The 115,343-nt window shown below is 72.0% G+C and carries 87 protein-coding genes (1 of these 87 running past the window's edge); 36 read left to right on the top strand and 51 right to left on the bottom strand.

Annotated elements, in window-relative coordinates; translation table 11 throughout:
* The 3 genes in view from J3486_RS06450 to J3486_RS06440 are tightly spaced (at most 59 nt apart) and all read right to left on the bottom strand, a layout consistent with a single transcriptional unit that may run on beyond the window.
* Window positions 1-245 carry the 5' portion of an MFS transporter gene (locus J3486_RS06450; RefSeq protein WP_207819067.1) on the bottom strand. 1,222 nt of this gene lie to the left of the window's left edge, so 245 of the gene's 1,467 nt are visible here — the first part of the coding sequence; the start codon lies at window positions 243-245; its stop codon lies off the left edge, out of view.
* Window positions 246-304: 59 nt separating this feature from the next.
* Window positions 305-1,408, bottom strand: a complete 1,104-nt coding sequence (locus tag J3486_RS06445; protein WP_207819066.1) for a PQQ-binding-like beta-propeller repeat protein — start codon at window positions 1,406-1,408, stop codon at window positions 305-307.
* A 42-nt stretch (window positions 1,409-1,450) separates the two neighbouring features.
* Entirely contained in the window at window positions 1,451-2,686 is a 1,236-nt protein-coding gene (locus J3486_RS06440; RefSeq protein ID WP_207819065.1) for an MFS transporter, read from the bottom strand.
* A 159-nt stretch (window positions 2,687-2,845) separates the two neighbouring features.
* On the opposite strand from J3486_RS06440, the gene J3486_RS06435 reads away from it, so the two are divergent.
* The 3 genes from J3486_RS06435 to J3486_RS06425 all read left to right on the top strand — a co-directional run bounded on the left by J3486_RS06435 (window position 2,846) and on the right by J3486_RS06425 (window position 5,803).
* Window positions 2,846-3,556, top strand: a complete 711-nt coding sequence (locus J3486_RS06435; protein WP_207819064.1) for a FadR/GntR family transcriptional regulator — start codon at window positions 2,846-2,848, stop codon at window positions 3,554-3,556.
* Entirely contained in the window at window positions 3,553-4,086 is a 534-nt protein-coding gene (locus tag J3486_RS06430; protein WP_207819063.1) for a DUF6886 family protein, read from the top strand. The genes J3486_RS06435 and J3486_RS06430 overlap by 4 nt, the downstream gene beginning before the upstream one ends.
* A 79-nt stretch (window positions 4,087-4,165) precedes the next feature.
* The gene (locus J3486_RS06425) at window positions 4,166-5,803 is read left to right on the top strand and encodes a cytochrome bc complex cytochrome b subunit (RefSeq protein WP_207819062.1); all 1,638 of its coding nucleotides are present in this window, start codon (window positions 4,166-4,168) and stop codon (window positions 5,801-5,803) included.
* Between the two features lie 55 nt (window positions 5,804-5,858).
* Here the strand turns inward: J3486_RS06425 and J3486_RS06420 are convergent, their stop codons facing one another.
* On the bottom strand, window positions 5,859-8,465 hold the full coding sequence (locus J3486_RS06420; RefSeq protein ID WP_207819061.1) for a TIM-barrel domain-containing protein: 2,607 nt from the start codon (window positions 8,463-8,465) through the stop codon (window positions 5,859-5,861).
* Between the two features lie 424 nt (window positions 8,466-8,889).
* Between J3486_RS06420 and J3486_RS06415 the strand changes: the two genes are divergently transcribed.
* From J3486_RS06415 to J3486_RS06405, 3 genes are read left to right on the top strand one after another with little or no spacing between them, the layout of a single operon-like run.
* The gene (locus J3486_RS06415; RefSeq protein WP_207819060.1) at window positions 8,890-11,484 is read left to right on the top strand and encodes a dynamin family protein; all 2,595 of its coding nucleotides are present in this window, start codon (window positions 8,890-8,892) and stop codon (window positions 11,482-11,484) included.
* The gene (locus tag J3486_RS06410; RefSeq protein WP_207819059.1) at window positions 11,484-14,882 is read left to right on the top strand and encodes a virulence factor SrfB; all 3,399 of its coding nucleotides are present in this window, start codon (window positions 11,484-11,486) and stop codon (window positions 14,880-14,882) included. The genes J3486_RS06415 and J3486_RS06410 overlap by 1 nt, the downstream gene beginning before the upstream one ends.
* A 26-nt stretch (window positions 14,883-14,908) precedes the next feature.
* Window positions 14,909-15,964 carry a hypothetical protein gene (locus J3486_RS06405; protein ID WP_207819058.1) on the top strand — a complete coding sequence of 352 codons (1,056 nt, stop codon included), beginning with the start codon at window positions 14,909-14,911 and terminating at the stop codon, window positions 15,962-15,964.
* Here the strand turns inward: J3486_RS06405 and J3486_RS06400 are convergent, their stop codons facing one another.
* The 3 genes from J3486_RS06400 to J3486_RS06390 form a co-directional block, all read right to left on the bottom strand.
* The gene (locus J3486_RS06400; protein ID WP_207819057.1) at window positions 15,965-17,113 is read right to left on the bottom strand and encodes a serine hydrolase; all 1,149 of its coding nucleotides are present in this window, start codon (window positions 17,111-17,113) and stop codon (window positions 15,965-15,967) included.
* A gap of 76 nt (window positions 17,114-17,189) precedes the next feature.
* The gene (locus J3486_RS06395; RefSeq protein ID WP_207819056.1) at window positions 17,190-18,575 is read right to left on the bottom strand and encodes a hypothetical protein; all 1,386 of its coding nucleotides are present in this window, start codon (window positions 18,573-18,575) and stop codon (window positions 17,190-17,192) included.
* Complete coding sequence (locus J3486_RS06390) at window positions 18,562-21,501, bottom strand: peroxidase family protein (RefSeq protein ID WP_207819055.1); 2,940 nt, start codon at window positions 21,499-21,501, stop codon at window positions 18,562-18,564. The genes J3486_RS06395 and J3486_RS06390 overlap by 14 nt, the downstream gene beginning before the upstream one ends.
* 489 nt (window positions 21,502-21,990) lie before the next feature.
* Here J3486_RS06390 and J3486_RS06385 point away from each other — a divergent pair, with 489 nt between their 5' ends.
* The 4 genes from J3486_RS06385 to J3486_RS06370 all read left to right on the top strand — a co-directional run bounded on the left by J3486_RS06385 (window position 21,991) and on the right by J3486_RS06370 (window position 25,603).
* On the top strand, window positions 21,991-23,250 hold the full coding sequence (locus tag J3486_RS06385) for a hypothetical protein (RefSeq protein ID WP_207819054.1): 1,260 nt from the start codon (window positions 21,991-21,993) through the stop codon (window positions 23,248-23,250).
* 97 nt (window positions 23,251-23,347) lie between these two features.
* Window positions 23,348-23,749 (top strand): hypothetical protein, encoded by a 402-nt coding sequence (locus tag J3486_RS06380; RefSeq protein WP_207819053.1) that lies wholly within the window; start codon window positions 23,348-23,350, stop codon window positions 23,747-23,749.
* Window positions 23,750-23,787: 38 nt separating this feature from the next.
* Window positions 23,788-24,915 (top strand): sensor histidine kinase, encoded by a 1,128-nt coding sequence (locus J3486_RS06375; RefSeq protein ID WP_207819052.1) that lies wholly within the window; start codon window positions 23,788-23,790, stop codon window positions 24,913-24,915.
* Between the two features lie 82 nt (window positions 24,916-24,997).
* A complete protein-coding gene (locus J3486_RS06370; protein WP_207819051.1) occupies window positions 24,998-25,603 on the top strand; it encodes a response regulator in 606 nt (201 codons plus the stop codon).
* 19 nt (window positions 25,604-25,622) lie between these two features.
* On the opposite strand, the gene J3486_RS06365 is transcribed toward J3486_RS06370, so the two are convergent.
* Genes J3486_RS06365 through J3486_RS06355 form a run of 3 tightly spaced genes read right to left on the bottom strand, consistent with a single transcriptional unit; the run spans window position 25,623 to window position 29,070 of the window.
* Window positions 25,623-26,528, bottom strand: a complete 906-nt coding sequence (locus J3486_RS06365; protein ID WP_207819050.1) for a polysaccharide deacetylase — start codon at window positions 26,526-26,528, stop codon at window positions 25,623-25,625.
* Between the two features lie 32 nt (window positions 26,529-26,560).
* Window positions 26,561-27,739 carry a GAF domain-containing protein gene (locus J3486_RS06360; RefSeq protein ID WP_207819049.1) on the bottom strand — a complete coding sequence of 393 codons (1,179 nt, stop codon included), beginning with the start codon at window positions 27,737-27,739 and terminating at the stop codon, window positions 26,561-26,563.
* Window positions 27,736-29,070, bottom strand: coding sequence for an MFS transporter (locus tag J3486_RS06355; protein ID WP_207819048.1), 1,335 nt, complete (start codon window positions 29,068-29,070; stop codon window positions 27,736-27,738). The genes J3486_RS06360 and J3486_RS06355 overlap by 4 nt, the downstream gene beginning before the upstream one ends.
* A 195-nt stretch (window positions 29,071-29,265) precedes the next feature.
* Between J3486_RS06355 and J3486_RS06350 the strand changes: the two genes are divergently transcribed.
* Window positions 29,266-29,949 (top strand): GntR family transcriptional regulator, encoded by a 684-nt coding sequence (locus tag J3486_RS06350; RefSeq protein WP_207819047.1) that lies wholly within the window; start codon window positions 29,266-29,268, stop codon window positions 29,947-29,949.
* A gap of 36 nt (window positions 29,950-29,985) precedes the next feature.
* Here the strand turns inward: J3486_RS06350 and J3486_RS06345 are convergent, their stop codons facing one another.
* From J3486_RS06345 to J3486_RS06320, 6 genes are all read right to left on the bottom strand, one after another.
* Window positions 29,986-30,495, bottom strand: a complete 510-nt coding sequence (locus tag J3486_RS06345) for a hypothetical protein (protein WP_207819046.1) — start codon at window positions 30,493-30,495, stop codon at window positions 29,986-29,988.
* Between the two features lie 9 nt (window positions 30,496-30,504).
* Complete coding sequence (locus J3486_RS06340; RefSeq protein ID WP_207819045.1) at window positions 30,505-33,348, bottom strand: NHLP bacteriocin export ABC transporter permease/ATPase subunit; 2,844 nt, start codon at window positions 33,346-33,348, stop codon at window positions 30,505-30,507.
* Window position 33,349: 1 nt separating this feature from the next.
* Window positions 33,350-35,578 carry an NHLP family bacteriocin export ABC transporter peptidase/permease/ATPase subunit gene (locus J3486_RS06335; RefSeq protein ID WP_374194696.1) on the bottom strand — a complete coding sequence of 743 codons (2,229 nt, stop codon included), beginning with the start codon at window positions 35,576-35,578 and terminating at the stop codon, window positions 33,350-33,352.
* Entirely contained in the window at window positions 35,575-36,375 is an 801-nt protein-coding gene (locus J3486_RS06330) for an HlyD family efflux transporter periplasmic adaptor subunit (RefSeq protein WP_207819043.1), read from the bottom strand. The genes J3486_RS06335 and J3486_RS06330 overlap by 4 nt, the downstream gene beginning before the upstream one ends.
* Before the next feature lie 148 nt (window positions 36,376-36,523).
* Window positions 36,524-36,751: a type A2 lantipeptide gene (locus J3486_RS06325; protein WP_207819042.1), complete on the bottom strand. Its 228-nt coding sequence runs from the start codon at window positions 36,749-36,751 to the stop codon at window positions 36,524-36,526.
* Window positions 36,752-37,037: 286 nt separating this feature from the next.
* Complete coding sequence (locus tag J3486_RS06320; protein ID WP_207819041.1) at window positions 37,038-37,769, bottom strand: DUF1275 family protein; 732 nt, start codon at window positions 37,767-37,769, stop codon at window positions 37,038-37,040.
* Between the two features lie 56 nt (window positions 37,770-37,825).
* Here J3486_RS06320 and J3486_RS06315 point away from each other — a divergent pair, with 56 nt between their 5' ends.
* Window positions 37,826-38,092: a hypothetical protein gene (locus J3486_RS06315; RefSeq protein WP_207819040.1), complete on the top strand. Its 267-nt coding sequence runs from the start codon at window positions 37,826-37,828 to the stop codon at window positions 38,090-38,092.
* Here the strand turns inward: J3486_RS06315 and J3486_RS06310 are convergent.
* Window positions 38,070-38,585, bottom strand: coding sequence for a hypothetical protein (locus J3486_RS06310; protein ID WP_207819039.1), 516 nt, complete (start codon window positions 38,583-38,585; stop codon window positions 38,070-38,072). The genes J3486_RS06315 and J3486_RS06310 overlap by 23 nt on opposite strands.
* 74 nt (window positions 38,586-38,659) lie before the next feature.
* Here J3486_RS06310 and J3486_RS06305 point away from each other — a divergent pair, with 74 nt between their 5' ends.
* Together J3486_RS06305 and J3486_RS06300 are read left to right on the top strand one after the other, a co-directional pair.
* The gene (locus tag J3486_RS06305) at window positions 38,660-38,848 is read left to right on the top strand and encodes a hypothetical protein (protein ID WP_207819038.1); all 189 of its coding nucleotides are present in this window, start codon (window positions 38,660-38,662) and stop codon (window positions 38,846-38,848) included.
* Window positions 38,849-39,041: 193 nt separating this feature from the next.
* Complete coding sequence (locus J3486_RS06300; protein WP_207819037.1) at window positions 39,042-40,058, top strand: LacI family DNA-binding transcriptional regulator; 1,017 nt, start codon at window positions 39,042-39,044, stop codon at window positions 40,056-40,058.
* A gap of 23 nt (window positions 40,059-40,081) precedes the next feature.
* Here J3486_RS06300 and J3486_RS06295 read toward each other — a convergent pair whose 3' ends face one another.
* From J3486_RS06295 to J3486_RS06270, 6 genes are read right to left on the bottom strand one after another with little or no spacing between them, the layout of a single operon-like run.
* Complete coding sequence (locus tag J3486_RS06295) at window positions 40,082-40,777, bottom strand: hypothetical protein (RefSeq protein WP_374194704.1); 696 nt, start codon at window positions 40,775-40,777, stop codon at window positions 40,082-40,084.
* Window positions 40,778-40,835: 58 nt separating this feature from the next.
* Window positions 40,836-43,046 (bottom strand): glycoside hydrolase N-terminal domain-containing protein, encoded by a 2,211-nt coding sequence (locus J3486_RS06290; RefSeq protein ID WP_374194695.1) that lies wholly within the window; start codon window positions 43,044-43,046, stop codon window positions 40,836-40,838.
* Complete coding sequence (locus J3486_RS06285; RefSeq protein ID WP_207819035.1) at window positions 43,036-45,048, bottom strand: beta-galactosidase; 2,013 nt, start codon at window positions 45,046-45,048, stop codon at window positions 43,036-43,038. The genes J3486_RS06290 and J3486_RS06285 overlap by 11 nt, the downstream gene beginning before the upstream one ends.
* Window positions 45,045-45,971, bottom strand: coding sequence for a carbohydrate ABC transporter permease (locus tag J3486_RS06280; RefSeq protein WP_207819034.1), 927 nt, complete (start codon window positions 45,969-45,971; stop codon window positions 45,045-45,047). Before J3486_RS06280 ends, J3486_RS06285 begins: the two co-directional genes overlap by 4 nt.
* Complete coding sequence (locus tag J3486_RS06275) at window positions 45,968-47,008, bottom strand: sugar ABC transporter permease (protein ID WP_207819033.1); 1,041 nt, start codon at window positions 47,006-47,008, stop codon at window positions 45,968-45,970. The genes J3486_RS06280 and J3486_RS06275 overlap by 4 nt, the downstream gene beginning before the upstream one ends.
* Complete coding sequence (locus J3486_RS06270; protein WP_207819032.1) at window positions 47,008-48,678, bottom strand: extracellular solute-binding protein; 1,671 nt, start codon at window positions 48,676-48,678, stop codon at window positions 47,008-47,010. The genes J3486_RS06275 and J3486_RS06270 overlap by 1 nt, the downstream gene beginning before the upstream one ends.
* 244 nt (window positions 48,679-48,922) lie before the next feature.
* Here J3486_RS06270 and J3486_RS06265 point away from each other — a divergent pair, with 244 nt between their 5' ends.
* Both J3486_RS06265 and yicI read left to right on the top strand, forming a co-directional pair.
* Window positions 48,923-51,781, top strand: a complete 2,859-nt coding sequence (locus J3486_RS06265) for a glycoside hydrolase family 3 C-terminal domain-containing protein (protein WP_207819031.1) — start codon at window positions 48,923-48,925, stop codon at window positions 51,779-51,781.
* Window positions 51,778-54,009: an alpha-xylosidase gene (yicI, locus tag J3486_RS06260; protein WP_207819030.1), complete on the top strand. Its 2,232-nt coding sequence runs from the start codon at window positions 51,778-51,780 to the stop codon at window positions 54,007-54,009. The genes J3486_RS06265 and yicI overlap by 4 nt, the downstream gene beginning before the upstream one ends.
* A gap of 57 nt (window positions 54,010-54,066) precedes the next feature.
* On the opposite strand, the gene J3486_RS06255 is transcribed toward yicI, so the two are convergent.
* The 4 genes from J3486_RS06255 to J3486_RS06240 form a co-directional block, all read right to left on the bottom strand.
* Window positions 54,067-55,650, bottom strand: coding sequence for an amidase (locus J3486_RS06255; RefSeq protein ID WP_207819029.1), 1,584 nt, complete (start codon window positions 55,648-55,650; stop codon window positions 54,067-54,069).
* On the bottom strand, window positions 55,647-55,928 hold the full coding sequence (locus J3486_RS06250) for a hypothetical protein (RefSeq protein ID WP_207819028.1): 282 nt from the start codon (window positions 55,926-55,928) through the stop codon (window positions 55,647-55,649). The genes J3486_RS06255 and J3486_RS06250 overlap by 4 nt, the downstream gene beginning before the upstream one ends.
* A gap of 120 nt (window positions 55,929-56,048) precedes the next feature.
* Window positions 56,049-57,257 carry a lactonase family protein gene (locus J3486_RS06245; RefSeq protein WP_207819027.1) on the bottom strand — a complete coding sequence of 403 codons (1,209 nt, stop codon included), beginning with the start codon at window positions 57,255-57,257 and terminating at the stop codon, window positions 56,049-56,051.
* A gap of 97 nt (window positions 57,258-57,354) precedes the next feature.
* Window positions 57,355-58,629, bottom strand: a complete 1,275-nt coding sequence (locus tag J3486_RS06240) for an MFS transporter (RefSeq protein WP_207819026.1) — start codon at window positions 58,627-58,629, stop codon at window positions 57,355-57,357.
* Window positions 58,630-59,049: 420 nt separating this feature from the next.
* Here J3486_RS06240 and J3486_RS06235 point away from each other — a divergent pair, with 420 nt between their 5' ends.
* On the top strand, window positions 59,050-59,472 hold the full coding sequence (locus J3486_RS06235; RefSeq protein ID WP_207819025.1) for a DUF6221 family protein: 423 nt from the start codon (window positions 59,050-59,052) through the stop codon (window positions 59,470-59,472).
* A gap of 217 nt (window positions 59,473-59,689) precedes the next feature.
* Here the strand turns inward: J3486_RS06235 and J3486_RS06230 are convergent, their stop codons facing one another.
* The gene (locus tag J3486_RS06230) at window positions 59,690-60,541 is read right to left on the bottom strand and encodes a hypothetical protein (protein WP_207819024.1); all 852 of its coding nucleotides are present in this window, start codon (window positions 60,539-60,541) and stop codon (window positions 59,690-59,692) included.
* 157 nt (window positions 60,542-60,698) lie between these two features.
* On the opposite strand from J3486_RS06230, the gene J3486_RS06225 reads away from it, so the two are divergent.
* The 7 genes from J3486_RS06225 to J3486_RS06195 all read left to right on the top strand — a co-directional run bounded on the left by J3486_RS06225 (window position 60,699) and on the right by J3486_RS06195 (window position 69,912).
* A complete protein-coding gene (locus tag J3486_RS06225; RefSeq protein ID WP_207819691.1) occupies window positions 60,699-62,039 on the top strand; it encodes a 6-phospho-beta-glucosidase in 1,341 nt (446 codons plus the stop codon).
* 252 nt (window positions 62,040-62,291) lie between these two features.
* The gene (gene tgmA / locus J3486_RS06220) at window positions 62,292-62,483 is read left to right on the top strand and encodes a putative ATP-grasp-modified RiPP (RefSeq protein WP_207819023.1); all 192 of its coding nucleotides are present in this window, start codon (window positions 62,292-62,294) and stop codon (window positions 62,481-62,483) included.
* A 14-nt stretch (window positions 62,484-62,497) separates the two neighbouring features.
* The gene (tgmB, locus tag J3486_RS06215; RefSeq protein ID WP_207819022.1) at window positions 62,498-63,490 is read left to right on the top strand and encodes an ATP-grasp ribosomal peptide maturase; all 993 of its coding nucleotides are present in this window, start codon (window positions 62,498-62,500) and stop codon (window positions 63,488-63,490) included.
* Between the two features lie 638 nt (window positions 63,491-64,128).
* Complete coding sequence (locus tag J3486_RS06210) at window positions 64,129-65,181, top strand: alpha/beta fold hydrolase (RefSeq protein ID WP_207819021.1); 1,053 nt, start codon at window positions 64,129-64,131, stop codon at window positions 65,179-65,181.
* On the top strand, window positions 65,178-66,635 hold the full coding sequence (locus tag J3486_RS06205) for a carboxylesterase/lipase family protein (RefSeq protein ID WP_207819020.1): 1,458 nt from the start codon (window positions 65,178-65,180) through the stop codon (window positions 66,633-66,635). The genes J3486_RS06210 and J3486_RS06205 overlap by 4 nt, the downstream gene beginning before the upstream one ends.
* Window positions 66,636-66,792: 157 nt before the next feature.
* Entirely contained in the window at window positions 66,793-68,850 is a 2,058-nt protein-coding gene (locus J3486_RS06200; RefSeq protein ID WP_207819019.1) for a phosphocholine-specific phospholipase C, read from the top strand.
* Between the two features lie 93 nt (window positions 68,851-68,943).
* On the top strand, window positions 68,944-69,912 hold the full coding sequence (locus J3486_RS06195) for a phospholipid scramblase-related protein (protein ID WP_207819018.1): 969 nt from the start codon (window positions 68,944-68,946) through the stop codon (window positions 69,910-69,912).
* Between the two features lie 96 nt (window positions 69,913-70,008).
* On the opposite strand, the gene J3486_RS06190 is transcribed toward J3486_RS06195, so the two are convergent.
* Window positions 70,009-71,457, bottom strand: a complete 1,449-nt coding sequence (locus tag J3486_RS06190) for an MFS transporter (protein WP_229377663.1) — start codon at window positions 71,455-71,457, stop codon at window positions 70,009-70,011.
* A 155-nt stretch (window positions 71,458-71,612) separates the two neighbouring features.
* Between J3486_RS06190 and J3486_RS06185 the strand changes: the two genes are divergently transcribed.
* Window positions 71,613-72,203: a TetR/AcrR family transcriptional regulator gene (locus tag J3486_RS06185; protein ID WP_207819017.1), complete on the top strand. Its 591-nt coding sequence runs from the start codon at window positions 71,613-71,615 to the stop codon at window positions 72,201-72,203.
* Window positions 72,204-72,494: 291 nt separating this feature from the next.
* Here J3486_RS06185 and J3486_RS06180 read toward each other — a convergent pair whose 3' ends face one another.
* The gene (locus J3486_RS06180) at window positions 72,495-73,415 is read right to left on the bottom strand and encodes a hypothetical protein (protein WP_229377662.1); all 921 of its coding nucleotides are present in this window, start codon (window positions 73,413-73,415) and stop codon (window positions 72,495-72,497) included.
* Window positions 73,412-74,392, bottom strand: a complete 981-nt coding sequence (locus J3486_RS06175) for a phosphatase PAP2 family protein (protein ID WP_207819016.1) — start codon at window positions 74,390-74,392, stop codon at window positions 73,412-73,414. Before J3486_RS06175 ends, J3486_RS06180 begins: the two co-directional genes overlap by 4 nt.
* Window positions 74,393-74,585: 193 nt before the next feature.
* Here J3486_RS06175 and J3486_RS06170 point away from each other — a divergent pair, with 193 nt between their 5' ends.
* Window positions 74,586-75,230 carry a TetR/AcrR family transcriptional regulator gene (locus J3486_RS06170; RefSeq protein ID WP_207819015.1) on the top strand — a complete coding sequence of 215 codons (645 nt, stop codon included), beginning with the start codon at window positions 74,586-74,588 and terminating at the stop codon, window positions 75,228-75,230.
* Between the two features lie 162 nt (window positions 75,231-75,392).
* Here J3486_RS06170 and J3486_RS06165 read toward each other — a convergent pair whose 3' ends face one another.
* Window positions 75,393-76,520: a DUF2510 domain-containing protein gene (locus tag J3486_RS06165; protein ID WP_207819014.1), complete on the bottom strand. Its 1,128-nt coding sequence runs from the start codon at window positions 76,518-76,520 to the stop codon at window positions 75,393-75,395.
* Window positions 76,521-76,776: 256 nt separating this feature from the next.
* On the opposite strand from J3486_RS06165, the gene J3486_RS06160 reads away from it, so the two are divergent.
* The gene (locus tag J3486_RS06160) at window positions 76,777-79,452 is read left to right on the top strand and encodes an AAA family ATPase (RefSeq protein ID WP_207819013.1); all 2,676 of its coding nucleotides are present in this window, start codon (window positions 76,777-76,779) and stop codon (window positions 79,450-79,452) included.
* A gap of 8 nt (window positions 79,453-79,460) precedes the next feature.
* Here the strand turns inward: J3486_RS06160 and J3486_RS06155 are convergent, their stop codons facing one another.
* The 8 genes from J3486_RS06155 to J3486_RS06120 form a co-directional block, all read right to left on the bottom strand.
* Window positions 79,461-80,258, bottom strand: a complete 798-nt coding sequence (locus J3486_RS06155; RefSeq protein ID WP_207819012.1) for an SDR family NAD(P)-dependent oxidoreductase — start codon at window positions 80,256-80,258, stop codon at window positions 79,461-79,463.
* A 64-nt stretch (window positions 80,259-80,322) separates the two neighbouring features.
* Window positions 80,323-81,453 (bottom strand): 3-oxoadipate enol-lactonase, encoded by a 1,131-nt coding sequence (gene pcaD, locus J3486_RS06150; protein WP_207819011.1) that lies wholly within the window; start codon window positions 81,451-81,453, stop codon window positions 80,323-80,325.
* Between the two features lie 286 nt (window positions 81,454-81,739).
* Window positions 81,740-83,044 (bottom strand): 3-carboxy-cis,cis-muconate cycloisomerase, encoded by a 1,305-nt coding sequence (gene pcaB, locus J3486_RS06145; RefSeq protein ID WP_207819010.1) that lies wholly within the window; start codon window positions 83,042-83,044, stop codon window positions 81,740-81,742.
* Window positions 83,041-83,655 carry a protocatechuate 3,4-dioxygenase subunit alpha gene (gene pcaG / locus J3486_RS06140; protein WP_207819009.1) on the bottom strand — a complete coding sequence of 205 codons (615 nt, stop codon included), beginning with the start codon at window positions 83,653-83,655 and terminating at the stop codon, window positions 83,041-83,043. Before pcaG ends, pcaB begins: the two co-directional genes overlap by 4 nt.
* A 9-nt stretch (window positions 83,656-83,664) precedes the next feature.
* Window positions 83,665-84,438: a protocatechuate 3,4-dioxygenase subunit beta gene (pcaH, locus tag J3486_RS06135; protein ID WP_207819008.1), complete on the bottom strand. Its 774-nt coding sequence runs from the start codon at window positions 84,436-84,438 to the stop codon at window positions 83,665-83,667.
* Window positions 84,439-84,453: 15 nt separating this feature from the next.
* On the bottom strand, window positions 84,454-85,656 hold the full coding sequence (locus J3486_RS06130) for an acetyl-CoA C-acyltransferase (protein WP_207819007.1): 1,203 nt from the start codon (window positions 85,654-85,656) through the stop codon (window positions 84,454-84,456).
* Window positions 85,653-86,297, bottom strand: a complete 645-nt coding sequence (locus J3486_RS06125; RefSeq protein ID WP_207819006.1) for a CoA transferase subunit B — start codon at window positions 86,295-86,297, stop codon at window positions 85,653-85,655. The genes J3486_RS06130 and J3486_RS06125 overlap by 4 nt, the downstream gene beginning before the upstream one ends.
* A 2-nt stretch (window positions 86,298-86,299) precedes the next feature.
* Complete coding sequence (locus J3486_RS06120; protein ID WP_207819005.1) at window positions 86,300-87,064, bottom strand: CoA transferase subunit A; 765 nt, start codon at window positions 87,062-87,064, stop codon at window positions 86,300-86,302.
* A 139-nt stretch (window positions 87,065-87,203) separates the two neighbouring features.
* Between J3486_RS06120 and J3486_RS06115 the strand changes: the two genes are divergently transcribed.
* The gene (locus J3486_RS06115; RefSeq protein ID WP_207819004.1) at window positions 87,204-87,686 is read left to right on the top strand and encodes a MarR family winged helix-turn-helix transcriptional regulator; all 483 of its coding nucleotides are present in this window, start codon (window positions 87,204-87,206) and stop codon (window positions 87,684-87,686) included.
* A gap of 16 nt (window positions 87,687-87,702) precedes the next feature.
* On the opposite strand, the gene J3486_RS06110 is transcribed toward J3486_RS06115, so the two are convergent.
* Together J3486_RS06110 and J3486_RS06105 are read right to left on the bottom strand one after the other, a co-directional pair.
* Entirely contained in the window at window positions 87,703-88,635 is a 933-nt protein-coding gene (locus J3486_RS06110) for a DUF3048 domain-containing protein (RefSeq protein WP_207819689.1), read from the bottom strand.
* 46 nt (window positions 88,636-88,681) lie between these two features.
* Window positions 88,682-89,743, bottom strand: a complete 1,062-nt coding sequence (locus tag J3486_RS06105) for an ATP-dependent DNA ligase (protein ID WP_207819003.1) — start codon at window positions 89,741-89,743, stop codon at window positions 88,682-88,684.
* Between the two features lie 73 nt (window positions 89,744-89,816).
* Between J3486_RS06105 and ligD the strand changes: the two genes are divergently transcribed.
* On the top strand, window positions 89,817-90,848 hold the full coding sequence (gene ligD / locus J3486_RS06100) for a non-homologous end-joining DNA ligase (RefSeq protein WP_207819002.1): 1,032 nt from the start codon (window positions 89,817-89,819) through the stop codon (window positions 90,846-90,848).
* A 29-nt stretch (window positions 90,849-90,877) separates the two neighbouring features.
* On the opposite strand, the gene legP is transcribed toward ligD, so the two are convergent.
* Window positions 90,878-92,743, bottom strand: a complete 1,866-nt coding sequence (gene legP, locus J3486_RS06095) for a Dot/Icm T4SS effector Zinc-dependent metalloprotease LegP (RefSeq protein WP_207819001.1) — start codon at window positions 92,741-92,743, stop codon at window positions 90,878-90,880.
* 103 nt (window positions 92,744-92,846) lie between these two features.
* Between legP and J3486_RS06090 the strand changes: the two genes are divergently transcribed.
* Window positions 92,847-93,194 (top strand): YbaY family lipoprotein, encoded by a 348-nt coding sequence (locus J3486_RS06090; RefSeq protein ID WP_207819000.1) that lies wholly within the window; start codon window positions 92,847-92,849, stop codon window positions 93,192-93,194.
* A gap of 44 nt (window positions 93,195-93,238) precedes the next feature.
* Here the strand turns inward: J3486_RS06090 and J3486_RS06085 are convergent, their stop codons facing one another.
* Window positions 93,239-95,452, bottom strand: a complete 2,214-nt coding sequence (locus J3486_RS06085; RefSeq protein WP_207818999.1) for an OmpL47-type beta-barrel domain-containing protein — start codon at window positions 95,450-95,452, stop codon at window positions 93,239-93,241.
* A 3-nt stretch (window positions 95,453-95,455) separates the two neighbouring features.
* Complete coding sequence (locus J3486_RS06080; RefSeq protein WP_374194694.1) at window positions 95,456-97,966, bottom strand: ThuA domain-containing protein; 2,511 nt, start codon at window positions 97,964-97,966, stop codon at window positions 95,456-95,458.
* 218 nt (window positions 97,967-98,184) lie between these two features.
* Between J3486_RS06080 and J3486_RS06075 the strand changes: the two genes are divergently transcribed.
* Complete coding sequence (locus J3486_RS06075) at window positions 98,185-99,132, top strand: multicopper oxidase domain-containing protein (RefSeq protein WP_207819687.1); 948 nt, start codon at window positions 98,185-98,187, stop codon at window positions 99,130-99,132.
* 3 nt (window positions 99,133-99,135) lie between these two features.
* On the opposite strand, the gene J3486_RS06070 is transcribed toward J3486_RS06075, so the two are convergent.
* Both J3486_RS06070 and J3486_RS06065 read right to left on the bottom strand, forming a co-directional pair.
* Window positions 99,136-100,761, bottom strand: a complete 1,626-nt coding sequence (locus J3486_RS06070) for an amidohydrolase (RefSeq protein WP_207818998.1) — start codon at window positions 100,759-100,761, stop codon at window positions 99,136-99,138.
* Between the two features lie 218 nt (window positions 100,762-100,979).
* Window positions 100,980-101,510: a TetR/AcrR family transcriptional regulator gene (locus J3486_RS06065; protein WP_374194693.1), complete on the bottom strand. Its 531-nt coding sequence runs from the start codon at window positions 101,508-101,510 to the stop codon at window positions 100,980-100,982.
* Between the two features lie 195 nt (window positions 101,511-101,705).
* Between J3486_RS06065 and J3486_RS06060 the strand changes: the two genes are divergently transcribed.
* Window positions 101,706-103,142: a cytosine permease gene (locus tag J3486_RS06060; protein WP_207818996.1), complete on the top strand. Its 1,437-nt coding sequence runs from the start codon at window positions 101,706-101,708 to the stop codon at window positions 103,140-103,142.
* On the opposite strand, the gene J3486_RS06055 is transcribed toward J3486_RS06060, so the two are convergent.
* Window positions 103,123-104,013, bottom strand: coding sequence for a hypothetical protein (locus tag J3486_RS06055; RefSeq protein ID WP_207818995.1), 891 nt, complete (start codon window positions 104,011-104,013; stop codon window positions 103,123-103,125). The two genes, J3486_RS06060 and J3486_RS06055, sit on opposite strands and share 20 nt — an antisense overlap.
* 76 nt (window positions 104,014-104,089) lie before the next feature.
* On the opposite strand from J3486_RS06055, the gene J3486_RS06050 reads away from it, so the two are divergent.
* Window positions 104,090-105,730, top strand: coding sequence for a GMC family oxidoreductase (locus J3486_RS06050; protein WP_229377661.1), 1,641 nt, complete (start codon window positions 104,090-104,092; stop codon window positions 105,728-105,730).
* Between the two features lie 9 nt (window positions 105,731-105,739).
* Here J3486_RS06050 and J3486_RS06045 read toward each other — a convergent pair whose 3' ends face one another.
* Window positions 105,740-106,960, bottom strand: a complete 1,221-nt coding sequence (locus J3486_RS06045) for a glycoside hydrolase family 64 protein (protein ID WP_207818994.1) — start codon at window positions 106,958-106,960, stop codon at window positions 105,740-105,742.
* A gap of 256 nt (window positions 106,961-107,216) precedes the next feature.
* On the opposite strand from J3486_RS06045, the gene J3486_RS06040 reads away from it, so the two are divergent.
* Window positions 107,217-108,008, top strand: a complete 792-nt coding sequence (locus J3486_RS06040; protein WP_207818993.1) for a VOC family protein — start codon at window positions 107,217-107,219, stop codon at window positions 108,006-108,008.
* An 82-nt stretch (window positions 108,009-108,090) separates the two neighbouring features.
* The gene (locus tag J3486_RS06035) at window positions 108,091-108,333 is read left to right on the top strand and encodes a WhiB family transcriptional regulator (protein WP_207818992.1); all 243 of its coding nucleotides are present in this window, start codon (window positions 108,091-108,093) and stop codon (window positions 108,331-108,333) included.
* Window positions 108,334-108,361: 28 nt separating this feature from the next.
* Here J3486_RS06035 and J3486_RS06030 read toward each other — a convergent pair whose 3' ends face one another.
* Window positions 108,362-110,833, bottom strand: a complete 2,472-nt coding sequence (locus J3486_RS06030) for a hypothetical protein (RefSeq protein WP_207818991.1) — start codon at window positions 110,831-110,833, stop codon at window positions 108,362-108,364.
* 46 nt (window positions 110,834-110,879) lie between these two features.
* Window positions 110,880-111,518: a YceI family protein gene (locus J3486_RS06025; protein ID WP_207818990.1), complete on the bottom strand. Its 639-nt coding sequence runs from the start codon at window positions 111,516-111,518 to the stop codon at window positions 110,880-110,882.
* 228 nt (window positions 111,519-111,746) lie between these two features.
* Here J3486_RS06025 and J3486_RS06020 point away from each other — a divergent pair, with 228 nt between their 5' ends.
* Complete coding sequence (locus J3486_RS06020) at window positions 111,747-115,121, top strand: hypothetical protein (RefSeq protein WP_207818989.1); 3,375 nt, start codon at window positions 111,747-111,749, stop codon at window positions 115,119-115,121.
* Window positions 115,122-115,343: the final 222 nt, after the last annotated feature.

The raw sequence follows: 115,343 nt of genomic DNA, 5'->3' as shown, positions 1-115,343 counted from the left end.
CCGGTGAAGAACATCGAGCCGATGAGGCCGCCGAGCGTCGCCGGGTTCGAGGCGTCCCCGATGAAACCGGCCTTGTTCTCGATCATCCAGGCGACCACGGGTCCGGTGACCGTGCGGTCCGCGTAGCTGATCAGCCAGCCCGCGAGCAGAAAGCCCCACAGGTGCGTGTAGTGCCCGGAGAAGAGCGCACCGCTCCTGGCGGGTGGTGCTGTGGTGGTATCGGCCGTTCCGGCGGAATCCGACATGCGTCCCCCTTGACGCTGGGCGGTGAGAAAGCGCTTGCCAAGATCGCAGCGGCAGACCGTCAGGTCAATGGTTGACTTCTGAATTTCCTGTGCGTAATGGCGCTGCTCAGGAGGCGGTGCGCGGCGTCGCCGACGCCGCGGCCGGTGACACGGACAGCAGCCGCCCGTGCGCGGCCACCACCAGCGCGTCGTCGACCGGCGCGAGCGACGGCGGTGCTCCCGTGCCGCCGGGCCGCGGCGGGCACCGGACGGTCGGGGCCGCGCCGCTTGACGCGTCCGGTGCGCGGGGCGAGGGCGGTCAGCCGGTCCTCGGAGGTGACGAAGTAGGCGTCGTCGCGGCGGGAGTTCACCACCGGGGCGGCCGCGACACCGTGGCTCTTCACACCCTTCGGGCGGGACCACAGAGGGCGGCCCGAGTGCGCGTCGACGGCGTCGGTCTGCCCCTGCGAGCGGGTGAAGCAGACGACCCCGTCGACGAGACGGGCGCCGGCGCGGACGGTCAGGTCGATGCCGGTGATGGGCGTGGTGCGCAGCGAACGGCTCGTCGCGTCGATCCGGGCGAGCGTCGTGTACGAGCCCCTCTCCTCCTTGTCGAGATGGCCGCTGTCGCAGCCGAGCGCGACGAAGTCGCCGTCGGCCAGGCCGATCGGCTCGATCTCGTACGGCGTCGTGGCGAGCCACCGCACCGCGCCGTTCGAGGGCCGGAACTGCGTGAGCCTGTGCGGGGCGTCGTTCGTGTCGCTCACCCCGGCCGCCTCGCACGCGCCGAACAGCGTACCGCCGTACGCGTACAGATCGCAGATGAAGCCGGCCGGGTCGGGGGCCCGCCACGGCTCCTCGCCTTCCGTCGCCCGCAGCGCCACGATCCGCCGGTCGCCGGGGAGCACGGCGAAGACGGTGCCGCCGCTCATCGCCGCGAACCGCCGGCCGCTCGCCATCGCGTGCTGCCACACCGGCTGGCCGTCGGACAGGGCGCGGCCCACGACGACGTATCCGCCCGCCGTCGACTTCTCCATGGTGACCACCGTGCGGGCGGTGTCACCGAGCGGCCGGATCACGTCCTGCGCGATCCCGGTCCGCCAGGCCACGGAGCCGTCGGCGGCGTCGACGCGGGCGACCGCGCGCTTGCCGTCGACGCGGTACGGGTCGTCGCCGTGCACCACGCAGCCCTGAGCGTCGGCGCCCGGCGGCAGGCGGTCAGCGCCTCACGCGTCGAGCCTGCGCACGCGGCCCGCTCCCACGCCCGCGATCCCCATCGGCACGCACAGCACCGCGAGCAGCGCCAGCGGCACCGTCCAGTCGCCCGTCGCGTCGTGCAGGGCGCCGAGCAGGAACGGGCCCGCCGCGGCGAGGAGATAGCCGACGCCTTGCGCCATGCCGGACATCTCCGCGGCGCGCGCTGCGTCGGGGGAGCGCAGCACGATCACCGCGAGGGCGGTGCTGATGAGCAGTCCCGCGCCGAAGCCGAGCATCAGCATCCAGGCGTAGGCGCCGCCGACCGGGGCCACGATCAGGCCGACGAGCGAGCCGAGGACGAGGAGCGTGCCGGTGACGGAGAAGGCGACCTGGTTGCGGAAGCGGCCCACGAACACGGTGAAGGTGAGCGAGCCGACGATGCCGACGAGGCTCATCAGTGACAGCATCCAGCCCGCCTCCGTGGTGGACATGCCCTCGCTCGTCAGCATCGCGGGGATCCAGGCGGCGCAGGCGTAGTACTGGAGCGACTGCAACCCCATGAGCAGCGTGATCTGCCAGGCCAGCGGGGAGCGGCGCAGCGGGGTGCGGGAGCCGTCGTCGGTGTCCGCCGTCGCGGGCGGGGTGTCCGGGCGGCGCAGCTGCGGCACCCACAGGGCCAGGGCGAGGGCGGAGAGCACGGCCCAGACGCCGATCGCGCCGCGCCAGCCGAGCCCGAGCGCGTCGCCCAGCGGCACCGTGACTCCGGCGGCAAGCGCCGCGCCGCAGAACAGGGCCACCGAGTAGAGGCCCATCATCAGTCCGGTGCGGTGCTGGAAGTGGCGCTTGATGACGCTCGGCACCAGCACGTTGGAGAGTGAGATCGCGGCGCCGATCAGCGCGGTCCCGGCGAACAGGGCGGGCAGTCCGGGCGCGAGGCGCAGCGCGATGCCCGTGGTGAGCAGCGCCATCATCGCGCCGAGCGCCCGCGTTATACCGATCCGGCGCGACAGCTTCGCGGCGAACGGCGCCAGCAGACCGAAGCAGAGGATCGGCAGCGTGGTGAGCAGGCCCGCCCGTGAGCCGCTCAGGCCGGTCGACGCGCGGATCGCGTCCAGCTCGGGGGAGACCGAGACGACACCGGGACGCAGGTTCATGGCGATCAGCAGAATGCCGGCGGCGAGCAGACCGCCGACGGCGGGCACGGGGTTCCCGGTGGCCCGGGGCGCGGAGGTGGTGGCGCGTGAGTGATCGGCAGTCTGGGGCATGCGCACCAACGTAACATCCCATGTTTCGCAGGAGGCGGGCTATTAAATGGCTCAAATCTCAAGAACTCAGGCGAAACGACTGCGCGAGATATGGGATATTTGGCTGTGGCAAGCTCGCCTGGATCCGTCCGTGCGACCGATGAGAGAGAGGCCGTCACCGTGCCCGGAGCAGCACCACCGACCAACGGGGCAGGAGCCACCCTGGTCCAGCGGACCATCGGGCGCATCGAGCGGGCCATCGAGAGCGGCGAGTGGGCCGTGGGCGACCGGATCCCGGCCGAGGGGCAGCTCGTCGAGGCGCTGGGCGTCGGGCGCAACACCGTGCGCGAGGCGGTCCGGGCGCTGTGCCACACCGGGCTGCTGGAGGCCCGGCGCGGCGACGGTACGTACGTCCGCGCGGCCAGCGACCTGAACGCGGCGCTCCAACGCCGTCTGCGTCGAGCCGAGTTGAAGCACATCCTCCAGGTCCGCCTGGCCATCGAGCGGGAGGCGGCCCCCGCGGCCGCCGTGCACCGCGGCGAGGACGACCTGGCCCGGATCCTGTCCGCGTTCCTCGCCCGGCGGCGCGCCGACGAGAGCGGCGACCCCGTCGCCTACGTCGACCGGGACCTGGAGTTCCACCGGGCGATCGTCGCCGCGAGCGGCAATCCGCTGATGGCCGAGCTGTACGAGTCCCTCATCGAGTCGGTGCGCGACAGCATCGCCTCGCTGCGCCCAAGCTGGGCCCCTGAGCTGCCCGGCGCCTGTGCCCACGAGGACCTGGCCGACGCCATCGCCCGCCGTGACCCGGAAGCGGCGACCAAGGCGGCCTGGGCGCACACCCGGACCGTGGAGGACGCCATGGAGCGGATGAAGGAGGACGGCGCGTGAGGCCCGAACCCGGCGAGGTGCTGCACTTCTCCGAGGATCCCGCGATCCGTGAGTTCGTCCCGCACGTCGCCGCCACCGCGAGCCGGCCCGATCCGTACGTCTGGGCCGTCGATGCCGTGCAGGCGCCCGCCTACTGGTTCCCGCGGCAGTGCCCCCGCGCCATGGCCTGGGTCGCCGACGGCACCACGGACGCCGACCGGCGCGCGGTCTTCGGGGCGGCGCCCGAGGAGCGGGTCCACGTCATCGAGTACAGCTGGGCCGAGCGGTTCATGAACGTACGGCTCTACGCCTACCGGCTGCCCGCCGACCGCTTCACCCCCTTCGGCGAGCCCGTGCCGCACGCCTGGGTCGCCACCGATGCCGTCGTGCCGCTCGGGCCCGCCGAGCCGGTCGGCGATCTGCTGACGCTCCATCAACAGGCCGACATCCAGCTGAGGTTCGTCAACACGCTCTGGACATTCTGGGACGCGGTCACCACCAGCACCCTGGGTTTCAGCGGCATCAGGCTGCGCAACGCCACCCCGCGCTGACCTCTCGTCCGCCCCTGTCGAAGGCGCCCTGCCCGGCTCTACTCTGGCTGTGCCTCAATGGCCTTGAGGGGGGAGTCGTATGAGCGAGAGCAGCGCGCGACGGGAGCCCGCCAAGGGCGGCGAACGTCTCGCGGACTGGGCGGACGGCCGGCTCGGGATCTACGCGCTGGCCAAGTCCCAGATGCGGAAGGTGTTTCCGGACCATCCCACGTTCATGCTGGGCGAGATCTGCCTCTACAGCTTCATCATCCTGATCCTCACCGGCACCTATCTGACCCTCTTCTTCAAGCCGACCGCCGCCGAGGTGGTCTACAACGGCTCGTACACGCCGCTCAAGGGCATCATCGTCTCCCAGGCGTACGCGTCCACGCTCCACATCAGCATGGAGGTGCGCGGCGGACTGCTGATCCGGCAGATCCACCACTGGGCGGCGCTCGTCTTCGTCGCCGGCATGCTCGTGCACATGATGCGGGTGTTCTTCACCGGCGCCTTCCGCAAGCCGCGCGAGCTCAACTGGGTCTTCGGCTGGACCCTGTTGTTCCTGGGCATCATGACCGGCCTCACCGGCTACTCGCTCCCCGACGACCTGCTCTCCGGCACCGGACTGAAGTTCGCGCAGGGCGCCATCCTGTCGGTGCCGATCGTGGGTACGTACCTGTCGATGTTCCTGTTCGGCGGCGAATTCCCGGGGGACGACTTCATCGCCCGGCTCTACCCGATCCACATCCTGCTGCTGCCCGGGATCATGCTGGCGCTCGTCACGGTCCATCTGATCCTGGTCTTCTACCACAAGCACACCCAGTTCGCGGGCCCGGGACGGGACGAGAGCCGCGTCGTCGGCGCCCCCTTCATGCCGATCTACATGGCGAAGGCCGGCGGCTTCTTCTTCCTCGTCTTCGGAGTGCTGACCGTGCTGGCGGCGGTCGCGACCATCAACCCCGTCTGGGCCTTCGGCCCCTACCGCACCGATCTGGTGACGACCGGCGCGCAACCCGACTGGTACCTCGGCTTCTCCGAGGGCCTGATCCGGGTGATGCCGGGATGGGAGATCAACGCCTGGGGCCACACGCTGGCACTGGGCGTCTTCATCCCCTTCACGCTCTTCCCGCTGATCCTCTCCCTGATGCTGATCTATCCCTTCGCCGAGGCGTGGATCACCGGGGACAAACGGGAGCACCATGTCGCGCAGCGCCCGCGCAACAACCCGGTGCGCACCGGACTCGGTGTCTCCTGGCTGGCCCTGTACGCGGTGCTGCTCATCGGCGGCGGCAACGACATCGTCGCGACCCGCTTCCACCTCTCCATCAACGTCATCACCTGGACCGTGCGGATCGGGGTGTTCGTCGTGCCGGCACTCGCCTACGTCATCACCAAACGGATCTGCAACGGACTGCAGCGGCGCGACCGCGAGAAATCACTGCACGGCCGCGAGTCCGGCATCATCAAGCGGCTGCCCCACGGCGAGTACATCGAGGTCCACGAACCGCTCACGAAGGCCGAGCTGTACACGCTCAACTCCCATGAGCAGCCCGCTGCCTACGAGTTGGGCCCGAAGGTCGACGAGAACGGTGTGGCACGGCACTTCACCGTGCGCCAGCGGATGCGGGCCCGCCTCGCCAAGGCGATGTTCGGCCCGGGGACGTATGTACCGAAGGCGACGCCGGAGGAGTACCAGGCGCTGCACGCCGGGTGGCACGAGTCGGAGCGCGTCGACTGAGACCCGCCGCTGAACCGGTGAGGGCGGTGCCGTCGAGCGGCACCGCCCCGCTCCACTAGGAGCTCAGCCGGACCGTGAAGGCACGATCCGTCGACAGCGAAGCGGTCTTCACCGTCGTGATGCCCGTCTGTGCGTCGTACGACCAGTCGTCCGCCGCGAGCCGGTGCCCGTCCACCGTCACCCGGGACGGCGCGGCCAGACCGTGCACGGTGAAGGTGTAGGCGCGGGCGGACGCCTTCCCCTGATAACTGCCCCTGCTGGCGCCGACGTTGACGACCGAGCCGTGCTTGTCGGTGTCCACCGTCACGCGCTGCGTCGCCGACGCGCCCTTCGTGAAGTCGCGGGTCACCCCGTCGTCCTCGTAGAGCGTGTACGCGCTGTGGCCGCCCTCGGAGGCGTAGACGTCATAGCCGAGCTGCCCCTTGTCGCGGGTCTTCCACGACGTGGTGCCCTTCGGCCACATCGGCACGATCGCGCCCGACTTCACGAACAGCGGGAGCGTGTCGATCGGCGCGTGGTAGCCGTCGATCGTCGTCGGACCGTGGTACGTCTTCCCGGTCCAGTAGTCCGTCCACTCGCCCTTCGGCAGATAGATGCCGTCGCGGGTGTCCGTGTCCTGGTAGACCGGCGCCACCAGGAAGTCGTCGCCCGCCAGGTACTCGTACTTGGCCTGCGCACCCAGGGTGTTGGCGTCCTTCGGGTACTCCAGCCACAGCGGGCGTACGCCGCCGACGCCGGTGTCGGACGCCTGCTTGGCCAGCGTGTACAGGTACGGCAGCAGCCGCTCGCGCAGCTGCAGGTACTTGCGGTTGATCGACGTGTACGGCTCGCCGTCCACCCACGGCTGCTGGTTGATCTTCTGGCCGGTGGTGATGTCGCGGGCCCAGCCGTCCATCGTCATGACGGCCGGCAGGAACGTCTTGGCCTGCAGATCACGCGCGTACATCTTCGCGTCGTGCGAGTAGATCGAGCCGATGTCACCCGTGTTGTACGCGATGCCGGACATGGTCGCGCCCGCGTACGTCGGGATCTGCCAGCGCACGTAGTCCCACGACAGCTTCTGGTCGCCGGACCAGAGCACCGAGCAGCGCTGCGCGCCCGCCCAGGACACCGGCATCCACACGAAGCCACGGGCGTCGCTGTTGTCCTCGATACCGGCCTTCGCCTTGTCGCAGGCGTCGAGCGCCATTCCGTAGCCGTTGCCGACCCAGGCGACGTCCAGCTTGGCGACCCGCTGGCCCGCCTTCACCTGGTCGGCGAGCTTGTCGATGCCGTCCTGCGTCCACAGCCCGAGCTGGGCGCCGCGGTCCTGGAGGCCCTTTGCGGTCTCGGCGAGGTTCTCGTAGCCGCAGCCGTAGCCGTCGTTGACCAGCATCCAGCCGAGCGGCATCTCGTTGGCCACGTATCCGTCGGCGACCTTCAGGGAGTCGAGGGTGTGGCGCTCGCCCTGGTTCGCGTTGTGCAGATAGCAGTCCGCGTCGCCGGGCTCCAGACCGTAGACCGGCGGCATGAACGGCTTGCCGACCAGTGACGTGTACTTGCCGATGACCTGTTTGGCGTCACCGATGAAGTAGTACGCGTCCAGGCGGCGCTCCTGCTGGCCGGTGTGGACCGAGGAGCCGAAGTCGTAGACGCCCGGCGCGAACGTGTTGCGGTAGACGCCGTAACCGGACGAAGAGAGGTAGAAGGGCTGGGAGTTGGGGTAGCCGCCCTCGTTCCAGTTGGTGTTGTTGGCGACGTACATCGTCTGGCCGCGGTGCGAGAAGCTGCCGTTCTGCTCACCGCCGCCGAAGAACTGTTCGTCGGCGCCGCGCTCCAGGCTCTGTCGCATTCCGCCGGTGGACCAGCGCAGCGGCTTGTCCTCCTGCCAGATGCGGGTCCTGTTGTCGGCCTGGTAGAGGCCGAAGCGCAGCGGCTTCTTGTAGACGCGCAGCACGGCCGACGAGGACCGGATGCCGTAGTACGTGCCCGCGTCGAAGGACGTCGTGCGCGGGTCGACGGCGGGCTGCTCCCGCACGATCTGTGACCCCGCAGGGTCGCTGAACGAGCCCGACGGATCGGCCTGCAGCCGGAGTTGACCCCCCTTCAGGAAGTCGGCCTTCGCCTTGAGGTCGCCCGCGGCGATCTCGTAGCTGCCGTCCTTCCCCTGGAAGGAGGTGAGGTTCCCGGCGTCCGTGGTCTGCGGCAGATACGCCTTGCCGACGAAGGAGTTGTCGTGCACGTCGTACGGCACGACGACCACGTGGTACGTGCCGTTCGCCTTCGGGATGACGGTCGCCTCGGGGTCGGCGGTGCCCGCACTGGAGGCCACCTGCTTGCCCGCGTCGTCGTAGATGTACAGGTCGAAGTCGTCGGTGGGCTGCTTGGCCCACTCGATCGAGATCGGCACCCCGCCCTCGGGGTTGTCGGCCCAGTACCCGTCGGGGACCGACACCGTCAGGTCGAAACGGTCGCACGTCTTCCCGTCGGGGTCGTCGGCCGCCGACGGACACTGCTTCGGGTCGCCGACCGTGCCCGCCGCGTAGGTGGGGCTCTGCCAGGTGACGCTCTGGTGTCCGGTGTCGAGGGTGCCCGAGCCGGGAGTGGCGGCCCCGGCCTGCTGCGCGGGGGCGACCAGCAGGCCCGCCCCGAGCAGTGCGAGCGCGCCGCAGCCGCCCAACATCGCTCTGCCCCGTCGTCGTTGCCATCGCCTGCGCTCAGTGTGCACGGTGCTTCTCCGCTCTCGCAGGGCCGTTCGACCGGCCCGGCATCTCGATCGCGTTGATGTTTGCTTGTGCTTGAACATTCGGGATTTCGTGCAACTTCGAGCATGAAGATGCCCGTGAGGACCGAAGTCTGTCAACGCCCCTGGAAGCTCGGCGGATTCGACGCCCGTCCGCTCGTGGGTCGGGCCGTCCTCGCGGTCTCGGCGTCCTCCCACCCGGCCCTTGGGCCTCGCCCTCCTCTGCGGCGACCCCGACCGGTGATTCTTTGCGCAAGTCGCTGTCCGGGATCGAGGCCGGGCCCTACGGTGGACTCCCCGCATACGGGGACCCCAACAGGCTTGCGGAGCAAGGGAGTTGGGGGTGAGGCGGGAGGGGGAACGTATGACCGCCGAGGATCTGGCGCGGCATGTGACCGACGCGAGCGATCTGCTCGCCCTGATCGAGGAACGCCCGCCGGCGTCCTTCACCGAACCCGCCGCGCGCGCCGCGCTCGTGCGGGCCCGGGACGCGTTGAGGGCCGCCCGCGAGAGCGCCGGTGAGCCCTTCGGGGTCGGGCTCGTCGGCGAGTTGAGCGCCGGGAAGTCGCTGCTTCTGGGCACCCTGCTGGGACTCCCCGAACTGCTGCCGGTCGGCGACGAGGCCGTCACCGGCAACGTGACCGTGGTGCACGCCGGGCCCGCCCCGGCGGACCAGGGCTCGCGCCAGAAGGCCGTGCACGTCGAGTACTTCACCGAGGAGCAGGCCGCCGAGTACCTGCGCCATCTGCGCGACGAGCTCGGCGCGCACGCCGCGCAGGCCGGCCTCGATCAGCACCTCCTCGACACACTGCGCCGCATCCGCCTGGACAGCCCCGACTGTGCCGAGCTCGTCGCCTTCCGCGACGTGCATCTCGGCGGCGAACTGGCCCGGCAGCTCGCCGGGACCCTCGGCGAACTCCGTCTGGTCGAGCAGGCGTTGGCGCGTGCCGCGCGCAGCGGGCGGCGGTTGCTCGGCGCCCGCTTCGAGCTGGACGACCGGCTCGCCGGGGCCGCCGTCGTGCTGCCTGGACCCGAAGGCGGCGCCGCCGTCGATCCGCGCACCCAGGGCGGCGCGATGGACATGGAGCTGCTGCGCGCCACGATGCCGTTGGTCCGTCGCGTCGTGCGTCACGTCGAGGTCGACCGCGCCGTCTGGGACCTCACCGACTTCCCCGGCGGAGCCCTGCGGCTGTTCGACTTCCCGGGGCTCAACAGCGCGTTCAGCGCCGTGCGCGACCAGTACGTGTGCGCGGCCGAACTGCGCTCCGTGCACACCGTGCTCATCCTGCTCAAGACCACGGGCGGCGCCACCGACACCCCCGAGCGGCTCGTGCGGATGTGGCACGGCGCCCGGCGTGCCGACGGCCTGGAGAACTCGGTGCTCGCCGCCGTCAGCCGCTTCCATGAACTGCCGGTGAGTCAGGCCCTGTTGAAGCCGCTCACCGACGAGCCGGGCCCGCTCACCCGGGACCCCGTCCTCGACACGGTGCCGCTGCTGCGCGAACTCCTCGCCGGCGCCGAACGGCTCGTGGCCCCCGGCCGCGCCGACCGCGTCGTCCTCACCTCCGCCATCCGGGCGCTCGCCACCTCGCGACTGCTTGCGGGGCTCGGCCCGGAGTTCCGGCGCGCCCGCCACTTCGACACCCAACTCCCGCTCGCCGAGGCCCGCGCGGGACTGTGGCGGGACATCGGCGAACGGCTGGAACGGGACGACGTCGGCGGCCCGCTCGGCGGCATGCTCACCGCGTTCGCCGCCGACGGGGGACTGGGCCGGCTGCGCCGCGCCCTGCTCGACCACGTCACCGAGCACGGCGTCGCCCTGCGCCTCGCCCAGCTCGACGGCCGCCGCCGGCAGGCCGCCGAAGCGCTGCGCGAGCTGTACGGCGCGCTGGGCGCGGGCGGTCCAGGACCGGCCGACGCGTTCCACCCGGGCGGTTCCGCGCGGGCCGACGCCGGTGTCGAGGCCGGCGTGCGCAAAGGGTTCATCGCGCTGCTCTCGGTGTGGGAGGAGATCGTCGCCCGCTGCGCCACCGACCTGCTCGACGCCCGCAGCCTGCACCTGCCCGGCGACCCGCACGAGGCCCAAGGTCCCACGCTCTTCGACGAGTTGGAGGGTGACGCCGCCGAGCGGGTGTTCGCCTGGGAGTCGTGGCGACGCCTCCTGGACGCCGTACGCGACGAACACGTCGACCCCGGCAGCCTGCCGTTCGACCGGCCGCCGCCGCTGACCGCCGACGACCTGTTCGCCGAGTTCCGCGACACCTGCCGGGACATCGAGTCCCGCAACGCGTCCCGGCTGCTCGCCGCCGTGGAGCACTGGCTCGTCGGCTACCAGCACCGCCTGGTCACCGCGGCCCGGGAACTGGGCGGCGTCATCACCCCCGAGGCCTTCGAACGCCTGAAGTCGGCGGCGCCCGCCGACAACGACCTGCTGATGGACCGGCTCCAGCGGGCCACCACCCTCGGCTGGCTGCGCGACAGCGCCGAGAAGGCCGTACGGGAAGAAGCCCCCGATGACGCGAGCGAGATGCGGCTGCGGGCCCGCTTCCCCCTGCGCCCCGGACAGGTACTGCCCTGGCACCCCGAGAGCAACGCCGCCCTCTACGCCCGGCACCAGACCATCGTCGCCCGCTATCGCAGGGACATGGCCGCCATGGTGCTGCACGAGTGCTTGGCCCGGCTCGCCGACGCCCAGCGGGCCGTCTGCGCCCGACTGGCCTCCCAGGCCGACGGATTCCTGGCCGAGGTGCGCACGAGCCAGGTCTCCCGAGCACTGCTCACCGCCGTCGCCGACGAGGCGCGGCACCCCGACACCGCCGGCTTCGCCGAACAGGTGCGGGTCCTGGCGGAGCCGTCCGTCTACTCGTGGCACACATCCCCGGCCCGTCGCCCCGCCGGCCTGCTGAGCACCACACCCGGCGCGAGCCTCAGCGACGTGTTCCGACTCGGAGGCGCGTGATGGCACTCGATGTGAAGTTCCTCCTCGACGCGTCCGTGGGCGGCCCGCCGGCGCGGCCGCTGCGGCCCGACGCCTCAGGGCGCTACCGGCTGCCCGCCGTGCGGCTCACCCCGGGCGAGACGGCCGTGCGCATCGAGTCGTTCACCTGCCGCGCCGAACCCGACCCGGCCCGCCCCGGCGACGGCCCGGGACCCGAATGGCTGCGCCAGGTCGCCGACGGATGGCGGGCCGTGGCCCCCGCCGGGCAGCGCATCGCCCTGCCCGTCGACGTGGCGGCCTGGCCCGTGAGCCCGCCCGACGGCAGCCCCGACGCGCCGGTCAGGCTCGTGTGCGACGTCGAGTACGTCGTCGTCTCCGAGGTCACGGGGCGCGAGGTGGAGGACTTCAGGCTGCGCGCCCACGCCGCCGTCTCCATCGCCTTCGCCCGGCCCGCCCGCGCGATGCCGCCCCCGCCGCCCCCGACCGTGCCGCCCGACACCGACCGCTACCTGGGGCACGCCGCCATCGACTTCGGCACCTCCAACTCGACGGTCACCCTGTACGACGCCCTGATCCACACCAGCCGCCCGTTCTCCACCTCCCAGGTGCAGCGGCTGCGCACCGGCATCCTCCAGCGGGTGCTCGGCGCCCCGTTCCCCCAGGTCGTCACCGGGGAATGGGCGTCCGTGCTCGCCCTGACCGCCGCCGAACTCGGCGAGCCCCCGCACCCGGCCACCCCCGGCGCCGAGGCGCAGCCGCTCGCCACGCGCATCGGCTCCGAGACCGGCTCCACCGGCCTGTTCCGGCTCTGCCTGCTCCTCGAACAGCGGCTGCCCGACTGCTCGTACGCACTGCGCCACGAACTCGCCCGGCGCCTGTACCGCTGCTACGACGACGCGTTCAGCGAACCGCCCCTGGAACCCATGCGCCTGTTCCAGGTCGAACTCGGCGACGGCAGCCACGAAGTGCCCAGCCGCCTGGAGGTGCTGGGCGTGGACCCGCTCACCGTCCGCCTCGGCGACCCCGAGCGGCTGCCCCCGCCCGGCGGCGACACCGCCACCCTCTCCGGCGTCATCGGGCAGCGCCCGCTCGCCGCGTACCGGGGACTCAAGCTGCGCCTGGGCGACCCGCGCCCCATGGAGGGGCTGCCGGGCGATACGCCACCGACCTCGGACGACCTGATCCGGACGGGACTCGGCTACCTCGTCGACCGGGCCGACCGCTACATCCACGCCCACGCGGGCGGCAGCATCGGCTCCGGCACCCTCGACGACATCGTCCTGACCTATCCGACCGTGGCCACCCCTGACGTGCGCCGCACCCTGTTCTCGCTGGTCGCCGACGGGCTCGGGATCAACCGGGTGTCGATGCACTTCGACGAGGCCATCGCCGCCGTCATGTTCTTCGTCATGCGGGACTTCGGCGGCGATCTGAACGTCGGCGTCGAGGCGTTCCGCGCCCGCTCCCGCGAACAGCGGCTCGGCACCTGGGTGCAGAACATCGCCATCATCGACATCGGCGGCGGCACCACCGACATGGCCCTGGTCACCCTCACCCTGAAGGACACCACGCCGACCGCCGTCCTGGAGCGCCCCGACGCCGACCGGCTCGGCCGGCACTACACGCTCATACCGAAGGTGCGCGGCTCCAGCGGTCACACCCGGCTCGGCGGCGACCTGCTCACCCTCACCGTCTTCCACTGGCTGAAGGCGTCCCTCGCGGACCGGCTCCTCGCCCGCGCTCCCGAGGGCCACCGCACGGCGCTGCAGACGGAGCGGACCACCTACCTCGACGGCGACGGCCGGTACCGGGCCGGCCGGCTGCCCACCGACGTGCACGCCGACGACGACACCCTGCGCGCCGCGGCCCGCCGCCTCGCCGAGGCCGTCGTGCCCACCCAGTGGAAGAACGGGCCGGCCTCCGAACGGGAGCAGCGCCGCTGGCACTTCGAGCAGCTGTGGAAACTCGCCGACCAGGCCAAGATCCACCTGGGCGCGTCGGCGGCCCCCGCGGGCCAGCCGCCGTCGGCCATGGCCTTCGGCGAGCAGGAACTCTCCGGCATCCTCGGCAGCCTCGGCCGGGGCGACCCGAGCCTGGGCCCGGACACCGAGCGGCACATCGCCTTCGAGCTCGACCCCGCCACCTTCCGCGAGCTGATCCGCCCGCACCTGGAGAACGTCGTCGACCTGGCCGACGGCATGCTCCGCCAGCGGCTGCGGGTCAGCTCCGTCGACGAACCCCTCGACCGGGTCGTGCTCACCGGCAAGACCAGCGCCATGCCGCTGGTCAGGGAGATCCTCGTCGACAAGCTCGGCCGCGGCTGGAACCTCGACTGGGACCCGGCGACCATCGAGGTCGAGCACGCCTACGCCAAGACGGCCACCTCCATCGGCGCGGCCTGGGCCGAGCACGTGCGCCAGACCGCGTTCGCCCCGGAGGGCGCCATCCCCGCCCTGGAACAGGGCCGCTCCCTCGTCCAGGTCGACGTCGACAACCTGTTCTTCGCGCTGCCCTGCGCCTTCGAGCACGGCCTCACCCACGGCGTCGGCGACCTGACCCTGTTCAGCGCCAACGAGGAACTCCACCACCTCGTGCACACCGAGGGCGCGGCGCCCGTCCTCGCCGTGCGCAGCACGCGGCCGAAACGGCTCACCGAGTCCGTCAGCGTCGTCCGGGTCCGCGAGGGCAACCAGGGGAACATCACCTGGGGCCAGTTCAAGTGCCCGCAGATCGGCCGCCAGCTGCCCGGCATGCCGCCCGGCGCCATGCTCGACCCGGCCGTCTGGCCCGACCGCGTCGACATCCTCTTCGAGGTCACCGCCGACCTCGACGTGTTCGGCCACCTGTCGTACGGGCGCCCGCACCACATCGTGCCGGAGCACGACGGCCGGCCCACCGTCGACGTGTGGCGGACCCTGCACAAGGCGGGGCATCTCAAGGACGGCCGCCATCCCGACGTGCTGCCGCTGACGGTGTACGTGGGCAGGACCATCGCCGGATCCGCGCACGCGGGCGACGGCACGCCGGTGTTCACGGCGGGCGCGCTGTTCGACGAGACGTTCCACGACGACACCGGGAGCGGACCCGGCCGGCCCGGACTGCTCAGCGCCTATCTGCCCGAGCCCGCGCACTCGGGGGAGTGGGAGTTCTCCGTCGCCGTCGAGGGCGAGCAGGGCCCCGACACCATCACCCTCGGCCGGCTGCGGCGGCCTGCCACGGCGCTCGGCCTGCGCACCCGCTACCGCGCCTCGCTCGACGCGGCGGGACAACTCCGCGTGCACGCCGCCGAGTTGCCCTTCTGGCCCGCCCGCGACCTGATCCACGTACAGGAGGAGCCAGGACGGGTGCTGCGGGAGCGGATGACCGTCCAGGACAAGAACCGGGACGAGCTGGACGACCCGTTCGCGGGCGTCCAGTGAACCCGGCCGGGCCGCCGCTGCGTGAGGTGCTGGAGCAACTCCTCGCCGCCGAACGGTCGTTGTGCGGCACGGCGACGGCCGCCGCCGTCGACGCGCTGCGCGCCACCCTGCGCGCCGCCCTCGACGCGGCACCCGACGATCCGGGCGCGCCCGCCGGTGCCCGGCTCCTCGCCGGCCTCGACGCGCTGCGCGGGGCACCCGCCGCCGACGGGGCGTGGCCGCGGCTGCGCCCCGGGAGCCCCGAGCGGCCCGCGGCGGCCGGGCTCGCCGAACCGGCCGCCGAACTCGCCAAGTCCGCCGCCGTCGAGGACTATGCCCCCGGCGCCGTACCCCCGTCGGCCGCGGGCCCCGACGACGAGGACCGGCTGCGCCGCTGGTACCACCTCACCCTGCTGCGGCTGCCCGAACGCCACGCGGCCCCGTTCCGCCGCCGCGCCGCACAGCTCGACCCGCCCCCGCCGGGCCGCTGGCACGAGCTGCCCGGCCGCTACGACGAGGAACTGCTGCCGCCCGCCCCCGAGGGCCGGGCGGGCCTGCGCACCCGCCGTACCCCCGGCGGAGCGGGGCTGCGCGAACTGTCCCGGATCGCCCTGCGGATCGGCGAGTTCGACGCGTCCCTGTGCCATCTCCTGGAAGGGCTGTGGACCGGCGGATCGGCGCTGCTGTGCGACCCTGACGTGCGCGACGCCTACGCGGCCGAGCTCGACCGCCGCCTCGACGCCGTGGACCGCACCGCGGACGCCACCCCCGAGCGGGTGCGCGCCCTGGTCCGGGCCGCCGAGGCGGTCTGCTCGGTCGTCCACCTGCCGCCCGCCCCGCCCACCAGCTGGTGGTACCGCTACGCCGAGGACGCCACAGGCATCGTGCTCGACGCGGCCCGCACGGCGCACGCCGCCGGGCACGACGTCGAGGTGTTCCTGCCCGCCGGGCCCTACCGAGAGGCCCGCCGCCACACCCAGACCGACGACGTGCGGCTCACGGCGGGCGGCAGGCCCGGCGACACCCTCGCCTGTCTGCGCCTGTGGCTGCGCGCGGGCGACCAGGTCTTCCCCGGCCGGGTCGTGTACCGGGGCACCGAGTGACTACCGGGCCCCGGCCCCGTACGCCCACACGTCCCGCATCATCGGCGTCGGCGTCGGCCCGGTCATCGTGTACTGGGAGAGCAGGACCGTGACCGTCCCGGTCGACGGGGTGAGATGCGCGGCGCACCCGCTGCCGCCCGTCCAGCCGTAGCGGCCCGGCACCTCCCACGGCTCGTGGCGCTCCACGTCGACGGAGCCGCCGTAGCCCCAGCCCTGTCCCTGGGTGAAGATCTCGATCTCCGCGCGCTGGGCGTCGGTCAGATGGTTCGTCGTCATCCGGCGCACCGCGTCGGCCGACAGCACGTCGCCGCCGCCCGCCAGCAGCATCCGCGCGAACGCCCACCAGTCGTCGGCCGTGGAGACCAGCCCGCCCGCGCCGGAGGGGAACGCGGGCAGGCCGGTCCACTGGCCGTCCGGGGTGTCCACCAGGCGGGCACCGCCTTCCGGCGTGGGCGCGTACAGATGCGTGAAGCGGTCCCGGGCGGCGGCCGGCACCTCGAAGCCCGTGTCCTTCATGCCGAGCGGCTCGAAGATCCGCTCGGCCAGGAAGTCGGGGAGCGAGGTGCCCGTCGCCCGCTGGATCAGGACGCCCTGGATGTCCGAGCACGCGTTGTACAGCCACGCCTCGCCCGGCTGGTGCAGCAGCGGGATCCGGGCGAGCGCCGCGAGCCAGGTGTCGGGGTCCGGCAGGGTCTTCGGGGCGAACGGGTCGAGCAGCGTGAACATCAGCTGTACGACGGGCAGCGAGAAGTCCGACGGGAAACCCCAGCCCGCCCGGAACGTCATGAGGTCCTCGACGGTGAGGGCGCGGGCGGCCGGGACCACGTCCTCGACCGGGCCGTGCGGGTCCCTGACCACGTTCGGCGAGGCCAGCTCGGGCAGCCAGTGGGCGATCGGCGCGTCGAGGGCGATCCGGCCCTCGTCGACCAGCGTCATCACGGCCGCCGCCGTGATCGGCTTGGTCATCGAGGCGATACGGAAGATCGAGTCGCGGGCCAGCGGCGTCGTGCCCTCGGTGTCGGAGTGGCCCACGGCGGCCACCTCCACCTGGTCGCCGCGCGCCACCAGGCCCACGGCCCCCGGCACCGGGCCCTTCGTGACGTGCGGGGCCAGAACGCCGGCGAGGCCGTGGGTCGAGGTGTCGGTCATCGGGGTCACCCTTCTGCGGACATCCGGAAAACGTCGTACGAGAAGAGTGACCGCCGAACCGCGCTCAACTCATCGGTCAACCGTCCCACAGCGTGTCGTGCGCGCGATGGACGTCGGTCAGACCGTTCGTGAAGAAGCGCTCGTAGTACTCGTCCTCCACATGATGTGTCTGGAGCCAGATCCCCGGCACGTGGATGGCGTCCGTGTGCGCGGGGAACCGGCGGTGCGTGGCCAGGATGTACGTACAGATGTCACGGGCGCAGTCGATGACCCGCGCGTCGTACTCGCTGGCCTCGGCGAGATACCGCTGCCCGTAGTCCTCCTTGTAGATGCGGGCGAAGACGTCCTTGTCGCCGTAGGTGCCGCCGGTGCCGAACTTCGACTCGACGACCGCGTCCACGGCGTCCGACATCGAGGCGTGCGTGGGCGGACAGGCCGCCGCGATCAGCGGTTCGCCCGTCGCCGGGTCGGTGAGCCCGACCGGGTGCGAGCGCAGGTTCGCGTACTTCGGCAGCGGGACGTGCCAGCGCCACAGGTCGGCCAGGCGCCAGCGCGGGGTGACGAAGGTGAAGCCGAGCATCCTGCCGTACTTCTTGTTGAACTTCGGGTCCCCCAGCGCGATCTGCGGGTTGATCGAGGCGTGGATCCAGGCGCCCAGGCCCATCGCCTCCGCCGTCAGCATCACCGTCTGGAGGAGGAGGTCCGCCTCGATCTGGGTGCGCATCGGGCCGAGCGAGCCCAGCGGCAGCTTCAGGTCCTTGTTCAGGAAGCCGTTGTCGATCCACTTCTTCACGCCCGCCGGACGGTACAGATTGCGGTCGTCGACGAGCGTCGGCCGCGCCCCGTCGGGCTGGGTGAGCAGATACATCAGGGCGTTGATGTACTGGTGCGAGAGGTCGACCACCGGGAGGAGCACCGTCGTCCCCGGCAGATTGGACAGGAAGCGGTTCGAGTCCAGGTACGCCGGGAAGTCGCGCAGCCCCTCGGCGACGTCGAGCCGGTGGTCGAGGACCCGCACCTTCGTCTTCCGCGCCCGCTCCACCAGCGCCTCGGCCGTGAACGGCTCCTGGGGCGCGGGCGGCAGCTTGCGCAGGAAGTACGTGCCGCTGTCGTTGATCAGGAAGAAGTGCGTGCCCTGCGCGTTGTCGGGACTGCCCGCGGTGCGGCCCGTCATCGTCAGGTTCGGCTTCGACATGATCGGCTTGCCGTCGCGCGGGTCCTCGAACGGGCGGTCCGGCATGGTGAGTCCGGTGGAGCCGGTGACCGCGATGAGCACCGCCTCCTCCAGCTCGCTCAGCGGCTGGGGCTTGTGCGCGGAGCGGTAGCTCATCGAGCCGGCCGGCACCGAGGCGCCCCGCGAGACGCGGTGCGTACGGCGCCGCCACACCGTCTTCAGGAACGGGCGGGCCAGCAGGTCGTCCAGGCCCTTGTGGCCCGCTGTTCCAGCGTCAGTTTCCGTCATGCGCCGCCCCGTTCTCGACCGGCGGCACCGGCCGCCAGGGCGCGAACGCGCTCGCCTCGCGCGGCATCAGGGCCGCGAGCTCCGGGCAGTGCCGCAGCACGACGGACTTCATGCCGCCCTTCTCCACCCAGTCGATGCCCAGCGGCGTGTAGATCTCCGGGCGGTAGTCGACGGTGAGGAAGCGGTCGCTCTGCAGCCGCCGCGTCGCCATCAGAATGAAGATCCGGAACGCGGTGTCGGAGAAACCGAACCCGGTCGGCGGGTTCTCCGCGAACAGACCGACGACGGTGTCGATCTCGTCGACGTCGCGGTACACGTCCTTGAGCCGGGCGAGCGTCTCCGGCTCCTGCGTCAGGTCCTCGAAGCGGCGGATGCGCTCCTTGTGCAGCCCCGCACGGAAGTCGTTGTAGCGCGGCACCCCGCGCCGCCGGGTCCGTACGAGATCCACCACCGACAGATCGATGATCTCCCCGTCGCGCTGGAAGTGCTGCAGCGACTTCGGGTAGTTGTGCAGCGTGATCGCGCCCGGGTGCGCGATGCCGAACGAGTACAGCGTGTCGGCGAGCCCCGTCTTGCGGATCTGGCTCTCGGCCGCCGCCCCCTGGATGTCGGTGAAGGTGACCGTCTCCAGGCGCTGCCCGAAGTGGTGCTCGCGCAGCTCGTAGTCGTCCGGGATCAGCGGGTGCATCCGGTACACGGTGACGAAGTCCTCCGTCAGCGAGTACGGCGCCCCGTGGTGGTCGGGCGTCGTCTTCGGGATGCCCGTCAGCGAGTGCGATTCGAGCAGCCACAGACCCAGCTGGTTGAGCCAGTTGCGGGGCGGGCCCTCCCAGTTGGTGCGCAGACCGATGTCGATCGCCTTCGTCGCGAGGATCGCGGGCGTCCACTCCACCGTGTGGATCTTCGCGATGAGCGCGGACACGACCAGGCGCGCCGTGTGGTAGATCCGCTCCTCGCTCATCGACGGGTACTCGGCGCGCAGCGCGTCGCACACCGTGTTGTGCTCGCGTGCGAACAGCGTGTGCATCGCGCTGAGCCCCATCCACCAGTTGTCCTTGAACCCGGTGATCGGGATGCCGGTGCGGTCGATCGGGATGTGCCCGCCGTCCAGCAACAGCCGTGCCCCGCCGTCCGGTTCACGCAGCGCGCGGGCCGTCTGCTCGTCGCCGCCGTACACCTCGGAGCCGTCCCACCAGTGCGACGCGGTGTTCCCGAAGAGGATCGGCGGCTGGTCGCCGGGCAGCTCGATCCCCTCGTTCTCGGCGAACCGCATCGCGTTCTCCTGCGGCCCGTTCGGATGGTTCACCCAGGTGCCCGCGCCGGGCGGCAGCGGCACCTCGACGGTCCTGCCGCCCTCCTTGTAGCGGCGGTGGTTCACCCAGTCGTGGACCTGGAACTGGATCCAGGCCGCGGCGAGGATGTTCAGGCTCGTCGCCGGGACAAAGCTGTCCCGGGTCAGCAGCTGGCGGCTGACCGTCACCGGGTTCGGGGTGTCGAAGAGGTCGGGCCGGTACACCGGCTTCAGGTTGCGGCCGAACGCCGCGCCGATTGCCCCCATCTCGGGCGACGACAGATCGTTGTACGTCCCGTCGTACGAGCGTGCCGTGCGCAGCCGCTCGTCGACCGGCACCGGCACCGGCTGCGCCTTCGGCGGGGCCTCCGGCACATCGGTGTCGATCAGGTTGAGGCGGCGCAGCGCCTTGCGCAGGAACACCAGGTTCAACAGGCTCGCGTCCAGCGGGAGTTGATACCAGGGAACCACCCGGTTCAGGATCCGGAACGTGATCTCGACGGGCACGTCGAGGATCTTGTTCCTGAGCGGCTCCTCGGTCGTGAAGCGGGTGCCGCCGCGCTGTGCCGCACTCGCCTCGTACGCGACCTTGCGGGCCCGGTTCAGATTGCCCAGCGGCCTGAACTGCTCCGTGGTGAACCAGGGGTTGAAGGCCAGCTCCTCGACCCGGCGGGCCGCCGAACGCGCCTCGGCCGTCGTGATGTCCTGACCCGGGATCGTCAGGCGGGCCACCGGGATCGGCGGGGTGATCGCCTCCTTCCACTCCACCGAGCCGTCCTCGACCGGGGTCCGGCGCTCGTCGACGTAGCGCTGCACACACAGGTCGAAGGAGACGTCGTCGCGGGACAGGCGCTGCGCGAGCTCCTTGTGCAGGAAGTTCGGGTCCTTGCGGTCGGGGCGCGGTTCGGCGGCGCCGCCGACGGCCGGGCGCAGCAGATAGCGCACCGGGCCCGCCTCGCCCCACAGGATCGCGCCGCGGCTCCAATAGGTCTCGCGGGCCAGGCTGTTGACGGTGTGCCGGGTCGCCGCCTGGACGTTGCGCCGCATCCGGTCCGCGGTCCCCGGGCCCACGGCCAGGGGGAGCTTCACGAACAGCGCGTAGGCCTTCTCCAGCTGGCTGCGGGCCCCGGCCATCGCCTGGGCGAACGCGACGAACTCGCGGGCGTCGCGGGCGTGCGACACCGGGTAGCTGGTCGCCAGCAGGTCGTGGCTCTCGTCGCCCGTGACCTGGACGCGCACGGCGATGCCGTGCAGATCGGGCGCGCCGTCCGGGCCGCGCACGCCACTGGCGTTGGAGAGCCGCACCGTCGCCGGGTACTCGGCGCCGGCCCGGGCGAAGCCGTTGCTGAGCGCGGCCGGCAGGTCGTCGTTGAAGCGCAGGCGGGCGTTCTCCACGCCGAGCGCGGCCTTCGCGTGGAAGGTCCGCTCGAAGTTCTGGGCGCCGCTCGCCCTGCGGTTGGCGACCTGGACCTGCATGATGTCGCGGGCGAGGCGCTGGAAGACGAGGCGTTCGGCCTCGGGGCTGCCGCCCTCGTACCGCTCGTACTGTGATGACGGGTAGGAAGACTGCGCTGACAGCGCTGACAGCGCTGACTGTCCTGACGGGAATGAGGTGTGACGTTCGGTCTCGGACATCGGTTGCCGTCCCTGTCGTGTGGTGCGATACGTCGGGAGGTCGTACTGCGGGGCGTGTGCACGGACATGTCGGTACGCGCACGGGGGAGGGGCCAGCGACGCTATCGGCGCGCTCTCGGGGCCCGCAGCGTGCGTTCCCGCCATGTCGCGACGGCTCCGTCGGGCACGAACTCCCGTACGGATAAGCGGATTCGGGCTCGTCAGCGGCAAGGTCGGCGACGGCTGGGCCCGCCCCGAGATCGCCGGGGCCCACCGTGCGCCGCCCGGCTCCCATCCGCCCCACCCGACCGTCCCGCTGGTGGCCGGTCAGCGACGCCTTGACGGCCCGGTGCCGCGGTGGTGGGCTGAGGGCTCGCCGCGGGCCCGGTCCGGACACGGCCCGCCGCGGCGCCCACCGGACCCCGCTGACCGGCGCCGCGAGGCGCCGGTCAGCAGCCGTGCGGCCTGCTCCCGGACAGGTCCCGGCAGCCCGCCCAGGGAGGTGCCCCCATGCGGGACACGACCGAGCACGGCCCCGGCTTCGCCGACCTGCGCCCCCTCAAGGAACCGACCGTCCTGGAGCCGGACGGCCGGGGCTTCCCCGTCTACGCCGACCTGCCCGACCGGCTCCTGGAGGACAAGGGCCACCCCGATCCGGACGGCATCCTGCCGCATGTGCTGGCGACCCTGTCCGCCTACGCGTACGCGGGGTTCGACCAGGGCGGCGACGCCCAGACCGTCGCCATGATGGCGACCCGGCTCGGCCTGGAGAAGACCCGCTGCCGGGTCTTCGAGCAGCGCGTCGACGCCCTCTACATCGCCTCGGCGGCGTACCTCGTCCAGGACCGGGACCGCAGGATCGCGATCCTCTGCTATCGCGGCACCCAGCCCGAGGACATCATCAGCATCCTCACCGACGCCGACGTACGCCCGGACACGCTCCGCGTCGACCTCGGCGACGCCGAGCCGTACCAGGTGCACGCCGGCTTCTACCGCAACATGCGCGCCACCCGCTATCTGGTCCTCGAAGCGCTGGAGCGCGCCGTGCGCGGCGAGTCCATCGACCCCGAGGAGCGCGGGGAGCGCAGCGACGGCCTCGAAGCGCTCTACATCACCGGGCACAGCCTGGGCGCCGCGATGGCCGCGCTGATGGCGGTCACCCTCGTCCACGAACCGCGCTACGCCCACATCGCCCGCTGTCTGCGGGCCGTCTACACCTTCGGCCAGCCGATGATCGGCGGGCCCGCGCTCGCCGCGGCCTGCGAGCGCGCCACCGACGGGCACGGCAACCACGTGCTCCGCGACCGGCTGCTGCGCTACATCTACGACCGCGACGTCGTGCCCGCCCTGCCGCCGCGCCCCGTCGGCCCCTACGCGCCCTTCGGCCGGGAGTTCCACTACCGCAGGACCCGGCACGGCCTGGACGCGGCGTTCACGGCGGCCGCCGACGCCGCGGTCGACGCGGTCTCGCTCCCCGGCGACCTGCTCACCGGGACCAGCCCGCTGCTGCGGCTGCGCCGCATGGCGGCGATCCCGCGCCGGGCGGCGGGTCACGGCTGGATCGAGCGCCGCGATCCCGCGCTGCCCTACCCTCAGATGGACAGCCTCGCCGGGCTCGCCGTCGTGGCCCCGCTGGCGTTCTTCGCGGCGCGCCTGGCCCTGACCCGCTCCCTCCCCTTCAAGTACTCCTTCGAGGACCACGGACCCGGCCACTACGTCAACGCCCTGGCCCCGCAAGGGGTGTTGAGCGAGTTCGGAGACGTCCTCTAGGGCGCGGGCCGCGGGGGCGCACCCCTGACAAATGTCATGGCCGGCGCGTGGACGAACTCACTGCCGCCGACCCGGTCCCCGAGCCGACCATGACGGTATGAACTCCACGAACCGGCACCTTCAGGCCCTCCGTCCCGTCAAGCGACTCGTCGCCGGGTACCTCGCCCTCAGCGTGGTGACCCTCGCCGCCGTGATCGCCCTGCGCCACCACGCGTCCGTCGTCGACGACGCGGTGTGGGTGCGCACCGTCCTCGTCACCGCGAGCGCCGTGCTCACGTACGTCTTCGCGAGCCGCGCGGCCCGCGGTTCGCGCGGCGCCTTCCGCAGGCTGCGGATCGTGACCGCCGCGATGCTGGTGGCCGTCGTCGTCATCGTCACGCTGCCCGGCATGTTCCCGGTGTGGCTGCGCGTCGAGCAGAGCGTGTGCGGGCTCCTGCTGCTCGGCTGCGTGGTCGTCGCGAACGGCCGCGCCGTCCGCTCGCTGTTCGCGGCCTCGTGACCCTGCCGGGCCCGCGCGCCGGTGTTGGCGTGCGCGGCATGGACGAGCAGGCCGCCCGGCCCCCGGGCGACGACCCCCAGCGCTGGGCCCTGGGGTGGCGGCGCGGGGTCCTGCTCACCGGGATGCTCGCCTACCCCGTCGTCACCGCCGTGGGCGTCGCCCAGTACGCGACGGGCGCGGCGGCCGTCGCCGGGTACGCGATCGTGGCGGCCTTCGGAGTCTGCTACCTCCTCGCGGCGAACGCGATCCGCGACCGGGCCGGGTGGCGCGAGACGGTGCTGTTCGCCGTCCTGTCCGTCCTCTTCGTCGCGGCCCTGCCGTTCGCCCACGAATTCGCCTTCTTCCTGTGCGCGGTGCTCGTCTCGGGCGCCGCGCTCCGGCTGCCCCGCCGGGCTCCGGTGCTGGTCGCCGCCGGGGCGCTCGCCGCGCTGATCGTGCCCTGGGCGGTGCGGCCCTGGCACACCGGGCCCGCCTGGCTGGAGGCGATCGCGCTGGTCTTCACCGCGCTGACCGTGTACGCGTTCGCGGAGATCGCCGGGTCGAACCGGGCCCTGGTCGAGGCCCGCGCCGAGGTCGCCCGGCTCGCCCGGCAGACCGAGCGCGACCGCATCGCCCGCGATCTGCACGACCTGCTCGGGCACTCGCTGACCGTCATCACCGTCAAGAGCGGCCTCGCCCGCAAGCTGGCCACCGCCGGATCCCCGCGCGCCGTCGACGAGATCACCGAGGTCGAGCAGTTGTCGCGGCAGGCGCTCGCCGACGTACGCGCCGCGGTCTCCGGCTACCGCGAGGCGACCCTCGCCGGCGAACTGGCCCGCGGCCGCGAACTGCTCCGGGCGGCCGGGATCACCGCCCGGCTCCCCACGTCGACCGAGCAGGTACCCCCCGAGCACCAGGAACTCTTCGGCTGGGCCGTGCGCGAGGGGCTGACCAACGTCGTGCGCCACGCACGGGCGGGCCGGTGCACGGTCACCCTCACCCCGGCCTCCGTGGAGATCCACGACGACGGCACGGCAAGCCCGGCCCCCGGCGCGGGGAACGGCCTCGCGGGGCTGCGGGAACGGGTCGCGGCGGCGGGCGGCACCGTGGCGGCCGGACCGGGGAAGAACGGCGGATGGGTGCTGCGCGTGACGGTGCCGACGGCCGATCGGGAAGGTGCCCCGTGAGGCGGCGGCCGTTGCGCCGGGGGCGCCGCGCCCCGGCAGCCCCGGCGAAGCGACCGGGCCCACCCACCCAAGGAGGCACCCCGTGATCCGGCTGCTGCTCGCCGACGACCAGGACCTCATCCGCAGCGCCCTGTCCGCGCTGCTCGACCTGGAGAGCGACTTCGAGGTCGTCGCCGCCGTCGACCGGGGCGACAAGGTCGTCGACGCGGCCCGCGCCGCCCGCCCCGACGTGGCGCTGCTCGACATCGAGATGCCGGGCCTCGACGGGCTCGCTGCGGCCGCGCTGCTCACCCGTGAGATGCCCGCATGCCGGGTCGTCATCCTCACCACGTTCGGCCGGGCCGGCTATCTGCGCCGGGCCATGGCGGCGGGGGCGGTCGGATTCGTGGTCAAGGACGCCCCGCCGGAGGCGCTCGCCGACGCCATCCGCCGCGTCGTGCGCGGCGAACGTGTCGTCGACCCCGACCTCGCCGCGGCGACCCTCGCCGCGGGCGACTCACCCCTGACGGCCCGCGAACGGGACGTCCTGGAGGCCGCCCGCGCCGGCGGTTCGGTGGCGGACATCGCCGCCGCCCTGTTCCTCTCCGAGGGCACCGTCCGCAACTACCTGTCGTCCGTCATCGCCAAGACCGGCACCCGCAACCGGATGGAGGCGCTGCGGGCGGCGGACGAACGCGGCTGGCTGTAAGGACCGGCAGGGACGCCCGTCAGCGCATGTCGGCCGGGCGCTCGGTGCCCTCGAACGGGAACCGGCGGCGGAAGTCGTCCGCGGCGTCCTCCAGCGTCACGAACGAGACGCCCTCGTGCCCGGAGACGTACTCGATGAACCGCTCCAGCATCAGCAGCACCTGCGGCCGCCCGGAGACGTCCGGGTGCAGCGTGACGGGCACGACCGCGTAGTCCAACTCCCGGTGCACCCAGTCGAACTGGTCCTTCCAGTCCTGCTCCAGGGCGCGCGGCGAGACGTACCCGTGGCTGTTGTGCGCGTGCTTGTTGAACATCATGGGCGGCAGGTCGTCGACGTACCAGTTGCCGCAGAACTCGACGAGGTCGACCTCGTGGCCGTGCACGAGCGGCTTCATCCAGTCCTTGGCCTCGGCCGAGTAGTCGATCTTCGTCCAGGAGTCGCCGACCCGGGCGTAGAACGGGGTGAAGTCGCGGTAGTTCTGCGAATGGTCGTAGGAGAAGCCGTACTTGTGCAGCAGCGCCGCCGTCGACTCGGACATCTCCCACCACGGGGCGACGTATCCCTTGGGCGCCCGGCCCGTGAACTGCTCGATCAGTTCGACCGACTTGGCGAGGACGTCCTCCTCCTGCTGCGGGGTCATCGCGATGGGGTTCTCGTGCGAGTAGCCGTGCGCGCCGATCTCGTGGCCCGCCTCGACGACCATCCGGGTCTGCTCGGGGAACGTCTCGATGGAATGCCCCGGGATGAACCACGAGGTGCGGATGTCGTACCGCTCGAAGAGCTTGAGCAGGCGCGGCGTGCCGATCTCACCGGCGAATACACCGCGCTGAATGTCGTTGGGGGAGTCCTCGCCGCCGTAGCTGCCGAGCCAGCCGGCGACCGCGTCCACGTCGACACCGAGGGCGATCTGGATGTCCTTGGGCATGAACAACTGCTCCTGTCTGTAAGGGATTCAGGTCACGTGAGGCGGGTCGTGAGTTCGGCGGTGGCCGCCGCGAGGGCCTGCTGGTCGGCGGCGCTCCACTCGCGCTCGCGCAGGCTGTGCACGGAGATCCAGCCGGTGAGCGCGCCGCCGGTCTGCACCGGGGAGAGCATCTGCGCCCGCACCCCGTACCCGTCGATCAGCGCCTGCGGCGGGTGCGGGGCGTCGCGGAAGTGCGGCTGGACGAGCGGGCGGCGCTCGGCCTCCAGCCATGCGACGGTGTTCAGGCGGCGCTGGTCGAGCGAGGCGTCGCGGCGGATGGAGCGCACTCCCGGGCCGAGCGCCTCGCCCGCCGTCAGGTCGACGTGCAGCCCGTGTCCGGGCAGGTCCACGCGGAACGTCGTACGGTCAGCGCCGGTCGCCCCGAGCAGCTCCGTCAGGACCGACTGGACCCGGGCGCGCAGCGCGCCGTCGCGCAGCAGGGTGCCGTACCCGCTCCAGGACGGGGCCGCCCCCGCGAGGCCGAGGGCCCGCCACAGCGTCGCCGTCACCGAGTCGAACACCGGGACGCCCAGGGCCGGTTCGAGGCGCTCGGCCTCGAAGGCGCCGTACACGTTCGTGCAGACCACGGCGACCGCGTGCGCGCCGTCGCCTGCGGCCCGCTCGATCTGCCCGGCCACGTCGGCCGCCGGGATCCGGGCGAACGCCTCGTTGTCGTCCTCGCCGAACGGCTCGGCGAGGACGCACTCCAGGCCCTCCTTCGCGTACGTCGCCACGATCGCTTCGGCGACGTCACGGGTGTACGGCAGCGCGAGGCCGAGGCGCGTCACGCCGTACGCGGCGCAGGCGTCCAGGAGCGCGAGGGTGGACGTCGTCGCGGGGATGCCGGTTTCGGCGGTGAGCGCGGCGGCCAGGGCGCGGTCGCGCTCGATGCCGAGCCAGGAGCCGGAGGTGCCGTTCCAGACGAGGACGTCGACCTTGGCGTCGGCCAGCTGCCGGGCCGCGGCCAGCATCGGCGCCGGGTCGAACTGGGCGTCGCTGCCCGCGTCGAGGGCGATCCGGGTCACCGGGACCCGGGCGAAGTGCGCGGTGGCGGCTCCGCCGGCGCCGTGCAGCAGGCCGTACGTGACCGGCTCGAGACAGGTGTTGGACGACGGGGTGAGCATGCCCACGCGCAGCGGACGCTTCGTGCTCATCGGACGGTTCTCGCTCATCGGACGGCGAGCCTCCTCGAGTAGTCGATGACCAGGGACGAGACGGTGAACAGGGCGCCCGCGCCGACGAAGTAGAGCAGCGCCCAGGTGTAGGAGCCGGTGCCGCCGACGATGAAGCCGACGGCGATCGGGGTGACGATCCCGGCGATGTTCCCGGAGAGGTTCATGGCGGCGCCGACCACACCGGCGTTCGCCCGGCCGCCGAGCGTGGACGGCAGTGCCCAGTACAGGCCCGCCCAGCGCAGGAAGAACAGGACGACGGAGAGCAGGACGACCGCCGTCGTCGCGTCCGGGACGAGGACGACCCCGAGCAGTCCCGCCATGACGGCCGCGCCCGCGGTCCCCATGAGGGTGCGCTGCACGGTGTTGGCGCCCCCGCCGCGCGCCCGCCAGTGGTCGCTGAGCCAGCCGCCGATCAGCTCGCCGACGAACCCGGCGCCGAAGATCACGAGCGTGGACCAGCCGATCGACTTGATGTCGAAGCCCTTGGTCTCCGAGAGGTAGAGCGGGCCCCAGGTGAGCAGGCCGTAGAAGACGCCGTTGAAGCCCATCCAGCCCAGGCACATGCCCCAGAACGAGCGGTACTTGAGGTAGTCGGAGAGCTTGGCGGGGCGGTCGCCGCCGGCGGCCAGCGCGTCTTCGGCCGCGTGCGCCTTCTCGATGTGCTCGGCCTCCGCGTCGTTCACACCGGGGTGCTCGCGCGGGGTGTCGCGCAGGAACCACAGGGCGAAGAAGCCGACGGCCACGGTCGCGGCACCGGCGACCACGAAGCTGATCCGCCAGCTGCCGGTCCAGGCGATGAGACCGGAGATGGCGACGCCGCCGAGCGCCGAGCCGAGCGGGGCGCCGCCGTCCATCAGGACCGCGCCGCGCCCGCGCTCCTCGGCGGGCAGCCACTGGGCGTTGAGCTTGCCGCCCGCCGGCATCACCGGGGCCTCGACGGCGCCGAGCGCGAGGCGCGCCGTGAGCAGCGAGCCGACGCCGGTCGCCGCCGCGGTGAGCGCGGTCGCCGCGCCCCAGCCGACACAGGCGCCACCGGCCATCCGGCGCGGCCCGAACCGGTCGATGAGCCGGCCCGCGGGCAACTGCATCAGCGCGTACGTCCAGAAGAACGCGCTCAGGACGAAGCCGGTGACCTCCTTCGACAGATGGAGATCCTCGGTGATCAGCGGCAGGGCGACCGAGACGGAGCCGCGGTCGATGTAGTTGAGCGACACGATGCCCAGCAGGAGCAGGAACACCTTCCAACGGGTGCGCGTGGGGCGGGCGCCGGCGGTTCTCGGGGGCCTGTGGTCCGTGCCGGGGACACGGACCCGATTGGCTGACGACATGTCAAACCCTCAGTTCGGCAGGGGGACGTGCTGCGGAAAGGGCATGCCGCGCAGGGCCGTGCGAACGGCCCGGCGGACAACGAGAGAAGCTTTTGACGTGCTCGTTCTGCGCTATGGCATACCAAAGAATGCGGATCGCGCTGCCGCGCGTCAAGCCGTTGGTATACCGTGAGTGCGAATTGACGGGGAGGAAACATGGCACCCACGGGGCCCGGCGACGCGGGCTGGCTGCGCGACCAGGTGTGCGAGGGCATCAGGGACCGGATCATCGACGGTCAACTGCGCCCCGGCGACCGGCTGTTGGAGCGGGACGTCGCCGAGGAGTTCGGGGTCTCCCGGATCCCCGTGCGGGAGGCGATCCGGGTGCTCCTCAGCGAGGGCTTCCTGGAGGCCGTGTCGGCCCGCAAGATCGTCGTCAAGCAGCTCTCGTTCCAGGACGTGCTCGACCTGTTCGACCTCAGGGAGGCGCTGGAGGTGGTGGCCGTGCGACGGGCCGCCGAGCGCGCCCAGCAGCGCCAGATCGACGCCCTCGGCCGACTGCTGACCAGCGCGGAGAAGGCCACCCGCAGCGGCAGGGCCGACCGCATCTCCCGGGCGAACAACGCCTTCCACCAGCACATCGTGGAGATCGCGGGCAACGCACTCCTCGCGTCCACACTGCAGCCGCTGGAGGGCAGGATGCGCTGGCTGCTGCAGCAGGTCGACGACCCGAGCGCGGTGTGGCAGGAGCACAGCGCCCTGTACGAGGCGATCGCGGCGCGTGACGTGGATCTGGCCGCGGACCGGGCCCTGCGGCACGTGCGGCACTATCGGGAAGTGGCCCTGGACGTGCTGTTCGACTCCCGCCCGGCGGACTCGGTGGTGCCACCCCCGCAGTGACGCGGGATCACGGGGCCGGCGCCGGGCCCCGCCCCGTCACGACTGGCGCTTCGCGTGCATCTCCTGGAACAGGTCGAACCCGCCCTCGGGTGTCTGCGTGAACCCCTGCCAGCGGAACGAGTCCTGCGTGACCTCGGAGAACGTCCAGCGCGTCCGCCTGCCCTCGGCGTCGACGCCCTCCTGGACCATGCCGCCCGCGCCGTCGGGGCGCCCGACCTGGGTGAAGTACGACGGGAGCTTCGGCGAGATCCAGGTGATCCGCCACAGCCCGGTCGTGACGTCGTACATCCGCACGGTGGTGCCGGGGAACCGGCCCATGAAGTCGGGGCAGAACAGCACGTCCTGCACCACCCGCCCGCCCAGCGCCCAGCCGAACCGCCACTCGCCCGCCGCCGTGCGCCACACGCCGTCCGGGAACCGGTAGCGATTGCCGATGTCCCAGGTGCCGACCAGGCGGCCGTAGAGCATCAGCGCCTCGGCGTGGTCCGGGTCGGGACCGTCCGCCGAGAGCAGCTCCACCATCGAGTCGTGCGGCGACGCGTTCATCGCGCGAGGCTAACCCGGCTGTCCCTGCGGGGCCAGCTGGCGGCGCACCAGCTCGTGCAGCCGTCCACCGGCGTCCGCCAGCAGCTCCGCGGGCGCACCCTGCTGGACGATGCGGCCCTGCGACATCACGATCACCCGGTCCGCGTCCAGGACCGTCGACAGACGGTGCGCGACGACGATCCGGGTCGCGTTCAACGTGCGGGTGCTGTCGATCACCGTGCGCTGCGTCTCGTTGTCGAGCGCGCTCGTCGCCTCGTCGAAGAAGAGGATCCGCGGGCGCCGGATCAGCGCTTGCGCGATCATCAGCCGCTGCCGCTGGCCGCCGGAGATCGCCCCACCGCCCGCGATCATCGTGTGCAGCCCCATCGGCATCCGCTGGATGTCCTCGGCGAGCCCCGCCATCGCTGCCGCCTCCCACGCCTCCTCCTGCGTGAACGACTCGGCGCCGCAGATGCAGTCGAGGATCGAGCCGGTCAGCGGCTGCGCGTTCTGCAGCACCACCCCGCACTGCCGCCGCACCGCCGCCCGGTCGAGAGCGGCCAGGTCCTGGCCGTCGTACAGGACACTGCCGTGCGTCGGCGCGTCGAAGCCGATCAGCAACCGCAGCAGCGTCGACTTCCCGCAGCCGCTCTCGCCGACCACCGCCACGAACTCGCCGGGGCGGACGGCCAGTGACACGTCGTCGAGGACCAGCGGCCCGTCGTCCGCGTACCGGAAGGAGACCCCGCGCGCCTCCAGCGCCCCGGTCAGCTCGCCCGGCCGGCCCGCCGCCTCGCGCACCTCGGGCTCCGCGTCGAGCACCGGCTTGATCTGCTCGTACATCGGCAGCACGGCCGCCGCCGAGATCAGCGCGCCGGTCAGCTGGGTCACCGACGTCAGCAGCATCGTCACCGACGTGTTGAAGGTGAGGAACTCCGCCGCCGACAGCGAGCCGCGCGCGGGACCGGCGAGCAGCATGAACATCAGCAACGAACACAGCGGCAGATAGACCGAGTTGAGGACCGTCGTCATGTTCTTGATGCGGCCCGCCCGCCGCTGCAGCTCCCGGCTGCGCGCGAACTCCTCGGCCCACGCCGCGTACGCGAAGCTCTCCGCCCCGGCGACCCGCAGCTTCGGCAGGCCGCGCAGCGTCTGGAACGCCCGGTTGTTGAGCTTGTTGCCGAGCACCACCAGACGGCGTTGCCAGCGCAGTTCCCACAGGCCGAGCACGAGGAAGACGCCCGCGACCACGACCAGCATCCCGAGCGCGGCGAGCGCCAGGGGCACGCTGTAGAGCAGCAGCAGGACGAGGTTCATCGCGCCGATCGTCGACGCCTGCACCACGACGGGTCCGACGCCCGACAGGAGCCGGCGGATCGCGCTGATGCCCATCGCCGCGCTCGCCAGCTCACCCGTGGAGCGCGCCGCGAAGAACCGGGTCGGCAACCGCAACAGCCGGTCCCAGAACGCGGGTTGGAGCACGCTCTCCACGCGGCCCTCGACCCGCAGCACCGTCAGGTTCTGCACGAGCATGAACACCGCCGACACGATGCTCGTGACGACCACGGCGAGCGACACCTGCGTGATCAGGCCGGTCTGCGCGTTCGGTACGTACGAGCCGAGGACCCGGCCCGTCGCGACCGGCACCAGCGCGCCGAGCCCCACCGTCACGAGCCCCGCGAGCAGCAGCCTGCGCACGTCGCCCGCCATGGCGCGCGCACTGAACCGCATCAGCCGCCACGGGCTCAACTCGCCCTCCGGCAGCGGCCGGTAGAGCATCGTCGCCCGCTCCTCGAAGTCCGAGGCGTTCCCGTCGGGCCCCCCGTCGATCCGGGTGCGGCGCTCGCGCGCTCCTGTCGACGGGCTCACCGCCTCGTAGCCGCCGCGCCGCCACAGCAGCGCGACCGGCGCCCCGGACGCGGCCCGGAACCCGATCAGCGGGCCCACGTCCTGCCGCCACCACGCACCGGTGAGCCGGATGGGTCTGGTCCTGACCCGGGAGGCCACCGCGATCTGCTCCACCGGGTCGATCCGGTCGCCGGCCGCGCCGCCGAGCCCCGGTCCGGCGAGCGTGATCCCGGCCGCGCGAGCCACCAGCTTGCAGGCCGCGTACGTCGCGTCGACCCCGGCGTCGGCGCCACCCCGGCCCCGCCTGCGCCGCGTCCCGATCGAGGCGAGCAGGGTGCGGTCGGCCTGCTCGCGGACGGCCTCGCCCGCGCGGATCCCGGCCGCGGCCCGGTCCTCGTGGGCGCTCTCCAGCCGTTCGATCCAGCGGTCGAGGGTCGACAGCAGCCGGTACTGCTGGTTCACCATCCGCTGCCACAGCCCGCTGTCGACGAGCAGATCGGTGGCGGCGTCGGCGGCGTAGGCGGAGCCGTACTGCACGCTGCCAGGGGCGAGCTGGGGCCACAGCACGTCGTCGTCGCCGGTGACGCCGTCGTCCGTGGTGCGGCCGTCGAGCGGCGCCTCGAACAGGACGCGCTGCCCGCGCCCGACGCCCAGCGCGAACGCCTCCTCCAGCAGGCTCCACGCCATGTCGTACGAACCGTACGAGGCGTCGTACGGCAGCTCGCGCAGCGGAATGCGGCGGACCGTGCACCCCGTCAACGGCCGCCCCACCAGCGTGTGTTGCGTGCCCTCCACCGGGCCGAGCAGCAGCGTGCCCGGCTCCAGACGGCCCAGGAAGTGCCAGTGGCCCTGCGTGAGGGCGTCCACCGCGAACAGGTCGAGCGCCCCGCCCGCGACCAGCCACAACACCTGCGGCCCCTCCAGCGGCAGACTGCGCAGGCCCGTGCAGTCGACCGGCGCGCCGAGCCCGCCGAACGCGGCGACGACCTGGTCCGACGAGGTGAAATCCGGTTCCGTGTACGTCACGTCAGTGCTCCCTCACCAGCTCGGCGTACGGCCCGCCCGCCACCACCAGGTGCTCGTGGCGGCCGCGCTCGACGATCTGCCCGTGGTCGAGCACCACGATCTCGTCGCTGTCGCGCACGGTGCTCAGCCGGTGCGCGATGACGACGCAGGCGCAGCCGCGCCTGCGGATGTTGTCCATCACGATCTGCTCGGTCTCGGCGTCGAGCGCGCTCGTCACCTCGTCGAGGACGAGGATGCTGGGGCGGCGCACCAACGCCCGCGCGATCTCCAGGCGTTGCCGCTGCCCGCCGGAGAAGTTCCGGCCGTCCTGCTCGACGGGGCCGTGGATCCCCCCGGGCCGCCGCGCCACCACGTCGTACAGACACGCGTCGCGCAGCGCCTCGACGACCGCCTCGTCGCTGATCGACGGGTCCCACAGCGCCACGTTGTCCCGCACGGTCCCCTCGAAGAGGAAGACGTCCTGGTCGACGAAGGAGACAGAAGCGGCGAGCGCGCCGCGCGGGATGTCGTCGAGGCGCCGGTCGTCGATCCGGATGACGCCCTCCCAGGGGGCGTACAAACCCGAAATCAGCCTGGACACCGTCGACTTGCCGCTGCCGGAGCCGCCCACCAGCGCCACCTGCTGCCCCGGGCCGACCGTCAGCGAGAACCCGGAGAGCAGCGGCTTGTCGAGCGGGCTGTAGCCGAAGGTGATGTTCTCCAGCTCCACGTGCCCGCGCAGCCGCCGCGTGCTGCGCACCTGCTCGGGGCGCGCGTAGAGGGTGTCGACGGGAAAGTTCTCGACGTCCTTGAGGCGGGCCACGTCGGCGGCGAAGTCCTGGACGCGGCCCGCGACGCCGTTCAGTCGGGTGATGGGCGCGGTGAACCGGGTGACCAGCGCCTGGAAGGCGACGAGCAGACCCACCGACAGATGCCCCTCGACCGCCCGCATACCGCCGATCCACAGGATCAGCGCACTGTTCAGCGTGGCGAGCGTCGGCGCGACGATCCCCAGCCAGGCGCTCGGCACCCCGAGCCGCTGCTGCTCCTCCAGCGTCGTCGCGTGCTGCCCGGCCCACTTGCGGAAGTAGCCGTCCTCACCGCCCGTCGCCTTCATCGTCTCGATCAACTGGAGCCCGGTGTACGAGGTGTTGGTCAGCCGCGCCGTGTCCGCGCGCAGCTTCTGCGTCCGCGTCGCGCGCAGCCGCACCACGATCCGCATCGCCACGACATTGAGCAGCGCGATGCCGACGCCGACCATCGTCAGCTGCGGGTCGTACGACCACAGCAGCGCCGCGTAGAGCAGCACGACGATGCCGTCGACACCCGCGGCGGTGAGGTCCCGCGCGAGGGTCTCGGACACGGCGTCGTTCGACTGGAGCCGCTGTACCAGGTCGGCCGGGCTGCGCTGCGCGAAGAACGTCACGGGCAGCCGCAGCAGATGCCCGAAGAACCGGGCGCTGCTCAGCGTCGACGAGATGATGCGCCCGCGCAGCAGATTCGCCTGCTGGAGCCAGGTCAGCGCGGCGGTCAGTGCCACCATCGCGCCCATGGAGGCGAACAGGGCGCCGAGCAACGAGGTCTGATCACCGATCAGGAACAGATCGATGTACGTCTTGCCGAGCGCGGGCACCGCCGCGCCCACGGCGACCAGGAGCAGGCTCGCGAGCAGCGCGGCGAGCATGGTCCCCGTCGTGCCGCGCAGCCGCCCCGGCAGCGCCTTCAGAACGCCCGGCCGACGCCCGCCTCTTTGGAAGTCGTCCCCCGGCTCCATCACCAGCACGACGCCGGTGAAGCTGGTGTCGAAGTCCTCCATCGGCACGAACCGGCGCCCCTTGTCGGGGTCGTTGACCGACACCCCGCGCCGGCCGAAGCGGCGGGCCATGCCCTCGTACACGACGTAGTGGTTGAACTCCCAGAACAGGATCGCGGGGCCCTGCACCTCGCCCAGGGCGGCCGGTTCCATCTGCATGCCCTTGGCCGTGAGGCCGTAACTGCGGGCGGCCTTCAGGATGTTGCTGGCGCGCGAGCCGTCCCGGGAGACACCGCACGCGATGCGCAGCTCCTCCAGCGGGAGGTGCCGGCCGTGGTGGGCGAGGACCATCGCGAGCGCCGCGGCGCCGCACTCGACGGCCTCCATCTGCAGCACGGTCGGCGTGCGCACCCTCCCGCGCCGCTTGGGCGGTGGGGGAGGGGCGGGCCTGGCCCGGCGGCGGCCGTGTCCTGCGGGCGGAAGGGAGGTGGTCGTCACGGCAGCAGCCAATCGATCGGGCGCTGCGCGGCGAGGTGCACGGCGCCGGACGTGAGCGTCATCGAGGTCAGGGACCAGGGCGGCCCGTCATCGGTGGACCAGGCGTAGCCGGAATCGGTCGACGCGGACCTCTTCAACTGCACGAGGACCGGCACCCGGGCGCCGCCCCTGGCCAACTGGCCCGCGATCTCGGTGTCCCCGAGGAAGTCGGCGATCTGCCGCCGCGTCTGCGCCGCCCGCCCGACGGCCTTCACGGTGCCGCGCAGCACCCCGTGCTGCTGGGCGGCGGGCACGGTCAGATCGACGGACGCCCCCGCCGGGATGTTCGCGGCCCCGGTCGCGGGCACGTAGACCATCGCCACCAGCGGGTCACGGGCGGAACCGGTCTTCTCCACCGTCGCCACGTCGGCGCCGGTGCGCACGACGGAACCGATCCGCGCGACGAGCGCCGTGACGCGCCCGGCGTCGATCGCCCGCACGGCCCGATCGCCCCGCGTGGTACGGATCTTGAGCAGCGGCGCGTCGGCGGCGACCCGCTGCCCCTCCTTCACGTACACCCCGGTGACCTGTCCCGTGACCGGGGTCTGGAGCACGTAACTGCCCTGCCCGTACGTGAGAATCCCGCTCGCCGTGACCGTCGACGACACGGACCCGGTCACCGCCCACACGCACGACGCGGCCATCACCACCACGGTGACGGCGAGCGCGAGCAGTCCCTGCGGCCGTGCGAGCCGCACCGGGAGATCAAGGCTCTCCGGTGACTGCAGTTTGGACAGGGCCTGTTGGCGGAACTGCACAGGTCTTTCCCTTACGTCGCTGAAGCGCGGGCGGCGGCCCGGCGGCCGGGGCCCGAAACCGCCCGAAGGCCCCGGGACATGGAAGGTCCCGAGGCCTGGGTGCGTCGCGCCCGTCAGGTGGGCGACGCGGTGATCCGTCGGATCCGGCTCAGAGGCCGGCGACCAGACCGGTGGCGAGGCCGGTGACGGCGCCGGTGTTCACACCGGTGAGGCCCTCGACCGTGCCGACGACACCGGCGACGGTGCCGGAGACCGGGGCGATGCCGTCAACGGTGCCCGTGACCTGGCCGACGAGGCCGCCGACGAGACCGCCGGAGACGTTGTCCAGCTCGGCGTCGGAAATCTCGAGGGTCTCGACCTTGGGGGTGTTGCTCATGATGTGAGCCGCCCTTCTCATGGGTATCTCGGGGGATATTCGCAAAACGCGGAAGGTGCCGGAAACCGGCGGGGACCGAATCCGTCGCCGTTCCGCGATGCGGAGGATCAAAGCACGCCGACGCGTCGCACAGCCAATCGGAAGCTCACCGGTCAGAGGGGATGTGCGAGCTCAATTGCCGTGAGGTGCAGGCCCGTTCACGACCCGGTGGCAAGGTCTCCACATTCTTCACCGAGCGAAATGCGCGGCCCCCGCCCGCACATTCACCAAAGGGGACACTCGCGCATCAATGGGTTTCGTCGCGTGCAGCCTGAAATGGATTTCCTGCGGCCCGCGTGACTGCTCTGCGCAATCGCTGTGCAGGTTTCTGACACGCCACCGCGCAGGCCGTGAGCACGGCGGGCGGCACGAATCCCCACGGCGCCGCCGACTCGTGCACACCGACGGCGCAGGCGGCCCCGCCGACCACGGCCGTCAGGCGTGCGGCGACCCAGAACTGACCGGCGTGCCGGTCCGTCCCTTCGACGGTTCCGGTCACGAGCGTGGTGAGGGTGCCCGTGAAGTAGGTGGTGGGCGCGGCGCCCGCACCGGCGGCGACCATCGCGGCGGACTGCCCGCCCATCGCCACGGCGGCGACCACGAGCAGCACGGTTTGCCAGGCCCCGCCGGGCCGCCCGTCGAGCGCGGCGCCGATGACGGCGACCGCGCCGAGCAGCCCGCACTGCGCGCACAGCCACGCGACGACGGCCCCGGGCCACACCCCGCCCCACGTGCCGCCCTCTTTCCCGGTCCTGCACACGAGGGCGGCGGCAGCGGCGCCCGCCACATACCCGCCGAGCGCGTACAGCGGCCCGGCGACCTCCGCCATCGACCCCTGCCCCGCCGAGATCCCGAGCAGCACGAGGTTCCCGGTCATGACCCCGGCGAACACGGTGCCCAGCGCCGTGAACGCCAGCGCGTCCACGGCACCGGAGGCCGCGGCGAGCAACAGGAGGGTGACTTGGGCGCGATTGTTCATGGGCCCGACGGTAGAACGGTTCAGGAGTGGGGGCCGCGATGGCGGGGTGAACGGCCGTGTCAGTGGTCGCGTCCAAGGTCTCGGCCATGGGCTTCAACGGATCGTTCATCGTGGCGCGGGCCGACGGACCGCTGACGGAGTCGCCGGCCGTCCGGGCCGCGGACTACGCGTGGTGGCTGCAAGCCGTCCTCGTGGCCGAGTGCGATTCGCCGGCGGAGGACCTGGTCCGCGCGCTCGTCCATGCCTTGGGGTTCCGGTTCCGTGCCGGGGCCGAGGCGGCACCGCCCGCCGAGCAGCCCCTCAACAGGCCTGGTCCAGTGTGACCTCGACGGAGACCGGGGCGGCCCGCCACAGCGCGCTGAGCGCGGGCTCCCAGTCGACGAGGCGGCGCAGGGCGGCGAGCGCCGCCGCCCGGGGCGCACCGAGCGCGGCGAAGTCGAACCCGCTGTCCCCGCCTGCGATGACGGGCTGGTGCCCCGGTGCGGCGTCGTCGGCGAAGCGGGCCCGGAACTCCACCTGCCAGTACCCGGGCTGCCAGTACGGGTCGCTCCGGTCGGCTCCCTCGTCGACGGCCAGCTGCCGCCCGAAGGAGAGCCCGGAGTACGTCCCGTCCCGGTCGCCCCGGTCCCACGTCCCCCACTGCACGATCAGCCCGTCGCCGTCCTCCTCGGGACCCGCGACCCCCTCGACCGGCACCTGCGCGAACTCCTCGAAGGCGCCCCAGGCGGCCTCCATGTCGCAGACACCGCCAAGGGCGCCGCGGCGCCCGAGGATCCGCTCGAACTCCGCGGCACTGGACCGCCAGGGGATGGACATGCGGGCCAGACTAGCCGGGCCCGCAGCCTCGGCCACCCGCTGTCGAGTGCGTCATCTCGGCGGCCCGGTGCGGCATGGATCTCGCCGACGCCGACGCCGACGCCGACGCCGACGCCGACGCCGACGCCGACGCCGACGCCGACGCGGACGCCGACGCCGACGCCGACGCGCGGCTGCGCACCCGGGAGGTCCTCGGCGGACTTGCCCGACGCCCCGCACGATCACGCCGGGCTTTGACTACCCTGTGCGCCAGGGGCGTGTGACGGGCCCGCCGGGCGACCGGCGCAGGCCACCCCTGTCGAAGCGCTTCGACTCACTTATGGACAGGCTCCCATCCGGAGTCATAGGGTCGGGATTCCGAAGGTTGAGATCCCGAACGGCCCCTGGCAACCCGCCGCAGTCGAAGCGCTTCGCGCCGGAGCGTTCCGTCCCCACGTCACGGCTCAGGAGAACGACATGGTCACGCTCGCCGAGGTCGCCCGGCATGCCGGAGTCTCCGCCAGCACCGTGAGCTACGTCCTCAGCGGCAAGCGGTCCATCTCCGCCGCCACCCGGGAGCGCGTCGAGAACAGCGTGCGCCAGCTCGGCTACCACCCCAACGCGGGAGCGCGGGCGCTCGCCAGCAGCAAGTCGAACATCATCGCCCTGATGGTGCCGCTGCGCACCGACATGTACGTCCCCGTGATGATGGAGATCGCGATGGCCGTCGCCACCGCGGCCCGCACCCACGGCTACGACATCCTGCTGCTCACCGGCGAGGAGGGCGCCCAGGCGGTGCGCCGCATAGAGGGCAGCGCGCTCGCCGACGCGATGATCCTGATGGATGTGGAGCTGGACGACGAGCGGCTGCCGCTGCTGCGGACCGCCTCCCGTCCCGCCGTCCTCATCGGCCTGCCGGCCGACACCACCGGGCTCAACTGCGTGGACCTCGACTTCGCGGCCGCGGGCGCCGCCTGCGCCCAGCACCTCGCCGACCTCGGACACCGCGAGATCGCCGTGATCGGTGAGGCGGCCGCCGTCTACGAGCGGCGCACCGGCTTCGCCGAGCGCACCCTGGCGGGGCTGCGCGAGCGCAGCTCCGCCCTGGGCCTCAGGCTGCTGCACCGCCCCTGCGAGGGTTCGTACGCATCGGTCTCGGCAACGTTGTCGAGGATCTTCGACGAGCGTCCCGGGACGACGGCGTTCGTCGTGCAGAACGAGGCCGCGACCGACCCGCTGCTGGCCCTGCTGCGCCAGTCGGGCCGCGCCGTCCCCGAGGACGTCTCGGTCGTCGCCGTCTGCCCCGACCAGGTCGCCGCGCACGCCTCCGTGCCGCTCACCTCGGTCGCGGTGCCCGCGCAGGAGATGGGGCGGCGCGCCGTCGAGCAGGTCATCGCGCAGATCGAGGGGCGCGGCTCGGACGAGGAAGTCGTGCTGCTCGCACCGGAGTTGACCGTGCGCGAGAGTGCGGCCCAGGCGCTCGCCGACGCCTGAGCCGCGCGATCCGCGGGTACGGATCAGCTGCTGGAGACGCTGTAGCTGTTCGTCACGAAGTCCAGACCGCCTGACGACGACGTGATCTCGTAGCCGAACTGGACGTCACCGATGGTCACATCACCGATGAGGCCCTTGGTGTTCTTCATCCACTTCAGGATGGAGAGGATGTCGACGGTGCCCGATGTGGAGTCCGACGTGCGCAGGAACGAGTACACGTTGTTGGACCCGTTCGAGCCCACGTACACGGTCCAGGTGTGGGCGCCGAGCGTGACATTGCCGATGGAGCCGCCCAGTGGGCCGACGGCGCCGTTGTAGTTGACCCACAGCATGATCTCGTTGGCGTAGTTCGTGTCCCAGATGTCGTACGACGTGTTGTACGCGCCGGACGACGGGACGGTGACGTTGTAGCTGCTGCTCAGGGACGACAGCGAGCTGATCGAGCGGCCGACGACCTTCTTCGCGTTCGGGTACGACTTGATGCCGCCGGTGTTGGGATGGTTCGCCCAGACGCCCCAGTTGGACGAGGAGTTGGCCCAGATCGTCTGGGCGCCCGCGCCGGAGCCCCAGATGTTGTTGTAGAGGACGTAGCCGTCCGAGGTGGTGTAGTTGCCCCACTGGTCGGACGACGACCAGACGAGCGCCTGCGCGGGCGACGCGGTCAGGGCGAGTGCCGCCCCGGCCGCGACGACCGAGCCGAGGACGGTGCGGCGGCTCAGCGATCTGTTCTGCGGTTCCTGTGCCATGGTGTCCCTTCCATGGTCGGTGGGGGGATAACTACCGCGTCCTCACGGTGAGTTCGCGGTCCTCGCCCGCGACCAGGCGCAGCTGCCTGTCGTCGCCGGCGGGGGTCGAGAGGCCGACGACCGCGTCCCGCCCCGGCCGGACGACGGCCGTGCAGACGCCGCCCTTCCAGGACAGGTCGACCGTCGCGCCGAACCGGGTGCGCAGGCCGCGCACGGCGCCGCGCCGCCAGGACACGGGCCGCGCGGGCAGCAGCACGAGCCGGTCGGGCGTCGACTGGAGCAGTGCCTCGACGAGCAGCGCGGGCAGGGTGTGCGCGGCGTCCGCGTTGTAGACGTCGCGGCGCGGATAGTGCGCGCTCATCAGTGAGGGGTGGAAGTAGTCGCCGGTCAGGACCTGGCGCAGCGCCTCGGCGACGCGGGGCGCGTCGCACAGCCGGGCCGCGATCAGGGCGTGGTGGAGGTGGCTGTGCGCCGAGTCGTTCTCGGCGCCGCGCAGCGCGAGCGCATGCTGCGCCGCCTTCGCCAGCTCCGGTGTCGCGTAGGGGGATATCTCATGGTGCGGCCATACCGGGTACAGGTGGCTGAGGTGCCGGTGGTCGTAGGTCTCCTCCAGGCCGGGCCACGCCCACTCGGCGAGCGCCCCGTCGTCGTTGATCCGGTAGTCGGGCAGCCGGTCGGCGAGCGCGTTCCAGCGGTCGCCGTCGGGGCCCGGGTGCCAGGCGGCCGCGGTGCGCAGGGCGTGCCGGGCCGCCGCGATGTCCATCGTGGCGTTCAGGGTGCCCCAGCTGGCGTTCGCCGGCCGGTTCTCCGGCGAGTAGGACGGCACGATCACGATCCGCCCGTCGGGCCCGGTCCTGGTGAGGAAGTCCTCGTAGAACAGGGCGAGTTCGGCGAGCCCGGACCCGAGCCAGAGCGGACGCTCGCCGCTCGCCTCGGCCTGTTCGACGAGCGGGGTGAGCAGCCAGTCGGCGCCCGCGGTCCACAGGTGCATCGGCCACTCCCGCTGGAAGTGGTAGGCGTGCCCCGACTCGCCGTCGGTGTGCGCGGGCGCCACGATGCCCCGCGCCCCGAAGATGTCCCGGGCGTTGTCCCGCCAGTGCGCCAACTGGGACTGGATCAGCGCGCCTTGGGCCTCGGTGACCTCCGGGAGCGCGCACGCGGTGGCGGACGCCGTCTGGAGGTTGACGTTGGCGTCGGTGGTGAACGCCCCGGACCAGGCCGTGTCCCACTCGCCGGTCCACAGGCCGGTCAGCCGCGGCGGCAGTGCTCCGGACGAGCTGAGCAGGTGGTAGCGGCCCGCCGCGAACAGCCGCTCAAGGAGGGCAGGACTGTCCGTACGCTGCACCAACTCGCTTCCGGACAAGGCCCGTTCGGTCGGGAGCGAGCCGAGGTCGAAGGTGACCCGCTCGTAGGCGGCCCGGTGCCGTGCCGTGTGCCGGTCGAGGAGTCTCGCGTACGTGCCCGCCGTGTCGTCGCCGTCCAGCAGCTCGGCGAGCGCGGTCGCCTCGGCGCCCGCGTCCAGCTCCCCGAGATGCCGGTGCACGCGGGTGAGCAGCAGGATCTCGTCGGCGCCCGTGACGCGGAGCCCGGTCGTGCCCACCGCCGTCCGGCCGCCGCGCACCAGTGCCACCGTCACGCCCGTGTACGCGAGATCGCTGTCCGGATACCGGCAGCGCAGCGTCAACTGAGCGCCGTACGACGTCAGTACGACGCCGCGCCCCACACCGAGCCCGCCCGGCACCCCGGTCAGCCGCGCGTCGAGCGACACCTCTCCGTCGAGCGCGGCCCCCGTGGCGTACTGCACCACGACGTCGTCGGCGCGCGAGACGAAGACCCGCCCCAGCCAGCCGCCGGCGCGCGCCACGCACTCGCCCGTCGCGAAGTCCACCCAGCGGCGGTAGTTGCGCCACACCACGCTGTCGCGCGCGAACCGCACCTGGAACCCGGGATGGAACGCCCGCACCCATCGGAGCGCCCGCCCGTCCGTGAACCGCTCCGACGCGGTGACATCACCGGCCAGCAACCGGTCCTGGAGCAGCGGCAGTTGCGCGGCGAGCTGCGGCGGCATCGGCTGCGGGCCGCCGTCCGGACGCACCAGCGCATGATGGGTGACGATCACCCGGTCGTCGTGCGGGTCACCGAACACAAGAGCACCATGACGGCCGTTCCCGCTCAGGAAGGCGTCCTCCCAGCGCGCGGCGGGCGCCGGTTCCCAGGTGCCGTGGGGATGCTCAGGCAGCACGGTCGCCCCCTCGGGCGGCGCGCAGCGCCACGACCCCGTAACGACCCAGGGGCACGGACCCGGAGTGCTCCGTGCCCGTCAGCAGATCGCGCAACGGCCCCTCGTCCGACGGGAGTTCGACGACAACGTCACCGGTGCCGTGGTGCAGCAGGAACAGCACGTCGCCGCGGCGTACGGCCTCCACACCTGCGGGGAGGCCGGACAGTGGAGGCCGTACGCCCGCCTCGGCGGCCACGTCCGCGAGCAGCGTGCGCAGAGCCGAAGGCTCGGGAAGGGTCGACAGATAGCGGGCGCTGCCACGGCGCAGCACGGCCGGGAGTCCGTCGAGCTCGCCGCCGCGATAGGCCGCCACCACCTCGGCGTCCGGCGCCGCGGTCAGCTCCTCCGACCACAGGGAACCGGTGAACTCCCCGCAGTCGACGGTCTGTCCGGGATCCAGCGGCCACCACTCGTGCACCGTGCGGATGCCGAACAGCTCGCGCAGCCGCGCGTCCATCCCGCCCGCCCGCACCCGGTCGTCGGAGTCGGCCACCCCGGAGAAGAACCCGCACACCACGGACCCGCCGCCGCGCGCGTACGCGAGCAGATTGTCCACGGCGGCGTCGCTCAGCAGATACAGCTGCGGCACGACCACGACCCGGTAGCCGGACAGATCGTGCTCGGGGTGGGCGAAGTCCGCGGTCAGCCCCGCCTCCCACAGCCCTCGGTGCCAGGTCCGCACCACGTCCTCGTACACGACGTGCGTGGACGGCCGGCCGTCCTGGCTCCCGGCCCACCAGGACTCCCAGTCGTGCAGGACGGCGACATCGGCCGTGACCCCCGTGCCCGCCACTTCCCCTTCCAGCAGGGCGAGTTCGGCGCCGATCCGCTTCACCTCGGCGAAGACACGACCCTCCTCGCCGGCGTGGTCGACCATCCCCGAGTGGAACTTCTCCGCACCCTGCCGGGACTGCCGCCACTGGAAGTAGCAGATGGCGTCCGCGCCCCGGGCCACCGACTGAAGGGACCACAGCCGGTTCAGGCCGTGTGGCTTGGGATGGTTCACGCCGCGCCAGTTCACGGGGCCCGCCGCCTGCTCCATGACCATCCAGGGCGCGCCACCGGCCTGGCCGCGCGTCATGTCGCCGATCATCGCGTTGTACTGCCCGCCCAGCGGGTCGCGCGGATCGGGGTACATGTCGACCGAGACGACATCCTCCTGCCGGGCCCACGTCCACGCGTCCTGACCGGTCCAGAACGGCATGAAGTTCGTCGTGACCGGGATGTGCGCGGGAGAGTGACGGCGCACGATGTCGCGTTCCGCGACGAAGCACTCCAACAGCGCGTCCGAGGTGAACCGGCGGAAGTCGAGCACCTGCGTGGGATTGCGCATGTACTGCGCGCGCCGCGGCGGGATCACGTCCTCCCACGTTTCGACGTGCTGGCTCCAGAAGGCCGTGCCCCAGGCCTCGTTGACCGCGTCCAGCGTCCGGTACCTGCGGCGCAGCCAGTCACGGAAGGCCCGTGCCGCCTCGTCGCCGTAGTCGAACGTGCAGTACTCGTTGTTGATGTGCCACATGCGCAGCGCCGGATGGTGCCCGTACCGCTGGGCGAGGTCCTCCGTGATCGCCGCGGCGAACCGCCGGTAGACGCTGCTGGAGTGCGCGAACTGCTGGCGCGACCCCCACCACACGGTCTGCCCGTTCTCGTCGCGCGGCAGCGTCTCGGGGTGCAGCCGGCCCAGCCACGGCGGCGGCGCCGAGGTCGGCGTCGCGAGGACGACGCCGATGCCGTGCGCGTGCATCAGGTCCATCAGCCGGTCCAGCCAGCCGAACTCCCGCGCTCCCGGCCGTGGTTCGAGCTTGGCCCACGAGAACACGCCGAGCGTCACCGAGGTGACCCCGGCCTCCTTCACCAGGCGGACGTCCTCGGTCCAGACCTCCTCGGGCCACTGCTCGGGGTTGTAGTCGCCGCCGAACAGGAGTCGTCCGTCGGGCGCGATCGGAATCCTTGGCCCGGTCATCCCTTCACCGCCCCCGTGAGCATGCCCTTCTTGAAGTGGCGCTGGACGAAGGGTGAGGCGACGGCGACGGGGATCAGGGCGAGGATCATGACGGCCATCTGCAGCCCGAGGGGGGAGAGACGCCCCGTGTGGACCGCTTCCTGGAGGCCGGTCGGCGCCTCGGTGTGCCGCACCACGAGCTGGATGAGGACGTTCTGCAGCGGCAGCATCCGCTGGTCACTGAGGTAGATGGAGGCGTTGAACCAGGCGCTCCAGTACCCGACCGCGTAGAACAGGGAGATGACGGCGAGCACCGCGCGGGACAGCGGTATCACGATCGTGAGGAGGATCCGCAGGTCCCCGGCCCCGTCGATGCGGGCCGACTCGGTGAGTTCGGGCGAGATGCCCATGAAGAAGGCCCGCAGGACCAGGATGTTGAAGACGCTCACCGCGCTCGGCAGGATCAGCGCGAGATAGGTGTCGGTCAGCCCGAGCGACTGCACCAGCAGATACGTCGGGATGAGACCCGCGCCGAAGAACATCGTCGCCATCAGCGTCACGAGGAAGTACCGGTGGCCGAGGCTGCCGCGCCGGGACAGTCCGTAGGCCGCGAGCACCGACACGGCCATCGAGAACAGCGTGCCGCACAGCGTCACACCGACCGAGACCATCATGGCCCGGCTGACCTGGCCGCCGCTGAGCAGCTCCTTGTAGTTGACGAAGGTGATGCCCTGCGGGATCACCACCAGGCCACCGACCCGGTCGATCACCGCCTTCGGGGAGAGGCTGGTGACGATGACGATCCACAGCGGGCCGAGCACACCGAGACAGCACAGGGTGAGGAACCCGCCCTTGAGGGTGAGCCCGGCCCTGCTCGGGGGCTCCTCCCACACGGGGCGCGGCGGCGCCTGGAGGCTACGGATCAACTGCGTGTTGAGACTCACTTCTGGTACACCCCTTGCTCGCCGAGCAGATGCGCGAACTTGTTCGCCGCCAGCACGAGACAGAGGCCGATGACGCCCTTGGCGAGGCCGACCGCGGCCGCGTAGCTGAAGTCGCCGTTCTGCAGGCCCATGCTCCACACGTACGTGTCGAGAACCTCGGCGGCGCCCGTGCCCACCGCGTCGCGCTGGAGCAGGAACTGCTCGAACCCGACCGAGAGCGCGTCGCCGACGCGGAGCACGAGGAGCAGCGCGATCACCGGGCGCAGCGCCGGCAGGGTCACGTGCCACATGCGGCGCCAGCGGCCCGCGCCGTCCATGGCGGCGGCCTCGTACAGATCGGTGGAGACGGCGGCGAGTGCGGCGAGGAACACGATGATCCCCCAGCCGGCGTCCTTCCACACGGCCTGCGCGGTGACCAGGAACTTGAAGAAGCTCGCGTTGGTCATCAGGTCGAAGCCGCCCCAGCCGTGGTCCTGGAGGGTCTGGGCGATGATGCCCGCCCCGCCGAAGACCTGCTGGAAGACGGTGACGACGAGCACCCACGAGAAGAAGTGCGGCAGATACATGATCGCCTGTGCCACGGCCCGCACCCGGGGCCGGATCACACTGTTGATGAGCAGCGCGAGGGCGATGGGAACCGGGAAGAACAGGACGAGTTGGAGGATGAAGAGCACGAGGGTGTTCTTGACCGCGCTCCAGAACGACGCGTCGTTCACCATGCGGCTGAACTGCTCCACGCCCACCCACGGACTGTGGAAGATCGCGGTGACGCCGTTGCTGGAGACATAGGGGTCGTAGTCCTGGAAGGCCACGACATTGCCGAGCAGCGGGACGTAGTTGAAGACGAGGACGAGGACGATGGCGGGCAGCGTCATGAGGATCAGCACCCGGTCGCGGCGCCAGCGACCCCGCCAGGGCACCTTGGTCTTCGCCCGCTTGTCGGGTGTGGTCTTCGCCGCGGCGAGTGCGGCGACCGGCTCCTCGACGGCCGCCGGGGGGCGCGTACCGTCGGGGCGGCTCCCGGCCGTGATGGACATCAGTTGCCGCTGCCGTTCTCGTCGAGGAGCTTCTTGTACCAGTCGCGCAGCTTGTCGCCCCCCGACGACTTCCAGGTGGAGATGGCCTGCTGCACATCGGACAGCGACTTGTGGCCGCGTGCGTAGTCCAGCTCCAGCTGCTCGAACGGAGTGGCGAGGTTGGCGTACCGGGACGGCTCGATGATGTTCATGCCGAACGTGGAGGTCTTCTTCAGGTTGGCGCCCTGCCGCTGCTGCCACTCGACCTGTTTGCGGGCGATGTCGGGCAGGTCGGGGTGCGCGGTGAAGGGGGCGGGCTGCGCCAGCATCGCCCAGGCGTTGAGGACCTCGGAGTTGCCGCGGTCGTTCTTGACCGGGACACCGTCCTTGACGGTGTAGTGGGTGCCCTCGACGCCGTAGTCGACGAGCATCCGCTCCTTGGTGCCGTAGGGGGCGGCCGAGAAGTTCGCTGCGGCGAGCGCGTTCTCGATGACCTCCTTGGAGGCACCCTTGCGGATGAACGACCAGATGGTGGCGGGCTGCTGGGCATACAGCACCGGCTTGCCGCCGTCGGGGCCGAAGATGTCGAGGGCACCCATCTCGAAGTCCGGGTTGGACTTGGCCTGTTCGGCGGTCTTGCCCCACCAGTCGGCGAGGTTGCCCTGGTAGACGAGCATCTGGCCGGCGGTGAACCGCTGGCCCGAGTCGCCCGTGCGCGCCTTCTCGTCGGGGTGGACGACACCGGCGTCGAACAGCTTGCGCATCCACTCCAGGGCCTCAAGGTACTCGGGCTGGTCGTACCGGCACGTCAGCTTGCCGTTGTCCCCGATGATCCAGCCGAGCGTTCCCGCGGGCAGGACGCTGAACATGCCCTGCGCGATCCACCACAGGTCGCCGCAGGCGTACACCTTCGCCTTGGGGTTGTTGGCTTCCTTGGCCCAGCTCAGGAGCTCGTCGGGGGACGTGGGCGGCTGCCAGCCCTTCTTGTCGAAGATGTCCTTGCGGTAGAAGGGCGCGTTGCCGGGGGCGCTGGCGGCGGGCATCGGGAGGCCGCGCAGCGCGCCGCCGAAGATGCTCATGCGCCAGGCGTCGGAGGGGATCGCGGCCAGGTTCGGGTACTTCTTCACCTTGTCGCCGGCCAGGTAGGGGCCGAGGTCCATGAACTTGGCCGAGACCGCGCTGGGAATCTTGCCGGTCAGCTCCCAGCTCGGCACGACGACCATGTCCGGTATGGAGCTGGAGGCGAGGACCGCGCCGAGCTTGTCGCCGTACTTCGTGCCGTCCTGGTTCTGCCAGGTGATCCTGGTTCCGGCGATCTTGTCGAGCTGGGTGTAGTAGGCACAGCCCGGCTTGGGCGGGGAGCCCCAGAACGGGGACATGATCTTGAAGGGGGTGCCGGTTCCCAGCTTCTGCGGCACCGAGGTCTTCAGTGCCGACAGGTCCACCTTCTGCGTGTAGCCGGCGGGCGAGCCGTTCTTCGCCGGGATGTCGGGCTGGACGAGCTGGCTGGCGGTGAACGCCGGCAGCATCTTCTGCGCGTTCTTGCCGGAGGTCGCACCCTCCCGGTCCTTGGTGTCGGACCCGCCGCACGCGGCGAGCAGCGGCATCCCCCCGGCCACGGCGGCTGCGGCGACCGCCGTGGAGGCGAGGAAACTTCTCCGGCTGGGAGTGGAGGGCGAGTTCGGCGTCATTGCAGGCAACCCTTCGAGGACAACACGGCCAGCGCGTCGCGCACATGTCGAAGCGCTTCGATGTGGCTGCGACATTAAGGGAGTGTTACCGCTGTCACAAGGCTGGTGCATTGAATTCCCGAACGGTCTTTCTGCGTAGCCCACTTGACACCTCGTGAGGTCAGTACAGAGCATCGAAGCGCTTCGAAAATGTCTGACCGCCAGGTGACCTCGTCGTCGACCTCTTCCGGTAAGGGATCCGCACGTGACCGAAAGACCCCCCAACGCCCCGCGTGTCGCAGCGCCCGAAGGCAAGCGCGTCGACGACCTCCTCGCCGGGCTCACGCTCGACGAACGCATCGCCCTGGTGCACCAGAACACCCCCGGCGTCGAACGGCTCGGCCTCGCCCCGTTCCGCACCGGGCAGGAGGCGCTGCACGGCGTCGCGTGGATGGGCCGGGCCACCGTCTTCCCGCAGGCGATCGGGCTCGGCGCCACCTGGAACGAGGACCTGGTGCGCAGGGTCGGCGACGCCGTCTCCGCCGAGGTGCGCGCCATGCGCGAGCACGACGACCGGATCGGCCTCAACGTGTGGGCGCCGACCGTGAACCTGCTGCGCCACCCGCTGTGGGGCCGCAACGAGGAGGGGTACTCCGAGGACCCGTACCTCACCGCCGCCATCGCCACCGCGTACACCCGCGGCCTGCGCGGCACCCACCCCACCTACTGGCGTACCGCGCCCGTCCTCAAGCACTGGCTCGCCCACAACAACGAGACCGGCCGCGACGTCACCTCGTCGTCCGTGCGCCCGCGCGTCCTGCACGAGTACGACCTCAAGGCGTTCCGCCGCCCGGTCGAGGAGGGCGCCGTCGCCGGCGTCATGCCCGCCTACAACCTCGTCAACGGCCGCCCCAACCACGTGTCCCCGTATCTGCGCGAGCACCTGAGGACCTGGACCGACCAGGAACTCCTGGTCTGCTCCGACGCGGGCGCGCCCAGCAACCTCGTCGACTCCGAGCACTACTTCGACACCCACGAGGAGGCGACCGCCGCCGCGCTGATCGCGGGCGTGGACAGCTTCACCGACCACGGCACCGACTCGACGAAGATCGTCGCCCGTGTGACCGCCGCCCTGGAACAGGGTCTCCTCTCCGAGAACGACATCGACACCGCGGTCCGCCGACAGCTCCAAGTCCGCGCCCGGCTCGGCGAGTTCGAGGACGTGGACCCCTTCGAGGACGTCCGGGACTTCGACACCGAGGCGCACCGCGCCCTCGCGCAGGAGACCGCCGAACAGGCCGTGGTCCTGCTCAAGAACGACGGCGTGCTGCCGCTCGCCGCCGACGGCGACACCCGGATCGCACTCGTCGGGCTGCTCGCCGACGAGTGCAAGACGGACTGGTACAGCGGCACCCTGATCCGCCGCTCCACCCCGCTCGACGGCCTCTACGAACGGTTCGGCACGGACCGGGTCACCTTCACCGAGGGCGTGGACCGGGTCAGGCTGCGCGGCGCCGAGGGCTGGCTGCACGTCCCCGAGGTCGCCGCCGACACCGAGGAGCACGGCGCCGAGGGCGCCCTCGACCCGGCGCTCCTCGCGGGCCGCACCGACCTCCCGCCGCTCACCACCGCCCCCGACGAGGCGGAGGGCACCGAACTCGCCCTGGTCGACTGGGGCAACGACGTCCTGACCCTGCGCGCCCCCGACGGACGCTATCTCTCCGTCGCCGAGGACGGGTACGTGCGGGCGTCCGCCGACCAGCCGGGCGGCTGGATCGTGCAGGAGACCTTCGCCCTGGAGACGCACGGCGGCGGACACCTCCTCAAGCACCTGGGTACAGGTCGGTACGTCTCTGTCGCCGCCGACGGCGTGAAGGTTGCCGATCACGGCACGGTCTTTTCCGTGGAGGTCGTGGAGCGCGGCGCGGACGCCGTGGCCCGTGCCGCGGCCGACGCGGACATCGTGGTCGTCGTCGCCGGCAACGACCCGCACATCAACGGCCGCGAGACCGAGGACCGCACGACCCTCGCGCTCCCCGCCCACCAGGACGGCCTGTGGCGGGCCGCGCACACCGCCAACCCGAACACCCTCCTGTGCCTGGTCTCCGCCTACCCGTACGCGGTCCCCGACGCCGATGCCGCGCTGCCCGCCCTGCTGTGGACCGCGCACGGCGGCCAGGCCGCGGGCCGCGCCCTGGCCAGGATCCTCGCGGGCGACGTCAGCCCGGCCGGACGGCTGCCGCAGACCTGGTACGCCTCCGACGCCGACCTGCCGGACCTGCTGGACTACGACGTGATCGGCTCGCGGCAGACGTACCTGTACTTCGAGGGCGCGCCGCTGTACCCGTTCGGGCACGGCCTGTCCTACAGCTCCTTCCGCTACGACGGGCTCTTCGTCAACCGCGGCGCCGAGACGCTGGAGTGCACCTTCACCGTCACCAACACCGGGGACCGCGCCGCCGACGAGGTGCCGCAGCTGTACGTCCGGGCCCTGGACACGGCCGTGCCCCGGCCGCGCCGCCAGCTCCTCGCGCACCGCCGCCTCACGCTCGCGCCGGGCGCCGCCGAGCGCGTCACGCTGAGCGTGCCGCTCGCCGAACTCGGCCACTGGGACGTCGCCCACGACCGGTGGAGCGTCACCTCGGGAACGTACGAAGTCCTCGTCGGCGCCTCCAGCGCGGACCTCCGCCTCATCACCCGGCTCACCGTCGAGGGGGACGAACCCGCACCCCGGCCGGTCCTCGCGCGCGGCCTCGACGCGGCGGCCTACGACGAGCAGTGCGGCACCGAGATCGTCGACCGCACCAGGACCCACGGCGACGCGGTCACGGCCGTGCCGGGCAGCCGCAGCGAACTGGTCTTCCGCGACTGCGACTTCGGCGCCGAGGGCGTCAGCGGCGTGCGCGTCGAGGTCGCGGGCGAGGGCACGCTGGAGGTCGGCGACGGGCGTCCGCTCACCGTCCCCGCAACCGGTGGCCCGTACAACTACGTCACACTGGACGCCGACTTCGCCGCCGCCGGCGTGGGTGACCTGCGCGTCCGACTCGACGGCCCGGTCCGGCTCGCCCGGCTCACCTTCGTCCCACGGGGGGCCTCCTTCAACGCAAATGAGGCTGATGCATGAAGTTCACCAACGGTTTCTGGCTGATGCGCGACGGAGTGCGGGCCTCGTACGCCACCGAGGTGCGTGACATCCGCAGCGCCGAGGACCGGTTCACCGCGTACGCCGCCGTACGGCACGTGCGCGACCGGGGCGACACCCTCAACCAGCCGCTGATCACGGTCGACTGCTTCTCGCCCGCCGAGGGCGTCATCGGCGTGCGCTTCACCCACCACGCGGGTACGCGCCACCGCGGCCCCGACTTCGAGCTCCAGCCCACCGAGGGCGGCAGCGGCGCCCGTGTCACCCACGACGGCACCGTCACCGAGCTGACGACCGGGCCGCTGAGCGTGCGCCTCGACACCGCGGGGGAGTGGGGGCTGGAGTTCCGCGACACGTCGACGGGGCGCCGTCTCACGGGAGTCGACCGCAAGGGCACCGCCTTCGCGACCACGGCCGACGGCGCCCACCACATGATCGCGCAGCTCTCCCTCGGCGTCGGCGAGCACATCTACGGGCTCGGCGAGCGCTTCACCCCGTTCGTCAAGAACGGCCAGACCGTCGACATCTGGCAGGCCGACGGCGGCACCAGCAGCGAACAGGCCTACAAGAACGTCCCGTTCCACCTGTCGTCGCGCGGCTACGGCGTCCTCGTCAACCACCCGGGCAAGGTCGCGTACGAGATCGGCTCGGAGTCCGTCGGGCAGCTGCAGTTCAGCGTCGAGGACCAGTCCGTCGAGTTCTACGTGGTGGCGGGGCCGACGCCGAAGGACGTGCTGCGCCGCTACACCGCGCTCACCGGCCGCCCGGCCCTGCCGCCCGCCTGGTCCTTCGGGCTGTGGCTGACGACGTCCTTCTGCACCGAGTACGACGAGGAGACCGTCACGTCCTTCGTCGACGGCATGGCCGAGCGGGACATCCCGCTGAGCGTCTTCCACTTCGACTGCTTCTGGATGCGCGAGTACCAGTGGTCGGACTTCACCTGGGACCCGGACGTCTTCCCCGACCCGGTGGGCATGGTGCGCCGGCTCAAGGAACGCGGCCTGCACATCAGCATGTGGATCAACCCGTACATCGCCCAGAAGTCGGCGCTCTTCGCCGAGGCCGCCGAGCAGGGCTTCCTCGTGCGCCGCCCCAACGGCGACGTGTGGCAGTGGGACCTGTGGCAGCCCGGCATGGCGCTCGTCGACTTCACCGACCCGGCCGCCCGCGAGTGGTACGCGGACAAGCTGCGCGGCCTGCTCGACCAGGGCGTCGACAGCTTCAAGACGGACTTCGGGGAGCGCGTACCCACCGACGTCGTCTGGCACGACGGCTCCGACCCGGAGCGCATGCACAACTACTACGCGCACCTCTACAACCGCACCGTCTTCGAACTCCTGGAGAAGGAGCGCGGCAACGGCGAGGCGCTCGTCTTCGCGCGGTCCGCGACCGTCGGCGGCCAGCAGTACCCGGTGCACTGGGGCGGAGACTGCTTCGCCTCGTTCGGCGCGATGGCCGAGTCGCTGCGCGGCGGTCTCTCCCTGTCCCTGTCGGGCTTCGGGTTCTGGTCGCACGACATCGGCGGCTTCGAGGGGACCCCCGACCCGGCGGTCTTCAAGCGCTGGCTCGCCTTCGGTCTGCTCTCCTCGCACAGCCGGCTGCACGGCAACGTCTCGTACCGCGTGCCATGGGAGTTCGGCGAGGAAGCCGTCGACGTGGCACGGCAGTTCACACTGCTCAAGCACCGTCTGATGCCGTACCTGTACGGCGCCGCGATCGAGACGCACGGCACCGGTGTGCCGATGATGCGCCCGATGGTCCTGGAGTTCCCGGACGACCCGACCTGCCGCACCCTCGACCGGCAGTACATGCTCGGCCCCGATCTGCTGGTGGCGCCCGTCTTCTCGGCCGAGGGCGACGTCGAGTACTACCTGCCCGAGGGCACGTGGGTGCATCTGCTCACCGGGGAGCGGGTGCAGGGCCCGGTGTGGCGCGCCGAGACGCACGGCTTCGACAGCCTGCCGCTGTACGTCCGGCCGGGCGCCGTCCTCCCGATGGGCGCCGACGACCAGCGGCCCGACGGCGACTGGCCCGACGGCCTCACGCTCCTGGTCACCCCGGACGCCGACGACGTGACGGTCACGGTGCCCGGACACGGCGCGCAGGAGGCGAGCCCGGCGGTCACGTACCGGGTGCGCAGGGACGCCGAGGGGACGGTCACGGTCGAGGCCGTCGGAACAGAACTCCCTTACGCGGTGAGGGAGGTGTAGCGACCCCGGCCGCGTCCGTCACCGAGTCGTCCGATCCGGTGACGGACGCACCACCGGTCACGCGCTCTGCGCGGCGGCCTCCTCCGCGCTCAGCCGCACGGACGCACGGGCCGTACGAGCCTTGAACGCGGCGGGGTCCGCGGGCCGCCGGGTGTGCCAGTCCGTGACGGCCTGATAGGCGGCCGCCACCTCCAACAGCCGGTCCTCCTCGTACGGTTGGCCGCCGAGGATCACCCCGGCGGGAACTCCCGCGGCGGAGAACCCGACCGGGAACGCGATCTCCGGAAGCCCGAGGATGTCGAACGGCACGGGACCGGTCTGCAACAGCACGTCGCACCGCGCCATCACCGTGTCCAGGACCTCCCGCAGCAGATGCGTCTTGGCGCGCTGCGCCGTGATCCACTCGTCGCCCGAGATCATCAGGCCCTGAAGCCAACTGAGCAGCGACACACCGAACTTGGCAGGGTCCTCGCGCAGCCAGTGCCGGAACGGCTCGGTGCGCTCGGACAGCCTTGCCGCGTTGAAGTCCCCGGTCAGCAGCGACCAGTCGGCCGGGTACGCCACGTCCACCAGCGTCACCCCCGCAATCGCGTCGAGCCGGTCGAGGAACGCCTGCCGCAGCGCCTTCGCGCTCCCCGACAGGAAGTCCGCCGGCACCCCGATCCGCGTCGCGCGCCGCATCCGTACCGCGCCGCCGCGCCCGCGGACCGGGGTCGCCGCCCGCACCAGATCGGGCACGTCCGGCAGTCCGAGGGTGCGCGGGTCGGCGGCGTCCGGGCCCGCCATGACCGTCAGCATCAGCGCCGCGTCCATCGCGTCGCGCGCCAGCGGGCCCGCATGGTCCCGGGTGAAGGAGAGCGGGATGACGCCGTGGATCGAGACCCGCCCCATCGTTGGCTTGAGCCCGGTCAGGTTCTGCTGGTTGGACGGCAGCACGATGGAGCCGCCGGTCTGGGTGCCGATCGACGACACGGCGAGACGCGCCGCGACCGCGCACGCGGGCCCCGTCGACGAGCCGCCCGGGTCGACGGACGGGTCGTCCGGAGTCCAGGCGTTGACGGTGGTGACGGTCCCGTTCGGCCTGGTGGCGCGTGTGGTGGCGAGCGGACCCATCTGCCCCTTGCCGAGCACGATGCCGCCCGCACCCTTCAGCCGGGCCACCGCCGTCGCGTCGGCGTCGGGCACGAAGTCCTCGAAGACGTACGAGTTGCAGCGCGTCGGCACGCCGGCCGTGAAGTAGTTGTCCTTGATGCAGAGCGGGATGCCGCGCAGCGGCCCGGCGGGACCTTCCCCGCGGTCCGCCTTCCGCGCGGCGGCCAGCGCGCTGTCCCCGGTCACCTCCGCGTACGCCTGGTACGTCGAGTCGAACGACTCGATCCGCTCCAGGTGGGCCTGCACCAGCTCCACGGCGGTCAGCTTCCCGCGCCGCATGAGCACGGCGGCCTCGGCGAGCGTGGCCTCCGACGGGTCGGTGCGGGCGGCGTCACGGACGTCGATGTCGGGCAGAGCGGGCGCCCTGCCGGAACCGGTGGCGGCGCGGGCCGGAGCCGCCACCATCGGCAGTCCGCCCGTGGCGACGGCCGCGGCGGCGGCCGAACTCGCCAGGAACGTACGTCTGTTGAGGGCGCGCCGGGAGTTCATCGGTCCTCACCGCCCCACGCCTCGGCGATCGACGGATAGATCAACGGCGCCGATTCCTGCTGCGCGTACTCCGGACTCTTCGCGGGCGGGCTCCACGACGACAGCGCGGCGGGGGTCGAGGCGACGAACGACCTCAGGGAGGCCAGCGCCTGGGTGCGCGTCGGCACCCCCGTCGCCGGGTCCGGCTGTTCCGGCAGCTTGCTCAGGTCGAAACCGGCCAGGCTCAGCCGCGCCCGTATGTAGGCGTCCAACTGCTCCTCGCTCAAGGGCTCGCTCACGGCTCCTCCAAGATCGCTCAGGGTAGGGGGACTTCATCACCCGCCCGTGAACTTCCCGTTGAGCACGTGCTTCACCGCAGTTACACCCGCGCCGCTCGGGCGCCCGGTGACGCCGCTCCGCTACAGCGGCAGGGCGCACACCGCGATGGGCGCCGCGAACCCCTTGCCCGTGGACGTGAGTTCACCGGAGCAGTGATCGACGCGGAACACGGACACGGAACCCGACTTCTGGTTCGCCGCGAACAGCAGCCGCTCGTCCGGCGAGAACGCGATCTGCCGGGGGAAGTCGCCGCCCACCGGCACCGTGTCGAGCAGCCGCAGCCGCGCCCCGCCGTCCTCGATCGCGTACCTGGTCAGGCTGTTGTGCCCGCGGTTGGCGAGATACGCGAACCGGCCCTCGGCCGTGACGAGGAGCTGCGCCGGATAGCTGGTCCCCTCACCCGTGCCGGTGGACTGCGGGGCGCCGGGCGTCAGCCGCCCGCTGCCCGCCTCGTAGCCGCAGACGACGACGGTGTTGTCGACCTCGTTGGCCAGGTACGCGTACCGGCCGCCGGGATGGAACGTCAGATGCCGCGGCCCCGCGCCCGGACGCAGCGTCGCGTACGAGACCTGTGTGAGCGTCCCCGCCGCGGTGTCGAGCCGGTACGTGTACACCGTGTCGTTGCCGAGATCGACCGCGAGGACATGGCCGCCGTCCGGGCTCGTGACGATCTGGTGCGCGTGCGGGCCCTGCTGTCCCGGGCCCGGCGCGGGCGTGTCGTGCGTGACCAGCGCGGTGCGCCCGCCGAGCGCGCCGGACGCGTCGACGGGGTGCACGGCGACGCTGCCCGACAGGTAGTTGGCGCTCAGCAGCCAGCGCCCCGACGGGTGCACGCACAGATGGCAGGGGCCCGCGCCGCCGGTCGAGCGGGTGCCGAGAACCTTGCGGTCGGCGAGCCGGACGGCCGTCACGCCACCGTCCTGCCGCTCGTCGACCGCGTACAGCGTCCGGCCGTTCGGATGCACGGCGAGATACGACGGATCGGCGACACCGTCGATCGTCCCGGTCCCGGTGACCGCCCCGCTGCGGGGGTCGTACGTGGCGGTCCCGATACCGGTGCCGCCGCCCTGCTGCGAGGTGTAGGTGCCGAGATACAGCGGACGCGGACGGCTCCTGCGGGACCGGGAAGCGGGGGTCGACGCGGACGTCACCGTGGACGGCCCCGGGGCCTCGGCGGGGGCGGCAGGCCGGGCCGTCGGCGCGGGGACGAGGGCGCCGGCCGCGATCGCGAACCCGGCACCGAGGAACCTGCGCCGTCCGGTCGAGCCACTGCTGCGCGTCCCTGCCATCCGGGATACCTCCTGAGTCACGCCCGGCCCGGTCACGCCCTCACCCTCCTGGCTCCCCGCCCGACGCGCAAGAACGCCCGCCCGGCCACGCGTGCGGTCAGCGGTCGAGCTCCCGGTGGGCGCTCTCGGGCAGCCGCAGATAGACGGCGGAGGACACGAGGCAGAGCGCGGCCACGTACCAGGGGAAGAGCCCGCTGTGGCCGCTCTCCTTGAACCACGTCCCCATGTACGGCGCCGTACCGCCGAACAGCGCCACCGTCAGCGAGTACGGGAACCCGATCCCGGCCGCCCGCACCCGCGCGGGGAACACCTCGGCGTTGACCGCCGCCGAGATCGACGTGAACCCGGTGAGCAGCACCATGCCCGCGCACTGCACGAGCAGCAGCCCGACGAAGGACCCACTGAGCGAGTGCAGCAGCGGCACGCTCAGCAGCGCGAAGCCGAGCCCGAAGAAGAGCAGCAGCGGCTTGCGGCCGAAACGGTCGGAGAGCAGCCCGCCGACCGGCTGCAGCAGCGCGAAGAACCCCAGCGAGACCGTGCCCGCCAGCAGCGCGTCCGCCTTGTCGATCCCGGTGTTGAGCTCCGCGTACGTCGGCAGGTACGACGTCCACGTGTAGTACGCCAGCGTGCCGCCCGCCGTGATGCCGCAGATCAGCAGCGACTGGCGCGGGTGGTGGCGCAGCGCGTCGAAGAGCCCGGGGCGGCGCGCGTCCCCGGTGCGGGTCTCCCGCGCGCCCTGCCGGATCCAGAACCCGACCAGGCTCAGCAGGGCCCCCGCAAGGAACGGGATCCGCCACCCCCAGCTGTCCATCTGCCCGTCGGAGAGCGAGGCCACCAGCAGCGCGGCGACGCCGGACGCCACCAGTTGCCCGATGGACGTGGACACGTACTGGAACGACGAGAACAGCCCGCGCCGCCCCGGCCCCGCCGACTCCACCAGGAACGTCGTCGACGCGGCGAACTCCCCGCCCACGGACAGCCCCTGGAGCAGCCTGGCGAGCACCAGCACGACCGGCGCGAGCACGCCCACGGACGCGTACGTCGGTGTGATGCCGACCAGCAGACTGCTGCCGCCCATGAGCAGAATCGTCACCGTCAACGCGGCCCGCCGCCCGCGCCGGTCGGCGACCGCCCCCATCAGCAGCCCTCCGACAGGCCGCATGAAGAACCCGACGGCGAAGACGGCGAACGTGGACAACAGCGGCACGAGCGAGTTGTCGGCACTCCGGGGAAAGACCTGGTCGGCTATATAGGTCGCCAGAAAGGTGTACGCGTACCAGTCGTACCACTCGACGGCGTTGCCGACGGAGGCGGCGAGGAGTTGGCGCAGCGGGTGAACGGGGCGGGGGGTGATGATCACGGTCTCTGTCATGATCCTGACCCGTTCCCATGAGCGTCCCTGCTCACACGGCGGCTGCCGCAGTCGACGTGTTCCCGCCGTCCGGAGCGGGCCGCCTGGAGCGGCGAGCAGGGGGACGACAACGTCCGTATCACCGTGCCCTGGTGGACACGGAGGCGGAGACTGTCCTGCGGCGCCGCCCGGCTGCCGCATCCTTTCGCCGTGGTGGCGGCGAAGAGGGTGCGTGAGGGATCGGGTCACACCCCCCAGCCCGGCCCGCATGCGGGGAAGCGGCTGCCGTCGGACGCAAGGGAGCTTCGGTGGCAGCCGCGGTGTTCATGGAGGGGCGCGCAGTGCACGCACCCACGCGCGCTGCTGCTGCACCCGGCTGCTGCGAAGGGTCGCCCTGCGCAACACTGGACGCCGGCAGGGCGCTCGCGTAGGGGGGAGATCGTGGACGGTCTGGTGAAGTGGCTCGGCGCGCAGTTCGACGAGGACGAGCGGATCGCGCGGGCGGTGTCGGAGCGGCTGTCCGACGACCAGTGGGACGGCGCAGGTGACGATCGTGAGGGCGAGAGGGCCCGCGCGTCCCGGCCCGCGCCGCACGGGGCGTCGAGGGAACGGGCCTCCGCCGCTCAGGACCTCGCCACCTTCGTCGCTGCCTTCGATCCGGCGCGGGTGCTGCGCGAGGTCGACGCCAAACGGCGAGTTCTGGGGCGTCACCTCCTGAGCCCGGCCGAAGGCGACCCCGAGCGGCCGTGGTCCGCCGCCGACGCCTGCCAGTACGACGGCGAACCCTGGCCCTGCCCCGACCTGCTCGACCTCGCCCTGCCCTACGAGGACCGGCCCGGCTACCGCGAGGAGTGGCGTCCGTAGCCGCGTCCGTCGCCCGGTGGAGCATGAAGAGGAACACGAGGGCATCAGAATCCGGTCCGCCACCGGCCGCGCGCTGGGGCGGGGCTGGGCGGGGCAGGGGCGGCCGGATCTGAACCGGTGCCCTCACGATCGTGAAGACCGCGCGCGCCCACCTCTGCGCCACGCCCCGCCCTGACCACCGATCCCGGGCGGGGCGGTCGGCCGCCGAGGGGCTCGGCTACTTCTTCGTGTACGTGATGACGGCGGTCGTCACCAGGCACGGCGACGGCGGAACGACCTCGACGCGCAGGGCGCCGCGTGTCGCGTCGTAGTCGATGCCCTCCGCCTCGAACGAGCCCGAGCAGATGCTGCGTTGGGGGATCGCGAAGAGGGACGAGACGTGGCCGGTCACCGGGTTGCCGTCCAGGGGGCGGTCGAGGGCGACCTCCAGGACTTCCTTGGTGGTGTCGTCGGACGAGCAGAGCAGGTGGGTGGCGTCGGTGAAGTCGCAGCCCTGGACGTTCCGCACCGGGCGGTCGAGGGAAATCTGCCCGGCCTGAGGGAGGTTCGTGCCGGGGGCGGGTGCGGACGGGTTGAGGACCGGCGTGGGGAAGACCTGGAGGCGGCCCATGGCGCCCCACTCGCCGGACACCAGCCACTGCCCGTCGGGCGACACGGACGCGAACGAGTTGTTGAGTAACTCGCCCTGATCCAGGGCGTGTTCGTACGTCGTGCGCTTCCCGTCGGGCGCCGTCACCGCGTACATCTTCTTCGTGGCTGAGTCACCGCCCTGGTACGCGTCGAAGGTGTAGCCGCGCGCGATGTCCGGGTCCCCGACGTGCGACCAGCCCGCGATCCGCAGCGAGAGCGGGATCGAGGCGAGGCCCCGGTGCAGAAGGGAGCCGTCGGCGCGGCTCGCCAGGCCCTGGCTGCCGGTCAGGGAGTCCACGTACGACGTGCCGGACTCGGTCCAGGTGGGTTCGGCGGCGCTCGCCGAACCCACCGTGCCACCCGCGGTCAGGGCGAGGGCGGTCGCCGCGCAGAGTGCGGCCGCGCGGGCAAGTCGTCTGTGCTGTAAGGATCTGGGCATGGCCGTAGCCTGCACCATGCGTCGGTACGGCCGCCACGGGCCGGTGCGGGGTACCGTCGTGACCTGGTGAAACGCGAAGATTGCGGATGTCCGCCGGGATGTCCCCAAGACCAAGGGCGGTTGTGACGTGACGTCGACGAGCGGGACCTCGACACGGCTGACGATCCTCGGCGGCGGTGGCTTCCGCGTCCCGCTGGTGTACTCGGCGCTGCTCGGCGACCACGCCGAGGGACGCGTCACCCACGTCACCCTGTACGACGTCGACCGGGCCCGCCTCGACGCGATCACCCGGGTCCTCGCCGACCAGGCCGCGGGCATCGCCGACGCACCGGTCGTGACCGCCACCACCGATCTCGACGAGGCGCTCACCGGCGCCGACTTCGTCTTCTCCGCGATCCGGGTCGGCGGCCTTGAGGGGCGCGCGGCCGACGAGCGGGTGGCGCTCGCCGAGGGCGTGCTGGGGCAGGAGACCGTCGGCGCGGGCGGCATCGCCTACGGGCTGCGCACCGTGCCGGTCGCCGTCGACATCGCGCGGCGTGTCGAGCGGCTCGCCCCCGACGCCTGGGTCATCAACTTCACCAACCCGGCGGGCCTGGTGACGGAAGCCATGTCCCGGCACCTCGGCGACCGCGTCATCGGCATCTGCGACTCGCCGGTCGGGCTCGGCCGCCGCATCGCCCGGATCCTCGGCGCCGACCCCGACCGCGCCTGGATCGACTACGTCGGCCTCAACCACCTGGGCTGGGTACGGGGATTGAAGGTCGAAGGACGGGACGAACTGCCCCGCCTGCTCGCCGATCCGGCACTGCTCGGCTCCTTCGAGGAGGGCAAGCTCTTCGGCGCCGACTGGCTGCGCTCGCTCGGCGCGATCCCCAACGAGTACCTGCACTACTACTACTTCAACCGCGAGACCGTCCGCGCCTACCAGCAGGCCGAGCAGACGCGCGGCGCGTTCCTGCGCGACCAACAGGCCCGGTTCTACGCGGAGATGGCCGACCCCGCGGCCCCCGCCCTCACGACCTGGGACCGTACGCGGGCCGAGCGCGAGGCCACCTACATGGCGGAGAACCGGGAGGCGGCCGGCGCCGGTGAGCGCGACGCCGACGACCTGGAGTCCGGCGGCTACGAGAAGGTCGCCCTCGCCATCATGCGGGCCATCGCCCGCGACGAGCGCACCACCCTGATCCTCAACGTCCGCAACCGGCACACCCTTTCGGTCCTCGACAGCGACGCCGTGATCGAGGTGCCCTGCCTGGTCGACGCGGGCGGTGCCCACCCGGTCGCCGTGGACCCGCTGCCGCTGCACGCCACAGGCCTGGTCACCGCGGTCAAGGCCGTCGAGCGCGAGGTGCTCGACGCCGCGGCGAGCGGCTCGCGCACGACGGCCGTCAAGGCGTTCGCCCTGCACCCGCTCGTCGACTCGGTCGCCGTCGCCCGCCGGCTCGTCGACGGTTACACCGAGGCCCACCCGGAGCTTGCCTACCTCACCGGGCGCTGAAATCAACCCGTCGGCGTGTGGAGGGCAGTGTGAGGACGTGTAAAGGCCTGTAAAGGCGGTAATCAAGAGGGGCGGCTCGAAAGAGCCGCCCTTTTCCCTGCCCTGACGTAGCGTCATCACTCAGCGTGGCGGAATGAACTCGTCCGCGGGTGTGACGCGTCCTACAGAGAGAATCTGAGAATTTCGCTAGGACTGTGACGCCGGAGAGTCACCATGCGCTTGACTTGGTGCACCCCCCAACTAGGAGAGCTCATGCGACCGTTCGCTCTGAACTATGCCCGTCCCGTGCGAGAGGCAGAGGTCAGCGCGTCGTACTCATACGACTCCGCACTGCAGTTGAATGTGCTGCCTGATGGCGCGGTGGCTGCGCGTGACTACGGAGTGTTGCGAGAATGCGGCGCGACGACCTCCACCGCCGGATCCAAAACTCATTTCGACGACTGAACGGCCGCGCGGAAATGACCGTACTGATCCTGACCTGTGAACAGGATGTGACCGCTGACCTCGCGGTCGTCGAATTGAACGCCAATGGAATCCCCGTGCTCCGCCTCGACCCGGCCGAACTGCCGGGTGGCGTCGGGGTGTCGGGGGAATACGCGCACGGTTCGTTCCATGGCCACCTCTCCGTCGGCGGGCGGGTGGTCAGCATGCGGGGCCTGCGTTCCATCTGGGTGCGCAGGCCCGGCACCCCGGCGGCGGGCGCCCCCGCCTTCTCGTCGTGGTTGTCCGAGGAGTCCTCACAGGCGCTGTACGGAATGCTGCGCTGCACCGGCGCGCGGTGGATGAACCATCCCGACGCGGCCCGGCAGGCCCGGCACAAGCCCTGGCAGCTGTGGCTCGCGCGGGAGTGCGGGCTGCCGGTGCCGGCCACGCTCATCACCACGTTTCCGCGCGTGGCCCGGGAGTTCGCCGAGCGCTATCCGGACCTGGTCGTCAAGCCGGTCTCCGGGGCGCACCCCGGCGAGGACGGGTTCGCCGTGCCGACCACGCGGGTGCGGCCCGACGAGGACTTCCGGGCCGTGGAGCACGGTCCGACTCTGTTGCAGCGCCGGGTCCGCAAGGTCGCGGACATCCGGCTCACCGTGGTGGGGGACCGGATGTTCGCGGCCCGTGCAGCGGCCGCGGCGGGCTCCGGTGACGACGCCGTCGTGGACGTCCGCTTCGCCCCGGCCGCCGGGCCGTGGCGTGCGGTGACGGTTCCGCCGCGCGTCGCGGAGGCCGTCGAGGACTATCTGGCGCGGGCCCAGCTCTCCTACGGGGCCTTCGACTTCGCGGAGGACGCGGACGGGATCTGGTGGTTCCTGGAGTGCAATCAGTCGGGTCAGTTCGGGTTCGTCGAGATCGAAACGGGGCAGCCCATCGGGCGGGCCGTCGCCGAGTGGCTCGCGGGAGAGCCGCTGGATCCTCCCGGATCGGACGAGCCGGCGGTCGGCAGCGCGGACTGCACCTGACCCGCACCTTCATGTCCGGCCCGTCGCGGGCGGGCCGCTCTTGCCCTGAGCAATCTCCAGCCGGGGCCGCCGGGGGCTCTCCTCCTTTCCCGCCCTGGCCGGCTGCCGCGCCGCCTTGGGCGGCAGGGCGGTGGGCAAGGCGGCCCCCGGCGCGGGGCGAGCGCCCCAGCCGGCGTCCGGCTCGGTCCCGCCGCACCATCGCCGGGTGCGGCGCCGTCCCGGCTGGTCGCGCAGTTCCCCGCGCCCCTGGAGGCATACGGCTCCGCCGCCGCCTCCGCGTCGGGCGCAGGCCCGCGCCACCAGGGCACGCGACTTGGAGGCCTGTGGTTCGGCTGTCGTCTCGCCGGGCGCAGGCCCGCGCCACCAGGGCACGCGACTTGGAGGCCTGCGGTTCGGCTGTCGTCTCGCTGGGCGCAGGCCCGCGCCACCAGGGCCTGCGGTCTGGTGGCCTGTGGTTCGGCTGTCGTCTCGCTGGGCGCAGGTCCGCGCCACCAAGGCATGCGGCCCTGCCGCCGCCGCATCGGGCGGAGCCGACCGCACCCCCTCTCGCGCGAGTGTGTCCGACCCACACCCCCGGCGCCCCACAATGTGCAGCGCCCCTATAACCCACACCACCCCGCACCCCCTACCCTCCGCCCATGACAGCCCTGACCGGTCGCCGGATCGTCACGCCCCGCGCCACCCTTCACCTCCTCGACACCCCTGAACGCCCTCACGCCGAACCCGTCCTGTTCGTGCACGGCAACGTCTCCTCCGCCACCTTCTGGACGCGCACCGCCGCGGCGCTCCCCGCCCGCTACCGCCCCCTCGCCCCCGACCTGCGCGGCTTCGGCCGGAGCGATCCGGACCCCGTCGACGCCACCCGCGGCCTGCGCGACCACGCCAGCGACCTGATCGCCCTGCTCGCCGCCCTGGACATCCCCCGGGCCCACCTCGTCGGCTGGTCCCTCGGTGGCGGCGTGGTCCTGGAGATGCTCCGCACCCGGCCGGCCGACGTGCTCTCCGCGACCCTGGTCAACCCCGTCTCCCCGTACGGCTTCGGCGGCACCCACGGCGACGACGGAACCCTCAACTCCCCGGACGGCGCGGGCTCCGGCGGCGGCACGGGAAACCCCGAGTTCGTCCGCCGCATCCAGGAGGGTGATCGCACGGCGGAGTCGCCCTTGTCGCCGCGCAGCGTGCTCAACGCCTACTACGTCAAGCCCCCGTTCCGGACCGACCCCGCCAGCGAGGACGCGTACGTCGACAGCATGCTCGGCACCCGTACCGGCGACGACCACTACCCGGGCGACAGCGTCCCCTCCGCGGCCTGGCCGGGCACGGCCCCCGGCACCCGGGGCGTCCTGAACTGTCTCGCCCCCACCCACTTCCGCGTCGACGACCTGCACACCATCAACCCCAAGCCGCCGATCCTGTGGATCCGCGGCGCGGACGACGTGATCGTCTCCGACACCTCCGTCTTCGACCTCGCCCACCTGGGCGCGCTCGGCGCGGTCCCCGGCTGGGACGGCACCCCCGCCCAGCCGATGGTGCGGCAGACACGACACGCCCTTGATCTTTACGCGGAGGCGGGCGGCACGGTACGAGAGGTGGTGGTGCCCGACGCCGGGCACGCGGTGCACATCGAACGCCCCAAGGAGTTCGGCGCCGCCCTGCTCGACATCCTGGCCGAGGGAGCCCGCACCGCATGACACCGGTCGTCACCACAGTCGTCACCACAGCACAGGGCGCGGTACGCGGCCGCACCGACGAGCACGGCATCGCCTCCTTCCTGGGAGTGCCGTACGCCGCCCCGCCATTCGGCCCGCGCCGCTTCGCCGCGCCCGCCCCGGTCGAGCCGTGGACCGGTGAGCACGACGCCACCGCCTACGGTCCGACGGCGCCCAAGGCTCCGTACGCCCCGCCCTTCGACACGCTCATCCCCGAGACCTCGGTCCCCGGCGAGGACTGCCTCAACCTCAACGTCTGGACCCCCGAGCCGGGCCCCGGCGCCCGGTTGCCCGTCATGGTGTGGCTGCACGGCGGCTCCTTCTCCAACGGCTCCGCGAACTCCTCCGGCTACCGCGGCGAGACCTTCGCCCGCGACGGCGTCGTCTTCGTCGGCGTCAACTACCGGCTGGGGACCGACGGATTCCTGCACCTGCCCGGCGCCCCCGACAACCGCGGCCTGCTGGACCAGATCGCCGCCCTGGAGTGGGTCCGCGCCCACATCGCGGCGTTCGGCGGCGACCCCGACCGCGTCACCGTCTTCGGCGAGTCCGCGGGCGCCATGGCCATCGGGCAGCTCCTCGCCCACCCGCGCGCCCGGGGCCTGTTCCGCCGGGCCGTACTCCAGAGCGGTGCCTGCCACCACTTCGTACGGCCCGACACCGCGCGCCGCATCGGGGAGCGCATGGCCGCGCTGCTCGGCGTACCGCACACGACCGAGGCGTTCGCGGACGTGCCCCTGCCTGAACTGGCCCTCGCACAGGCCGAGTTGCGGCTCGACCTCGCCTCGAAGCCCGACCCGGCGGTCTGGGGCGAGGCCGCGCTCAACGCCATGGTGTTCGAGCCCGTCGCCGAGCGGCTCGCCCTTCCCGGGCCCGACCTCGGCGTCGACCTGCTCGTCGGCTCCAACCGCGAGGAGAACCGGCTGTTCATGGTGCCGACCGGCCGATTCCGCACCATCACCGAGGAGCGGGCTCATCTGGGGGCGGCGGCGTACGGCGCCGACCTGGACGCCTATCAGGGGCAGGCGACCCCGGGTGAGCTCCTCGAAGCCGTCGGCACCGACTGGTTCTACCGGATGCCCGCCCTCCGCCTCGCCGAGTCCGTCCCCGGCACGCACGTCTACGAATTCGCCTGGCGCTCCCCGCAGTTCGACGGCGAGCTCGGCGCCTGCCACGCCCTGGAGCTCGGCTTCGTCTTCGACCTGCTCGACGACCCCGACTATCTGCCGATGGCGGGGGAGAAGGCGCCGCGCGAGCTCGCCCGCACGATGCACGCCGCGTGGGTGGCGTTCGCCGAGAGCGGCGATCCGGGCTGGGCCGCGTACGACCCGGCGGGGGAGCGGACCACGATGGTGTTCGCCGCGGACACGGACGGTTGCCGGACGCAGGCCGATCCGCGGGCCGCGCGCAGGCAGTCGTGGCACGGAGTGCGCTGACGTTTCCGCCCCTGGCGCGAAGGAACAGGGGGACGGCTGTTTTCGGTCATACGTCCGTCGGGCTTCACATGATCGTCACCGTCCCTTCCCTTCCGTCAGGTCACCTAGGAAACTCCCGTTGCCCTGTCCGATGACGTCACAGGAGATTCCCCCACTCATGACCGAACTCAATCGGCGCCGTTTCCTCCAGATCGCGGGAGCCACCGCGGGGTTCACCGCCCTGTCCGGCTCGATCGACCGGGCGGCGGCCATCCCGGCCGCCCGGCGCAGTGGCACCGTCCAGGACATCGAGCACATCGTGGTGCTCATGCAGGAGAACCGCTCCTTCGACCACTACTTCGGCTCCATGAAGGGAGTGCGCGGCTTCGGCGACCCGCGGCCCGTCACGCTGCCCAGCGGCAAGCCGGTGTGGAACCAGCCGAGCGGGGGCCAGGAGATCCTGCCCTACCACCCGGACGCCGACGACCTCGGCATGCAGTTCATCGCGGGCCTCGACCACGACTGGGCGGGCGGCCACAACGCGTTCAACAACGGCAAGTACGACAACTGGGTGCCCGCCAAGGGCACCGGCACCATGGCGTACCTGACGCGGAACGACATCCCGTTCCACTACGCCCTCGCCGACAAGTTCACGGTCTGCGACGACTACCACTGCTCGTTCATAGGGGCCACCGACCCGAACCGCTACTACATGCTCTCCGGGTACGTCGGCAACGACGGCACCGGCGGCGGCCCGGTCCTGGGCAACGAGGAGGCGGGGTACGGCTGGACGACGTACGCCGAGCGCCTGGAGAAGGCGGGCGTCTCCTGGAAGGTCTACCAGGACATCGGCGACGGCCTGGACGCGGCCGGTTCCTGGGGCTGGATCGACGACGCCTACCGCGGCAACTACGGCGACAACTCGCTGCTGTACTTCAACAACTACCGCAACGCCAAGCCCGGTGACCCGCTCTACGACAAGGCGCGCACCGGCACCGACGCCAAGAACGGCGACGGCTACTTCGACGTCCTCAAGGCCGACGTCAAGGCGGGCAAGCTCCCGAAGATTTCCTGGATCGCGGCGCCCGAGGCGTTCTCCGAGCACCCCAACTGGCCCGCGAACTACGGCGCCTGGTACATCTCCCAGGTCCTCGACGCGCTGACCTCGAACCCGGACGTGTGGAGCAGGACCGCCCTGTTCGTCACGTACGACGAGAACGACGGCTACTTCGACCACGTCGTGCCGCCGTACCCGCCGGCCTCCGCGAACCAGGGCCTGTCGACCGTCGACACCACACTCGACTACTACAAGGGCAGCGTGACCCGCGCCGCCGGACCCTACGGGCTCGGCATGCGCGTCCCGATGGTCGTCGTGTCGCCGTGGTCCACGGGCGGCTACGTCTGCTCCGAGACGTTCGACCACACCTCGATCCTCCGGTTCATGGAGAAGCGGTTCGGGGTGCGGGAGACCAACATCTCGCCCTGGCGGCGCGCCATCTGCGGCGACCTCACCTCCGCCTTCGACTTCTCCCTCAAGGTCACCGACCCGGCCGAGCTGCCCGACACGTCGGGCTACGAGCCGCCGGACCGCGACCGGCACTCCAGCTACGTGCCCAAGCCGCCCGCCCAGGGCGTGCTGCCGAAGCAGGAGGCGGGCTCGCGGCCGAGCCGTCCGCTCACGTACGCGCCCTATGTCGACGGGGCGGCCGACCTGTCCACCGGCAAGTACAAGCTGACGTTCAGCGGCGGTACCCAGCGCGGAGCCTTCTTCCAGGTCCGCTCGCAGTCCCGCACCGACGGCCCGTGGACGTACAGCGCGGAGGCCGGCAAGTCGGTCTCCGACAGCTGGAACTCGGTCTACTCGGCGGGTCGGTACGACCTCACGGCGCACGGTCCCAACGGCTTCCTGCGCGCCTTCAAGGGCGACAACAAGAAGGCCGAGCCCGAGGTGACGGCACGGCACGACGGCGGCACCGGCAATCTGAAGCTGACCCTGAAGAACCCGGGCACCGCCGACGCCCGCGTCACCGTGACCAACGCCTACGGCGGCACGCCGCAGACGTACACGGTGCGCGCGGGTGCCACCGTCGACCAGACCGTCGACCTGCGGGCCACCAAGCGCTGGTACGACCTGACGATCGTGGTCGAGGGGAACGCCGGGTATCTGCGCCGGCTCGCGGGCCACGTCGAGAACGGGCAGGTGGGTGTGAGCGACCCGGGCATCGCGACCGCGTAGTCCCGCAGCAGGGTCCACAGGTAAGTCACTGGGGTGTACATCTCACAGGTACAGCCTGGTCACGTCCGCTGTCCGGCGCGATAGTGTGCCCCGGTGACTTCGCCTTCGAACACCCCTGCCGGCTGGTATCCGGACCCGCACGGGGCGCCCCAGACGCTGCGCTGGTGGGACGGTTCCCAGTGGACCGATCACACGCACGCGGCCCCGTCGCAGGCGGCGCCCGCGGCCGGGCAGGTCCCACAGCAGCAGCCCCCGGTCCAGCAGCAGGCCCAGCAGGCGATGGCGCAGGCCGCGCCCGCCCAGCAGGCCCCGGTTCAGCCCGCGCCCGTCCAGCAGCCCTTCGCCGGGCAGCCGCAGCAGCAGCCGTCCTTCGGCGCCCAGGCGCAGCAGAACGCGAACGCCGCGCGCGTGCAGCGCCAGGTGCAGCAGCAGGCCGGTGTCCAGGGCTCGGGTCAGGGCGGCGGCACGCTGTTCAGCGAGCCGGTCCTGGTCGTGAACCAGAAGGCCAAGCTGATCGAGCTGACCAACGAGTACAGCGTGATGGACCAGCACGGCAACCAGCTGGGCTCGGTCACCGAGATCGGCCAGAGCGGTCTGAAGAAGGCCCTGCGGTTCGTCTCGTCCGTCGACCAGTTCATGACGCACAAGCTGGAGATCCGCGACGCGTACGGGCAGCCGCAGCTGGTGCTGACCCGGCCCGCGAAGTTCATCAAGTCCCGTGTGCTGGTCGAGCGTCCCGACGGCACCCCGGTCGGCGAGATCGTCCAGCAGAACGCCATCGGGAAGATCAACTTCGCGATGAACGTGAACGGTCAGCAGATCGGCGCGATCAAGGCGGAGAACTGGCGCGCCTGGAACTTCGCGATCGTCGACCACGCGGACCAGGAGGTCGCCCGCATCACGAAGACGTGGGAGGGCCTGGCCAAGACTATGTTCACCACCGCGGACAACTACGTCCTGCAGATCCACTTCCAGCTGCCGGACCCGCTGCTCAGCCTCGTCGTCGCGACGGCGCTGACGGTGGACACCGCGCTGAAGCAGGACTCCCGCGGCTTCGGGTGACCGGACCGTCGGACGCGTGACCGTCCGGAATCCGGAACGGGAACGTACGGACATGACGAAGGGGCGGGCCCGGTGCGGGCCCGCCCCTTCGGGCGTTCACCGTGCGGCGGTCTCGCGCTCCCGCGCGAGCGCCGGCTCCGGCTGCGAGGAGGCGACCCGGGTGAGCGTCGCGCGCCGGGCGGCCGGCACGAACAGCGCGGCCAGCGCCGCGGCCAGGCACAGGAAGGCCAGCAGTGTGAAGCCGTGCGTGTAGCCGGACGCGTACGGCAGACCCGACGGCTCCAGGTGTCCGGTGACCAGGCTGGTCATCAGAGCCGCGCCGATGGAGCCGCCGATGGTGCGGATGTTGGCGTTCATGCCGGTGGCGGCTCCGGTCTGGGCGGCGGGCACGCTCTGCACGATCAGGTTCGCCATCGAGGCGAAGGCCAGACCGATGCCGAGCCCGAACACCCCGGCGGCGACGGCGACCTGCCACTGCTGGTCGTGCCACAGGGCGAGGATCGCGCAGGACACGGCGCCGAGCGCGGCGCCCGTGGTGAGCAGGGACTTGGCGCCGACGACGGGTTCGAGCCGGCCGCTGAGCACGCCGGCGACGAACATCGCCACGAGCATCGGCAGCATCAGCAGCCCGGCGCCGGTCACGCTCGACCCGAAGCCGTAGCCGGCCGCGGACGGGGTCTGCGCGAAGCCCGGCAGGAACGACCACACCGCGTACATGCCCGCGCCGAACAGCAGGGCGGCGGTGTTCGTCGTCCACACGGAACGCAGCCGCATCACGCGCAGGTCGATGAGCGGGCTGGCGGACCGTGCCTCGCTGAGGATCCACACGGCGAACAGCACGACCGCGGCGATCAGCAGGCCGATCACCCGGGCCGAGCCCCAGCCCCAGGACGTGGCCTGGCTGATGGGCAGCAGCAGGGCGACGAGCCAGCCGGAGAGCAGCACCGCACCGGCCCAGTTGACCGTCCCCGAACCGCGGTGGGGGGACTCGGGCACGAAGCGCAGGGCGATCAGCGCGGTCGCGGCCACGACCGCGGCGGGCAGCCAGAACAGCCACTGGTAGTCGAGCGCGCCGACGATCGGACCGGCGGCGACGATGCCGACACCGCCGCCCGCGGCGATCACCGCGGACAGGTTGCTGATGCTGGGGCTGACCCGGTCGGCGGGGAACTCGTCGCGGATGATCCCGAACGAGAGGGGGAAGAGGGCGCCGCCGATGCCCTGGACGACACGGGCGACGATGAGCACGCCGATGTTCGGCGCGAGGGCCGCGAGCAGACAGCCCACGGTGAGGGCCAGGAGCGCGGCGACCATGGTGCGCTTCTTGCCGACGAGGTCGCCGACGCGGCCGAGTATCGGCGTGAAGACGGACGCCGACAGCAGATAGGCGGTCATCACCCAGGTCGAGGTGGCCTGGGAGGTGTTCAGGGCGTGCTGGATCGTCGGCAGCGCGGGCGCGACCAGCGACTGCATCATCGAGAACACGCCGGCCCCGGTGGCGAGGACCGCGAACGTAAGGCGGTTTTTCCGGATATTCCGGTTCAAGACGGCTTCTCTCTGAACGAAGAAGAGCAGGGGAGGGTACGTCGGACCAGAGGGTGCCCCTGCTAAAGTGGAGGCACCCCTCGACTTAAAGAACCATAGCGGAGGGGTACCTCCGGTTCAAGCCGGTTCCACTGCGTTGCTCGTTGGGGGCACACATGACCACCACGGACAGGGAGCGCGTCGGCGGTGTGGTCGCCGCTCAGCGCCCGCGCCGCGCGGACGCCCGGCGCAACTTCGACGCGTTGCTCGCCGCGGCCCGCGAGGCCTTCGCGGAGCACGGCGGCGACGCCTCGCTGGAGGACATCGCCCGCAAGGCGGGGGTCGGCATCGGCACGCTGTACCGCAACTTCCCGACGCGGCAGGTGCTGTTCGAGACCGTCTACGCGGAAGAGGTCGACGCGCTGTGCCGGCTCGCGGACGACGTCGCGGACGCGCCGGAGCCCTGGCAGGGCCTGGTGACCTGGCTGCGCAGATTCGTGGAGTACACCGTCACGAAGCGCGCGATCCGGGAGGCGATGAGCGGCGAGTCCGACATCTTCGTCGCCTGCCGCCGCGCCATGCTCGACGCGGGGGAGCCGCTGCTGCTGCGCGCCCAGCGGGCCGGTGAGGTCCGCGGGGACCTGTCCTTCGACGACCTGCTGCGGATGGTGTCCGGGCTGACGGGCACGGCGTACGTGGATGTGGAGCAGCGGGACCGGGTGCTCGGGTTCGCCCTGGACGGCATCCGGGCCCCGCGCGCCTCCTAGGGTCGTCTTCGGTCTCCCTCCGTGGCCCGGAGGCAGGAGGGAGAGCGAAGACAGCCCTAGGGCCTGTCCGGCGGATCTTGTCGCGGGCGCGGGGTCTGCCACGCCGACCTGCGGCGTTGTCGTCGGTGGCCAACTCCCCCAGCCTCGAACCAGGCTCCGCGAGGCTCGGCCGGGAGGTGCCCCCTTCGCGTTGACGCCCTCCTGCGCCTTGCATCTCGACGCGCCAGACCCCGCTCACCAGCAAGGAAAGGCGCGGGCCGCACGGATGCGGCCTGATCCGCCGGACAGGCCCTAGCCCTTCAGGGCGTGTGCGGCCGCCGGTCCCGGAACGGGGGAGGGGATCGTGACGGCGGTCGTGTCCGGCGTGGACGTCTGCACGACCAGGCTGCCGCCCTGCGGCCGCGTGCTGCGCGTCAGCAGCATCACGCCCCGCGCCGCGAGCGCCGCCCCGGCCCCCGCGAGGGCGATCCCGGCGACGCCGCCCTGGAGCCGCTCGCCCAGCAGGGACAGGCCGATGACGGCCGCGGCCACGGGATTGGCCAGCGTCACCATGGCCAGGGGCGCGCCGAGCCCGCCCCGGTACGCGATCTGCGACAGCAGCAGCCCGCCCGCCGCGAACCCGGCGACCAGCACCGCCACGCCCACGACCTGCAGCGAGAACGGCGTACCCGAACGGTCCGTCGCCGCCACCGTCACGGTCTGCGTCAGCGCGGAGGCCACCCCGGAGGCGACCCCGGAAGCGGTGGCGTGCCGCAGACCAGGCCGGGCGCCGCGCCGGGCGAGCACGCCGATGAGCGCGGCCGTCGCGCCCGCCACGGCGAGCGCCTCCGGCAGCGAGAGGGTGTCGTCGGGCGCCGGGCCCGACGCCGTCACCAGCAGCGCGGCCAGACCGGCGAGGGTCAGGGCGGTGCCCCGCCACTCGCCCGGGGTGACCCGCCGTCCGGCGATCCGGGCGCCGAGCGGCACGGCCGCGACCAGGGTGAGCGCGCCGAGCGGCTGCACCAGGGTGAGCGGCCCGTACTTGAGCGCCGCGACGTGCAGCAGCGCCGCCGCCGAGTTGAGCAGGACCGTCCCCCACCAGGCGCCGGTGGCCAGCAGCCGCAGCGTGCCGCCGCCGGAGCGGGTGGCGAGCCGCTCCTGGGCCACGGCCGCGGCGGCGTACGCGACGGCCGAGACCAGCGAGAGGGCGACGGCGAGCAGCGTGGCACTCATCGGTGCGCTCCGCTCGTCACGAGTTGCGGGGCCGTGGCCACCGAGGTGGAACCCGGCGTCGGCGACACCTGCACCGGGATTCGGATCGGCATCCGCGCCAGGACGTCGGAGGCGGACAGCGCGTCCGGCGGCGTCCGGAAGGCGGGGCGCGGCGACCACGGCGCGGTGACCGCGGCCGCGCGGGTCTCGGCGACGGCGGCCGGCCGGGCCGGGGCCGGCAGCAGATGGCGGCCGATGCCGCGGCCGGAGACCGTGCGCGGCAGCCTGATCACCGCGAGAGCGACGCCGAGCAGCGCCGTCGCCACGATCGTGTCCAGCCAGTAGTGGTTGGCGGTGCCGACGATGACCAGCAGCGTCAGCAGCGGGTGCAGCAGCCACAGCCAGCGCCACCTCGACCGCGTCGCGGCGATGAGCCCGATGGCGACCATCAGGGCCCAGCCGAAGTGCAGCGAGGGCATGGCGGCGAACTGGTTGGCCATGGTGTCGGTGTCCGGCTTGGCCGCGTACACCGAGGGACCGTAGACCTGTGCGGTGTCCACGAGGTGCGCCGCCTTGAGCATCCGCGGCGGCGCCAGCGGGTACGCGAGGTGCAGCGCGAGCGCGGCGGCCGTGAGCACGGCGAGCACCCGCCGCGTCCACAGGTAGTGGCGCGGGCGGCGCAGGTACAGGAAGACCAGCAGCGCGAGCGTCGCCGGGAAGTGCACCGACGCGTAGTAGATGTTCGCGCCGTGGACGAGGGCGTCGCTGTGGAGCAGGAGGCTCTGTACCGAGCCTTCGCCGGGCAGGTGCGCGGCCCGCTCGAAGCTCCACACGTTGTCCGCGTTGTGGAACGCCTCGGCGGTATGGCCGTTGGCCAGTTGGCGGCCGAACTTGTAGACGAGGAAGAGTCCTACGACCAGCAGGAGCTCGCGGACCAGGGGCGGTCGGGCGGCGATCGCGTCCGGCTCCGGTTCGGCAGGCTCGGTAAGGGAATTCATCCCCCGGCCCCTTTTCGTGACGACTGGGTGGTGCGTGATGGTGCGTGAGCGCTTCAGGTGCGCCGACAGGCACGGCTTACGCCGCGCTTATCGATACGCCAGTGTACCGAAACGCTCGCGTACCGGTACACTGGCGTATCGATAAGGGGTTGTGATCTCATCGACATCACCACCGACCCGAGGAGCAGCTGCCATGACGACGCGCGAACAGGCCCCCGCGACCGTGCAGACGACCGCGCCGACCGCCTCGCGCCGCTCCAAGATCACGCCCGAGCGTGCCCAGGAGTACTACGACGCCGTGCTCGACCAGCTCCGCAAGTGCGGGTACGAGGCGCTCACCATGGAAGCCGTCGCGGCGCAGGCCTGCTGCAGCAAGTCGACGCTGTACCGGCAGTGGAAGTCGAAGCCGCAGCTGGTGGCCGCGGCCCTGCGGGCCGGACGCTGCGTGAAGTTCTTCTCGGCCGACACGGGTACCCTCGCAGGAGACCTGGTCGGCGCCGCACAGCACGCGGCGGCGCAGGCGAAGCGCGACACCGCGCTGATCCAGGCGCTCGGGCACGCCGTCCTTCAGGACAGCGAGCTGAAGGGCGCGCTGCGCGAGGCGCTGGTGGAACCGGAGGTCGCGTCCATCGACGCGATGATCGAGCGGGCCGTGGCGCGCGGCGAGATCGCCGCCGACCATCCGGCCCTGCCCTATGTGGCCGCGCAGCTCTTCGGAGTCATGCGCAGCCGCCCCGTCCTGGAAGGGCGCGACGCCGACGCCGACTATCTCGTCGGCTTCGTGACGAAGGTGCTGCTTCCGGGGCTCGGCCTGTCCTTGGAGGACCAGGCCTCTTGAGACGGCGACCGTCGGCCGCAGGGATGACCGGCTGATGGTCCGCCCGCGCCGCACCGTGGGGACGGGGGCGGCGCGCACCCCCGGGCCGGGTGGGTTCCTCCATGAGCGGAGGGGAACCCACCCGGCCCTCGTGCTGCCGGGGTGCTCACGGCAGCGGGCGGGTCACACGCCCTGGCCGCTGCCGCCCGAGCCGCCGGTGACGTCGGACTCCTTGATGCCCTTGACGATCTTGTCGATCGCGGAGTCGTCCGGGCCCGCGGCCTTCTCCTTCGCCGTGCGCGGCACGTCCACGCCGAGCCGGATCACGACCAGCGAGTCGGCGTCGACCGGGGAGGGAGCCACGACCGACTCCACCCAGGCGTCGTACCCCGACTTGGTCTCCACCTTCCAGCGGACCTGGTAGCCCTGCTTCCCGGCGACCGTGACCTTCTCCGACGCCAGCACCTTGTGGCCGGTGATCCCGCCGTAGGTCTTGCCGCCGTAGGACGCCTTCGCGTTCTTGGCGATGTCCTCCTTGGCCGCCGCCTCCGCCGTCGTCGCGTCCAGCTTGAGCGCCTTCGCCGACGCGCTGGAGGCGCCGCCCCGCACACACTCCTTGCCGGAGTCGTCGGGGCAGGAGTACGAGCCCGTCTGCACCCCGGCGGCGCCCATGCCGTCCGAACCGGACCAGCCGTCGAGCACCGGCAGCGCGATCCCGTTGCCGAGGTCGGTGGCGTAGCCCTGGTCGAGCGGGGCCTGCGGTGACTGGTCGGGGGTCTCGGGGGAGGGGCCGGCGCCCTGACCGCCGTCCTGACCGCCGCTGCCGCCGCCGTTGAAGCCGGGCGGGCCGGGCTGCTGCGACCGGGCGTCCGTCGTGTCGCTCTTGTCGTCGCCGCCGGACGTCAGCGCGTACACGCCGCCGCCGATGCCGGCCAGCACCGCGACCGCGATCGCCGCCGCGATCGCGATCCGCGCCTTGCTGCGCGGCTTCGGCGGCAACTGGCTCGGATAGGCCGGATAGTTGGGATAGGCCGGAAAGTTCCCGGGTGCGGTGGGCGCCTGGGCGAGCGGCACGGGGACCGGTGCAGGTGCGGGGACCGGTGCGGGGACCACGTCCGTACCCGGCTCCGCACCCGCCTCAGGGCCCGGCCCCGCGTCCCGCACCGCGTCCTGCGGCGGATGGGGCGGCGGGGTCGTGGCGGGCCGGGTCTGTTCCGTCCAACGGCCGCCGTCCCACCAGCGTTCCGTGCGCGGGCCGCCTTGGACCTGTCCGGGGTCGGGGTACCAGCCTGCGGGAGTCTGCGACGTCATGGCCGCAACAGTATGAGGCGCGCCTGAAAGGTGGATGAGAGGGGCGCCTCTCGGCGTGCGATACGGGCACGATCGTTATCCGCGCGGAATGCCCCGGGGGCACAGGACGGCCGGATATGACGGATCCCCAGCTCCGATCAATTGTCATCGCCTCCCCAACCCCTCACCACGGTGGGGCGCCGCGCATTACCCTCGTGACCGAGTACGTCACCAGTACGTCGATCGTTCGATGTGCACGACAGCGGGAGGGTGCGGGATGACTCAGGGACGGCACGCCGACGCCGCCTCCTGTGGGCCGCAGTTGTGGGAGCGCGAGTCCGAACTGGAGGTCGCCGCGCGGGCGCTGGACGAGCTGTGCGCGGACGCCGCCTCATCGGGCAGCCTCGTCGTCTACCGGGGAGAGGCGGGGATCGGCAAGACCGCCCTGCTCGACCGGGTCCGTGAGATGTCCGAGGGCCGGGCCACCGTGTGGTCCGCGCGGGGTGGCGAGACCATCACCTCCGTTCCCTTCAACGTCGTACGACAATTGCTGCAGCCCGCTCTGCTCGCGCTCTCCGAGGAGGAGACGCGGGAGTACTTCGGGGACTGGTACGACATCGCGGGCCCCGCGCTCGGCATAGCGGAGCCGACCGGACGGCAGGCGGACCCGCAGGGCGTGCGGGACGGTCTCGTCGCCGCGGTGTCCCGGCTGGCCCGGCTGCACTGGCCGCTGGTGCTGCTGATCGACGACGTGCACTGGGCCGACCTGGAGACCCTGGAGTGGCTCGTCGCCTTCTCCGAGCGCCTCGACGACCTCCCGGTGCTGGTCGTCGTCGCCCAGCGCGACCCGGAGACCGAGCAGGTCGCCGCATGTCTGGACGCGGTGGCCGAGGCCGCCCGCCCCGGCACCGCCCAGCTGCGCCCGCTCAGCCCCGACGCCGTCGCGGGACTGACCCGGGCCACCCTCGGCGCGCACGCCGACGACCCGTTCTGCCGCGAGGTGTGGGCGGTCACCGGCGGAAACCCGTACGAGTCCGTCGAGTTGCTCGCCAAGGTCCAGGACGCCGAGACCCCGCCCGAGGAGGCACGCGCCAACGAGCTGCGCGCGCTGAACAAGACGGCGCGCGGCCGCGGCCTCGTCACCCGCCTCGAAGGACTCGGCACCGAGGCGACCCGGTTCGCGTGGGCCGCCGCCGTCCTCGGCACCCGGATCGAACCCGGCCTCGCCGCGCTCCTCGCCGGCATGAACCCGGAGCAGGCGGGCCGCTGCGCCGACCGGCTGCGCACCGCCCGCATCCTGACCGACGCCACCTACGGGGACGTCGGCACGCTGGAGTTCGTCCACCCGCTGATCGCCTCCGCCGTCTACAAGTCGATCCCGCCGGCCACCCGCACCGCCATGCACGGCCAGGCCGCCTGGGCCGTCACCGCGTCCGGGCACGGACCGGCCGCCGCCTCCCGGCACCTGCTGGAGGTGCACCCGGACGACGACCCCGAGCTCGTCGAGCAACTGCGCGCCGCCGCCCGCGAACACCTCGCGGTCGGCGCCCCGGCGGCGGCCCGCCGCTGTCTGGAGCGCGCCCTGGAGGAGCCGCCGCTGCCCGAGCTGTGGCCGCACGTCCAGTACGAGCTGGGCTGCGCCACCCTGCTCACCTCACCGTCCACCACCGTCCGGCATCTGCGCGCCGCCCTCGAAGCCACCCCTGGCCTGTACGGCGAGGAGCGCGTCGACGCGGTGTGCCGGCTCTCCCAGGCGCTGGTCCACAACGACCAGCTGGCCGACGCCCTCACCCTCTGCGACGTCGAGTCCCGGCAGCTGGACCCCGGCCCCCTGCAGATGCGGCTGATGGCGAGCCGCTCCTTCTGGGAGAGCATCTACTCCGGCGAGTCCGACGCCCCGGCCCGCTCCCGCCGCCTCGCCGACCTCGCCGACCGCGTCATCGGCCGGGACAACGCGGAGCGGGTCCTGCTCATCCTGCGCGCCTTCGACATGATGAGCCGCGGGGAGAACGCGGAAGAGGTCGCGGAGTACTGCGACCGCGCCCTTGTCAACGGCCGCCTCGCCCCCGGACTCGGCTGGACCGACACCGAGTGGAGTTTCGAGATCCTGATCGCCCTCGGGTTCTCGTACCTCTTCTCCGACCGGCTCGACCGCGCCGAGAGCCTGTTCGCCGAGGGCATCCGGGCCTACGAGAGCGCCGGATGGAGCGGCGGGCACCTCGCCGTCGCGCACGCCTTCGCCGGATACGTGCACCGCAGGCGGGGCCGGCTGACCGAGGCCGAGGCCCTGCTGCGTGAGGCACTGCGCCTCGCCGACCGCGTCGGCCACGGCCTGCCCATGCACTGGGACGCGGCCGGCAAGCTCATCGACACCCTGCTCGCCCGCGGCCGGGCCGACGAGGCCCTCAAGGTCGCCGAGCGCTACGACTACGCGCCGCCCTACCCGTCGACGATCCTGTTCCCCGAGGCCTACTCGGTCCGCGGCCGGCTCATGCTCGCCATCGGCCGCACCGACGAGGGCATCAGCGAACTGGAGGCGGCGAGCAAGGCCGCGCAGGCCCGCGGCGGCCACAACACCGTCGTCTCGTCCTGGGCCTGCGACCTGGCCCGCGCGCTCGCCGACACCGACCCGCGGCGCGCCGCCGAACTGGCGGTGCAGGCACGCGTCCAGGCGGAGCGGCTCGGCACGGACACCGCGATAGGCGAGGCGCTGCGCTGCGCGGCGTACCTGGAGACGGGCCAGCGTCAACTCACCCTGTACGCGCAGGCGGTGACGTACCTCGCCGCCTCGCCGAGCGCCTACGAGCACGCGCTGGCCCGGGTCGAGTACGGGATAGCGGCCCGCTCGCTCGACGAGCTCAACCACGGTCTGCAGCTGGCCCGTTCGTGCGGCGCCGAAGGGCTCGCCGCGCGGGCCCGCGAGGTGCTGGCGACGGGGCGCGGACTGAAGTAGCCCACTCGCTACAGGAGTTGGTCGAGCGCCGCGTCGAGGCGTTGCTGCACCGCCCGGTCGTAGGTCCCCTCGTGGGCCCGCGCCGGGCGGGTCCCGTCGAAGAACGCGCCGTTGTGCCGCGCGCCCGCCTCGCCCACGGCCAGGGCGAGCACGCCGGCCGCGCCGTCCTCGACCGTCGACCACGGGCTGATCCCGGCCTCGCGCACCATCGCGGTGTCCATGTACGTCGCCGGGTGGATCACGTTGACCGTGACACCGGTGCCGGCCAGTTCGCGGGCGAGCGAGAAGGTGTGCGCGGCCAGGGCGAACTTGGAGCGGCAGTAGGCGTCCGTGCCGTTGTAGCCCCGGGTGAAGTCCAGGTCGTCGAAGTCGAGGGGCGACTGCCCCAGCGACCCGCAATGCACCACACGGGCGGGCGCGTTGGAGCGCAGTGCCGGCAGCAGTACGCGGGTGAGGGCGACCGGCGCGAGCAGGTTCACCGCGAGTCGCAGCTCGTGCCCGTCGGCGCTGAGCTCCCGGCCGCCGCCGCGCGGTCCCGCGCCGACACCGGCGTTGTTGATGAGGACGTCGAGGCCGGGCTGCTCCCCGGCGACCCGGGCGCCGAGATCCCGCACCTGTTCGAGGGAGGCGAGATCGGCGACGAAGCCCTCGGCCCGCCCGCCGACGGCCCGCAGTTCGCGGACGAGGGACTCGGTACGGGCCTTGTCCCGGCCGTGCGCGAGCACGGTGTGCCCGTCGCGGGCGAGCGCGAAGGCGAGATGGCGGCCGAGACCCGAGGTGGCACCGGTGATGAGGATGGTCGACATGCCGTCAGGCTAGGTGCGGCGCCGGGCCGTTGAGGAGGCCCGGCTGAACCTACGCCTGCCGGTGTCACCCAGCCGCCTCCTCGGCCAGCGCGCGCTGGGCGACGGCGAACGCCGAGTTGGCGGCGGGCACCCCCACGTACACCGCGCACTGCTGCAGCACGGCGCCGATCTCGTCCGGGGTGAGGCCGTTGCGCAGCGCGGCCCTGACGTGCATGGCCAGCTCGTCGTGGTGTCCGTGCGCCACCAGGGCCGTCATCGTGATCATGCTGCGTTCGCGGCGGGTGAGCGTCGGGTCCGTCCAGATCTCGCCCCACGCGTAGCGCGAGATGAAGTCCTGGAAGCGGGCCGTGAACGGCGTCTGCCGGGCCTGCGCCCGGTCGACGTGCGCATCCCCGAGCACCTCCCGGCGCACCGCCATCCCGCGCCGGGCGCCCTGCCCGAAGTGGGTGCGCAGCAGGCCGAGCACGGCCTCGGGGCGTTCGGCGACGGCCAGGTGCGAGGCGCCGGAGAGTTCGGCGAGCTCGGCGCCGGGGATCGCGTCGGCCATCTCCCGCAGGTGTGCGGGCGGGGTCGCGGGGTCGTCGCGCCCCGCGACGAGCAGCGTGGGCGCGGTGATGTCCTTGAGCCGGTCGCGGAGGTCGAAGGCGGCGAGCGCGTCGCAGCAGGCCGCGTACGCCTCGGGGTCGGCGTCGAGGTTGTCCTGCACGAGGCGCGGCACGGTGAAGCCCGGCGTGAACCAGCGGGTCGGCGCGGTCTCGGCGACCGGCGCCGTGCCCTCCTTGCGGACCAGCGCCGCCCGCTCCTGCCACGCGCCGGCTCCGCCGAAGTGGGCGGAGGAGCACAGCACGGCGAGGCCGGAGACCCGGTCCGGGTGGTGGGCGGCGAGGTGCAGGCCGACGGCGCCGCCCAGCGACACGCCCGCGTAGCCGAACCGCTCGATGCCGAGGTCGTCGGCGAGGGCGAGCGCGAGGCCGGCGAGGTCGGCGACGGTGGCTCCCGCCCTGATCAGGCCGGCGTCCGATCCGCCGTGGCCGGGGAGGTCCCAGCGCACCACGCGGTGGGCGATGGAGAGTTCGGGGGCGACCTGGTCCCAGAGGGCGAGAGACGTGCCGAGCGAGGGCCCGAGGAGGAGCGGGGGAGCGGTGGGGGAACCCTCGGTGGTGTGGTGGAGGAGGGGGGTGCGGGCGTCTGTCACGGGGACTCCAGGTCGATGGGTGGGTGGCCGGGCGGTGGGTGGTTGCGGTGGTGGAGGTCGCCCCCTCCTCCCCTTTCCGTCCGGTCTTCGGGGCTTCGCCCCGGTTGTCGGTGGGTGCGGCCTTCGTCGTGGCTGGTCGCGCAGTTCCCCGCGCCCCCCCCGAAGGCATGCGCTGCGCGCAGCCTTCCCCGATAGGGATTGCGCACGAAGTGCGCGTCTCCAGGGGCGCGGGGAACTGCGCGAGAAGCCCCACCGGACCCGCACCCGACGACGGGACACAACGAGCTCAGGTCCGCCGAAGCGCCCGGTCGACCAGGGGGCCCGCCGCCCCCACGTACCGTTCGGGATCGACGAGTGCGGTCACATCGACGTCCTTGAGGCGGGGCTCGCGGGACAGTACGTCGCCCAGAGGCACCCCGTCCGCCCGGGCCCGCCGCGATGCGTCGGCCAGCAGCTCCTTGGCCGCGCCCCGCCCGAGCAGCCCGGACAGCTCGGTCGACAGCCGCTCGGAGACGATCGCGCCGCCGGTGAGGGACAGATGGGCGCGCATCGCGTCGCCGCGCACCACGAGCCCGCCGACCAGCTCGGAGGCGTCCCGCACGGCCCCGCCGACCACCCGCAACGCCTCCCGCAGCGTGGCCCATTCGGCGTGCCAGGCCCCGGAGGGACGTTCGTCCTCGGCGGGCAGCGACGCGTAGAGGGTCGCCGCGAGCCCGGGAACCCGGCGCGCCGCAGCCGCGATCAGCGTCGAACGCACCGGATTGGCCTTGTGCGGCATCGCGGACGAGCCGCCGCCCGCGCCCTCCGCCAGCTCGCCGATCTCCGTACGGGACAGGGTGAGGACATCGGCCGCCAGCTTGCCGAGCGCACCCGCCGTGAAGGCCAGCGCCCCGGCCAGATCCGCGACCGGCGTGCGCAGCACGTGCCACGGCAACTCCGGTGCGGCGAGATCGAGTTCGCGCGCGTACGACTCCACGAGCGCGAGCGGATCCGTGGCGCCGTACGCCTCGAACGCCGCCAGCGTGCCCGCCGCGCCGCCCAGTTGCGCCGGAAGCACGACACCCCGCAACCGGTCCCGCGCGTCCAGGACCAGCGACCGCCACCCGGCCGCCTTGAGCCCGAACGTGGTCGGCACGGCGTGCTGGGTGAGCGTACGCCCCGGCATGACGGTGTCCCGGTGCTCGGCGGCGAGCGCCGCCAACGCCCCCGCCACGCCGTCGAGTTCCTCGGTCAGGACCGCGACCGTGCGCGCCGCTAGCAGCATCAGCGCCGTGTCCAGCACGTCCTGGCTCGTCGCGCCCCGGTGCACGTAAGGACCGTGCTCGGCGTCCACCGCCGCCGTCAGATCGGCGACCAGCGGAATCACCGGGTTGCCGCCCGCGCGGGCCCGCCGCGCGAGATCCCGTACGTCGAAACGGCCGGCGACGGCCGCCGCCGTCACGGCAGCGGCGGCCGCCGCGGGCGCGAGCCCGAGCGCGGCCTGGGCCCGCGTCAGCCCCGCTTCCGCGTCCAGCAAGGCCTGAAGGAAGGCCTCTTCGGAGGTGGTGCGCTCGGTGGGCGCGTCCTCGGTGCCGGGGTCGAACAACGTCACGTGAACTCCAGGAAGACCGTCTCGCCCTCGCCCTGAAGGCGGATGTCGAAACGGTACGTGCCGTCGGCCTGCGCCTTCGCGATCAGCGTGTCGCGGCGCGCGGGGTCGAGCCGCGACAGGAGCGGGTCGGCGGCGAAGCCCGCCCCGTCCTCGAAGTCGCCCTCGAAGTAGATCCGCGTGTACAGGTGGACCAGGAGGCCGCGGGCGAACACGCAGACGCTCAGGTACGGAGCGTTCCCGCCGCGCGCCCCGGGCCGCAGCGTGCGCGCGTACCAGTGGCCGTTGACGTCGGTCTGGATGCGGCCCCAGCCGGTGAACTCCACACCGTTGCGCCCGAGGTACCCGCCGGTCGACGGGTCGCGTCGGATGGAACCGTCGACCTGCGGCAGATTCCCCTCCGGGTCGGGGCCCCACAGCTCCAGGAACGCGTCCGGCAGCGGGTTGCCCTCGCCGTCGTACACGTACCCCTGGATCGTGAGCGTGTCGGGGTGGCCGACGGGCGCGATGTCGGCGCCGCCGGGGAACGGCAGCGCGTAGCCGTAGAACGGTCCGACCGTGTGCGACGGTGTCGGCAGCACCTCGGCCGGGTTACTGGTGTCGATCTTCGTCATGGTGGTTGCTCAGCGCCCTTCTTCGATCCAGGTGGCCTGCGGGCCGTCGAGCACGATGTCCCAGTGGTAGCCCATGGAGAACTCCGGCACGGACAGGCTGTGGTCGTACGTGGCCACGAGGCGCCGGCGCGCGTCGTCGTCCGTCACGGACTGGATGATCGGGTCGTACGGGAACAGCGGGTCGCTCGGGAAGTACATCTGCGTCACGAGCCGCTGCGTGAACGCCGAGCCGAACATCGAGAAGTGGATGTGCGCCGGCCGCCACGCGTTGAGGTGGTTGCGCCACGGGTACGGGCCCGGCTGGATCGTCGTGAACCGGTAGCCGCCCTGATCGTCCGTCAGGGTCCGTCCCACTCCGGTGAAGTTGGGGTCGAGCGGCGCGTCGTGCTGCTCGCGCTGATGGGCGTAGCGGCCGGCCGAGTTGGCCTGCCAGATCTCCACCAGCTGGCCGCGCAGCGGGCGTCCGGCGCGGTCCAGGAGCCGGCCCGAGACGGTGATCCGCTCGCCGATCGGCTCGCCGGTGTGCTGCCGCGTGAGGTCGTTGTCGATCTCGGTGATGTCGCGCTCGCCGAACGCGGGGGACGCCAGCTCGACCAGCTCGGGGTCCTTGGAGACGTCGATGCTGACCGGCGGTTGCTTCGGGTGGCGCAGCGTGGAGGAGCGGTAGGGGTGGTAGTCGCGGCGCGGGTGGTGTTCCACCGGAGCGCCGTCGGCGACCCGCTTCTCGTACGCGGCGTGCTCGGCCGCGATCTCCGTGTCGATGTCGTGCTGGGTGAGAGCCATGGTGCGGGGACCTTCCTAACGTTCCAGTACGAGGGCGAGGCCCTGGCCGACGCCGATGCACAGGGTGGCGACGCCGACCCCGGAGCCCTTGCGGGCGAGCTGGTGGGCGACGGTGCCGGCGAGCCGGGCGCCGGACGCGCCGAGCGGGTGGCCGAGCGCGATGGCGCCGCCCTGCGGGTTGAGGACCGCCGGGTCGAACTCCGGCCATTCGGCGACGCAGCCGAGCACCTGCGCGGCGAACGCCTCGTTCAGCTCCAGAGTCGACAGATCGTCAAATCCCTTGCCTGCCTTGGCGAGTGCGCGCTGTGTCGCCTCGACGGGGGCGAGCCCGAAGTAGTGCGGGTCCAGCGCCGAGACGCCGGTGGCGCAGATCCGGGCGAGCGGCTCGCGCCCGGTGGCCCCGAGGCCCTCCTCGTCGGCCAGGAGCAGCGCGGCGGCGCCGTCGTTGAGCGGCGAGGCGTTGCCCGCCGTCACCGTGCCCCCGTCCCTGCGGAACGACGGCTTGAGCTTCGCCATCGCGTCCAGGGAGGCGGTGGCGCGGACGGACTCGTCGGCGGAGACCACCACCGGGTCGCCCTTGTGCTGCGGGATCGTCACGGGGACGATCTCCGCGTCGAACAGGCCGTTCTTCTGCGCGGCGGCCGCCTTGCGGTGGCTGTCGAGGGCGAACGCGTCCTGCTGCTCGCGGGTGATGCCGTGCTTGTCGGCGATGAGCTCAGCCGACTCGCCGAGCGGCACCGTCCACTGCGGCTCCATCCGCGGGTTGACCATGCGCCAGCCCAGCGTCGTGGAGTACAGCTCGGTGTGCGCGGCCGGGAACGGCTTGTCGTTCTTCGGCAGTACGTAGGGCGCGCGGGTCATCGACTCGACACCGCCCGCGACCGCGACGGAGGCGTCGCCGACGGCGATGGCGCGGGCCGCCTGGATCACGGCCTCCAGACCGGAGGCGCACAGCCGGTTCACGGTCACGCCCGGCACGGAGGTGGGCAGCCCGGCGAGCAGGCCCGCCATGCGGGCGACGTTGCGGTTCTCCTCGCCCGCGCCGTTCGCGTTGCCGTAGTAGATGTCGTCGATCCGAGACGGGTCCAACTCGGGCGTACGGGCGATCAGTTCACGGATCGCGTGCGCGGCCAGGTCGTCCGGGCGGACCGCCGCCAGGGCGCCGTTGTAGCGCCCGATCGGCGTGCGGACCGCGTCGACGATGTAGACGTCCTTCACTTGACTCCCTCCGGGACCCGCACCGCGGCGTCGGTCTTCTCCAGCACCTCGGCGACCTCGACGCCCGGCGCCGGCTCGACCAGTTCCAGGCCCTGTCCGGTGACGTCCAGCACCGCGAGGTCGGTGATGATCCGGTTCACGCAGCCCTTGCCGGTCAGCGGCAGGGCGCACTCCTTGAGGATCTTCGGTGAGCCGTCCTTCGCGGTGTGCGTCATGACGACGATGACCGTGCGGGCGCCGTGCACGAGGTCCATCGCGCCACCGATTCCGGTGATCATCTTGCCGGGCACGGCCCAGTTGGCGAGGTCACCGGTCTGCGACACCTGCATGGCGCCGAGCACGGCCACGTCGATGTGACCGCCGCGGATCATCCCGAAGGAGAGCGCCGAGTCGAAGAAGGAGGCGCCGGGCAGGACGGTCACCGTCTCCTTGCCCGCGTTGATCAGGTCCGGGTCGACCGCGTCCTCGGCCGGGTAGGGACCGGTGCCCAGGATGCCGTTCTCCGACTCCAGGATCACCTCCACGTCGCCCGGCAGGTAGTTGGGGATGAGGGTGGGCAGGCCGATGCCCAGATTCACGTACTGGCCGTCGCGCAGCTCACGCGCCGCGCGGGCCGCCATCTGCTCTCGCGTCCACGCCATCGCTATGCACCCGTCTCGGAGGTCGTTCGCTTCTCGATGCCCTTGTCCGTGGCCTGCTCCGGGGTGAGCGCGAGCACCCGCTGCACGAAGATGCCGGGCAGGTGCACGTGGTCCGGGTCGATCTCGCCGGGCTCCACCAGTTCCTCCACCTCGGCGATGGTGATCCGGCCCGCCTGCGCGGCGAGGGGATTGAAGTTCCGGGTGGACTTGTTGAACACCAGGTTCCCGTGGCGGTCGCCCTTCGCCGCCCGCACCAGCGCGAAGTCGGTGCGGATGCCGCGCTCCAGGACGTACTCGACGCCGTCGAACGCGCGGACCTCCTTGGGCGGCGACGCCTTCGCGACCCCGCCGGCGCCGTCGTAGCGCCACGGCAACCCGCCGTCCGCGACCTGCGTGCCCACCCCGGCCGGGGTGTAGAACGCGGGGATTCCGGCGCCGCCCGCGCGCAGCCGCTCCGCGAGCGTGCCCTGCGGGATCATCTCGACCTCGATCTCACCGGCCAGGTACTGCCGGGCGAACTCCTTGTTCGCGCCGATGTACGAGCCGGTGACCCGCGAGATCCGCCCGGCGGCCAGCAGGATCGCCAGGCCGGAGTCCATCGCGCCGCAGTTGTTCGACACCACGGACAGGTCGCTCGTGCCCTGGTCGTACAGCGCCTTGATCAATACGTTCGGCACGCCGCTGAGTCCGAATCCGCCGACCGCCAGGGACGCTCCGTCCTCGACGTCGGCGACCGCCTGCGCGGCCGATCCGACCACCTTGTCCATGTGTGCGAGACCCGTCTCTAGGAATTGCTCAGCGCACTGAGCATCTTTGGAGCGAAGCTCACGGTGCCACTGGGATTCCGGGTCGTCAAGGGTCTAGCATTGCTCAGCACACCCGCATATAAGGCGATGGAGGCCCACGATGGTCGCGGTGGATCTGGCCACTCATCCCGGGCACCTCGCCCGACGGCTCCAGCAGGCGCACTACCTGTTGTGGAACACGATGGTCTCGGAGGAGATCACCTCGCCGCAGTTCGCGGTCCTGAACGCCCTGGTGATCGAGCCGGGCCTGGACCAGCGCATGGTCGGCGAGCGCGTCGGCCTCGACCGGTCCACGATCGCCGAGGTGATCAGCCGGCTCACCCGGCGCGAGCTGATCGACAAGGTGCGCGACCCCCAGGACGGCCGCCGCTGGATCCTGCGCCTGACGCCCGAGGGCGTCCGGACGCACAAGAAGCTGGCCGTGCGCACGGCCCGGATGAACCAGATCTTCCTCGCGCCGCTGGACGCCGACGAGCAGGCACAGTTCTTCGACCTGATCCGCCGGGTCGCGGACGCCGCGGAAGGGCTGCGCAATCCGCAGGGCCGCGACGCCGAGCAGGCACCGGCCGGCGCCCGCGGCTGACCACCCGCCCCGCCCGTCACCGCTTCGCGAACACCACCCACACCTGCCCCGGCGCGAACGGCAGCGCGCCACCGCCGTCCGCCGCCGTGAACGTCGTGCCGCCCGCCGCGTCCGGCCGCGCCCACCGTGCCTCGTACGCCCGTCCGTCGCGCAGCACCACGGCCCGCCCCGAGCCGACCGTCCTGGACAGCGGTGTGGTGCTGCCGTACCGGTCGTGGAAGCGGGAGCTCTGTACGTCGACGTACTGCACGACGACCGTCGGCGTGGCGAGCCGCGCCCCGTGCGCGTCCGTCGCGGCCCTGCCGTCCATGCTCACCAGCCAACGCCCGCGCCCGGCCGACCAGTCGAAGGTGAAGCGCGCGGCCGGGAAACGCACCGTGCGCGCCGTCTCCGGGATCCCACCCGCGGGCGCCTTCGCGGCGAACCGGTACCCGGCCGCGACCCCCGCGCCCGTCCCCGACGTCGCCCGCCCGAGCCGGGCCGGACGCAGATAGAGATTGTGCGGCGCCGGTTTCCCGCCGCCCCGGAAGTACGCGGTCCCGGCCTTGCCCTCGGGGACCGCCCTCAGCGGCGCCGCGTCGATCAGCGGCTGCAGCTTGCCCTGCGCCCCGGAGTAGGCGAGCGTCGGCCGGTCGAACTGGCGCAGCAGCTCCAGATCCGTCTCGCGGGCGCTGCGCACCGGCCCCACGACGTCGGGGACCCGGGTGCCGAACACCGCCATCAGCCGGCTGAGCCCGCCCTCCACCTGCTCCGCGTACACGATGTCGGCGTCCTCCAGGCCGGTCTGCGGCCGCGCGGGACCCACGTTGTCGATCTTCACGGCGAGCACGGCCGTGCGCCGCGCGGTCGCCGTCCGCGACGCCTTCCCGTCCGGCGGCCGGATGCCGCCCGGTGTGCAGGCCGCGGCGAACACCCCCGCCGCACCGCCGATGAAAGCCCGCCTGCGCATCCCGCCCCGGTTACGGTCCACGGCCCCTGCATACCCACGGGAGCGCTCAGCGCAGCACGTCTCCCAGGGCGAACTTCACCGGCTCGTCCAGCTGCGCGTACGTACAGCTCTCCGGTTCCCGGTCCGGGCGCCAGCGGCGGAAACGGGCCGTGTGGCGAAAACGCGCCCCGTTCTCCATGTGGTCGTACGCCACCTCGCAGACCAGCTCCGGGCGCAGTGCCACCCAGGACAGGTCCTTCTTGCCGGTCCAGCGGCTGGTCGCGCCCGGCATCCGCTTCGTCTCGTGGGCGGCCTCGTCGGCCCAGGCCGCCCACGGATGCCCGGCGACGTCGTCCATGCGCAGCGGCTCCAGCTCGGCGACCAGCTCCGTGCGCCGCTTCATGGTGAAGGCCGCGCAGACCCCGACGTGCTGAAGCGCTCCCGTGTCGTCGTACAGGCCCAGCAGCAGCGAGCCGACCACCGGGCCGCTCTTGTGGAAGCGGTACCCGGCGACCACGCAGTCCGCGGTCCGCTCGTGCTTGACCTTGATCATCAGGCGCTCGTCCTGGCGGTAGCGCAGGTCGAGCGGTTTGGCCACGACGCCGTCCAGGCCCGCGCCCTCGAACCGCTCGAACCACTCCTGGGCCAGCGCGGAGTCGGTCGTCGCGGGTGCCAGGTGCAGCGGCGCGCAGGCGCCCGCGAGGGCCTCCTCAAGGCGCGCTCTGCGCTCGGACAGGGGCGCGTCCAGCAGGGCGTCGTCGCCGAGCGCCAGGACGTCGAAGGCCACGAAGGAGGCCGGGGTGCGCTCGGCGAGCGTCCGCACCCGGGAGGCGGCCGGATGGATCCGTTCGGTCAGTGCGTCGAAGTCGAGCCGCCCGCCGCGCGCGATCACGATCTCCCCGTCGAGTACGCACCGCTCGGGAAGCCGCTCGGCCAGCGCCGCGACCAGCTCGGGAAAGTACCTGGTCAGCGACTTGGTGGTGCGGCTCGTGAGCTCGATCTCCGGGCCGTCGCGGAAGACGACCGCCCGGAACCCGTCCCACTTCGCCTCGTAGTGCATCCCGGCCGGGATCCGGGCGGCGGACTTGGCGAGCATCGGCTTGACCGGCGGCATCACGGGAAGATCCATGCATCGATTCTGTCCCGTACATCCAGGTGTCGCCCGGTATGCGCACTGTGTCCGATCGGCCTAGCGTGGGCGCATGGGCAGCAAGGGCGCGGCAGTGGAGCTGGACGCGGGCGGACGGACAGTGCGTCTGTCCAGCCCCGACAAGGTGTTCTTCCCCGACGGCAGCCCGTCGGGCTACACGAAGCTGGACCTGGCCACCTACTTCCTCGCCGTCGGCGACGGGATCGTCCGAGCCCTGCGCGACCGCCCCACCACCCTGGAGCGCTACCCCGACGGTGTCACCGGCGAGTCCTTCTACCAGAAGCGCGCCCCGAAGAACCTGCCCGACTGGATCCCCACCGCCACCATCGCGTTCCCCTCGGGCCGCACCGCCGACGAGATGTGCCCCACCGAGATCGCCGCCGTGATCTGGGCCGCCCAGTACGGCACCCTCACCTTCCACCCGTGGGCGGTGCGCCGCGCCGACCCCGACCACCCCGACGAACTCCGCATCGACCTCGACCCGCAGCCCGGCACCGAGTACGGCGACGCCGTGCACGCCGCCCGCGAACTGCGCGCCGTGCTCCACGAGTTCGGCGGCCTGCGCGGCTGGCCCAAGACCTCCGGCGGGCGCGGCCTGCACGTCTTCGTCCCCATCGAGCCGCGGTGGACCTTCACCGAGGTACGGCGCGCCGCGATCGCCTGCGGGCGTGAACTGGAGCGCAGGATGCCCGATCTGGTCACCACCGCCTGGTGGAAGGAGGAGCGCGGCGAGCGCATCTTCGTCGACTACAACCAGACCGCCCGCGACCGCACCATCGCCTCGGCCTACTCGGTGCGCGCCCGCCCGCACGCCCCGGTCTCCGCACCCCTGACCTGGGACGAGCTCGGCGACGCGCTGCCCCGCGACTTCGACATCGTCACCATGCCCAAGCGGTACGCCGAACTCGGCGACGTGCACGCGGACATGGACAAGGAGCGCCACTCGCTCGACGCGCTCCTCGAACTCGCCGACCGCGACGAGAAGGACCGCGGCCTCGGCGATCTGCCCTACCCGCCCGAGTACCCGAAGATGCCGGGCGAGCCCAAGCGGGTCCAGCCGAGCCGGGCCAGACACGAGGACTGACCCGGCCTTCCCCCCGGATCGGCTGGTCCCTAGTCCTGGTCCGTGAACGACGTCAGGATGCCGCCCAGCGACTCGAAGCCCTTGACGCTCGGCCCCCAGACCTTGCCGTCCCACCACTTGTGCCACAGCGCCGAGTCCGTGCCCCGCACGAACACGTCGAGCCGCCCGGCCTCCCAGGAGACGGCCGTCGGCGAGCTCGTGCAGATGCCGCCGAGCGACTCCCAGTCCTTGACGCCCGGTCCCCACGCACTCCCGTCCCACCACTTGTGGTAGAGCGCCGAGTCGGTGCCGACCACGAACAGATCGAGCCGGTTCGGGCCCCACGAGACGGCCGCGGGCGTCCGTTCGCAGATGCCGCCGAGCGATTCCCACCCCTTGACGCTCGGGCCCCACGCACTCCCGTCCCACCATTTGTGGTAGAGCGCGGAATCCGTGCCGACGACAAAAAGATCGAGCCTGTTCTGCCCCCAGGAAACCGCGACGGGCTCACTCATGCAGATTCCACCGAGCGATTCCCAGCCCAGTGTGCTCGGTCCCCAGGAACTCCCGTCCCACCACTTGTGGTAGAGCGCGGAATCCGTACCGATCACAAAGAGATCGAGCCGGTCGGCACCCCACGAAACGGCTTTCGGCTCGGTCATGCAGATACCGCCGAGCGATTCCCATCCCTTGACGCTCGGGCCCCACGCCTTTCCGTCCCACCACTTGTGGTACGTCGCCGAATCCGTCCCGATGACGAACAGATCGAGCCGCTGCGGCCCCCAGGACACGGCCTCGGGCGGGCTGGTGCAGATGCCGCCGAGCGACTCCCAGTCCTTGACGCCCGGACCCCACGCACTCCCGTCCCACCACTTGTGCCAGAGCGCCGAGTCGGTGCCGATCACGAAGGCGTCGAGCCGGTCGTGCGCCCAGGCCAGCGCCGTCGGCGGGCTGGTGCAGATGCCGCCGAGCGACTCCCAGTTCTGCACGCTCGGACCCCACGCCTTGCCGTCCCACCACTTGTGCCACAGCGCCGAGTCCGTGCCGATCCCGAACAGGTCGAGCCGCTCCGACTCCCACGAGACCACGGGCCCCGACGCCGGCGAAGGACCGTACAGCGCGTGCACGGCGGCGATGTCGTCGGTGCTCAGCCCGGTCCGCTGGCCGATGCTGACGCCCTGGACGGTCGGCACGATGGTGTCCTGGCCGTTCCTGGAGAAGGCGTCCCTCGGGTAATGCATGATCGAGCCGTAGTCGTACGCCCCGATGTCGTCGCCGTCAGTGATGTGCTGGTCGAAGTTGTGCTCGAAGCCGGGCGTGATGTTGGCCCAGACGATCGTGACGAAATGGTCCCGGTCCTCGCGGCTCTGCTCGTGCCACAGCCCGACCGAGTGCCCGATCTCGTGAATGGCGTTCCCCGTCGAACAGCCGGTGCCCAGCGTGACGCTCTGCGCCCCGCCCTGCCGGCCCACGAACGAGGAGCAGCCGTCGCCCGGCACGAACCGCACGAAGTCGGGGAACCGCGCGGCGTTCGCGGGGGTGCGCTGCACGAAGCGCATCCGGGTGCGGGACTGCCAGTGCGCGATGGCGTCCGTGACGCGCTGCTGGTTGGGCAGCGCCGCGTCGATCTCGAACGGCACCAGCGCGTCGGGCCACCGGAACTGCGGCCCGGAGATCGCGACGGCCGTCGGCAACGGCTTTCCCTCCGTGTCGGCCTGCAATTCCGCGGTGCGGCGCTCCACTTCGGCCACAGTGCCCAGCACGATGTCGCCCTCGAACATCGCGAGGCCGCCGATCTCCACGTACTGAACGGGCTTGACGCGGAAACTGACACCTTCGATCAGACCCGTCCGTACCTCGCGTGAGGAACGGAATTCCCCGTGCTGACTTCCGTGACTTTCGGTGGAAGCAGGCATGATTCTTCTCCCCGTGGCCCTGGACTTCCCGCCGTTCCCGTGCGGGCGCTATTTTGCGGAAATTACTGGGGGCACATGCCGACAACAAGAGGTGGGCGAGCGTATGCGGAACGTAGAAATCGCTGTCTGTCTCGCGCCGGGCGCGACCGCGCCGTCCCGGCCGGTGACGCTGCGCGTGCAGATCGAGGAGATCACCGCCGCCGACGCGCCCGCCCGCGTCGTCGCCCGCACCACCGAGCCGGGCGTCGACCTCGCGGCCCCGCCGCAGGTCGTGCTCGCGGTCCCGCCGCCCGACCCGCGGGCGCGCTACACGGTCCGCGTGCACGCCGACGTCGACGGCTCGGGGCTGATCGCGCCGGAGGACTTCGTGTCCGTACAAAGCACCCCCGTGCTCACGCACGAGGGTGCCGGGAAGGAGAAACTGGCGGTGGAGGTCTGGCCCGTCGGCTGAACCGCGGTCCGGCCGACGGGCCTAACTCCCCTGCCCGCGGAACCCTAGAGGTCCTTGACGCGGATGTCCCGGTACGAGATCACATCCGTGGTGCTGTGCACCTGGAGCCCGATGTAGCCGGAGGCGTAGCGTCGGCCGTCCGTGCCCGGGTCGTCCGAGCGCGGCGGCTCGAAGACCTGGCCCGCGGTGTTGTCGAACTCGTTGATCAGCACACCGTTGCGGTAGATCGAGTAGTGCTGGTCCACCACCTTGACCTCGTAGTCGTTCCACGTGCCCTTCTGGGTGACGCCCGCGCCCGCGAGGCCGACCCGGTCGAAGCCGTAGATCGAACCGGTCTTGTACATGTCGCCGTCAGGACGGTCGAGCACCTGCACCTCGTGCCCGTACTTGATGGCGACCCACTCCGGGTTCGGCTCCTCGGGGTTGTCGTGGACCCACGGGAAGCGCACGAACACACCGCCGTTGGCGTTGCCCGTGCCCGGGGCGTCGTCCCGCCACTGGAGCTTGAGCGAGAAGTCGCCGTACTTGCGGACCGGGAACCAGAGCATGCCCATGCCCGAGACGTCCGTACGGCTGGTGATCGAGCCGTCGTCGTTCAGGTCGAACTTCCCGCCGCCGACCTGCTCCCACTGGGCGAACTGCTCGGGCGAGCCGTCGAGGATCTTCTTGTAGCCCTCGGTCTGTCCTGGCTTGCCGATCCCGGACTGCTTCGCCGCCCGGTTGATCCTGTTGTACTCGCGCTGGTCGATGACGCCCTCCTTGAGGAGCGCGTCCGTGACCTTCTTGACGTGCTTGAGGAAGAGCGCCTGGGACGTCCACTCCTTCTCGTCCTCGATCAACTCGTTGATCCTGCACCGGTTGTTGGTCACCCGGTTCGGGATGCCCGTGTCGACCGTCCCGACGAACACCGTCAACCGCTCGTCGAACTCGGGGCAGTTGGGGGCGGGGACCCCGCCGCCCGACGCGACCGCGAAGACGAACGTCTGCGCCGCGGCCGTGTTGCCCGCCTTGTCGCTCGCCCGGTACGCGACCGAGTGCGCGCCCACCCGGTCGACCACGACCGGCGCGGTGTAGGCGAGGTACGGGCCGCCGTCCAGCGAGTACTCGATCTTGTCGACGCCGGACCGGTCGTCCGTCGCCGTCAGGGTGAGCTTCGCGTTGTTGATGTAGGCGCCGTCGGAGTTCTTGTCGCCCGCGACGCTCAGCGCCACCACGGGCGGCATCGTGTCCTCGGGCGGCGTCGCCACGACCGTGAAGTCGACGGACTTCTCGGCGGCCCGGTTGCCGGCCTTGTCCGCGGCCCGGTAGCGCACCGTGTACGTGCCCGGGTCGTGGACCATGACCGGAGCGGTGTACGGCTGCCAGGCACCGTCCGCACCGACCGCGTACTCGATGGAGTTGACGCCGGAACCGGTGTCGGACGCGCTCACCGTGACCGTCGCCATGCCCACGTACGCGCCGTCGGCGTTCTTCTCGCCGGTCACCGTCGCCGAGGTCTCCGGCGGCGTCGTGTCGTCCGTCGGCGGTGCCACCACCGTGAAGTCGAGGGACTTCTCCGCGGCGGTGTTGCCCGCCTTGTCCGTCGCCCGGTACGTCAGCTTGTGCGCGCCGACCTGGTCGACGACCACCGGAGCCGTGTACGGGGTGTACGCGCCGCCGTCCAGGGCGTACTCGATGCGGTCCACACCGGAACCGTCGTCGGTGGCGCTCACCGTCACCGAGGCCGAACCGACGAACGCGCCGTCGGCATTGGTCTGCCCCTCGGCCTTCGCCGAGGTCTCCGGGGCGCTCGTGTCGTCACCGCCGCCGGCCTCGGTCACCACGAGGATGCCCTGCATCGACGTGTGCCCGGGGATCGTGCAGTGGTAGCGGTACCGGCCGGGGGAGAGGGTGACCTCCACCGCGTGCTTGCCGCCCTGGTCGTCGTTCGGGTTGGCCAGGATGTTCAGCGGGATGTCGTTGTTGTACTCGGGGTCCGACACGTCGAACGTCAACGTGTGCGGCATGCCCATGGTGTTGCCGGTCGCCGTGCTGTTCTCGAAGACGATCGTCGCCTTGCCCGCGACGGCCGTGGCGGGCGCCGACCCGTACTTCGTGATGTCGTCACCGGCCGTCCACGTCAGTACCTGCTCGGCCGAGGCGCCCGACGGCGTCGGCTGGCTGTAGGCGGCCTGGGTGCCGCCGAGCCCGAGGAGCAGCAGGAGCGAGGCGAGCAGAGCGACGAGATGTCTGTGTCCGCGCAAGTGTCTTGATCGCATGGATCAGCCCTTCCTGGCCAGCTGGTCGGCCGCCGGAGTCGGCCCGCCGCCGGTGTAAGTCACCTTCCACAGAGCCGACTTGGAGTCGGAGGTGAAGAAGCCGCGCCCGTAGTCGAGGACGTACAGCGCGCCGTCCGGACCGAACTTCCAGTCCATGAGGTTCTTGATGCCGTCGTTCCCGGTCGGGATGATCTTCTTCAGCGACTCGGAGTGGATCGGGATCGATCCCTCGCCGTGCGTCGCCGGGTCGGTGATCACCGCGTTGCGCGGCTGCGTGGAGTCGTAGAAGTCACCCACGAACCACTTGCCGTCCCAGTAGCTCGGCCACTGTCCCGCGTCGGTGACCGACGCGTCGTAGCGGTAGACAGGACCGTCCATCGCCGCCTGGCCGCCGCCCTTGAGCCACGGCAGCAGGTACGTGGCCTCCTCCTTCTTGTACGAGGGGATGCCGTTGGCGTCGCGCGGATAGTCCGGCGCCCCGCCCTGCGGCGAGTACCAGATGTTGTTCCCGGTGACCGGCGGCAGGTTGACGAGACCGTCGTTGTTCGGCGACTCGTTCTTGGGGTGGTCGCAGTCGTACCAGCCGAGCGGCTTCGTCGGGTCCGGCAGATTGCGGTCGCGGTAGGGCTGCTTGTTGCCCATGCAGTACGGCCAGCCCCGGTTGGACGCCTTGGTGATGACGGCGAACGTGTCGTACTTCGCCGGGCCCCACGTCGTCGACGGCTCACCGGCGTCCGGACCGACCCAGCCCGCGTACAGCGTGTCGGTCTTCTTGTCGACCGAGATGCGCGCCGGGTTGCGGACGCCCATCACATAGATCTCGCCGCGTGTCTTGCCGCCGCCCTCGGCCGTCTCCTTGCCGGTGAAGAGGTTCCCCTCCGGCAGGGTGTACGTGCCGTCGGCCTCCGGGTGGATGCGCAGGATCTTGCCGTTGAGGTTGTTCGTGTTGCCGGCGGTGCGGCGCGCGTCGGCGAACGAGACGCCCTTGTAGTTCGGCTGCGGGTTGTTGCCCGAGTACCCGTCGCTGAACCCGGAGGAGTTGTTGTCACCGGTCGCGATGTACAGGTTCCCCTGGGAGTCCCAGGCCATCCCGCCACCCGCGTGGCAGCAACTGTGCACCTGCACCGGCCACTTGAGCAGCACCTTCTCGCTGCTCAGATCCAGCTTGTTCGTGGCCAGGTCGAGTGTGAAGCGCGAGACGCGCCGCTCGGCCATCTGCTTGTCGCGGTCGAGCCGCGAGTGCGGTGTGTAGTGCAGGTACACCCACCCGTTCTGCTCGAACTTCGGGTCCAGCTCGATGCCGAGCAGCCCCTCCTCGACCTTGATGAGTTCGTCTCCGCCGCCCTTGTTGCCGAAGACGGTCAGCTCGCCCGCGAGCGTCACCTTCTTGGTCTTCGGGTCGTAGACGTGGATCTGCCCCTTGCCCTTGCCGACGTCGGGGTCGTTCCAGTCGGTGACCACGGGCTGCGAGGAGTCCGCGCCGCCGCGGCCGATGTACAGGACCCGCCCGTCGGGCGCGGTCACCAGGCCGTGCGGCTCGCCGATCTGGTCGCTCTGCCCCGGCTGGTTGGGCGCCGTCAGCCGCTCGGCCTTGTAGTTGCCGTTGATCGTCGCCTTGCAGTCGGCGCGCACGAGTCGCGTCGTCCACAGCAGCGCGCCGCGCAGGTGGTCGCGGAAGTCCACCTCGTCGTAGGACGACGTGGTGCCGCCCATCCCGGTGTAGAAGGACCGGCCGCCGTCGTAGTCCCGGCACCAGCTCACCGGGTGGTCCGCGCCGTTGGCGCTGTCGCCCGGCTTGTACGTCGACTCGCGGACCCGCGCCACGGTGTGCACGTCGCCGGACGGGTTCTTCACCCAGTTCAGCCACTGGTCGGGCCGCTTCCACTGCACCGGCAGATCCTTCGTCGCCGGGTGCTGCCGGTCGCCGACCTCGACGGTCGCGCGCTGCACGGCGGTCGGCGAGGAGGCGGCGGGACGGGCGCCGACCAGACCGGTGAACCAGTCCGAGTACGGCTCCGCGCGCGCCGCGTCGTGGATGCCGACGAATCCGCCGCCGGCCTCCATGTAGGCCTCCAGGCCCGCCTCCTGGTCCGGATCGAGGACGTCGCCGCCCCCGGTCAGGAACACGACCGAGTTGAACCGGCCCATCTTCGTGGCGTTGGTGAACACGGACGCGTCGTCGGTGGCCGTGATCGTGAACCGCTGCGCGGCGGGCCCCGACTGCCCGATCTTCTCGATGGCCTCGATGCCGGCGTTCACCACGGGCGACTCCTCGCCCGCGGCCGAACCGTAGAAGACCAGCACCCGCACATTCGCCCCGCCCGGCGGGGACTTGACGGACATCGTTGTCAGCGGCGCACTCGGATCCGGCTGCGCGCTCGCGCTCGGCCCGCTCAGCAGCCCGGCCGCGAGCGCGCCGACCGCCAGGCCGCCGGCCGCGATCCGGGCGCGTCTGCGTCTGCTCGCTCTGAACTCTCGTACGGGCAACGGCTTTTGATGCGGTAAGTGCCGCATGTGTTCACCCACCCCTCGTCGGACACAGCAACAGCGCGGAGAAAGCTAGACCTCTTTTCGTGGCGCGCCAATAGGTATGACCGCAATGACACGAACTTTGTCCTGAGTGTGGATAAACGAAGATCACGTGGCTACCGTGCTCCCTGGTTCCGGAATGTCCTTACGAGGGTGGGGAGTTGGCCGTGACGGAGAAGGACGGGCAGGCGCTCAGTCGCCGCATGCTCATCGGCGGTGCGGTGGCGGCCACGGCGGGGGTGACATCGTTGTCCATCGGGGCCGCCGCCTCTCCGGCGGCCAGTGCCGACACCCCGCCGCGCACCGCGCCCGCGGGCGGCGAGGTGAGACGGATCAAGATGTACGCGGAGAAGCTGGCGGACGGACAGCTCGGCTACGGCTTCGAGAAGGGCAAGGCGTCGGTCCCCGGCCCGCTGATCGAGCTCAACGAGGGCGACACGCTCCACATCGAGTTCGAGAACCTCACCGACGTCGACGCGAGCCTGCACGTCCACGGCATGGACTACGAGGTCTCCAGCGACGGCACGCGTATGAACCGCAGCCATGTCGAGCCGGGCGGCACCCGCACCTACACCTGGCGCACCCACGCGCCGGGCCGCCGCAAGGACGGCACCTGGCGCGCGGGCACGGCCGGCTACTGGCACTACCACGACCACGTGGTGGGGACGGACCACGGCACCGGCGGCATCAGAAAGGGCCTGTACGGACCGGTGATCGTGCGCCGCAAGGGCGACATCCTGCCCGACCCGGGCAAGACCTTCACCATCGTCTTCAACGACATGACGATCAACAACAAGGCGGCCCACGAGGCCCCCACCTTCGAGGCGACGGTGGGCGACCGGGTCGAGATCGTCATGATCACGCACGGCGAGTACTACCACACGTTCCACATCCACGGGCACCGCTGGGCGGACAACCGCACCGGCATGCTCACCGGCCCCGACGACCCCACCCAGGTCCTCGACAACAAGATCTGCGGCCCGGCCGACTCGTTCGGGTTCCAGATCATCGCGGGCGAGGGGGTGGGCGCCGGGGCGTGGATGTACCACTGCCACGTCCAGAGCCACTCGGACATGGGGATGGCGGGGCTGTTCCTGGTGAAGAAGGCGGACGGGTCGATCCCCGCGTACGACGACCCGCACCACATGTAGCCGCTACAGGTCGGCGGCCCGGTGCGTGATCCGCCCACCGAGCACCGTCAACCGCACGTCCAGGTCGGGGAGTTCGAGCGCGTCGGCGGCGGCCGGGTCGCCGCCGAGGACGGTCAGATCGGCGCGGGCGCCGACCCCGATGAACCCGGCGACCCGCTCCTCCCCGGCCGCGTACGCCGCGTTCACCGTCATCGCGCGCAGCGCTTCGAGCCCGGTCAGCGCCTGCTCGGGCCCGTGCGGCGGCAGCGTCAGATCGCGGCTCGGGCGGCGGTGGCGGGCGCCCGCCATGACGCCGAGCGGCGGGTAGGGGGCGATCGGCCAGTCGGAGCCGAGCACCACCTGCGCCCCGGCGTCCCACAGATCGCGGCAGCGCCAGGCCCGCCCGGCGCGCTCCTCGCCGAGCCGCCGGGACCAGTTGTCGGTGTGGTCGGCGCGGGTGAAGTCGCAGCAGTGGGTGGGCTGCATGGAGGCGACGACGCCCAGCTCGGCGAAGCGGCTCACCGTGTCGTCCGGGACGGTCTCGATGTGCTCGATCCGGTGCCGTACGTCGCCGGGCGCCCCGGCCCGCGCCTTCGCCACCGCGTCGAGGGCGTGCCGCACGGCCGCGTCCCCGATGGCGTGCGTGGCCGTCGCCACCCCGGCGCGGTGCAGCTCGCCGATGACGTGGGTGTACGTGTCCGGGTCCGGCCAGAACGCGTGCGTGGACTCCCCGTGGCAGTCGGGCCGCTCCAGCCAGGCGGTGCCGTTGTCGATGGTGCCGTCCATGAACAGCTTGACCCCGGCGACGTGCCACAACTGCCCGCCCGTGCCCTGGAGTTCGATGAGTTCGCGCACCGCGTCGGCGTCGGCGCCGGGCTGGCACCACGGTGCCACCCGCAGCCGCACCGCCAGCTCACCGGCCTCGTCGAGCTCCCGGTACAGGTCGAGGCTGTCGCCGTTCGCGTCCATGGCGTGCCCGCCGGTCAGACCCGCCGCGGCCATCGCGCGCAGCGCCGCCGCCAGCCGGTCCCGGCGCTCCGCGCGGGTGGGCTGCGGCGCGACCCGCTCGACGAGTGCGCAGGCGGCGTCCTCCAGAAGCAGCCCGGTGGGCCGGCCCTGCGGGTCGCAGACCACCTCGGCCGCCTGGTCGAAGGTGTGCGGCCCGTCGACCCCGGCGAGCTCCAGGGCGCGCGGGCTCGCCAGCATCGAGTGGGCGTCGAAGAGCAGCAGCAGCGCGGGCACGTCGTCGAGGACGGGCGCGAGGGCGGCGGCCTCGACGGGCCGCTCCCCGAACACGTTCGGGTCCAGACCCCACGCCTGCAGCCACGCCCCGGGCGCCAGGGTCTTCTTGTGCCGGGCGAGCGCCGCCCGTACGTCGTCCAGGTCGGCGCAGCCGGAGAGGTCGAGGCCGTGGGTGAGCTCGGCGCCGCTGACGGGGTGGAGGTGGCCGTCGACCAGGCCCGGGGTGACGGTGGCGCCCTTGAGGTCGATCGTGGTGGTCGTCGGCCCGGCGAGAGCGCGGATGTCCCGGTCGTCGCCGAGGGCGCCGATCAGTCCGTCGGTGGTGACGGCGAGGGCGGTGTGGCGGAGGGGGCCTCCGGTCGCGGGGTCGAGGAGGCGGGCGTTGACGAGGGCGAGCTGGGGGTGCATGGGACTCCTGTGGTGCGGGTGTGCCTCGCGGGCGTAGAGATCTCTTTCTGCGGGCGGACCGGCGGATCGGCTGCTCGGTGGGCCTGCGGATCGGCTGCTCGGTGGGCCTGCGGATCGGCTGTTCGGTGGGCCGGCTGACCGGCTGACCGGCTGACTGGTGGATCGGTGGGCCGGCTGACCGGTGGATCGGCGGGTGCGCGGTGCGCGGGTGCCCGCTCTTACCCGTGCTCGGGCAGAGCGCTCAACGCTCCCGGCTCCAGGCCCAGTTCGCGCTCCGCCGTGGTGACCGCCATCCGCGCCACGGCCGGCGGCAGCTCGCCGGGGTCGATCGCGCCGTCCGCGCCCAGGCCGTCCAGGACGACCAGGATCTGGAGCGCCACCACCTGCGGATCCGCCGTACGGAACTCGCCGCGCTCGACGCCGTCCGTGAGCAGCCCGGACAGCCGGGCGCGCCAGGCGTCCTCCTGCCGGCCGACGCGCTCGCGCAGGCCCGGCCGGTAGCGGCTCAGATGGCGGGCGTTGATCCACAGCCGGCTGATGTCGTCCCACGCGGGATGGCCGATGGTGCGGGCGAGGAACCGGGCGAGGTGGTCGGTCGGGGTGCCGTCCGGACGCTCCGCCGGGATGAGGGCCTCGATCTCGGCCGTCGCGGCGCTCCCGAACGCCTCGGCGACCAGGTCGTCCACCGCGGGGAAGTAGTGGCTGATCAACCCCGGCCGGACGCCGAGCTCCTCGCCGATCCGCCGCAACGTGACGCACTCCAGACCTTCGGAAAGCGCAATCCTTGCGGCCGAAGCAACGATTTCCGCACGTCTGGCGGCCGGAGATTTTCGGATTCGCTTGCTCTCAACGCTTGACGGCATGCCCGTTACGTTATTGAGTGTGCGACCAATAAGCAAGCGGGCGGACAGGTCACCGGCCGCACGGCACTCTCGGAGGGCTTCATGGCGTCCACGCTTCCCGATCCGATCCCCGACACCGCGAACGCCCCGGCGGCCGCGGCGGCGTCGGCGACCCGGATCGAGGCCCACGGCATCGACGTCATACCCGACGCCGACCGGCGCGGCAGGCCCAGGGAGTTGTTCGCCGTGTGGGCGGCGACCGGCGTCAACTACCTGAACCTGGTGGTCGGCGGCTCACTGATCCTGATGGGCCTGAGCCTGTGGCAGGCGACAGCGGTCCTCGTCATCGGCAGCCTGTTCTCCGTCTTCACCGGCCTGCTCGCGATACCGGGCCCGGCCGCGGGCGCTCCCAGCGAGGTGGTCACCCGCGCGCTCTTCGGCGTCATCGGCAACCGCTTCAACAACGCGGTCACCGGCTGGCTGATCTCCGTCTGCTACTTCGCGCTCAATCTCTCCGCCGCGGCCGTCGCCGCCTTCGCCCTCGTCGAGAAGGCCGGCGTCACGGCGAGCACCCCGGTCAAGGTCGTCGTGATCGTCGTCATCGCGGCGCTCACCCTCACGATCAGCGTCTACGGGCACGCCCTGATCGTGAAGCTGTACGGGCCGATCACGCTGGTGCTGGCCGCCGTGTTCGCGGTCGTCGCGGTCGTCGTCGTCCGGCACGCGGACTTCGGGTACACGCCCCGGGACCCGCTGACCGGCGTCGACTTCTGGGCCGTGGCCCTCGCGGGCGTCACCATGATCGCCTCGGGCCCGCTCTCGTACACCACCAGCGCCGACTTCTCCCGCTACCTGCCGCGCACCACCCCGAACCGGGCGGTCATCGGCTGGACCGCGCTCGGCGGATTCGTCTCCGGCCTGCTCACCTGTCTCATCGGCATCGTCGCCGCCACCGCCGTCGACATGACCGACCCGCAGGCGGCCCTGGAGGCGCTGCTGCCCGGCTGGTTCGGCCCCGTCTTCCTGCTCTCCCTCGTCCTGAGCACCATCGCCCTCAACGCGCTGACCGCCTACAGCGCGGGACTCGCCCTGCAGGCCGTGGGCCTCACCATCCGCCGTCAGGTCAGCGTGCTCTTCGACGGCACGGTCGCGGTGGCCCTCACCCTGTACGGCCTGCTGATCTCCAACTTCCTCGACACGGTCAACAACGTCCTGCAACTGACCGTCGTCCTGCTCGGCCCGAGTGTCGCCGTGTACGCCACCGACATCGTGCTGCGCCGCAACCGCTACGACGGCGTGGCGCTCTCCGACGAGACGCCGAACAGCCCGTTCTGGTACCGCGGCGGTGTCAACTGGGCGGGGGCCTGCTCACTGGCGGCCGGTGTCGGCTCGGCGGCCCTGTGCGTGAACACCCTCTACACCGGGCCGATCGCCGCCGCCCTCGACGGGGTGGATCTGGCGCTGCCGGTGGGGATGGTCGTGGCGTGGCTGTGCTACCTCGTCACGATGCGCCGCCCGCTCAGGGGTGCTGCGCGGTGAGATCGAAGACGGTCCACTCCGTCCACGGCTTCTCCTGCCGGTAGACGCGGGAGCCGCGGCTGACCGTCCTGGACCGAACGGCCTTGAGACGGCCGCCGTCGGGGCGCGTGAGCCGCCCGGTCGTGACGGGCCGCGCCTCCAGGCCGACGAGACGGCAGTCGACGAGACGGTCGTGGTCCTCCCCGTATCCGCCGAAGTACGCGACGCGGTTCCCGTCCACGGCCAGCGCGCGGGCCGCCTTGACCGGATTCCCGTACGGCAGCGACGGGCGCCCCGGACGGTTCCTGACCAGCTGGAAGTCCGTGTAGGCACAGGACCACGCCTCGGTCCCCGTGACGTTCAGCGCGTAACAGTCGGAGATGTGGTCGGTCCCCGCCACCGGGGAGTACGCCCACAGCGGCTCGCCGGACCGGCTGAACCGGCGCAGCCCCGCATGACTCAACTCGTCGTCCCCGTACACCCCTTCGTCGAAGTAACCGATCCAGAGCGCGCCGGACTCGTCGACGAGGAGGTGCTCGATGCCGTCGCCCCCGCGGAACATGTGCCTGCACCGTCCGGCCGCGTCGAAGACCTGCACGCATCGCTCGTCGGGGCGGCTGCGCCCCGCCGCCACCACGAACCCGCCACCGGGCAGCGCGTCGAAGTGCGGGAAGCGGGCCCGCACCCCGCTCAGCGTCGTCTCGTACGACGACCCGTCGGGCTCGACCGTGACGGCCAAGGCGTCGTACGGATCGCGGGACCCCGCCGGATCGGGCCGGCGGCCGGCGAGCAGCCAGTGGGCGCGCCCGAACGCGTCGACGGTCGAACCGGCGACAACGCGCCCGTGATGGCGGCGCGGCAGTCGGGCGTACGGCAGCAGGGATGCGGTCATCCGGAGATCATCCGGTGGACACACACCCCGCACAACCGGTTATGTACGCCCGCCCCCGCCGGGGTGTAGACCATCGATGACAGCTGCACGCGGCATGCGAACGCGTCAATGGGTCGTCGAGGGAGCCGAGTTGAGCAAGGACCGTACGTACGACTACGTCATCGTCGGGGCCGGGTCCGCCGGGTGCGTGCTCGCCGGAAGGCTGAGCGAGGACCCTTCCGTCAGGGTCGCGCTGGTGGAGTCGGGGCCGCGCGACCGCAAGACGGAGATCCGGATACCGGCCGCGTTCCCGAAGCTCTTCAAGACGCCGTACGACTGGGACTTCAGCACCGCCAAGCAACCCGCCCTGGACAACCGGGAGTTGTACTGGCCGCGTGGCCACACGCTCGGCGGCTCGTCCTCCCTGAACGCCATGATGTGGGTGCGCGGGCACCGCGACGACTACGACGCGTGGGGCGAGGCGGCGGGGGAGGAGTGGGCGTACGACGGGTTCGTGCGGTACTTCGAGCGTGCCGAGCGGTGGGGCGGCGAGCGGCCCGCACGGTCCGTCTACGGCACGCTCGGCCCGCTGCACATCTCCCCGCAGCGCGCCCCGAGCACCGCCACGGCCGCGTTCCTCGACGCCTGCCGGGCCCAAGGGCTGCGGGACCTGGGGGAGTTGAACCAGCCGGACCACTCCGGGTTCGCGATGACCCCGGTCAACCAGTACCGGGGCCGCCGCTGGAGCGCCGCCGACGGCTACCTCAAGCCCGCCGCCCGCCGCCCCAACCTCGACATCTACACCGACGCCCGCGTCACCCGGCTGGACTTCGACGGCACCCGGGCCGCCGGGGTCGCCGCCGACGGCATCCCCGCCGGCATCCTGCGCGCCACCCGCGAGGTCATCCTCAGCGCCGGCGCGATCGGCTCCCCGCACCTGCTCCAGCAGGCGGGCATCGGCGACCCGGAGGCGCTCGCCGCCGCCGGCATCGAGCCGCTCGTCGCCTCGCCGGGCGTCGGCCGCCACCTTCAGGACCACCTTTCCTACGCGGTCACCGTCCGCTGCCCGCGCCCGATCTCGCTGACCGGCGCCGACACACCCGCGAACATCGCCCGCTTCCTGCTCGGCGGCCGCGGACCGCTCACCTCGAACGTCGGCGAGGCCGTCGCGTTCGTCACCTCACGGCCCGAACTCACCTCCCCCGACATCGAGTTGATCTTCGCGCCGGTGCCGTTCGTGAACCACGGGCTCACCCCGCCGACCGAGCACGGGATCACCATCGGGGTCGTCCTGCTCCAGCCGCGCAGCGAAGGCCGGATCACCCCGACGGACGGCGGGCCGGCCATCGACCCCGGGTACCTCGCCGCCGACGAGGACCTGCGCGCCCTGATCGCGGGCGTGCGGCGCGCCGAGGAACTCCTCGCCGACCCGGCCCTGAGCCCGCTGCACACCTCCCCGATGGCCGGCTACCCCGGCGTCGTCGACGACGAGGAGCTCGCCCGCGCGATCCGGGCCGGCGCCGAGACCCTCTACCACCCGGTCGGCACCTGCCGGATGGGTGCGGACGAGGCCTCGGTCACCGACCCGAGGCTGCGCGTGCGCGGCGTTCGGGCCCTGCGCGTCGTCGACGCCTCCGTCATGCCGCACATCACCCGCGGTCACACGCACGCGCCGACGGTCGCCCTCGCGGAGAAGGCGGTGGAACTCATCCGCGAGGACGCCGGGCCCGCCGCCTGACAGGAACGGTCAGGAGCCGACACTCACCGTGAACCGGCGCGGATTCCCGTCGTTCGCCGCGCCGGACACGTCCGGCTGGCCGTCCGGCTTCACGTCGTCGTACGGGAAGGCGTAGCCGATCGGCGCGTTGGCGTGCACGATGCGCGACCAGTGGTTCGTGGTGGCGTCCTGGTAGTAGTCCGCGGACGTCGCCCCGTTCGGCTGGGCCGGGTGGGTGAGCATGATGCTGCGGTTGAACCCGGCGGCGATCCTGGCCAGCAGGCCCTTCTTGTCGTCGGAGTCCGACGGGTTGTTGGCGAATGGGCCGTAGTTGCAGGTGAAGACGTCCTTCGCGGTCGGCTTCGTGAAGGTGTGGCCGCCGGTGAAGGTGAGCGTGTCGCCGCTGACCCGGCCGGTGAAGGTGCCCCGCCCGCCCTGGAGGTCGATGGTGAGGTCGGTGGAGCGGTACTTCTCCCAGACCTGGGTCGCGTACGCGTCGAAGTAGTCGCGGAACGGCATCTGGTCGGGCTGCCCGAAGTACGGCGCCATCAGGTTCTGCGGGGAGATCGCGCGCAGCACCTTTCCGTCACCGCCCTTGATGACGAGCTTGTCCCAGGGCTGCCCGTCCTTGGCGGCCTGCGCCACGAGATCCGCGGCGATCCGGTCGACGGCGCCGTCCGGCAGCGGGGCGACGGTGTGGGTGGCGTCGCCCTCCAGGGTCAGCCCGATCGGGAGGGCCGTGACCAGATCGACGTAGCTGATGTTCGCGTACAACTGGTCGGAATTGAAGGTGAATTCGCAGAACGACCAGGTCTTGCCGTAGTTCGGGTCGGCGGCGGTGGCGAAGGCCGGCTCGACCAGGGAGGGGCCCGGGTTGAGGTAGAAGTCGAGGGTGTCGTCGCGCACGAAGTAGACGCGGGCACCGTACATCTGAGGCAGCGTCACCACCTTCGGGGCCGAGCCCGCCGCGCCGAGCGGGATGGCGCAGTCGACGGGCAGCGGGGTCTGCGGGGCGCTCGGCGACTCGGGGCGGTAGACGCTGCCGTCGGCCTTCAACAGCACCCAGTTGCCGGTGGCTTGTTCGTGCCCGGTGACGTACGCGTTCACCGCGCCGCTCAACGACTTGTTCTCCAGGGCCAGTTCACAGGTGGCCGGGGCGGCGCCCGCGGTCCAGGCGGGGACGGTCAGGGACGCGGCGGCCGTCGCGACCGTGGCCGAGGCACCGGCGAGGAACAGTCTGCGCGATATCACGATCGACACTCCTGAGGTGTGGGGGTGTGTGGGGGTGCCCCACTGTGGCGAGAGTGACCTGGAGCGTCAAGACTTATGACCGGGAGCGCTCCGGGAGATTGTTTGTCTTCAATAGTTGAAGACGAGGTGGAGCGGATGTATTGGTCCGTACCTTGCCTGGTCAGGGCGTCGTGGACGGCGATTGTCAGTGGGCGGTGGAAGACTCGGCAGTCCGGAGCAAGAACACGGAAGAACCCTCGACGAGGAGGGCACGACCATGATCACCACGGACTTCGTGAACGGCGCGCCGGTGTGGCTGGACCTCGGCACGCCGGACCTGGACGGAGCGATCTCGTTCTACGACGGACTCTTCGGCTGGCAGTTCCGGTCGGCGGGACCCGAGTACGGCGGGTACGGCACCTTCCATCTCGACGGCAAGGCGGTGGCCGGCGCCATGACCGTCACCCCCGAGCAGGGCGGCCCGGCCTGGAGCGTCTATTTCAAGACGGCCGACGCCGACGCCACGGCGAAGGCGGTCGAGCAGGCCGGCGGCGCCGTCCTCTTCCAGCCGATGGACGTCGGCGACCTCGGCCGCATGGCGATCCTCGCGGACCCGGCGGGCGCGGCGTTCGGCCTGTGGCAGCCCGGGGTGCACCAGGGCCTGGAGCACGTCACCGAGGACGGCGGGCTGAACTGGGTGGAGCTGTACGTCCCCGATCCGGCCGCGGCCAAGGGTTTCTACGGCACGGTCTTCGGCTGGGGCACCTTCGACGTGGAGTTCCCCGGCGGCACGTACACGACGGTGAACCCGGCGGGCACGGACGAGAACGCGATGTTCGGCGGCATCGTCCCGCTGGCCGCCGACCCGGTGGAGGCGCGAGCGGGCGCCCACTGGACGCCGTACATCCACGTCCCGGACGTGGACGCGACGGCGGACAGGACCCAGGAGTCCGGCGGCACCGTGCGCGCGGCGCCCGTCGACATCCCCGGGGTCGGCCGGATCGCCAAGCTGGCGGACCCGTACGGGGCGACGTTCGCGGTGCTGAGGGGCGACCCGAATCAGCAGTGACGGCGGAGCGCGAAGGATTCGTTGAACGGTCATTGATCGTGCGTTGATCGAACGTTTTTCGCCGGTCGGCAGGGTGAGGGCCATGCACGCGAATACGACCCTCACTCCTGCCGGCCCCACCTGGCAGGACCAGGCCCTGTGCGCCCAGACGGGCGGCGACTTCTTCTTCCCCGAGCCGGGCAGCTCCGTCCGGGAGGCCAAGCAGATCTGCCACCTGTGCGAGATCCGCCCGGCCTGCCTGGAGTACGCCCTCACCCACGACGAGCGCTTCGGCGTCTGGGGCGGCCTCTCCGAGAAGGAGCGGCACGCGCTCAGGCGCAGTTGACCACGGATCCCGGAGGGGTCCGGACGGCTCAGGCGTAGCCGACGGTGAACTCCCGGGTCCCGGCGGGCACCCGGACGTCGTCACCGGTGACGTCCAGCTCCCGGCCGTCCGCGACCACGGACCGCACGGCGCCGAACCGGCACGGGTAGACGTAGCGGACGCCGTCGGGCGCCGACGCGATCCGTACCGTCACCGTCCGCGCCCCGGCGTCATGCGTGAGCCGGTACCCGAAAGGCTGGCCGAACAGGGTCGGCGCGGCCTCCACCGCCACCGGCTCGGCGTTTGGCACCCAGTGCGGGCGCACCCCCGGCGCGATGTACAGATGCGGATCGTGGTCCTCGTCGGCCTCGAAGAACAGGATGTCGCGGATCAGCAGCAGGTACTCGGCGGCGGCCCAGCCGTGCGGGATGTCACCCATGTACCAGTGATGGTCCGGGACCTCCTGGAAGTCGGAGGCGATCGGGAAGTTGTGCTGCTCGTTCCACGCGCCGAGCGCCACCGGCCGGCCCTGGGTGTGCGGGACCGCGGCCCCGACGGCCCAGCCGAGCAGCGCGTCGCAGCGCTCCACGTTCCCCGCGAGCAGATACGCGTGCGCCAGCTGCATCGTCAGATACGGGCCGTAGGCGTTCCAGGCCGCCTCGTGCCGGAAACCGCCCGTCACGAAGTGCGCGTACATCGTGTCGAGCGTGCAGCGCGCCGCCCGGTCCACGTCGTCACCGAGCTTGCTGCCCATGTGCAGACGGAGCGGATGGAAGTAGGCGGCCGCGCCGATCATCGTCGAGTCGAGTCGGCCGACGTCGCCGGGCCCGGTCGGGATGTACGTCTCCCAGGCCCCGCGGAGCCGCTGCTCGTCCAGGACCCAGCGCACCGACGCGGCGGTCGCGGCCTTCAAGTCGTCGAAGGCGGACCAGAGTTCGCCCGCTTCGGGCGCACCCAGCCGTTCCGCGAGCCGCGCCGCCTCGTAGAGCCCGGCGAGGCCCCACAGGTCGTCCCAGTAGTGCGGCTTGTCGCGCTCACCGAGGTGCTCGGCGCTCCAGCCGCTGTGCAGCAGCCCGTACCCGTCCCGGTTGTCCCGCAGCCAGCGGGCCCCGTCCACGACGTACGGCTGGTACATCTTCGCGCCGAACGCGGCGGCCGGACCGCGCGTGCGGTCGAAGCGGCCGAGCGCCCACAGCGCCTGCCCGTTGCTGTCCCACTCCTGGTCGTCCTTCTCGTGCGACCCGCCGTAGAACCCGTACTCGGCACACGGCCCGATCCGGCCACCACCCCGGTTGAACCGCAGCGGATAGTGCGTGCCCAACTGGTGCTCGGCGAGCGCGGAGTCACCGACGAGCGAACACGCCGTCGCCTCCACCGACGAGTCCCGGATCCAGAAGGAGTCGTAGACCGTCGGCCCCGGGTGGATCTCACCGAGGTCGGAGAGGATCAGCAGCTGGGAGCGGGCCTGCCGGAACATGTCGGTCAAGTGCGCCACCGGGCGCGGCAGTTGCGGCTGCACCCCCTGGTGCAGCAGCTTCTCGGTCCAGAACGCCCGGTTGGCGTCCTCCAGCTCGTCGGCCGACGTCGCCCGCAGCTCGGCCAGGTCGTCGGCGCCGCTGTACAGATCGACGGGCAGCCGCACGTCGATCTCCACCGTCTCGTCCTCGCTGACCCGGAACGGCCAGGTGAACACGGCGCTGCACATCCCGGCCACCTGGTCCTGCGCCTGCGCCGAACCGTTCAGCTTGCCGCCCATCACCAGATCGCGGAACGGGCTGTGATGGACGTACGTCTCCGGGTCCTGGCTGAACTCGGTGTTGCCGTACACCCCGAACTGGTCGGGCGCCGTGTCGAAGACGGGCCCCCAGCCGCTGTTCGTCTCGACCCGCTGCTCGCCCTGCAGATAGCGCAGATAGGTCAGACGCCGGTCGGTGATCTCCCGGCCGTTGCGGTCGTGGCGCTGGAAGCCGCTCGGGCCGGCCGCCAGCACCGCCGCGCACAGCAGTCCCTCGCGGAGCTGACCCTTCGGTGAGCCCACGGTGACCCGGGTGATCACCGCGTCCCGCTGCCGTGCCCCGATCGGCGTCGCGAAGGTCCGCTGCACGAACTCGACGTCCTCCGCCGTGCGGAACGTCGTCAGGACCACCGGCAGATGCGGCGCCTCCATGCGCTGCTCCACCGTGCCGCCGTCGGTGAGCTGCGGCAGGTGCAGCGCGCCCGTCGCCGGGTCGAACAGGAAGAACGACAGGCAGTACTTGTCGTAGACCGGCTCGATCTCCCCGGCCTGCCCGATCAGTGACTCCTGCCGGTGGTCCTTCACCCCGACCATGCCCCAGTACCGGTACAGCGCGTTCGAGGCGAACGCCGCCTCCTTGGAGTCGTACGTCCCCGCGTCGAAGTCGTCGCTCCAGCGCCGGAAGGCCTGCTGCGCCCACCACGGCACGGGGTAGGGGACCTGGGCCCTGGCGGCCCAGTTGCGCCACATGACCTCGTAGAACATCCACTCGTGCGTCTGCGCCATGGAGTCCACCTCCTAGGCGCACCGTGGCACCGCGGCGAGGGTGTGCCTAGCTCTCCGGCGTGGCCCTGATGGCGGAGATGTCGAACTGGAGGCGGACCTTCTCGCTCACCATCGTGCCGCCCGCCTCCAGGCGCTGGTTGTAGACCAGACCCCACTGGGTGCGGTCGATCGTGGTGGTGCCGTCGAAGCCGGCCCGCTCGAAGCCGAAGGGGTCCATCACCGAACCCAGGTAGTCGAGTTGGAGCTCCACCGGACGCGTCACGCCGCGGATCGTCAGATCGCCGGTCATCCGGAACGTCTCGCCGCCCTGATGAACGGTGGACGTGGAGCGGAACACCATCTCCGGGTGGTGCGCCGCGTCGAAGAAGTCCCGGCCCGCGATGTGCGCGTCCCGCTGTTCCACCCCCGTGTCGACACTGGCGACCCGGATGGTGATCTCGGCGCGCGACCGCGACGGCACGGCCCCGTCGAAGTACAGCGTGCTGTCGTAGTCGGCGAACGCCCCCCGCACCGTGGTGACCATCGCGTGCCGCACGGAGAACCCGATGCGGCTGTGCGGACGGTCGATCGTCCACTGCCCGGACAGCGCACGCAGCGCAGGGTCGAGCGCGGCCTCGACGGCCGGGACGTCGGCCGACGGGCGGTCGAGGGTCGCGGTCTGCTGGCGACGGCTGAAGATACCCATGCGGGCGAAGCCTCCTTCGGATTGGTCACTCCGTGTTATCACGGTGCCGACGGAGCCTCGACGGTGAGTTGGGCGGTCTCGTCCCGGTTCTGCGGGGTCGGCGGGAAAGCTGCACAGGATCGACATCAATGTGAATGCACGGCCGGGTGGCTCGCCGTCACGGAACGTCACCGCTCCGGGGTCGATATTCGGTGGGCCAGGCGCGGCCGCGACCGGCACACTCCTGACATGTCCGCCCTGCGCAAGAGCGCCGCCACCCGTCTCCTCGACCGTCTCGACCCGCTGCCGCACCCGCGACGGCAGCGCGAGACCGCCCGCAGTGCCCGCGAGCTCGCAGGGCGCGGAGAACTCGCGGCCGTCATCGCCGAGTTGGACGCCCAGGGCCCCTACGAGCGCGGCGTCTGCACGCTGCTCGCGTGCGCGGGCGGCGCGACGGAGTGGGTCGCGGAGCACCTCGCCGACCCCGACCCGTTCGTGCGCGGGCACGTGCTGCGCGCCGCCAAGGGGCTCGACGTGCCCGACGCCGCCTTCGAGGCCGCCCTCGACGACGCGCCCGAGGCCGTGCGCCGCCCACTCCTGCGCGCGATCGTCGAGCAGCGGCGCACCGCCCTCGCCGACCGGCTCGTCGACGCACTCCGCGCCGAGTGGGGCGACACGGAGGGCGCCCGGCTGCTGCCCGGCTGTTCCGCCGCGACCGTCGCCCGCGTCCTGCCGGACGTCTTCCACGCCGTACGCGGCTGGAACGGGCTCGTGGCACGCCACCCGGACATCGTGCTCGACTGCGCGCGGGCCCACCTCGCCGAGGTGCCGGAGAACGCGCGGGACGGCTGGTGGCAGCAGTACGGACACATCCTCGCGGCCCTCGCCGCGACCGCCCCGCAGCGCGTCCTCGACCTGCTGGAGGCCCACCCGCCCCGCCACTTCCCGTGGTCGCTGCGCACCGCACTCGGCACCCTGACGACCGCCGCGCCCGGGCGCGTCCTGCGGATGATGACCGGCCGTTGGCGCGACCGGCTGCACGGACGCGGCACCCTCACGCCGGCCGTGCTGCGCGCCGTCGTCCGCAGCGGCGCCCCCGAACTCGACGCGTACCTCCCCGTCGCCGCCGGCCACCCCGAAGACCTCGCCGCGCTCCTGCGTGCCCAGGCCCCCGCCGGCCGGCCCGCCGTCCACGAAACGGCCCTCGCCGGGCGCGGCGCCGCCCACCGCGACCTCGACACCGGCGTGCTCGACGCCCTGCCCCGGTTCTACGTCGCCGAGGTCGCCCGGCGCGCGGCGCGGACGGCCCGCGAGCGCGGCGACTCCTGGGACACCGTGCTGCTCGCCGAGTCCTACCTGCCGCCCGCCGAGGCGCGCGAGGCCCTCGACGCCGCGACCCGCAGACCCGTCGCCGCCCACCGAGCGGTGGCCTGGCCGCTGTACGTGCGCAACGCGGCCCGATCCGCGGACCCCGCCCAAGTGACCGCGACAGCGGTGGAGTTGGCGGCCCGGCTGCGCAACGAGCAGGACCCGGTGCGCTCCGCCGCCCTCCAGGCGCTCGCCGACGACGTCCGGCCCGCGCTGTGGCGTTCCGACGCCCTGGCCCACCTCGGCCGGCTCGCCACCGACGCGCTCCAGGCCCGCGACTGCTCGTACGGCACCCGCGGGGCGCTCACCGCCCTCGCCGTCGGCATCCTCGGCCACCACGCGGCCGACGGCGAGCAGGCGCTCGTCGACTGGGCCCTCGACACGGTCGTCGCCGTCCACGGCCACACCGGCGCCGTGCGCCTCGGCCGCCTCGACCACACTCTGCGCCGCGGCCAGGAACACGCCGTGTACGAGGCCCTGTTGCCGCGCATCGAGGCCGAGGAGAAGAAGAACGACTTCCGCCTGCTGCTCACCCTCACCGGCGCCGTGGGCCGCCGCGCCGCGCACATGGCCGGACTCCAGGAGCGCCTGGGCCGCGCCGTCGCGCACGGCAGCGACTCCACGGTGCGGGAGGCCGTGCCGCTCTGGCTGGAACCGCGCGCGACCCGTGACGAGCGGGTGGCCCGCCTCCTCGACCAGGAGCCGTCGGCCGTCGAACTCTGGGGCGTGGCCGAGGTGGTGACGCGGCGGCGCACCGATCTGCTCGACCGTTTCCTCACCGGACGCCCGCCCTACGGGCGGTTCCTGATGAAGAACAGCGCCTGGGCGCTGCGCGCCGCAGGATCCGACACACGGCGCTGGCCGCCCCGCCAACAGCGGGCGTACCTGGCCCAGTTGAAGGGCATCGCCGACGATACGGGCCTCGACCTGTGGCGCCGCGCCGAAGCGGTCCGACGTGCGGTGCACGTCCCCGAGGGCGGCGCCGGCCTGGCCCGGCGCACCGCGGCGGACCCGGACGCGGACGTCACCCTCGTCGAGGCCGCCCTGGCCGCACTCGGCCGCACCCCCGACGACCTCCCCCTGCTGCTCTCGCACGCGGGGGACGACCGGGCCCGCGTCGCCGTGTACGCCGTCACCCAGGCGTCCCGGCACGCCCGCCCGTCCCGGCTCGCCCCGCTCCTCGACGAGCTGCTCACCGGCCCCGGCAAGAAGGTCACCAGCCGCAAGGAGGCCGCACGCCTGATCGCGCTGCGGCTGCCCGCCGCGCAGGCCGCGCCCCTGCTGGCCCGCGGCTACGCGGGCGAGGGCGCCCACCGCGACGTACGCGCCGCGATCGTGGCCTTCGCCGCGTACCAACTGCTGGGCGAGGACGCCGCGTGGGAGATCCTCACGGACGCGGTGGGCGAGGACAGCGAGGCGGTGCTGCGGCAGGCCGCGCTGCGGCTGTCCGTGTACGACGTGGCCCCGCCCCTGCGGGCGCGGTACGCGGCCCTGATCGCGTCGGTCGCCGACACGGCCCCCGCCGACAACGCGGAACTCGCCGACACCGCCCTGACTGCCCTGGCCTCGTGGGTGCCGTGGGCGCCGCAGGCACTGGAGACCCTGGCCCGGCTGCTGACGGACGTGGAGCGGCGGGCGCCCAAGGTGTGGGGCGCCGCGGGCAAGGCCCTCGTCTCCGTCGCCGGACAGACGGCGGCCGCCGCCGCCACGCTGACCGGCGCCGTCCGCACCCTCATGGCGCACGGGCCCGCGCCCGACGCGGGCGAGGAGCAGGACCGGCCCGCGCACCGGCGGATCGAGTACGTCGCCGGAATCCTCGCCGAGGAGGCGCGGAAGACCCCGGCGCTGCGGCCGCTCGCCCGCGAACTGGGCCGCGTCCTTGCCGAGGACGACGCGTTCGTCCCCCGGGCCGCGCAGGTCGGGCTCGCCGCCCTCGACTTCGCGGCCCTCACCGACGGACTCCGGGACCTGGCCCGGCTGCACGACGGCCGCCCGGCGCTGGCCGCGCGCACGGCGCAGGAGCTGCGCGGGCGGCTGCGCGGGGGCCGGGTACGGGGTGAGGTGCTGCTGCCCGCGGCGCGCGAGCTGGCCGCCGCGGGGTCCGCGACGGAGGGGCTGTTCGCCTGGGCGCTCGTCGCGGCCGGCGGCGCGCGCGTCGACTGGCCGGAACCGTGGCGCGCCGAGCTGCGGGCGCTGCGGTCGCACCCGTGCGCGGACGTGCGGGACGCGGCGGCGGAGCTCACCACCGCCCCCTGAGAGCCTGTGTCTGACCCGTCTGACCCGTCTGACCCGTCTGCGCGGCGGCGTCCGCACTTCGGGCGGACGACGGGGGTTCGGTCACAGGCTCTGAGCTTGTTCCTTAACATCGCTGGTCACGTTCGGTGAGGGTGGCGGGGCGTTTCAGGGTCTTGCCGACGTCGTAGCGGGTTGTGGGGTGCCGGTTCTTGGAGCCGGGCGGGCGTCCGGGGCCGGGTCGGC

The sequence above is a fragment of the Streptomyces sp. VRA16 Mangrove soil genome (genome assembly GCF_017377775.1).
In the GTDB taxonomy this organism is placed as follows: Bacteria; Actinomycetota; Actinomycetes; order Streptomycetales; family Streptomycetaceae; genus Streptomyces.
This window is presented reverse-complemented; position numbering and strand designations above follow the sequence as displayed.

Coding starts and splice junctions, on each gene's coding strand:
- pcaG (WP_207819009.1), bottom strand. CDS start 83,655: ATGACGAAGATCGACACCAGTAACCCGGCCGAGGTGCTGCCGACACCG.
- J3486_RS06070 (WP_207818998.1), bottom strand. CDS start 100,761: ATGCACCCCCAGCTCGCCCTCGTCAACGCCCGCCTCCTCGACCCCGCG.
- J3486_RS06440 (WP_207819065.1), bottom strand. CDS start 2,686: ATGCCCCAGACTGCCGATCACTCACGCGCCACCACCTCCGCGCCCCGG.
- J3486_RS06395 (WP_207819056.1), bottom strand. CDS start 18,575: ATGACGGAAACTGACGCTGGAACAGCGGGCCACAAGGGCCTGGACGAC.
- J3486_RS06075 (WP_207819687.1), top strand. CDS start 98,185: ATGCTCATCGGCGGTGCGGTGGCGGCCACGGCGGGGGTGACATCGTTG.
- J3486_RS06040 (WP_207818993.1), top strand. CDS start 107,217: ATGATCACCACGGACTTCGTGAACGGCGCGCCGGTGTGGCTGGACCTC.
- J3486_RS06305 (WP_207819038.1), top strand. CDS start 38,660: ATGGATCTCGCCGACGCCGACGCCGACGCCGACGCCGACGCCGACGCC.
- J3486_RS06030 (WP_207818991.1), bottom strand. CDS start 110,833: ATGGCGCAGACGCACGAGTGGATGTTCTACGAGGTCATGTGGCGCAAC.
- J3486_RS06105 (WP_207819003.1), bottom strand. CDS start 89,743: ATGGATCTTCCCGTGATGCCGCCGGTCAAGCCGATGCTCGCCAAGTCC.
- J3486_RS06155 (WP_207819012.1), bottom strand. CDS start 80,258: ATGTCGACCATCCTCATCACCGGTGCCACCTCGGGTCTCGGCCGCCAT.
- J3486_RS06415 (WP_207819060.1), top strand. CDS start 8,890: ATGACCGCCGAGGATCTGGCGCGGCATGTGACCGACGCGAGCGATCTG.
- pcaH (WP_207819008.1), bottom strand. CDS start 84,438: ATGGCTCTCACCCAGCACGACATCGACACGGAGATCGCGGCCGAGCAC.
- J3486_RS06355 (WP_207819048.1), bottom strand. CDS start 29,070: ATGTCGTCAGCCAATCGGGTCCGTGTCCCCGGCACGGACCACAGGCCC.
- J3486_RS06090 (WP_207819000.1), top strand. CDS start 92,847: ATGCGGAACGTAGAAATCGCTGTCTGTCTCGCGCCGGGCGCGACCGCG.
- J3486_RS06325 (WP_207819042.1), bottom strand. CDS start 36,751: ATGAGCAACACCCCCAAGGTCGAGACCCTCGAGATTTCCGACGCCGAG.
- J3486_RS06245 (WP_207819027.1), bottom strand. CDS start 57,257: ATGGCAGGGACGCGCAGCAGTGGCTCGACCGGACGGCGCAGGTTCCTC.
- tgmA (WP_207819023.1), top strand. CDS start 62,292: ATGCGACCGTTCGCTCTGAACTATGCCCGTCCCGTGCGAGAGGCAGAG.
- J3486_RS06200 (WP_207819019.1), top strand. CDS start 66,793: ATGACCGAACTCAATCGGCGCCGTTTCCTCCAGATCGCGGGAGCCACC.
- J3486_RS06160 (WP_207819013.1), top strand. CDS start 76,777: ATGACTCAGGGACGGCACGCCGACGCCGCCTCCTGTGGGCCGCAGTTG.
- J3486_RS06320 (WP_207819041.1), bottom strand. CDS start 37,769: ATGAACAATCGCGCCCAAGTCACCCTCCTGTTGCTCGCCGCGGCCTCC.
- J3486_RS06380 (WP_207819053.1), top strand. CDS start 23,348: ATGAACTCCACGAACCGGCACCTTCAGGCCCTCCGTCCCGTCAAGCGA.
- J3486_RS06175 (WP_207819016.1), bottom strand. CDS start 74,392: ATGAATTCCCTTACCGAGCCTGCCGAACCGGAGCCGGACGCGATCGCC.
- J3486_RS06080 (WP_374194694.1), bottom strand. CDS start 97,966: ATGCGGCACTTACCGCATCAAAAGCCGTTGCCCGTACGAGAGTTCAGA.
- J3486_RS06085 (WP_207818999.1), bottom strand. CDS start 95,452: ATGCGATCAAGACACTTGCGCGGACACAGACATCTCGTCGCTCTGCTC.
- J3486_RS06120 (WP_207819005.1), bottom strand. CDS start 87,064: ATGGACAAGGTGGTCGGATCGGCCGCGCAGGCGGTCGCCGACGTCGAG.
- J3486_RS06025 (WP_207818990.1), bottom strand. CDS start 111,518: ATGGGTATCTTCAGCCGTCGCCAGCAGACCGCGACCCTCGACCGCCCG.
- J3486_RS06385 (WP_207819054.1), top strand. CDS start 21,991: ATGCGGGACACGACCGAGCACGGCCCCGGCTTCGCCGACCTGCGCCCC.
- J3486_RS06240 (WP_207819026.1), bottom strand. CDS start 58,629: ATGACAGAGACCGTGATCATCACCCCCCGCCCCGTTCACCCGCTGCGC.
- J3486_RS06060 (WP_207818996.1), top strand. CDS start 101,706: ATGGCGTCCACGCTTCCCGATCCGATCCCCGACACCGCGAACGCCCCG.
- J3486_RS06185 (WP_207819017.1), top strand. CDS start 71,613: ATGACCACCACGGACAGGGAGCGCGTCGGCGGTGTGGTCGCCGCTCAG.
- J3486_RS06125 (WP_207819006.1), bottom strand. CDS start 86,297: ATGGCGTGGACGCGAGAGCAGATGGCGGCCCGCGCGGCGCGTGAGCTG.
- J3486_RS06115 (WP_207819004.1), top strand. CDS start 87,204: ATGGTCGCGGTGGATCTGGCCACTCATCCCGGGCACCTCGCCCGACGG.
- J3486_RS06205 (WP_207819020.1), top strand. CDS start 65,178: ATGACACCGGTCGTCACCACAGTCGTCACCACAGCACAGGGCGCGGTA.
- tgmB (WP_207819022.1), top strand. CDS start 62,498: ATGACCGTACTGATCCTGACCTGTGAACAGGATGTGACCGCTGACCTC.
- J3486_RS06020 (WP_207818989.1), top strand. CDS start 111,747: ATGTCCGCCCTGCGCAAGAGCGCCGCCACCCGTCTCCTCGACCGTCTC.
- J3486_RS06055 (WP_207818995.1), bottom strand. CDS start 104,013: ATGACCGCATCCCTGCTGCCGTACGCCCGACTGCCGCGCCGCCATCAC.
- J3486_RS06285 (WP_207819035.1), bottom strand. CDS start 45,048: ATGACCGGGCCAAGGATTCCGATCGCGCCCGACGGACGACTCCTGTTC.
- J3486_RS06270 (WP_207819032.1), bottom strand. CDS start 48,678: ATGACGCCGAACTCGCCCTCCACTCCCAGCCGGAGAAGTTTCCTCGCC.
- J3486_RS06360 (WP_207819049.1), bottom strand. CDS start 27,739: ATGAGCGAGAACCGTCCGATGAGCACGAAGCGTCCGCTGCGCGTGGGC.
- J3486_RS06255 (WP_207819029.1), bottom strand. CDS start 55,650: ATGAACTCCCGGCGCGCCCTCAACAGACGTACGTTCCTGGCGAGTTCG.
- ligD (WP_207819002.1), top strand. CDS start 89,817: ATGGGCAGCAAGGGCGCGGCAGTGGAGCTGGACGCGGGCGGACGGACA.
- J3486_RS06410 (WP_207819059.1), top strand. CDS start 11,484: ATGGCACTCGATGTGAAGTTCCTCCTCGACGCGTCCGTGGGCGGCCCG.
- J3486_RS06400 (WP_207819057.1), bottom strand. CDS start 17,113: ATGACCGACACCTCGACCCACGGCCTCGCCGGCGTTCTGGCCCCGCAC.
- J3486_RS06345 (WP_207819046.1), bottom strand. CDS start 30,495: ATGAACGCGTCGCCGCACGACTCGATGGTGGAGCTGCTCTCGGCGGAC.
- J3486_RS06165 (WP_207819014.1), bottom strand. CDS start 76,520: ATGACGTCGCAGACTCCCGCAGGCTGGTACCCCGACCCCGGACAGGTC.
- J3486_RS06365 (WP_207819050.1), bottom strand. CDS start 26,528: ATGCCCAAGGACATCCAGATCGCCCTCGGTGTCGACGTGGACGCGGTC.
- J3486_RS06230 (WP_207819024.1), bottom strand. CDS start 60,541: ATGCCCAGATCCTTACAGCACAGACGACTTGCCCGCGCGGCCGCACTC.
- J3486_RS06425 (WP_207819062.1), top strand. CDS start 4,166: ATGAGCGAGAGCAGCGCGCGACGGGAGCCCGCCAAGGGCGGCGAACGT.
- J3486_RS06180 (WP_229377662.1), bottom strand. CDS start 73,415: ATGAGTGCCACGCTGCTCGCCGTCGCCCTCTCGCTGGTCTCGGCCGTC.
- J3486_RS06110 (WP_207819689.1), bottom strand. CDS start 88,635: ATGCGCAGGCGGGCTTTCATCGGCGGTGCGGCGGGGGTGTTCGCCGCG.
- J3486_RS06300 (WP_207819037.1), top strand. CDS start 39,042: ATGGTCACGCTCGCCGAGGTCGCCCGGCATGCCGGAGTCTCCGCCAGC.
- J3486_RS06035 (WP_207818992.1), top strand. CDS start 108,091: ATGCACGCGAATACGACCCTCACTCCTGCCGGCCCCACCTGGCAGGAC.
- J3486_RS06050 (WP_229377661.1), top strand. CDS start 104,090: ATGACAGCTGCACGCGGCATGCGAACGCGTCAATGGGTCGTCGAGGGA.
- J3486_RS06170 (WP_207819015.1), top strand. CDS start 74,586: ATGACGACGCGCGAACAGGCCCCCGCGACCGTGCAGACGACCGCGCCG.
- yicI (WP_207819030.1), top strand. CDS start 51,778: ATGAAGTTCACCAACGGTTTCTGGCTGATGCGCGACGGAGTGCGGGCC.
- J3486_RS06310 (WP_207819039.1), bottom strand. CDS start 38,585: ATGTCCATCCCCTGGCGGTCCAGTGCCGCGGAGTTCGAGCGGATCCTC.
- J3486_RS06210 (WP_207819021.1), top strand. CDS start 64,129: ATGACAGCCCTGACCGGTCGCCGGATCGTCACGCCCCGCGCCACCCTT.
- J3486_RS06420 (WP_207819061.1), bottom strand. CDS start 8,465: ATGTTGGGCGGCTGCGGCGCGCTCGCACTGCTCGGGGCGGGCCTGCTG.
- legP (WP_207819001.1), bottom strand. CDS start 92,743: ATGCCTGCTTCCACCGAAAGTCACGGAAGTCAGCACGGGGAATTCCGT.
- J3486_RS06375 (WP_207819052.1), top strand. CDS start 23,788: ATGGACGAGCAGGCCGCCCGGCCCCCGGGCGACGACCCCCAGCGCTGG.
- J3486_RS06275 (WP_207819033.1), bottom strand. CDS start 47,008: ATGTCCATCACGGCCGGGAGCCGCCCCGACGGTACGCGCCCCCCGGCG.
- J3486_RS06350 (WP_207819047.1), top strand. CDS start 29,266: ATGGCACCCACGGGGCCCGGCGACGCGGGCTGGCTGCGCGACCAGGTG.
- J3486_RS06390 (WP_207819055.1), bottom strand. CDS start 21,501: ATGTCCGAGACCGAACGTCACACCTCATTCCCGTCAGGACAGTCAGCG.